This is a genomic window from Pseudomonas sp. GZJR-8, assembly GCF_002916705.1.
In the GTDB taxonomy this organism is placed as follows: Bacteria; Pseudomonadota; Gammaproteobacteria; order Pseudomonadales; family Pseudomonadaceae; genus Aquipseudomonas; species Aquipseudomonas synxantha_A.
The window spans coordinates 286,626-398,602 of the sequence record NZ_JXSI01000004.1 but is presented as its reverse complement, the minus strand read 5'-3'; the positions used below and the strand labels follow the sequence as shown (position 1 = coordinate 398,602).

The following is a 111,977-nucleotide window of genomic DNA, read 5'->3' as shown; positions in this document are numbered from 1 at the left end:
CTGAGCCTGTATCGGGCACAGGGTTTCAAGGAAGGCATGTTCCCGGTGGCGGAGCGTGTTGGGCGTTTGATCGTGTCGTTGCCGATGTTCACGGCAATGACAGAGGCGGATGTGGAGCGGGCTGTAGCGGCGGTTAAAGCGGTACTGAAGAAAGACTGAACACAACCAGCAGGCACACCCCAATCAACTGTGGGAGCTGGCTTGCCTGCGATGCAGGCACCTCGGTGTATCGGTGATACACGGGTGATCCAATCGCAGGCAAGCCAGCTCCCACATTGATGTGTGCTGTTGCAGCTATTGCGTTTAGTCGCCGATGGCGGCTTTGTAGCCGGCGGCATCCAGCAGTTTGTCCAGTTCAGCCTTGTCGCTTGGCTTGAGCTTGAAGATCCAGGCGCCATAAGGGTCAGAGTTCAGCAGCTCAGGGCTGCCACTCAGCTCTTCGTTGACAGCAATCACTTCGCCAGCAACCGGCGAGTAGATATCCGAAGCTGCTTTGACCGACTCCACCACACCCGCCTGATCTTGAGCGGCAAACACCTTGCCCACTTCAGTCAGTTCAACAAACACCACATCACCCAAAGCTTCCTGTGCATGGTCGGAGATGCCGACAGTCACGGTGCCATCAGCTTCCAGACGGGCCCATTCGTGACTTTCGGCAAAACGCAGGTCGGCAGGGATATTGCTCATAGTCTGTGTCCTCAAGAAGAAATGTCAGCGGCCATTGGCCTGCCGGAAAATAGTTAGATCAAGGTTTTGCCATGGCGTACGAAGGTCGGCTTGACCACTCGAACCGGGTACCACTTGCCGCGGATTTCCACTTCGGCCCGGTCGGCAGTCGCCGCCGGTACGCGCGCCAGGGCAATGGATTTGCTTAGCGTAGGCGAGAAACTACCACTGGTGATCTCTCCTTCGCCAACATTGGCGATACGAACCACTTGGTGAGCGCGTAAAACTCCACGCTCTTCCAGCACCAGCCCGACCAATTTGAACTGCACACCGGCCGCCTTTTCCGCTTCCAGCGCAGCACGACCGATAAAATTGCGCCCGGCAGGTTCCCAGGCAATGCTCCAGGCCATATTGGCCGCGAGGGGCGATACCTGCTGATGGATATCCTGGCCGTACAGGTTCATGCCGGCCTCCAGGCGCAAGGTATCGCGGGCGCCGAGGCCGATAGGTGAAATGCCCGCCCCCACCAGATCGTTGAAAAAACCCGGTGCCTGGTCGGCGGGCAGGACAATTTCCAGGCCGTCTTCGCCGGTGTAGCCGGTACGGGCGATAAACCAGTCGCCGTCGGCATGGCCTTCGAACGGCTTGAGCTGGTGGATCAGGATGCCACGGGACTGAGTCACCAGTTCGGCGATCTTATGCCGGGCATGAGGCCCTTGGATGGCAAGCATGGCCAATTCGGACCGCTCATGCAGCTGCACCTGGTAATCGCCCAGTTGCGCCTGCATCCAGGCCATATCCTGATCGCGGGTGGCGGCATTGACCACCAGCCGGTACCCGGTTTCGGTTCGGTAGACGATCATATCGTCCACCACTCCGCCTTGCTCGTTGAGCATGGCGCTGTACAGCGCACGGCCGCAGCCGTGCAATCGATCGACGTCATTGGCCAGCAGGTGCTGAAGCCATTCCTTGGCCTGAGGGCCGGTGACATCGATTACGGTCATATGAGATACATCGAACACCCCACAGTCGCGCCGCACCTGATGGTGTTCTTCAACCTGCGAGCCGTAATGCAAAGGCATATCCCAACCGCCAAAATCGACCATTTTCGCGCCGAGGGCGAGATGCAGGTCATACAAAGGCGTACGCTGTCCCATGGGTTTCTCCTTCCGGGCTTGGCGAAGGTGCGCAGAGCTGCCACTTGTGCCGAACACCTTGATTTACAAGGCCCGCAGCCACATACAGCAGGTCGATCCGAAAGACGGAGCGCACCGAATGCCGCGCATTGTAGCCTCATGCCGTAGGACTGGCACCTAACCGATTTGCCGAGCAGAGCGACGGATCAGCCCGATGACCGGCAACAACCCGACCAGCACCAGGGTCAACGCCGGCAAAGAAGCCCGCGCCCATTCACCTTCACTGGTCATCTCGAAGATCCGTACCGCCAGCGTGTCCCAGCCAAACGGGCGCATCAGCAATGTCGCGGGCATTTCCTTGAGTACATCCACGAACACCAGCAGCGCCGCGCTCAAGGTGCCGGGCAACAACAACGGCAGATACACTTTGCAAAACAGTCGTGGACCGCTCACCCCAAGGCTGCGTGCAGCTTCGGGCAATGACGGACGAATGCGCGCCAGGCTGTTTTCCAAAGGCCCGTAGGCCACTGCCAGGAACCGTACCAGGTAAGCCAGCACCAATGCCGACAGGCTGCCCAACAGCAAGGGCCTGCCCGCGCCGCCCAGCCAGCCGGACAGTGGCACCACCAGTTCGCGGTCCAGGTAGCTGAACGCCAGCATGATCGACACCGCCAGCACCGAGCCCGGCAAGGCATAACCGACATTGGCCAGGCTGATACCGGAGCGAATCGCCCGGGTCGGCGCCAGGCGGTTGGCAAAGGCCAGGATCATCGCCACGCTGACCGTAATCAGCGCGGCAATACCACCCAGGTAGAGGGTGTGGACGATCAGGCCCGTATAGCGCTCATCCAGGTCGAAGCGCCCGCGCTGCCAGAACCAGGCCACCAGTTGCAGCATCGGGATCACAAACGCACAGGCAAATACCAGGCCGCACCAGGCGCTGGCCGCCACGGCCTTGAACCCGTGCAGGTGGTACAACGCCTTGCCGCGTGGCCGCTCATTGCTCGGTCGGCTGGCTCCACGCGCGCGCCGCTCGCCATACAGCACCAACATCACAACCAGCAGCAACAGGCTGGCCAGTTGCGCGGCGCTGGAAAGGCTGAAAAAGCCATACCAGGTTTTGTAGATAGCCGTGGTGAAGGTATCGAAATTGAACACCGAGACGGCGCCGAAATCTGCCAGGGTCTCCATCAACGCCAGGGCCACACCGGCACCAATCGCTGGTCGCGCCATCGGCAACGCCACGCGCCAGAATGCTTGCCATGGCGATTGCCCCAATACCCGCGCCGCTTCCATCAAACCCTTGCCCTGGGCCAGAAACGCAGAACGTGCCAGCAGGTAAACGTAGGGATAGAACACCAGCACCAACACGATGATCACGCCGCTGGTGGAGCGCACTCGCGGCAAGCGCAGCCCATTGCCGAACCATTCGCGCAGCAGGGTTTGCACGGGCCCTGCAAAGTCCAGCAGACCGACGAACACGAAGGCCAGCACATAAGCCGGGATCGCAAAGGGCAGCATCAGCGCCCAATCGAGCCAACGTCGCCCGGGGAATTCGCAGAGGCTGGTCAACCAGGCCAGGCTGACGCCCAGCAGCGTCACACCAATACCGACGCCGAGTACCAGGGTCAGGGTGTTGCCCAGCAAGCGCGGCATCTGGGTGTCCCAGAGGTGGGACCAGATCTGGTGGTCGATGCTTTGCCAGGACAGCAGCAGCACGCTCAGCGGCAGCAGCACCAGGGCGGCGACGGTGAAGACCGGCAGGTACCAGCGGCGTTGGGCGGGGTGGGCCAAGGAAAAGCTCTCTATAGAACAGACTATTCGAAGACAAACACAAAACAATGTGGGAGGGGGCTTGCTCCCGATAGCGGAGTGCCAGTCAATGATGATTAGACTGATACCCCGCTATCGGGGGCAAGCCCCCTCCCACATTTAGATCTGTGGCAATTTACACATTCAGTTCCAGCCAGCGCGATCCATCAGGCGAATGGCTTCAGCCTGGCGCTTGCCCGCCACTTCTACCGGCAAGGTATCGGCCACGAACTTGCCCCAGCTCGCCACTTCCGCCGATGGCGGTACCGCCGGGTTGGCCGGAAATTCCTGGTTCACGTCGGCAAAGATTTTCTGCGCCTCAGGCGTGGTCATCCACTCCACCAGTGCCTTGGCCGCTTGCGGGTGCGGCGCGTGCCTGGTCAGGCCGATGCCCGACAGGTTCACATGCACGCCACGGTCGCCCTGGTTCGGCCAGAACAGTTTCACCGCCAGATCCGGCTTCTGCTTGTGCAGGCGGCCGTAGTAGTAGGTATTGACGATACCCACGTCGCACTGTCCGGCATTGATGGCTTCCAGCACGGCGATGTCATCGGAGAACACGTCGGTGGACAGGTTGTTGACCCAGCCCTTGACGATCTCTTCGGTCTTGGCCGCGCCATGGGTTTCGATCAACGTGGCGGTCAGTGACTGGTTGTAGACTTTTTTCGCGGTACGCAGGCACAGGCGGCCTTCCCATTGCTTGTCTGCCAGGGCTTCGTAGGTGGTCAGTTCGCCCGGTTTCACCCGCTCGGTGGAATAGGCGATAGTGCGCGCACGCAGGCTCAAGCCGGTCCAGGCGTGGGCCGATGAGCGATATTGCAACGGGATACTCTTGTCGATCACAGCGGAAGTGAACGGTTGCAGGATGCCCATTTGCTCGGCCTGCCAGAGGTTGCCGGCGTCGACGGTGAGCAGCAGATCGGCGGTGGCGTTCTCGCCCTCGGCCTTGATGCGCTGCATCAGCGGCGCTTCCTTGTCGGTGATGAACTTGACCTGCACCCCGGTCTTCTTGGTGTAGGCATCGAATACCGGCTTGATCAGCTCATCGATGCGCGAGGAGTAGACCACGACTTCGTCGGCTGCCTGCACGGTGGTGCTGCCGATCAGGGTGAGTGCCAGGGCAGTCAGGAGGCGCTTGGGTGCCAACATGGGTGCGGTCTCTCATTTGCAAATTGAGGGCAAATGATAAGGACTCACATTTGGTAACGCTCGGTGGAGGCGTTACCAGATGTTGCACAGCCCGAATATGCGCGAGGGTTGAGGGCCTCATCGGGGGCAAGCCCCCTCCCACAGGGGACTGTGTTTCAATCAGGGTTTAGCGAGTTCTGGTAGATCGCCAGTCAAACCTAGCGCCTGGCGCACAAACACTGCCTTGGCTTCAGGCATCTGGTCGACGATTTTCAGGCCGGCATTACGCAGCCAGCGCAGCGGCAGTTGATCCGCCTGGAACAAGCGCTCAAAGCCTTCCATTGCCGCCATCAACGCCAGGTTGTGAGGCATGCGCCGCCGCTCGTAACGACTCAGGACCTTAACATCTGCCAGGCGCTCGCCGCGCTCGGTGGCCGCCAACAACACCTCGGCCAATACCGCCGCATCAAGAAAGCCCAGGTTCACGCCCTGCCCCGCCAACGGGTGAATAACGTGGGCAGCATCACCGATCAGTGCCAGGCCTTCGGCCACGTAGCGTTTGGCATGGCGCTGGCGTAACGGCACGCAAACTCGCGGGTCGGCGCTGATCACAGTGCCCAGGCGCCCTTCGAAGGCGCGCTCCAGCTCCCGGCAGAAGCGTTCATCATCCAGGGCCATCAGGCGCTCGGATTCAGCCGGCGTGGTCGACCAGACAATCGAACACCAATCTTCCTGCCCATCCCGTACCAGCGGCAGGAACGCCAGCGGGCCGGTATCGGTAAAGCGTTGCCAGGCCGTGCGCTGGTGCGGCTGGCTGCTGCGCACGCTGGTGACGATCGCGTTATGCAGGTAATCCCACTCGCGGGTCGGGGTGCCGGTCAGGCGGCGTACTGCGGAATTGGCGCCATCGGCGGCCACCACCAGCGGCGCACGCAATTTGCGCCCATCAGCCAGGGTCAGCAGCCAGTCATCGCCGGAGCGGCGCATCTGTTCCAGGCGCGCATTGGCCAGCAGGCCGAGGTCGCAGTCGTGCAAGCGCTCCAGCAAAGCATCCTGCACTACGCGGTTTTCGACGATATGCCCGAGCACCTCGGCATGCACGCTGGCCGCCGAGAAGTGGATCTGTCCGGTGCCGCTGCCGTCCCACACCTGCATCTCGCCGTAAGGGCTGGCGCGACGCTCGACGATGCCGTCCCACACGCCCAGGCGTTCGAGGATGCGTTGGCTGGCAGCGGACAACGCGCTCACCCGCGGCTCAAACGCCGCCTGCGGTTCAAACGGTTTGACGCTTAGCGGGCTGCCGTCGAGCAGCAGCACCTGCAAGCCGCTGCCCTGCAACGCCAGCGCCAGGGCGCTTCCGACCATTCCGGCCCCGACAATCAGCACATCTGCGCGCATGTCCATGCTTTAAGCCTTGTCTCGTGTGCGGCACAGGCCGCCAATAAAGTGATGGGCCGGCTCAAACATCGGAGCGCACCCCCAGCCCCATGGCCTGGCGGGCGAACCAGCGCTTGGCCGGCGGCAACAGATCCAGGCCGAGCAAGCCCAGGTTACGGCCCAGCGCCATTAGCGGCTGGCCGCTGCCAAACAAGCGTGTGACCTGATCGGAAAAGCCTACGGTCAGTTGTTGGTCCAGGCGCTGGCGATCCCGATAGCCTTGCAACGTCGCCAGGTCACCTGGCACTGCCGGGCCGGCCAACAAGGCTTCGGCCAAGGCATTGGCATCGCGCAGGGACAGGTTGAACCCCTGCCCGGCAATCGGGTGCAGGCTGTGGGCGGCATTGCCGAGGACCGCAAGATGCGAGCGCACTTGCTCTTCAGCTTCCACCAGGGTCAGCGGGTACAGATGACGGGCGCCCACTTGCTTGAGGGTGCCCAGGCGATAACCGAATACGCCCTGCAACTCGCTCAGGAAGCTGCGCTCGTCAAGGTCGGCCAGGCGCTGGGCGTCCATGCCGATGCGGGTCCAGACCAGCGCACAGCGGTTGTCCGGCAGCGGCAGCAAGGCCATCGGCCCCTCATCGGTAAAGCGCTCGAACGCTTCGCCATAGTGGGCTTCGCTCGGGGTGATATTGGCGATCAGTGCGCTCTGGTTGTAGGGCCGGGTCTTCACGCCAATGCCCAGTTGCTCGCGCAGGCCGGAGCGGCCGCCGTCGGCCAACACCGCGAGGTCGCATTCCAGCACGGTTTCATCGTTGAGGGTCAGGCGATAGCCATCAGGCAGCGGCTCCATGCGCGTGACTTCCGCGGGGCAGCGCCAGCTGACGACGTCTTTATCCAGGCCTTGCCACAGGCATTGGCCCAGCCAGGCGTTTTCCACCACATAGCCCAGGGCCGGTACGCCCTCTTCCATGGCGGACAAGCGCGCGGTAGAGAAACGCCCGCGGTCCGATACGTGGATCTGCTTGATCGGTTCGGCGCGGCGGGCAATGTCCTGCCACAGGCCCAGACGCTGATAAATCTGGCGGGCACCAAAGGACAGCGCCGAAGAACGCGCATCATAACTGGGCTGGTAGCTGTCGCCCGGGGCAAAGGGTTCGATCAGCACGATCTTCCAGCCACGTGCCTTGGCCCCAGCCTGCAACGCCAGGGCCAGGCTGGCACCCACCAGGCCACCACCAATAATCGCCAGGTTGACCCGGCTCATCGGGCAGCCGCCATCAGTGCTTCGATCTCGGCAACGGTCTTGGGCACCGCGCCGGTCAGGATTTCACAGCCTTGCTTGGTCACTATCACGTCATCCTCGATGCGTACGCCAATGCCACGCCATTTCTTTGCCACGTTCTGGTTGTCCGGGGAAATATAGATGCCCGGTTCCACGGTCAAGGCCATGCCGACTTCCAGCACTCGCCATTCACCGCCGACCTTGTACTCGCCCACATCATGCACATCCATGCCCAGCCAGTGGCCGGCGCGGTGCATGTAGAAAGCGCGGTAGGCTTCGCTGGCGATCAGTTCGTCAACGTCACCTTGCAGCAACCCCAACTTCACCAAGCCGGCGGTGATGACCTGCACGGTAGCCTCATGGGCCTGGTTCCAATGCTTGTTCGGTGCGATCTGCTTGAAGGCGGCTTCCTGGGAGGCCAGCACAATCTCGTAGATCGCCTTTTGCTCAGGCGAAAACTTGCCGTTGACCGGCCAGGTGCGGGTGATGTCGCTGGCGTAGCAGTCGATCTCACAACCGGCGTCGATCAGCACCAGGTCGCCATCCTTGAGCAGCGCGTCATTCTGCTGGTAATGCAGGATGCAGCTGTTGCGTCCGGCGGCGACGATGGAACCGTAGGCTGGCATTTTCGCACCGCCCTTACGGAACTCGTAATCCAGCTCGGCCTCCAGGCTGAACTCATGCAAACCCGCACGGCTGGCCTGCATCGCCCGCACATGGGCCGCGCAGGAAATGCGCGCTGCTTCGCGCATCACCCTCACCTCTGCCGCCGATTTATACAGGCGCATGTCGTGCAGCAGATGATCCAGGGCAACGAATTCGTTCGGTGGCTGGGCGCCCAGGTGCGCCTTGGAGCGGATCACGTTGATCCACTCCATCACATGCCGGTCGAATTCGGCATTGCTGCCCATGGCCGAATATACCCGGTCGCGGCCTTCGATCAGGCCGGGCAGGATGTCGTCGATATCAGTGATAGGGAATGCGTCGTCGGCGCCAAAGTCGCGGATCGCGCCTTCAGTGCCGGCGCGCAGGCCGTCCCACAGCTCGCGCTCAGCGTTGCGCTCACGGCAGAACAACACGTATTCGCCATGCTGGCGACCGGGCATCAGCACGATCACCGCTTCGGGCTCGGGGAAACCGCTCAGGTACTGGAAGTCGCTGTCCTGGCGGTACACGTGCTCGACATCGCGGTTGCGGATGGCCACGGCGGCTGCCGGCAGGATCGCGATGCTGTTGGGTTCCATCTGCGCCATGAGCGCCTTGCGGCGACGGGTGTATTCCGCTTTGGGGATATGAATCATGGGCAGATGGGGTTCCTTTCTTAATGCAGCGAAGGCTTGGGTGCAGCAGGTTCAGCAGACTTTTTGGTCTCGGTGAACAGCAGCAACGGCGCGACGCGCAGGTATTCCATCACTTCCATGTAGTCGCCTTCGCCGTCTTCGGACTCTTCCAGGGCATCTTGCACCTGGGAGATGGCTGCCAGGTCCTGCAGCACTTCCTTGGCGTCGGTGCTCAGCTCCAGGCCACCGGCGTTCACGCCGAAACCGTGGAGGAAACCCTGGCACCACTGGCCCAGGGCAGCAGCACGCTCGGTGAGTGGGGCGTCGTCGGTCGGCAGCAGCAGAACCACGGTGACGTCGTCACCGGTCAGCTCGCCCTTGACCATCTCTTGCAGGCCGATCAGCGCGTTACGCACGTTTTCGGTCGGTTCGGTTTCCAGCAGCTCGGCCACGTCGGCCAGCCAGTTGTCGGCATCAAAGCCCACGCCGGTGCAGCTGCGGCCCAACAGCACGCCGTGCAGTTCGGCAGGCGAGCATGGGTGACCGCTGGTGCTCAGCAGTTTGGAAAAAGCGTCGTACGGGGAATTCTGAATGGGCATGGTGAGCTAGGCGCCAGACGGCGCAATGTCTAGAATGGAGCGCTGTATCCTAGCACCGGCAGACGCACCAAGACTATCGAGGGCGTCAGATCGTTTATCCTGCAGTTGCCATTCATCAGACAAATCCAGTGGAACCCAATGGAAGACACCGACCTGCAAGCGCTGATGGCCAGACTCGAACTGCTAATTGATCGGGTCGAGCAACTAAAGAGTCAAAACGGACTCCTATTAGCTCAGGAAAAGACCTGGCGCGAGGAACGCGCTCACCTCATTGAAAAAAACGAAATCGCCCGGCGTAAGGTCGAATCGATGATTTCGCGCCTGAAGGCCCTGGAGCAAGACTCATGAGTTCAAGCAATAGCGTTACCGTGCAGATCCTCGACAAAGAATATTCGATCATCTGCCCCCAGGAAGAACGCAGCAATCTGGTGAGCGCTGCGCGTTACCTGGACGGCAAGATGCGTGAAATCCGCAGCAGCGGCAAAGTGATCGGCGCCGACCGCATCGCCGTGATGGCCGCGCTGAATATCACCCACGATCTGCTGCACAAGCAGGAACGCCCTGACGTGCAGGCCAGCGGCTCGACCCGCGAGCAAGTGCGTGACCTGCTCGAGCGCGTGGATCTGGTGCTTTCCACCGATTCCGACGCACCCAAGGGCTGATTGCCGAGTCTGTTTAAGGTATACTCGCCCCACTCCCTGGCGTGTTTGCCAGTCGGCGATGTCCCTGAGCCGATTCGCACTACCCTGGAAGTTGCACGTTGGGCTGGTGTGCATGTCCGCTAGACGGAAAGCCTTAAAGCCTACTGCTTCTTCCACCTTGAACTTTCGGGTTCAAGGGCTAAGTCGACAGCGGCTCTGTCGGGGAGCCTGAATTCCCAAACTCAATGCCAGTCCCAGGACTGGCATTGTTTTATGAGCCGATAAGCCATGACCGAACCTGCGCCGCTGTCCCGTCCGCAACTTCGACGCATGTTGCGCAAGGCCCGCCGTGCCCTCACGCCGAGCGAGCAGCGCCAGGCCGCCCTTGGCCTGTACCGGCAACTGGCGCAGCACCCGCTGTTTCGCCGGGCCAAACATATTTCCTTATACCTGCCGACGGACGGCGAAATCGATCCGCGCCTGCTGCTGCGCGCGGCGCAGCGCCGTGGCAAGGCCACCTATCTGCCGGTACTGAGTGCCTGGCCGCGCACCAAGATGGTGTTCCAGCGCGTGCGGCCTGGGGATAAGTTGTCGCCCAACCGCTTTGGCATTCTTGAGCCGCGGGTCAATGTCCACCAGCAGCGCAAAGTCTGGGCGCTCGACCTGGTGCTGTTGCCGTTAGTGGGGTTCGATAGCGAAGGCGGACGCCTGGGCATGGGTGGCGGATTCTACGACCGCAGCCTGGCCTACCTGGCCAGGCGCAAAAGCTGGCGCAAGCCGACCTTGCTGGGGTTGGCCCATGAATGTCAGCAGGTAGACCGCTTGGCGCAGGCAAGTTGGGACGTGCCGCTGGTGGGCACTGTCACCGATAAGCACTGGTATGTTGCACAAACGTCGCTGGAACCAGCGACGCCTTGAAGCCTTATTAACGCTTGAATTGTTGCTGCACTGGCGAGAGTTCAACCGGTGCGTCGGCCTTGTTCGACCACAAGCTCTGGGCATACCCGGTGGTCACAACGCCCAGACCAAACAAAATAACCAAAATCCATAGTAAATCCGGTTTACGTTGCATCGATTGCCCCCCTTCAGGCACCTCGTACACGATGACAACAACGTTCCAAAGTAGTCCGTTGCAGCTGCGCCAAGCCTAAAAGCGCGCATTCTGAGGTAACGTGAACCAACACGCAAACCTTGACGCCAACCGACTGTCGGTTTGTCATGCAATTGCCCGACAACTTGCCCAATGCCTTTTTCAGGAGCCCAAAAATGGCCTACTGGCTGATGAAATCCGAGCCTGACGAATTGTCCATCGAGGACCTGGAAAAGCTCGGCGAAGCGCGCTGGGATGGGGTTCGCAACTATCAGGCGCGCAACTTTCTGCGCGCCATGGCGGTGGGCGATGAGTTTTTCTTCTATCACTCCAGCTGTCCGGAGCCAGGGATTGCCGGCATCGGCAAAATCGTCGAGGCCGCCTACCCGGATCCTACAGCGCTGGAACCGGACAGCCATTATTTCGACGCCAAGGCCAGTGCGGAGAAAAATCCGTGGAGTGCCATCACCGTGGGCCACGTCAACACCTTCCCCAAGGTGCTGGGCCTGGGCTATCTAAAGCAGCAAACCGCTCTTGCCGAAATGCCGCTGGTGCAGAAAGGTAGCCGGCTTTCGGTCATGGCGGTCACGCCTGAACAATGGACGGCCATCCTTCAGCTGCTTTAACTGACCGATATCAAGACCCTCACGGGCCAAACCCATCACACTGGACGCTAACGCCGCAGGATGCAGCCATGTCTACGAACCACCATACGTCCCGTCTGTTCGCCATCGCCCTGATCGTCCTCTTGCTGGGGGCGGGGGCCTTTGGCTACTGGCGTTCGACCCAGGACCGCCTGCCCGAGGGCTTGAGCATGGGCAATGGGCGCCTGGAGTCCACCGAAGTGCAAATCGCCGCCAAGATCCCCGGGCGCCTGGCCGAAGTGCACGTGGATGAAGGCGACAAAGTGCTCAAGGGCCAGTTGCTGGCACGCATGGACACCCGCACCCTGCAAGCCCAGCGCGCCCAGGCCGAAGCAGAGGTGTTACGCGCCAGGGAAAACTTCGCCTCTGCTGAAGCCAACGTGCAGTTGCGCCAAAGCGAGCAACTGCTGGCCAGCCAGGAACTCAAGCGCACCCAAGAGCTGTACCGGCGCGGCTTCGCCAGCAGCCAATTGATCGACCAGCAGCAGGCGCGCCAGAACACCGGTAACGCGGCAGTGATCGCCGCCCAAGCCCAGGTCAACGCGGTGAAGGCCGCCATCGGCGCAGCCCAGGCCCAGGTGGCCCAACTCACCAGCGAAATCGACGACAGCAGCCTGCGTGCGCCCATCGACGGCATCATCCAATTGCGCTTGGCCGAGCCGGGCGAAGTGCTCGGCGCGGGTGGTCGCGTGTTGCTGCTGATTGACCCCAATGACCAGTACATGAATCTCTACCTGCCCGCATCCGTCACCGGCCGCCTGACCGTCGGCAGTGAAGCGCGCATCCTGCTCGACGCCCTGCCCCAGCAAGCGCTGCCGGCCAAAATCAGTTTTGTCGCGGCCAAATCCCAGTTCACTCCCAAGGAAGTCGAAACCCGCGATGAGCGGCAAAAACTGGTGTTCCGCGTCAAATTGCGCCTGACTCAGCCCAGCGCCGTGCCACAAGCCAAACCGGGCATGCCCGGCGCGGGCTATGTACGCACGGCCGATGTCGACTGGCCGGCCAACCTGCAATGAGCGGCCTGGCGCTGCACGCCACGGGGATCAACCACCGCTACGGCAAGCAACAGGCACTGCTCGACATTGCCTTCAGCTTGCCAGCCGGTACCCGCTGCGGGTTGATAGGTCCGGACGGCGCCGGCAAGTCGAGCCTGCTGGGTCTGATCGCCGGGGTTAAGAAGCTGCAGGTGGGCCAGTTGCAGGTGCTCGGCGGTTCTATCCAAGACCGTCGCCACCGCAATAGCCTGTACGCGCGCATTGCCTTTATGCCCCAGGGCCTGGGCGGCAATCTGTACCCCGAGCTGTCCATCAGCGAGAACATCCGTTTCTTCGCCACCTTGTTCGGCCTGTCGAAAACCGATTGCGACCAGCGCATGCACAACCTGCTGCTCGCCACCGACCTCGCACGCTTTGCCGAGCGCCCGGCAGGCAAGCTCTCCGGCGGTATGAAACAGAAGCTCGGCCTGTGCTGCGCGCTGATCCATGATCCGGACCTGTTGATCCTCGACGAGCCCACCACCGGCGTCGACCCGCTGTCCCGCCGGCGTTTCTGGGAGCTGGTAGATAGCGTACGCAGTGAGCGCCCGCAACTGACACTGCTGGTGGCCACCGCCTACATGGAAGAGGCCGAGCAATTCGAGCATTGCCTGATGCTCGACCGTGGCAGGTTGATCGCCGATGGACTGAGCCGCGAACTGGCGGCGATAACGCCCCGCGGCAAGCTGGATGAGGCCTTCACGCACTTCCAGGGCGACAGTGCTCACGACAGCCAGCCGCTGGTAATTCCACCGCGCACAGGCGGCAACGCCGATATCGCCATTCAAGCCCACGACCTGACCCTGCGCTTTGGCGATTTCACCGCGGTGAACAAGGTCAGCTTTGCCATTGGCCGCGGCGAGATCTTCGGCTTCCTCGGTTCCAACGGTTGCGGCAAGACCACCACCATGAAAGTGCTGACCGGGCTGATGCCGGCCACCGAGGGCAGTGCAATCCTGCTGGGCAAGCCGGTGGACGCCAAGGACCTGGCGACCCGCAAGCGCGTAGGTTTCATGTCGCAGAGCTTCTCGCTGTATGGCGAACTGAGCGTGCGCCAGAACCTGGCGCTGCATGCGCAACTGTTCGACTTGCCCAAGGCCGACAGCGGTCCGCGCATTGATGAACTGATCCAACGTTTCGACCTGGGTGAAGTGGCCGAACAGCCCTCCGGCGAGTTACCCCTTGGCCTGCGCCAGCGTTTGTCCTTGGCGGTTGCGGTGCTGCATCGCCCGGAAGTGCTGATCCTCGATGAGCCCACCTCGGGTGTCGACCCGGCGGCGCGGGATGATTTCTGGCGGTTGCTGATCGAGTTGTCGCGGCAACAAGGCGTGACCATCTTCCTGTCCACCCACTTTATGAACGAAGCCCAGCGCTGCGACCGCATCTCCTTGATGCATGCCGGCAAGGTGTTGGCCTGCGACACGCCCGAGGCGCTGCAACAGCAGTTCCACGGCGATACCCTGGAGGCGGCTTTCGTCACCTGCCTGGAGCAGGCCCAGGGCGAACCCGAATCCAGCGCGCCCCGTGCAACGGTCAACGATGCCCACGCGCCGCCCGCGAGCAAACACGGCTTCAGCCTGGCGCGGTGGTTAGCCGTGGCCAGCCGCGAAGGCAAGGAGCTGCTGCGCGACAAGGTACGCATGGCCTTCGCCCTGCTCGGGGCGATGTTCATGATGGTGATCTTCGGCTACGGGATTTCCCTGGACGTGGAAAACCTCGCCTTCGCCGTCTACGACCAGGACCAGACCCCGCAAAGCCGCGCCTATCTAGAGGCATTTCGCAGTTCGCGCTATTTCGCCGAGCAAGCACCCATTCGCGACGCCAACGAATTGCACCGGCGCCTGCAACGTTCGGAAATCAAGCTGGCCCTGGAGATCCCACCCGGCTTTGGCCGTGACCTCTACGCCGGCCGCCAGCCCACCGTCGCGGCCTGGCTCGACGGCGGCATGCCGTTTCGCGCTGAAACCAGCCGCAACTACGTGGAGGCCGTGCACCAGGGCAACCTTGCGCAACTGGCTGAACTCAGTAGCTTACCCTTGAACAACCGGGCCGCCGTCAAGCTTGAAACACGCTTTCGCTACAACCAGGACGTGGTCAGCGTGAATGCCATTGGCCCTGGCGTGATGGCGCTGATCCTGGCGTTCATTCCGGCCATGCTCACCGCCCTCGGCATTGTGCGCGAGAAGGAGCTGGGGTCGATCACCAACTTCTATGCCACACCACTGACGCGCCTGGAGTTCCTGTTGGGTAAACAGGCGCCCTATCTGGTCGTCAGCCTGGTCAACCTGGCACTGCTAGTGGCGATGAACCGCTGGTTGTTCGGTGTACCGTTCAAAGGCAGCGGCCTGACCCTGGCTTTCGGTGGCCTGTTGTACGTGCTGGCGACCACGAGCATGGGTCTGCTGATCTCGGCGTTCACCCGCACCCAGATCGCGGCGATCCTCGGCACCATGATCATCACCAGCCTGCCGACCATCCAGTTTTCCGGGCTGATCGTGCCGCGTTCGTCCCTGGAAGGTGCGGCGGCGCTGATGGGCATGCTGTTTCCGGCCGGGCACTTTCTGGATATTGCGGTGGGCACCTTCACCAAGGCCCTGGACCTGCGCCAGTTGTGGCCACAATGCCTGGCCTTGTTCGGATTTTTCGTCGGTTTTACCGGGCTGAGCCTGGTGATGCTCAAGAAGCAGGAGGCCTGATGCACAAGCTCGCCCATATCCTGCGCCTGGGGCTCAAGGAACTCACCAGCCTGCGCCACGACAGCGTGTTGCTGCTGTTTCTGGCCTACGCCTTCACCGTGGCGATCTACATGCCCGCTGCCGGTTCAGTGATTGGCGTGCACAACGCCAGCGTGGCCTTTGTCGATGAAGATCACAGCGCGCTCTCGCGGCAAATGGCCGAGGCCCTGCAACCACCGGAATTCCAGGCGCCGGCGCCACTGGCCTACGACCAGCTGGACAGGGTCATGGACAGCGGCCAATACACCTTCGTCGTCAATGTACCGGCGAATTTCCAGGCCGACCTGTTGGCGGGGCGCCAGCCAGGGGTGCAGGTGAACGTTGATGCTACGGCGATGAGCCAGGCATTCATGGGCGCGGGTTACATCGGGCGGATTTTCCAACGCGAACTGCTGACTTACAGCGGCCAGGCCGACGCTGCCGGCAAAGCTCCGGCCCTGCTGACCACCCGGGCGTTGTTCAATACCAACCTGGAAGGTGGCTGGTTCCTGGCGGTGATCCAGATCGTCAACAACATCACCATCCTCGCCATCGTGCTGACCGGCACCGCCCTGCTGCGCGAACGCGAGCACGGCACCCTCGACCATCTGCTGGTGCTGCCCCTGACCGCGCTGGAGATCATGCTGGCAAAAATCTGGAGCAACATGCTGGTGGTGGTGTTGTGTACGTGGCTGTCCCTGGAACTGGTGGTCAAAGGCTTGCTCGGCGTGCCGCTGGCCGGGTCATTGGGCCTGTTCCTGCTGGTGACGGCCCTGTATTTATTTGCGAGTACTGCGTTGGGGATCTTCCTCGCCACTCTCGCCCGCTCGACGCCGCAGTTCGGCCTGCTGGCGATCCCGGTGATCATTCCCATGCTGTTGCTCTCTGGCGGCAGTACACCGCTGGATAGCATGCCCGAATGGTTGCAGTGGGTGATGCAGGGCTCGCCATCGACGCATTTTGTAAGCTTGAGTGCAGCGATTCTATTCAGGGACGCGGGGTTGAGCGTGGTGTGGCCAGACTTGCTGGCCCTGACGGGAATTGGCTTGGTATTTTTTGCGGTGGCGTTGGCGCGGTTTCGCAAGAGCCTGGCTTCCTGAGGCGCCTGGCAGGACCTCGCGAATAGCGCTAAGCGCCGGCTTTACTGGATGATCAGATTGTTGAAGAGCAAATCTTCCACCATCGGCTTGCCGGTCTCGTCATTCATCACTTGCTGGGTTTGTTTCAGGGCTTCCTGACGCAGCTTTTCCTTGCCTTCGACCGTACTCATGGCCTCGCTGGTCTGCTGGGTAAACAGCGCCACCAACTGGTTGCGGATCAACGGATCATTGGCTTTGACCGCCGCAGCTGCTTCGGTGCCGGTCACGCGCAGGGCGATATTTTCTGCGCGCCATGACGGTGGGCGATGAGTTTTTCTTCTATCACTCCAGCTGCCCGGAGCCTGGCATTGCCGGCATCGGCAAAATCGTCGAGGCTGCCTACCCGGATCCTACAGCGCTGGAACCGGACAGCCATTATTTCGACGCCAAGGCCAGTGCGGAGAAAAATCCGTGGAGTGCCATCACCGTGGGCCACGTCAACACCTTCCCCAAGGTGCTGGGCCTGGGCTATCTAAAGCAGCAAACCGCTCTTGCCGAAATGCCGCTGGTGTAGAAAGGCAGCCGGCTTTCGGTGATGCCGGTGACCGCCGAACAATGGGCTGCCGTGCTTGCCTTGAGTCGATTGTTGGGGGCGAGCAAGCTCGCAAAAACTCAAGAACACCGCATTAATTCGGCGTAGTGCCGCGCATTTGCTCTCAACGGCGCTGTAGCTGCCAGCAGTGCTCTCTGCGTTCTCGCCCCCCCCCTGGCTCAAGTGCAGTGCAGCTTTCTACCCCAATGGGGCTGCTCTCTAAAGGCGCCGCATCAGTCACAACGGCCCAAGTGGTTACATTAGATGATCCGGCGTTCGCTACTGGATACATAAAAAAACAAAGAAAATTACGTATTCTTTCAGCGACTCAAAACTCATACCGCCAATTCTTAATAATATCAGGGAAGTGGAACATCAAGTATTTTATAAATAACATTATAATTCATGACCACTCAAACACTTAACCCTTCCAGCCACCCGCATAAATCCTTGCGCGAGTTAAACTAAGCTTATGTTCTCCCGAAAAACTTCTGGAGAGTCACGTTTAACTATTGGCTTTGCAAAAAATAATTCATCACCTACCACATCACAACAAGGGGAATTTAGCGCTAGACCTCAACACGCCTTGAAATCCAAACGGAAATTATCGCGTTACACTTAACCATCACCCACAATGCGTTAGCATGGTTTTCAGGATAAATATTTGGCTTAAGCAACACCTTAGTCACACATAGTGTTACACCCGCTCAAATCTGACGAAAGGCCCCAGAGACACCTTGCCGAGCATGCCGCGGCATGCTAACGTCTGTCCGTCTATAACTGATAGGACGAAAACGGGTGAAAACACTTATGCATAGTAAGTGCGAAAGCATGATGGCTGAAGTTCTTAAGCATGCTTCCTCGCCAATGACCCTAGGAGAAATCGTTGATGCAATTAGATCTGTGGATTCTGGCTTATTGACAGGTGCTACCCCTACAAAATCTCTTTATTCCATGTTATTGCGAAGAGAAGGGTTTCGGCGCAATAACGGGCTGAAGACATTATTTAATGCCTCAAAAGCTCGCGGCTCCCTTCTTTACTCCTTGGCTGACTGATTATGACGTACATAACTGCACCCCACGTCATCCCCTACCAAGGTAGCAAGCGAAAACTCGCCTCAGCTATTCTTAGTTTTTTTCCTGATACCGTCCGTTGCCTGTACGAACCGTTTGCAGGGTCTGCGGCTATCACTTTGGCAGCCGCCGCAAATGGGCGAGCGGAAAAATTTCTGATCGGAGATAAACTAGAGCCCTTAGCAAAACTGTGGCAAGAAATCATTGACAATCCCATCGAACTATCCGAAAAGTACAATACTTTATGGCAGGGACAGCTTGACGATCCAGCGGAATTCTTTCTAGCCACTAGAGAGAGCTACAATTCAACTCAAAGCCCGTGCGAATTATTATATCTGATTGCCCGCTGCGTTAAAAACTCAGTTAGATTCAATAATTCCGGTAAGTTTAATCAGGGTGCTGACAAGCGTCGCCTAGGGCTTAAGCCCCAAAAAATATTAAAAGAAGCTAAGCTGGCCTCAGCTCTACTAAAAGGCAAAACCTCTATCGTGTCAGGTGACTTTCGAGACATGATAAAAAGTGCTGGCACCGAGGATCTGATTTACATGGATCCACCCTGGCAGGGAACCAGTGGAAAAAGAGACCCTAGGTATGCCTTCTTGCTTGATATAGATGAGCTTGAATCCGAGCTGGACTCTCTCAATGATCGAGGCGTTCCTTATATTCTCAGCTTCGACGGAACATGTGGAGATAAGAACTATGGAAGAGCGTTGGCCCCTCATTTATCACTGACCAAAGTTGAACTCAATGCTGGGCGCTCTACTCAAGCAACTCTTTTGGGCCGGGATCACGTCACTATCGAATCACTTTATTTATCCCCAGCACTCGAAAAAAAGCTATCACACAACCATCCCATAACAAAATACCAACGGAAGATGAAGATTCAGTCGGATCTATTTGAACTCTCCTAATCTGCACTATTGAGCTTTTTAAATATCAATTCCTGTATAGGACTTAGATTAATATCTGCATCCGCTCGAAGCTTATCAAATAACGCTAAATGGTCACCTGAAAATGTTAAGGTGACCTGCCTCTCCTGCTTCATTGCCACATGAGTATATTTCTCAGGACTTGCCCAATAACACGAAGCGCAAACAGAGTAGTCTCTAAAGTCAGTTAGATTTTGACAATGTTCACACGACCAAGATTTTTTTCGCTGAGCGGTACCTGACAACAGCATGAATTTTGATACATCGCCTTCGCTACCGATCAAATCACCAGAAACTTCATATGGTATACGGTGATCAATTTGCAGGTAACGCTCATCGTATCGCTCACTACTTATCATGCATCGCTCGCCATAATAATCTACCAAATCGGCCTTGAAAGCCTTAGAAAAAGTTTTCCGCCCTCCCAGCTTGTGCCCTTCAACTTTCTCAGGATCACCAAAGCGATAGGCCGCTATACTTCTACCGTCCTTGCCCGCCACTCGATAAGTCTCGACAGGGATACCTTGCTCTCGAACATCACGTATGGCACGTGGAGGATGAATATAACCGTATGTATCTTTCAGATCATCAGTGGTGATGAATCCATACTTAATAATATGATCAATGACAGTCTTAGGTCGCTTTTGGGTGACGCTTCTCGCTAACCGTAATAACTCTGAATCCATGCTCATTATATTTCTCGCCATATTAATAATTTAATGCCGCGACCGGAAATCTGAAGAATGCAACGTGGCAGTTACAAACTTATTGCCGGAGAGACAATTAATATTTAATCGTCCTGCATTAGTTTTTTATATATATCTACATTTTCTGCTAGTCACATGCCAACACATTCCTGAATACGCTCACTGGATGATGAGGTTGTTGAACAGCAAATCTTCTACCACCGGCTTACCCGTCTCATCGTTCATCACTTGCTGGGTTTGTTTCAGGGCTTCCTGACGCAGCTTTTCCTTGCCTTCGACCGTACTCATGGCCTCGCTGGTCTGCTGGGTAAACAGCGCCACCAGTTGGTTGCGGATCAACGGATCGTTGGCTTTGACCGCCGCAGCTGCTTCGGTGCCGGTCACGCGCAGGGCGATATCGGCCTTGTAAACCTTGAGTTTGGCCGTGCCATCCAGGCCGTAGTTACCCACAAACGGCGGGGTCAGGCTGATATAGCTGACTTTCGGCGCCTCGCCTTCCTTGGCTTCTTCGGCCTGGACGGCCATCGGCAATGTCAGGGCCAGCATCAACAGGATCCACGCTTTCACAGTTCATTCCTCGAATTCGTTTGCCCGGTAGCATAACGCTAGCAAGGCTGAGCACAAGCTTATGGGGGCTTATCAGGCGCGGGTATGCTCGTTGACCCACGGGCGCACCCTCCTACACTTATCGGCCACGATGCCAAAAGGAATAGTCCGATGAAAGCTGTGCTGTGCAAAGCCTTCGGCCCCGCCGAAACCCTGGTGCTGGAAGAGATCGCCAGCCCTGCGATCAAGAAGAACGAAATCCTGCTGGACGTGCACGCGGCCGGGGTGAACTTCCCGGATACCCTGATCATCGAGGGCAAGTACCAGTTCAAGCCGCCCTTTCCATTCTCACCCGGTGGCGAAGCGGCAGGCGTGGTCAGCGAGGTGGGTGAGAAAGTCAGCCACTTGAAGGTCGGTGACCGCGTAATGGCGTTGACCGGTTGGGGCAGCTTTGCCGAGCAGGTCGCGGTGCCTGGCTATAACGTGCTGCCGATTCCGCCGAGCATGGACTTCAACATCGCCGCTGCCTTCAGCATGACCTACGGCACCTCGATGCACGCGCTTAAACAGCGCGCCAACCTGCAACCCGGTGAGACCCTGCTGGTGCTAGGCGCCTCCGGCGGTGTGGGCCTGGCCGCGGTGGAAATCGGCAAGGCCATGGGCGCACGCGTGATCGCCGCCGCCAGCAGCGCCGACAAACTCGCGGTGGCCAAGGCGGCCGGGGCTGATGAGTTGATCAACTACAGCGAAACCAGCCTCAAGGACGAGATCAAACGCCTCACCGACGGCAATGGCGCGGATGTGATCTACGACCCGGTGGGCGGCGACCTGTTTGACCAGGCCGTCCGCGCCATCGCCTGGAACGGCCGCCTGCTGGTAGTGGGGTTTGCCAGCGGGCGCATTCCCGAATTGCCGGTGAACCTGGCATTGCTCAAGGGCGCGGCGGTAGTTGGGGTGTTCTGGGGCTCGTTTGCCCAGCGCCAGCCGCAGGATAACGCGGCGAATTTTCAGCAGTTGTTCACGTGGTATGCCGAGGGCAAGTTGAAGCCGTTGGTGTCGCAGGTGTATCCGCTGGAGCAGGCTGCCCAGGCGATTAATGACCTGGGGCAGCGCAAGGCAGTGGGTAAGGTCGTCGTCCAGACACGCTGATTGATCTGAAATGCGGTCCTTGTGGGAGGGGGCTTGCCCCCGATAGGAGTCGGTCAGTGAGTACATGAGTGACTGAACCACCGCTATCGGGAGCAAGCCCCCTCCCACATTTTGATCCTCGGTGTTCAAGAGAACGGATTACGACCATAACTTATCTATTTACGACATGTTCGTAAAAGAACATGCAATTGCTCTCGTTTCCTGTGTTTGCAGATAAGAGGCGATGCTATTTTCGGTAACGAAACTGTAACATTCGCATCCGCAGTCAAAACAAGAAATTTGGAGCTCTTGAATGTTTGCTTTCTTTCGACCTGCCGCACACCAGGCGCCTCTGCCTGAAGAAAAAATAGACAGTACCTACCGACGGCTGCGCTGGCAGATCTTCGCTGGTATTTTCTTCGGTTACGCCGGCTACTACCTGCTGCGCAAAAACTTCTCCCTGGCCATGCCCTACTTGATCGACGAGGGTTACACCCGTGGTGAACTGGGCCTGGCGATGTCGGCGATTGCGATTGCCTACGGTTTATCCAAGTTCCTCATGGGGCTGGTGTCCGACCGCTCCAACCCACGTTACTTCCTGCCGTTCGGCCTGCTGGTTTCAGCGGGGGTGATGTTCATTTTCGGTTTCGCACCTTGGGCAACGTCCAGCGTGACCATGATGTTCATTTTGCTGTTCATCAACGGCTGGGCCCAGGGCATGGGGTGGCCGCCGAGTGGGCGGACAATGGTGCACTGGTGGTCGCAGAAAGAACGCGGCGGCGTGGTGTCCGTGTGGAACGTGGCGCATAACGTCGGCGGTGGCTTGATCGGCCCGCTGTTCCTGCTGGGCATGGCGTGGTTCAACGACTGGCATGCTGCCTTCTACGTGCCGGCCACCGTGGCCCTGGCGGTCGCGGCGTTTGCCTTCATCACCATGCGCGACACCCCGCAATCGGTGGGCTTGCCGCCTATCGAGAAGTACAAGAACGATTACCCGGAAGGCTACGACGCCAGCCACGAAGACGAATTCAGCGCCAAGGAAATCTTCGTCAAGTACGTGCTGCGCAACAAAATGCTGTGGTACATCGCCTTCGCCAACGTGTTCGTCTACCTGTTGCGCTACGGCGTACTGGACTGGGCGCCGACCTACTTGAAAGAAGCCAAGCACTTCACGGTCGATAAGTCGTCCTGGGCGTATTTCTTCTATGAGTGGGCCGGTATCCCAGGCACGTTGTTGTGCGGCTGGATGTCGGACAAAATCTTCCGTGGCAATCGCGGCCTGACCGGTATCGTGTTCATGGCGCTGGTCACCGTGGCGACCCTGGTTTACTGGCTCAACCCGCCGGGCAACCCGATGATCGACATGATTGCGCTGTTCTCAATCGGCTTCCTGATCTACGGCCCGGTCATGCTGATCGGCCTGCAGGCGCTGGAGCTGGCACCGAAGAAAGCCGCCGGCACTGCCGCGGGTTTCACCGGCTTGTTCGGTTACCTGGGCGGTTCGGTAGCAGCCAGTGCGGCCATGGGCTACACGGTTGACCATTTCGGCTGGGACGGTGGTTTCGTGCTGCTGATTGGTGCCTGTGTACTGGCGATCGCGTTCCTGATCCCCACGCTGTGGCACACCAACAGCGTCAGCTCGGCGCGTTAATCGGCAGAGCAATCTTTGGCACAACGCTTGAGCCGCGCCTCCAGGTTTTTATCTGGCATGGCGTGGCTACGCAGGGCGTTCACGGTCTGCTCGACATAATCGCGAGTCGTGCCGTAACGCCCGCAAGCGCTTTGCAGCACATGATTAAGCACAATATCGGGCAAGTTGCCGGCATAGCTGGGCAAGTGCCGCTCCAGAACAAACCCCAACGCCTGCACGGTGCTGCCATCTTCCAATCGGCAACTGAGCCAGTGCGGCCGGTACGAGGGGTAAGGCATCTCACGCTGCCATAGGGCGTAAAGCGAGGCCTCCAACTGGTCCTCCGGCAAGCGGTAGGCAAACCCGCTGCAGGAACCACCGCGATCCAGCCCAAACACCAACCCCGGCAGCTCCGGCGTACCGCGATGCTCGTGTGACCACAAATACAGGCCACGGTGATAACCGTGAACCCGAGCCCGCACCCGCTCGGTCGACGAGCACTCAGGGCGCCAGATCAGCGAACCATACGCAAACAGCCACACCGGCCCACCCTTGTGCCGAGCCATGGTGGCTTGCATCGAGCTCATCAATTGTTCGTGAGTGAGTTGCGGCCCCAGATCGAGCCGCGGAGGGTAAGCCAATTGCAGAAGATCGGTTTCAATGGCGGTCATGGCGAAAAGCGGTGCGCCTCCTGTGTGTTACCAGTTGTAAGCGACTTTACCGTAATAGAACGCGCCGCTGTAACCGTACGGCGAAAAAGTGCTGTAGGCGAGATTGCCGCCGCTGCTGGCGTAAGCATTAACCTTCTCTGGGTATTTGTCGGTAACGTTGTCGCCACCAAGGGTGAAGGTCCAGTTCTTGAGCTTGTAGTCGGCTGACAGGTCCAGCACCCAGGCGGCTTTGAAGGTCTGGTCGTTGACCTTGTCCGCCTGATAACTGGTGAACTCACCATAGCGCACCAGGTTAGTGTGCAGCGCCCAATTACCGAAGGTGAAGTCGTTGCCCAGGCTCAGTTTGTGCTGGGGTGTGGTGTCGCCCAGCAAGCCGATACGTTCGCGACGGTCCACTCGCACCAGGTTGGCCCCCAGGCTATCGAGTACCGCCGGGTTGGCTTTCACATCGGTGACCTTGGTGTGGTTGTAGTTATAGCCCAGGGTGCTGTTCCAGCGAATGCCGTTATCGAGCTGGTAGCGATAGTTGGCTACCAGATCGACGCCATCGGTGCTGGTGTCCGTGGCGTTGGTGAAGTAACGGGCCGTGGTGTAGTTGATATTGCCGACGCCATTGGCTTGCAGGTAAGCCACCGTGGCCGGGTTGAGATTGAGGTTAGACGACAGGCTGATGCGGTCGCGGATGTCGATGCGGTACACATCGAGCGTGACGGTCAGGTCATCGGCCGGCTCCAGCACCAGGCCGAGGCTGTAGTTGCGCGACTTTTCCGCCTTGAGGTCTTCGGCACCGAGCAGGCGTGCCACCTGACTGTTGGCCGGGAAGGTGCCGGCTTCCTGGATGGTGCTGCCGATCAACTGCGATGAGGTGTAGGCAAAATTCTGCTGGGCCAGGGACGGCGCACGGAAACCGTTGGAGATGCTGCCGCGCAAGGCCACCTGGGGGGTGAAGTCGTAGCGGGCCGACAGCGAGCCGCTGACGTTGGAGCCAAAGTCACTGTAATCCTCATGGCGCACGGCGGCCGAGGCGCTGAGTTTTTCGGTGAAGTTGGTTTCCAGGTCCAGGTACTGTGCCCAGTTATGGCGTGTGCTGGTGCCGGCGTCGGCATCACGGAAGCCTCCCAGGCCGGAACTGCCGGTCTGGTAATAGGACGCTGGCTCGCCCGCCTCGATTTCATAGCCCTGATGCAGGTATTCACCGCCGAACGCCACGGAGACCGGATACGCCAGAAAGCCCACATCGAACTCACGGGACAGGTCCAGGCTGACTTGCTTTTGATCGTTGCTCAGGGTGCCGTTGTTGAACTTGCGCGGCGTTGCCAGGCCCAGGGAGGTGTTGATGGTTTCGGTGCCCAGTTCGTACTGATTCTTGCCGTAGTTGGCCGACAAGTCGTAATGCCAGTCGTAGGCCAGCAGGCCGCGCAGGCCCACCACCAGCGAGGTGTCTTCCAGGTTGCCTTTGATCAGTGGCAGGTAGCCGTTGGGGTTGAGTGCGGCAATGTTATTGGAAGCGTTGCTGGCCCGGTAGAACGCCGCTGTTTCACCGCGGCGCTTGCTATAGCCACCGAAGGTGTAGAACTCGGCTGCATCGCTGAAGGAATATTCCGAGTTGAACTGGAACTTGCCTTCATTGGTGGCCGGCTCACCTTGGCGGAACACACGCTGGCCGTAGGTGGTGGAGCCAATACTGCCTGGGCGGTAATCGTCGCCGGCGCGGTTGGTGTAATCGTTGTCGGCGCCTTCGGCAGACAGGTTGATAAAGCCATTGTCGCCCAATGCCAGGCCCGTATTACCACTGACATTACGCTGGATGCCATCACCCTTTTTGTACTCACCAAACTTGCTGGACACCGAGCCGCCATGGTCGGCGTGCTTGAGGATCACGTTGATCACCCCGGCGATCGCATCGGAGCCGTAACGGGCAGAAGCGCCGTCGCGCAGCACCTCGATATGGTCCACCGCCGACAGCGGGATAGCATTCAAGTCTGCCGGGGCCGAACCGCGCCCAACCGCACCGCCCAGGTTGACGAAGGCACTGGTATGTCGACGCTTGCCGTTGACCAGTACCAACACCTGGTCCGGCGACAAACCGCGCAACTGCGCCGGACGCACCAGTTCGGCCCCGTCCACCAGGCTTGGCCGGGGGAAGTTGATCGACGGTATCAGCCGCGCCAATACGGCACCCAGCTCATCGGAGCCGGTACTGCGCAGGTTTTCACCGGAGATTACGTCGATTGGCGACAGCGATGCACTGGCGGTGCGCTCTTGGGCGCGGGTGCCGGTGACGATCACAGTGTCGAGTTTAGGTGCATCAACCGCAGAAGTTTCGTCTGCCAGAACTGGATTGAATCCCACAACGGTCAGCAAATTGGCCGACAAAATCGCCGTGTATAGCGCGTGTTTTCTGTAGCTCCCCATACCGCTCCCCTTTGAATCAAAAATAGAACTGCAATACGCGAAGTTCGTACGATCGATCCGGCTGGCGGGCGGTGGCGGTCAGTATCTGGTTATGGTCGGTGAAGTCGGTAGTCCGTTGCGATATAGCTTAAAGATATTCATCATCCAGAATAAATACCTTAAAAGAATAAGCAAAAGCATAAGCACGCTCGCCCATTCGTCAGGATCCACGCGTCTAATCCCGGTAATTTCAGCCCCGGTTCAGCCTGGGCGCGTGCCAAGCCGTCAAACTGGCGCGCCTGTAACGACCCACTTAGCCGTTCATCAAATCGACTACCGAGGTCGCCATGAAAAAATTCCGATTGCCTGGCCTGTTATTGCTTGCCCAGGCCACCACTGCGCTGGCTAGCGAAACGCCAACGGCGACTGACGACAAAGGCTTCTGGTACGCCCAGACAAGCGTCTACACCCGGCACTTTGCACCCGACCCGCAACACAACAACAAACAGGGCCTGATCGGCCTGGAGCGCAATGAGGCGTCGGGCCTGGTGTATGGCGGGGTGACCTTTCGCAACTCGTTCCGCCAACGCTCGTACTATGCCTATGCGGGCAAGCGCTACGACATGGCCGACTACCCGGTGTATGCGAAGTTGACTGGTGGACTGATCCAGGGCTATCGCGGCGAGTATCGCGACAAGATTCCGTTGAATCGATTCGGGGTGGCGCCAGTGATCATTCCGTCCGTGGGTATCCATTACGGGCCGGTCGCGGCGGAGCTGGTGTTGCTGGGGTTCAATGCAGCGATGGTGACGACTGGCTTACGCTTCTGACACGACACTGTCCCCTGTGGGAGCTGGCTTGCCTGCGATAGCGGTGCGCCAGTCGGCAAATGAGACACTGACCCACCGCTATCGCAGGCAAGCCAGCTCTCACATTATTCAGCGCAACACTTCAGGGCCGTGGGGCATAGGCGAAGACATCGGCGCGCATACGGTGCGCATCCATACCGGCATCGACCAATGCATCCAGGGTGCCGTAGATCATTGCTGGCGAACCACTGGCGTAAACATGCACGCTATTGAGGTCGGCAATGTCTTCGCACACCACCTCGTGCAGCAAACCGCAGCGCCCTTCCCAGCCACAGAGGTCGCTGACCACTTTGTGCAGGAACAGATTGGGCAGTTGCAGCCACTGATCCCAGTGCTCGATCTGGTAGAAATCTTCCGGGCGCCTTACGCCCCAGTACAGGTGCACCGGGCGCTTGAAGCCCGAAGCGCGACAGTGCTCGATCAGACTGTGCATCTGCGCCATACCGGTACCGGCGGCCATCAGCACCAGTGGTCCGTCCGGCAACTCGGCCAGGTGGGTGTCACCGAACGGCAGTTCCACACGGGCCATCTGGTTGCGCTGCAATTGTTCGATAAGGTTGCGCGCACTGTCCTCGCGCACCAGCACATGCAGCTCCAACTCACGCCCGGCATGGGGTGCAGAAGCCAGGGAGAACGCCGATTTCTCGCCGTTCTCCCGTTCGAGCATCAAGTATTGCCCGGCGTGGTAACGCACCGCCTTACCGGCCGGGGCGCGCAGGCGCACACGCCAGACATCGCCGCCGACTTCCACGCACTCGATCAATTGGCATGACAATTTGCGCAACGGCAACTCTCCTGGCGCGAGTACGCCATCCCACAACACAATGCAGTCTTCCAGCGGCTCGGCGATGCAGGTATAGAACTCGCCATGGTCGCGCACTTCACCGGCTTGGCTTACCCGGCCCTCCACCAGCAACGCCGCACACACATGGCACACGCCATTGCGGCAGGCCTGGGGGCATTCGTACCCCAGGCGGCGTGCACCTTCGAGGATTCGTTCGCCAGGGACCAGCTCCAGTACAGCGCCGGAAGGTTGCAGGGTTACACGCATCAATCTATTCCCAATTCTTTCCAGATCGCATCGACACGCGCGGTGACGGCTTCATCCTTGACGATCACCCGGCCCCACTCGCGAGTGGTTTCACCCGGCCATTTGTGGGTGGCATCCAGGCCCATTTTCGAACCCAGGCCCGATACCGGCGAGGCAAAGTCGAGGTAGTCGATCGGCGTGTTATCGATCATCACGGTATCGCGCTTGGGGTCCATGCGCGTGGTGATGGCCCAGATCACATCGTTCCAGTCCCGCGCATTGATGTCGTCGTCGGTCACGATAACGAACTTGGTGTACATGAACTGTCGCAAAAACGACCACACACCCAACATGACGCGCTTGGCATGGCCCGGATACGACTTCTTCATGGTCACGATGGCCATGCGGTACGAACAGCCCTCGGGCGGCAGGTAGAAGTCGGTGATTTCCGGAAATTGCTTCTGCAGGATCGGTACGAACACTTCGTTGAGCGCCACTCCGAGAATCGCCGGCTCATCGGGTGGACGCCCCGTGTAGGTACTGTGGTAGATCGGTTTGACCCGATGGGTGATGCGCTCGACGGTGAACACCGGGAAGCTGTCGACTTCGTTGTAATAGCCGGTGTGGTCGCCGTAAGGGCCTTCATCGGCCATCTCACCCGGGTGAATCACGCCCTCGAGGATAATTTCGGCGGTAGCCGGCACCTGCAAGTCGTTACCGCGGCACTTGACCAATTCGGTGCGATTACCGCGCAACAGGCCGGCGAAGGCGTATTCGGACAAGCTATCGGGCACAGGTGTCACGGCGCCGAGAATGGTCGCCGGGTCGGCCCCCAGGGCCACGGACACCGGGAACGGCCTGCCCGGGTGTTTTTCACACCACTCTCTGAAGTCGAGTGCGCCGCCACGGTGGCTCAGCCAACGCATGATCACCTTGTTGCGGCCAATGACTTGCTGACGGTAGATGCCGAGGTTCTGGCGATCCTTGTTCGGGCCTTTGGTGACAGTCAGGCCCCACGTGATCAGCGGGCCGACATCGCCCGGCCAGCACGTCTGGACCGGGAGCATGGCCAAATCGACATCATCGCCTTCGATGACCACTTCCTGGCACACCGCATCCTTGACCACCTTGGGCGCCATGGCGATGATCTTGCGGAAGATCGGCAACTTCGACCAGGCGTCCTTCAAGCCCTTGGGCGGCTCGGGCTCCTTGAGAAACGCCAGCAACTTGCCGATCTCGCGCAGCTCGCTGACCGACTCGGCACCCATGCCGAAGGCTACGCGCTCGGGCGTACCGAACAGGTTGCCCAGCACCGGGATATCAAAGCCGGTCGGGTTTTCGAACAGCAGCGCCGGGCCCTTGTTGCGCAAGGTGCGGTCGCAAATCTCAGTCATTTCCAGTACCGGAGAAATCGGCATCTGGATACGTTTCAACTCTCCGCGCTGCTCAAGTTGCTGCACGAAATCCCGAAGATCCTTGAATTTCATTAACCATGCCACCCGTAAAATAGGCGTACATCCTACCTGCTCTGAGGGCGGCTGGCAGCTTAATTGGCCGTCAAGCTGCGTGATTGCAACGAACTGAACAATGGCTCAAGGAAGGCTTCAATGTGTCGCGCCCCCACGTCTGACAGATGGTTATCGTCGGTATACAGCGCGCGACCATTGAGTTCGACCCGGCACAAACCATCGGCGCCGCACAGCAGGGGCGCAGGGTCCAGCACCGCGACACCACTGTCGGCAGCCGCCAGTTCGTCAAACAATTGCGTGATGAACGCCTGGCGCTTCACATGCTCGGCCACGGCCAGCCCTTCACCACTCACGGGCCGGTTCATCATCGCCAACCGGCTGAGACGGTAAGGCACGATGATTTCCTGCAGCGGCACTTCCTTGACCAGCCAGACCTTATGGCCGGCAGCACGCAAACCCTGGATGCGTTCACGCAAGCCTTGGGCGAAGCGTTGCTCGGCGACGGCACGCACATACTGGCCAGTGCCGGGGTCTTTGAGCGCATGCTCCTTGTCACCCGACATTTGCCCATACACATACAGGCTCCAGCGGGCGGCCAACACCACATCGCTGAATGTCTGCTCAGCCATGGCCTTCTCGACGCGACGGTTGAAATGCGCGCAGCGGGCAATATTCTCCAGGCCATCGAGGGGAATACAGCCGGCAAAACTGGCTTCGACCAGGCTGATATCGTGACGATCAGCGCCCTCTTTGAGTGCCGGTATCAGCGCGGTAGCGTGACTGTCACCCCATACCAACGCTGAAACCGATTGGTCTTTGGGGCCGAAATGGCAGAACAAGCGTTCATCGGGCGTATCTTTGTCGGCCATGCACGCCAGCAGGTCCGGGCTCCACTTCTTGGCTTGGGCAAAGCGCAACGCCTGCTCGGACAAGCGCGAAGGCACGCCGTCAGCTTCGCGTATCGCAAGGCCAGTGAAGCCCAGCCCCAGAATGCCGACCATGGCTGACGCCAGAATCGCCTTACGCGAAGCCAGCAAACGTTTTTCCCGGAACGGCGTTTCCACGAAGCGCCAGGACAGATAGCCCAGCACCAGCGAAAGCAGCATCAGCCCCGCCAGTTCCAGCGCGCTCAAGCCATCCACCGCGGCGTAGTTGGCGTACACGAATACCGGCCAGTGCCAGAGGTACCAGGAATAAGAGATCAGCCCGATACCCACCATGATCCGCGTGCCCAACAGGCGAGCGACCCAAGTCTGTTGCTGGCCGTTGGCCCAGATCAACCCGACCACACCCAGCACAGGCAACAACGCAGTCGCGCCCGGGAACGGCGTTTTCGCGTCGTAACCCAATACAGCGATGAGGATCAATGCCAGGGAAGCCAGGCTGATTCCTTGCGCCAAGGCCGGCGAGGCGCGCCATTCACGCTTGGGCTGCACCGCCAGCATCGCACCGGCCAGTAGCTCCCAGGCCCGCAGATGCAACAGGAAGAAAGCTTTCTGTGGCTCATGCTGAACCGCCCAGACGCTCATGCCAAACGACGCCAGCAGCACCGCGAACAATGCCAGGCGCCAGTGCTTCAAACGGCTGGAAAGCAAGGTCAGCAGCAATGGGAAGAAAATATAGAACTGCTCTTCTACCGCCAATGACCAGGTATGCAGCAAGGGCTTGATGTCCGATGAGGCATCGAAATAGCCGTGCTGGCGCGAGAACAACAGGTTCGAGGTAAAGGTCACCTGATAATGCGCAGACCGCCCCAACTCTTCATAGTCCTTGGGCGCCAACAGAAACCAACCCACTGCCAGTGTCGCGGCGATCATCACAAACAGCGCGGGCAAGATACGTCGGGCACGGCGAGCCCAGAAGTCGATGAAACTGAAGCGTCCAGCTTGACGCTCTCGCCAGATAATTGACGTGATTAGAAAGCCCGAGATGACGAAGAAGACGTCAACGCCAACAAAACCGCCAGTAATGCCAGGGACACCAAAGTGGAACAACACGACTGCAAGGACAGCGATGGCACGCAGGCCATCGATGTCTCTGCGGTAAGCAAGGGTGGTCATAAGAATGTGGTCAGTCTGCGACGAAAGGGATGAGCGAAGTCACGCGTCAATTTTTGTTACTTAACGGATACTTATGCCACAAAAATCGCAGAATCTCGACGCAAAAAAAATGGCGCCCCATTAAGGGCGCCATTTTTTTGGACCTGAAACGCTGTATTACTTGCGTTTCATCGACAGGAAGAACTCGTCGTTGGTCTTGGTGGTTTTCAGCTTGTCGATCAGAAACTCGATGGCAGCCACTTCGTCCATCGGATGCAGCAGCTTGCGCAGGATCCACATACGCTGCAGCTCGTCGTCAGCGGTCAGCAACTCTTCGCGGCGAGTGCCGGAGCGGTTGATGTTGATCGCCGGGAACACACGCTTTTCAGCAATGCGACGGTCCAGGGGCAGCTCCATGTTGCCGGTACCCTTGAACTCTTCGTAGATCACTTCGTCCATCTTCGAGCCGGTTTCAACCAGCGCGGTGGCGATAATGGTCAGCGAGCCGCCTTCTTCGATGTTGCGCGCGGCGCCGAAGAAACGTTTCGGTTTCTCCAGGGCGTGGGCATCGACACCACCGGTCAATACCTTGCCGGAGCTCGGGATCACAGTGTTGTAGGCACGGGCCAGACGGGTGATGGAGTCGAGCAGGATCACCACGTCCTTCTTGTGTTCGACCAGGCGCTTGGCCTTTTCGATCACCATTTCGGCTACCTGCACGTGGCGGGTTGGCGGCTCATCGAACGTCGAGGCAACCACTTCGCCGCGCACGGTGCGCTGCATCTCGGTCACTTCTTCCGGACGCTCATCGATCAACAGTACGATCAGGTGAACTTCAGGATTGTTACGGGCGATGTTCGCTGCAATGTTCTGCAGCATGATCGTTTTACCGGCTTTCGGCGGTGCGACGATCAGGCCACGCTGGCCTTTGCCGATCGGGGCGCACAGGTCGATCACACGACCGGTCAAGTCTTCGGTGGAACCGTTACCGGCTTCCATCTTCATGCGCACGGTCGGGAACAGCGGGGTCAGGTTCTCGAAGAGAATCTTGTTTTTCGCGTTCTCGGGGCGATCGAAGTTGATCGTGTCGACCTTGAGCAGGGCGAAATACCGCTCGCCCTCCTTCGGAGGACGGATCTTGCCAACGATGGTGTCACCGGTGCGCAAGTTGAAGCGACGGATCTGGCTCGGCGAGACATAGATATCGTCTGGGCCGGCGAGATAGGAAGCGTCTGCGGAGCGGAGGAAGCCGAAGCCGTCCTGGAGAATCTCCAGCACGCCATCACCGGAGATTTCCTCGCCGCTTTTCGCGTGCTTCTTGAGCAGGGAGAAAATCACGTCCTGCTTGCGCGAACGGGCCATATTTTCTATGCCCATTTCTTCGGCCAGTTGGAGCAGGTCGGTAATCGGCTTTTGCTTGAGTTCAGTCAGATTCATATAGGAATGACGTAATCATTTATGGAGGGGGGAAATTAAGCTTTTGGCTTAATGAGGCCGCGCCGCAGAGAAGGCGACAGGATCGCGTACTAATCGAAAAGGAATGCGTCGGCGACGGCTTGCAGGGGGCAGTGGAGAAACCAGTGCGGGGCCGAATGTACCACCTGAGTTTCGGAGCGTCTAGCCCTGCTTTACGAAAAAGCCCCGAGATTTTCGGGGCTTTTTTGACGACGCTTAGATGTTCGCGTCGAGGAATGCAGCCAGTTGCGACTTGGACAGCGCGCCAACCTTGGTGGCCTCGACGTTGCCGTTCTTGAACAGCATCAGGGTCGGAATACCACGCACGCCGTGCTTGGCCGGGGTTTCCTGGTTTTCGTCGATGTTCAGTTTGGCAATGGTCAGTTTGCCTTCGTAGGTGGTTGCAATGTCGTCCAGAACCGGAGCGATCATTTTGCAAGGGCCGCACCATTCAGCCCAGTAGTCAACCAGCACCGGGCCAGCAGCCTTGAGTACTTCGGCCTCAAAGGTCGCGTCGGTGACGTGCTTGATAAGATCGTTGCTCATGGATGTCTCCGGATTGTAAGCAAAAAAAACGTTGCCCATCATAGCTGCCCTTCCCTCGTTCAGGAAGCCGCCTCTGATTGAGTCTTGCTATGGCGTTGCATGAGTGGGGATATAGCCAACTCATGGCGTCACGGCAGTCACAAACACGATGCCTGTTCGCAACGCCGCATTGCGAACGTGTTCCTGCATGGTTTTCTGCGCTGCCGCACTGCTGCGCCGGGCCAGGGCGCGCAGGATTTTGCGATGCTCCTGCCAGGTCTCCATGGCTCGCTCCGGCCGGATGAACGGTAGTTTCTGGCTCTCCAGAAACACCTCGGCGCTGGCACTGAGAATACTCACCATGGCCTGGTTGCCGCTGGCCAACAGGATGCGCTGGTGAAATTCAAAGTCCAGCCGGGCGGCGGCTTCGAAGTCACCCGCTTTGAGGACCTTGCGCATCGCCTCGACATTGTCTTCCAGGCTGTCGAGCTCGTTCGTGGTCAATGTGACTGCCGCCAAACCCGCAGCGAACCCTTCAAGCGCGTAACGCAGCTGGAAGATGTCCAGCGGTGTGGCCTGCGCCGCAAACGGCCAGGCGAGCTCGGATGGCGGGTCCGGCGCCAGCACGAACACGCCCTTGCCCGGCTGTACACTGACCACACCCAATGCGCTCAAGGACGATAAGGCCTCGCGCAACGACGCCCGGCTCACGCCCAACCGCATCGCCAAATCGCGTTGCGAAGGCAATGCCTCGCCCGGCCCAAAGCCTTGCTCCTTGATCAGTTTGCGGATGGCTTGCAAGGCCGCTTCCGGTACGGCTTGGGCAATGGAATTCATAAAAAACTCAAGGTTCCCGTCAGCTGAAGAGCTAGTTGTAAAGCTATTGAAGTCTGTCGGCAAGCCACGCCCCAAAGGGGCCCGTGCGTTTTTTACGGCGCTCGAAAAGGGTGCGAAAAATCTCGCAACTGTTCAGACCAGTAAGACCATGGCACTTCAACGAATCCGTGCCTTACAGACCATTCCGAGAGAGCTGGCATGGGCTGTGCACTGAGCAAACTCAGAAAATTCCTTCGCCTTTTTCGGAGAGTTGCCATGACCAAGCGCTACAGCGCCCTGCTCACTGCCCTGTTTGCCAGCCTGATGCTGAGCCAGGCACCCGCCCAGGCTAATGGTCTGGACGATATCGTCGCCCGTGGCACCCTCAAGGTCGCCGTGCCCCAGGACTTCCCGCCGTTTGGTTCGGTCGGCCCCAACATGCAGCCACGTGGCCTGGACATCGACACCGCCAAGCTGCTGGCCGACCAGCTCAAGGTCAAGCTGGAACTGACCCCGGTCAACAGCACCAACCGCATTCCGTTCCTTACCACCGGCAAGGTGGACCTTGTGATCTCCAGCCTGGGCAAAAACCCCGAACGCGAAAAGGTCATTGATTTCTCCAAGGCTTACGCGCCGTTCTACCTCGCGGTGTTCGGCCCACCCGAGGCGGCAATCAGCACGATCGACGACCTCAAGGGCAAGACCATCAGCGTAACCCGCGGCGCCATCGAAGATATCGAACTGACCGCCGTGGCGCCCAAGGAAGCCACGATCAAGCGCTTTGAGGACAACAACTCAACCATCGCCGCTTACCTGGCCGGCCAGGTCGACCTGATCGCCAGCGGCAACGTGGTCATGGTCGCAATCAGCGAACGCAACCCCAAACGCGTCCCCGCGCTGAAGGTGAAGCTCAAGGATTCGCCGGTGTACGTAGGCGTGAACAAGAACGAGCCGGCGCTGCTGGAGAAGGTCAACCAGATTCTGGTTGCGGCCAAGGCGGACGGCAGCCTGGAAAAAAACGCACTGCAGTGGCTCAAAGAACCGCTGCCTGCTGACCTCTGAGGCGGAGTTGAACGATGGCCTATCAATTCGACTTTGTGCCGGTGCTGGCCAATACCGACCTGCTGCTGCGCGGCGCGTTGTTTACCCTTGAACTGACGGCCATCGGCGCCCTCCTTGGGGTTGCACTGGGCACCGTCGGTGCCGTGGTGCGGGCGTGGAAGATCCAGCCGTTTGCATGGATCTTTGGTGTGTATGTCGAATTGATCCGCAACACGCCGTTTCTGGTGCAGTTGTTCTTTATTTTCTTCGGCCTGCCGTCCCTGGGGTTGAAAATCACCGAGTGGCAAGCCGCTGTGCTGGCAATGGTGATCAACCTGGGGGCGTACTCCACCGAGATCATCCGCGCCGGGATCCAGGCCATCCCGCGCGGGCAATTGGAAGCCGCCGCCGCGCTGGCGATGACGCGCTTCGAAGCGTTCCGTCACGTGGTACTGCTACCGGCGCTGGGCAAGGTGTGGCCGGCCCTGAGCAGCCAGATCATCATTGTGATGCTCGGTTCGGCGGTGTGTTCGCAGATCGCCACCGAAGAATTGAGCTTTGCCGCCAACTTTATCCAGTCGCGTAATTTCCGCGCCTTTGAAACCTATGCCCTGACCACCCTGGTGTATCTGTGCATGGCGCTGCTGATTCGCCAACTGCTCAACTGGATCGGCCGGCGGTTTGTGATGAGGAACAGTCGATGAGTGAGTTCACCCTCTGGGACATCGTGCGCAACCTGCTCACTGGCCTGCAGTGGACCCTGCTGCTGTCACTGGTAGCATTTGTGGGCGGTGGCCTGATCGGCCTGCTGGTGATGACGATGCGCATCAGCCGCAAAGCTTTCCCACGCAATATTGCCCGCACCTATATCGAACTGTTCCAGGGCACGCCCTTGCTGATGCAGTTGTTCCTGGTGTTTTTCGGCGTTGCCCTGCTTGGCGTGGACATATCGCCCTGGCTGGCAGCTGCAATCGCATTGACCCTGTTCACCAGCGCTTACCTGGCCGAAATCTGGCGCGGTTGCGTGGACTCCATCGCCCATGGCCAATGGGAAGCCTCGGCCAGTCTGGCCCTGAACCCTTTTGAGCAACTGCGTTTTGTGATCCTGCCCCAAGCGCTGCGCATTGCCGTCGCGCCAACGGTGGGTTTCTCGGTGCAGGTGGTCAAAGGCACCGCCGTGACCTCGATCATCGGCTTCACCGAACTGACCAAGACCGGCGGCATGCTCGCCAACGCCACCTTCGAGCCGTTTATGGTCTACGGCTTGGTGGCCCTCGGTTATTTCCTGCTCTGCTACCCCTTGTCCCTCAGTGCGCGCTACCTGGAAAGGAGACTGCATGCCTCTGCTTAGAATTTCCGCCCTGCATAAGTATTACGGCGATCATCACGTCCTCAAGGGCATCGACCTGACGGTGGAAGAAGGCCAGGTTGTGGCGATCATCGGCCGCAGCGGCTCGGGCAAGTCCACCTTGCTGCGCACCCTCAATGGCCTGGAGTCGATCAATGACGGTGTGATCGAAGTCGATGGCGAATACCTTGATGCCGCCCGCGCCGACCTGCGCAGCCTGAGGCAGAAAGTCGGTATGGTGTTCCAGCAGTTCAACCTGTTCCCGCACCTGAGCGTCGGCGAAAACGTGATGCTGGCACCGCAAGTGGTGCAAAAAGTGCCCAAGGCCAAAGCGGTACAGTTGGCCAGGCAAATGCTCGAACGCGTTGGGCTGGGCGAGAAGTTCGACGCCTTCCCCGATCGGCTGTCCGGTGGTCAGCAGCAACGGGTCGCCATTGCCCGCGCGCTGGCCATGTCACCCAAGGTGCTGTTGTGCGATGAGATTACCTCGGCCCTGGACCCGGAGTTGGTCAATGAGGTGCTCAGCGTGGTGCGTCAACTGGCCCAGGACGGCATGACGCTGATCATGGTCACCCACGAAATGCGCTTTGCCCGGGAAGTTGGCGACAAAGTGGTGTTCATGCACCAAGGCAAAGTGCATGAAACCGGCGACCCGAAAGTGTTGTTTGCCAACCCTGGTACCGTAGAGCTCGCCAACTTCATTGGCTCGGTTGAACAGCCGGGCTGACCAGTTCAAAACTGCCCCGTGCCTCCAGGTGCGTCTCCCTGCGCACCGACAAGGCATCGAAGGGCAATTGGGTATCGATATCGACCTGGGCGGTGAGTCGCCGCCCTACCACCGGCACCCCTGCTGCACGAGCCACCAAAACCTGGCCGGGCAACAACTGGCCTCTGTCCGCCTCACCTGGCACGTGGGCAGCCGACCACCCGACGGTACGCCCATCTACCTGGGCATGCTTGATACTCAGCCGCAAATGCCCCTCGCGACCGAACCGAAATCCCTGCCCATCGGCTGCCGCGCCAACAAAACGCAACGCCATGGCCGCAGGCTCGACGCAGAGTACATTGACACTCAACGAGCGGGTTGCCAGTACCACGGAAGTGGTTTCAACCAGGGCATCCCTGCGTATCTGGCCATAGTCGATACGCGGCTGGCCCAGCGACAGGTGGCAGTTTTCAGCCATCGCATCAAGCGGCGCCAGCAGTGTGCAAAACAGCGCCAAGGGCGGGCTCAGGGCCTTTTTAATCACCTCGGCATACCGCCGATGCGGCTTCATAAAATTTGTCATTGTCAGGCTTCGCCTCAGGGTCAATGTGCAGTAGGCAAGTGGAAGAGTCCGGCAATGAAACCCGCAAGCTTTGCGACTCCGTAACGTCGTTGAGGAAAATCATGCCCTCACCTACTACGCTGGTGAGAAAGCGGTTGCCCTTGCCCAATACCGAAGCGCCCTGAGGTAACGGTCGGCCGTGCTGATCGCTCGCAGTCACCAGCATTCGGCGTACTTTCACTACGTCAAAATCCACGGTATTGAACGAACCTCGGCCCGCCGTAAGCACTTGGGTGCCGTTTTTCAGGTCCACTCGTTTGGGCAAGGATTGAGTCTGCACTTCGACTCGGCTGTTGGTGTAGGCCGGCAAGCCCGCGATCACCGCTTGGCCGTTGAAGTCGGTCCAGACTGGGCCTTGCGGCGTCTGGATTTTTGCGGAGCCGATATCGCCGACCGAGACGATGCCGAACGTGTCTTGCACGCTATAAGGCGACAAGGTCACCCCGCCTTCATGCGCCACTGCACCGCCCCGCAACTGCCCGGTATAGCTGGTGCCCAGGGAATCGCGGCTGACGCCCAGGCCCACTTGGGTATAGCGCGGCAACAGGTCCACCCGCCCGCGCACTGACTGCTCCCGGGCCCGCATGTCACGCTCGATGCCGACTTCGTAATTCACATACTCGTTGACCCTTTCGCTGAGCGCGGTACCCGCAGTGAAGTGGTCCCCACGGCGGCTCGTGAAGCTGCTCACACGCCGATCCCCGCCCAGCGGCACGCTGACCTGCAACCGCAAGGACAAGTCGTGATCCAAGGCACTGTCACGCCGGCTGCCATCCAGTGGGGCGTCTCGGCGGGCCCGCGTACCGCCCACTTGCGAGTCCGCGATAAATGCGACATCGACGCGACCGAACGACTTATTCCAGGAGGCGAATACGTGCTCGCTCGTCTGCCCGCCAAATTGAGCACTGCGAGTGTAGTTCAGCGAAAATATGCCCAGTGTGGGGTCGGCCCAGCTCATGCCCGCGGTGTATTGGTTCTTGAAGTGCGAGTTCAGCTCATCGCCCCTGAGCGACCGACCTGCCTCAGTGACCTCGCGATAACCGCGCGTCTGGGTGGTTGCACTTAAGTTGACATCTAGATCGGCAACCAGTGGGCTACTCACGGAGACGCTGCTGCGTGACCCGGACACCGCGTTGTGGCTGTCTCGGGACAGGTTATGTCGTGCGCTCACAGAGACCCGCTGGAAAAATACACTGCTCAGAGTGCCACCTGCGGCCCAATAGTCATCGGTACTCAACAAGCCAAAACCCGCAGACGCATCGCGCCCCAGCCCCCAGGTGCCACTGCCCATGGCGACCACCGGTGATGGCCCCTCTTCACCTGCAGTTTTGCGCAGCTGGCCAATCGAAAAGTAATAGCCCGGCGCCGATGGGGCAGCACCCGCGAACGAAGCCGCCGGCACGACAAAACTGCGCCTGGCGCCACGCACGTCAATCACACTGACATCAAGGTCACTGGTGCCATTGAGCAGCGGTACCCCCGTCAACCGAAACGGCCCTTCGGGCACCAATGTACTGTGGATCAACACCCCGGACTGGCGCACTTCAACTCGCGACTGGCTTTGGGCCAAGCCTTCGACCACCGCATTATTGCCGCCCGCCGGGGCCCTGGACTGCCCATCAGGGGAGAACTGCAAGCCGGACAGCTGGATCCCGCCAAACAGCGGGTTATTACTGGAGAGCTGGCCCACCTGGAAGGTCGACTGCAACGCGGCGATATCCCGTTGGGCATAGGCATGCAGGTGCTCGGTACGGGTATGGCCGTTGTCGGACACATAGAACTGGCGACTGCGAACAATCCAGTCATCCAGGTTGAAGCCCGCTTCGGTATAGGCCGACACGAACCGGGTCGGGCCGCTACGCGAGTGGCTGTCATAACCCAGTACGTCATAGTTGAACAACGCGGCCGCGCCGCCCCGGGAAGAACGCCCGCTCTCCCATTCGGGTTCACGCAAAGCCTGGGTCGGCACCACCAGCGCCACTTCGTCAGTACCGGGGCGCAAGCGCACCATGGTCGCCGGGAACGCACCGAGGAAGTCATGACACGCCTGGTCGGGTGTGGCGCCTTCTCGAATGATCTCCCGAGGCTTTACCAACCCCGCCTTCTCCAGCAACCCGGGAGTGAAACACAGCCCTCCCTGCGAATCGAACCGAGCATCAACCAGCCCAAGGGGGTTGCCATTGACGCGCAATCCCACCATTTGAATACCTTCACGAAAGCGCGCCGCACTGCGAAAGTAATCGGAGACCTGGGGGTCTATGCCGTGGGTCGTCAGCGCAGCCAGGTCAAATCCCTCACCAAGCTCCAGCGCAGCCGTCATGCCAGGCAAACCCCATAGCGCCGTGAGCCCAATGAACAATCTGGATTTGCAGGGCCGGAACGGGCCAGCAATACCGCGCGCCGAAGAAACGATCATGAACCGATCAACGCGCATCTGTGTTGACCGGTGCACGGTAGCTATCTACCGAAAATCCATAGACCGTGGCGGGTTGAATCTCAACCTGCGCCACATCGCTCAAAGCACCGTCAACCTTCAACGCCAATGCCTCACCCGGCAAGACATAGGTGCGCGGCAGTGTGGCTTGAACGCCTTGTGGAAGCAGCTGCACATGCGGCGCCAGGCGTACGACGTAAGCGCTGTCGTTGTGGACGGTGAGTCGCTCTGCGACCCGTTCCCACCTCAGCAGCTCCCACGGCGTTTGGTGGCGTGGCAAGTCTTTGGGATGCAGGATCAACGGCAGATTCTGCCGAAGAGTGATACCGATGGTCGCACCGTCCGCGGCACGCGCCTGGGGAATGCCCTCAAAAGATACGCGCTTGAGCCGTTGGGTCTTGAGCGGCTGCTTCAACGTGCTGATGAAACGCACCAGTTGCGTATCCCCCGCTTCCACACGGGTAATGGGAGGCGTGACAATCAGTAGCGGCTCCAGATCTTCAGGCACGTTTTCAATAACAGAATGAAGCAACGCCGGCCCTGCATCGGTGTTCTTGATATTGATCGAGGCTTCGCCAACTTCTTCGTAAAGCACGACCACAGTTGTTTCCGGCAACATCCCGTCCGCCGTAGCAACCACACTGAAAAACACACTCCATAGCCACGTAAGACTTATTAAAAAAACACGCACTCAATATTCCCCACAACTTATGAAGTTGACGTTTGGCCATCCAACGCCCAAAGAAAAACAGCCAACAAGAAAGGGTTGGCTTTCTTGATCGGCTGCTTTCGGTTGTTTAGATGTAACTCAATACAAGCGTGGCGCGCCCATCTATGGAGATGTCGCGGCTCAGGTCCAAGTCCTGGGCCTTGTTGATCACTGCTTTCACCGCCACCGTGGCGGTCAGCTGGCTAATAGCGGCAGGGGTGACGGTCACGCTATTACGCCAGGAGTACTGGCTGGGCGATTGGGCAACCCTGCCGTCGCTGTTCTGCCAGGCACCGAGCCCGGTGCGCATGATCGGAAACAACGTTGTTCCGGTAGAGCGGAGGTCCCTGAGGGTGACCGAATAGCCACCAGTGCGCCGGGACGCTGCCATCCCCAGACCGAAATTCTGCGCTTCGGAAAAGCCCGCCCCCAAGATGCCTGCCACCTTGCTCCCCGCTTGCAGATCGGTAAAGGTGAGCCCGAACCTGGCAGGCGTAGTGCCGCAGTTGATAACCAGAGACGTGGTCCTCTCTTCACGGGGGTTGAATGCCGTGCGAGACAATTCGCCGGAGCGAATAGTGCCGTAGTCGATGATGCCACTGCCCGCCAGGCTGAGGTTGCACGCCGCAGGCGTGATCGTCCCCCTGACGACTAACTGGGCGCTCGTGTTTGCCTGAACCTGCAGGGTCGCAGCCAGACATGCGATGCCGAAAGTCAATCCAATAATTTTTTTCATGTTCGTCCTGTCACTTGAAGTTAGCAGGCGCTCTTTATTTTGGTTTTGGCGACTCCGTCGCCCAACAGCTTATTGTCCCTGATACAAAAACTATAAATAAATAACACCCCGGCAGAATTGCCGAGTGACAGTCTGGCGCGTAGATGCCCGGATAAAAAATCAGACAGCACGGTATTTATTGTAGGCTCCAGCCAGCATAAAAATTACTTTAACCTATCAACCTTGTAGTCTTGAGCAAGATATAGAACAGCATATAGTCCCACTCACTGTAGGAGAAATTATCTAAACACTTACAACTGCATCCGGTTAAAACGTCTTACATCGTCGGAAAGTTTGTTTGCTGGAAACTTGCGAAGCAGCCCTGAACTTTCCAAAATTTTCCTACAGACCACATCGGGAAAATTACCGAAGCACAACGCGTTGGCTCCAGCGGTCGATCGTGGCACGATGGCAAGGTTATCGACCGAGATCCCCAAACCATGCCGCAATCCCAAGCCAAGAATCTGTCCTTGATCGCCGCCATCGACCTGGGCTCCAACAGCTTTCACATGGTCGTGGCCAAGGCCCAGAACGGTGAGATCCGCATCCTTGAGCGGCTCGGCGAAAAAGTGCAACTGGCCGCCGGGATCGACGACGAGCGCAAGCTCAATGAAGAATCCATGCAGCGCGGGCTCGACTGCCTCAAGCGATTTGCGCAATTGATCAATGGCATGCCGCCTGGCGCCGTACGCATCGTCGGCACCAACGCGTTGCGCGAAGCCCGAAACCGCAATGAGTTTATCCATCGTGCCGAGGAAATCCTCGGGCACCCGGTGGAAGTTATCTCTGGCCGTGAAGAGGCGCGCCTGATCTACCTTGGTGTGTCCCACACACTGGCCGACACGCCCGGCAAACGCCTGGTGGCGGACATTGGTGGCGGCAGTACCGAGTTCATCATCGGCCAGCGTTTCGAGCCACTGCTGCGTGAAAGCCTGCAGATGGGATGCGTGAGTTTCACTCAACGTTACTTCAAGGACGGCAAGATCACGCCGGCGCGCTATGCCCAGGCTTACACGGCGGCGCGGCTGGAGATCATGAGCATTGAACATGCCCTGCACCGCCTGACCTGGGATGAAGCCATCGGCTCGTCCGGCACCATCCGCGCCATCGGCCTGGCCTTGAAGGCTGGCGGCCATGGCACTGGCGAGGTGAATGCCGAAGGTCTGGCGTGGCTCAAGCGCAAGCTGTTCAAGCTGGGGGATGCGGAGAAAATCGACTTCGACGGCATCAAACCTGATCGACGCGCCATTTTCCCTGCGGGCCTGGCGATTCTCGAAGCCATCTTCGACGCCCTCGAACTGCAACGCATGGACCACTGTGACGGCGCCCTGCGCGAAGGCGTGCTCTATGACCTGCTGGGCCGTCATCACCATGAAGACGTGCGCGAGCGCACCCTCAGCTCGCTGATGGAGCGCTACCACGTCGATCTGGAACAAGCCGCCCGTGTGGAGCGCAAAGCCTTGCACGCTTTCGACCAGGTGGCCGCCGATTGGGACCTGGAAGACGGCGTCTGGCGCGAGCTGCTCGGCTGGGCCGCCAAGGTGCATGAAGTGGGCCTGGACATCGCCCACTACCATTACCACAAGCACGGCGCCTACCTGATCGAGCACTCGGACCTGGCTGGGTTCTCCCGCGAAGACCAACAGATGCTTGCGCTGCTGGTGCGCGGCCATCGCCGCAATATTCCCAAGGACAAATTTGCCGAATTCGGCAAAGACGGCATCAAGCTGATTCGCCTGTGCGCGCTGTTGCGCTTTGCAATCCTGTTCCACCACATTCGTGGCACCCAGGAAATGCCCCAGGTAAAACTGCGCGCTGCTGATGACAGCCTGGAAGTGATCTTCCCCAAGGGCTGGCTGGATGAAAACCAGCTGACCCAGGCGGACTTCGCCCAGGAAGCGGAATGGCTGACGCGGGTGGGGTTCAGCCTGAACCTGCGCTAAAGCACACTGCAAAACAAATGTGGGAGGGAGCAAGTCCCCTCCCACATTTTTAGACCTTGCTGGTGCTGGGTTTTAGTTCACCGCAAGAATCGGGCTACCCAACTTCTCCAGCAACGTCGCCTGCGCGCTGCGCGGGTTCTGGTTGCCGGTCGGGGTGTTGCGTACATAACGCCCGTCCGACTGCAGGCTCCAGCTGTGGGTGTTGTCGGTAAGGTAGCTTTCCAGCTCCTTCTTGACCCGCATGATCAGCTTCTTGCCTTCCACCGGGAAGCAGGTCTCCACACGCTTATCGAGGTTGCGTTCCATCCAGTCGGCGCTGGAGAGGAACATCTGCTCTTCACCACCGTTGAGGAAGTAGAACACACGGGTGTGCTCCAGGAAGCGGCCGATGATCGAGCGCACGTGGATGTTATGCGACACGCCGACAATACCCGGACGCAGGCAGCACATGCCACGCACCACCAGATCGATGCGCACGCCCGACTGGCTGGCCTTGTACAGCGCGCGGATGATCTTCGGATCGGTCAGCGAGTTGAACTTGGCGATGATGTGCGCCGGCTTGCCATCGAGGGCAAACTGGGTCTCGCGGGCAATCATGTCGAGCATGCCCTTCTTGAGGGTGAACGGCGCGTGCAGCAGCTTTTTCATGCGCAAGGTCTTGCCCATGCCGATGAGCTGGCTGAACAACTTGCCGACGTCTTCGCACAGTGCGTCGTCGGATGTCAGCAGGCTGTAGTCGGTGTAGAGCTTGGCGTTGCCGGCGTGGTAGTTGCCGGTGCCCAAGTGGGCGTAGCGCACGATCTCCCCGGCCTCGCGGCGCAGGATCAACATCATCTTGGCGTGGGTCTTGAAGCCGACCACGCCGTAGATCACCACCGCACCGGCGGCTTGCAGACGGCTGGCCAGTTGCAGGTTGGACTCTTCGTCAAAGCGCGCACGCAACTCGATCACCGCGGTGACTTCCTTGCCGTTACGCGCAGCATCCACCAACGCATCGACGATTTCCGAGTTGGCGCCACTGCGGTAGAGGGTCTGGCGCACGGCCAGAACATGCGGGTCCTTGGCCGCCTGGCGCAGCAGGTCGACCACTGGGGTGAACGACTCGAAGGGGTGCAGCAATAGAATGTCCTGCTTGCTCACAACACTGAAGATGTTCTCGCTGTTTTGCAGCAGTTTCGGGATCTGTGGCGTGAACGGCTTGTATTGCAGCTCCGGATGGCTGTCCAGGCCGGTAATGCTGAACAGGCGCGTCAGGTTCACCGGGCCGTTGACCTGATACAACTCGGATTCGGCGAGGTTGAACTGCTTGAGCAGGTAGTCCGACAGGTGTTTAGGGCAGGTATCCGCCACTTCCAGACGCACCGCATCGCCATAACGCCGCGAGAACAGCTCGCCACGCAGGGCGCGAGCCAAGTCTTCGACGTCTTCGGAATCCAGTGCCAGGTCGGCGTTACGGGTCAGGCGGAACTGGTAGCAGCCCTTGACCTTCATGCCCTGGAACAGGTCATCGGCGTGAGCATGGATCATCGACGACAGGAATACATAGTTGTCGCCAGCGCCCCCTACCTCTTCCGGTACCTTGATGATGCGTGGCAACAGACGCGGGGCCGGGATAATCGCCAGGCCCGAATCGCGACCGAAGGCATCGATACCTTCAAGCTCGACGATGAAGTTGAGGCTCTTGTTCACCAGCAGTGGGAACGGGTGCGTAGGGTCCAGGCCGATGGGGGTAATGATCGGCGAAATCTCGTCCCGGAAATAACGGCGCACCCAGGTCTTGATCTTGGCGGTCCAGTGACGACGACGAATGAAGCGGACCTGATGCTTTTCCAGTTCCGGCAGCAGGATGTCGTTGAGGATTGCGTACTGGCGGTCCACATGACCATGTACCAGCTCACTGATGCGCGCCAACGCCTGGTGCGGTTGCAGGCCGTCGGCCCCGGCTTGTTCACGGGCAAAGGTGATCTGCTTCTTGAGGCCGGCAACGCGAATCTCGAAGAACTCATCCAGGTTGCTGGAGAAGATCAGCAGGAATTTCAGCCGCTCCAGCAACGGGTAGGACTCATCCAGCGCCTGCTCCAGCACGCGGATGTTGAATTGCAGTTGTGACAACTCGCGATGGATGTACAGGCTGCTGTCATCCAGGTTGGTGACCACGGCCACCGGTGCCGGCGCAGGTGCTTCGGCAACCACCGCTGGCGGGGCAGGCTCCAGCTCCGGCGGGGTCTGGGAAACTTGTTCAACCACCGGGTGAGCGTCTTTTACGGCAACTTCGGAGAGTCCTTCGGTATTCATCGAGTGTTCCTGTGAGGGCTATTGTTGCTCTCTAAGCAATTGGGCAGCGCGGGCGGCGAAGTAGGTCAGAATGCCATCAGCGCCGGCACGTTTAAAGGCAGTCAGGGATTCGAGGATCACCCCTTCACTCAACCAACCATTCTGGATCGCCGCCATGTGCATGGCGTATTCACCGCTGACCTGATAGACAAAGGTCGGCACTTTGAATTCCTCTTTGACCCGATAAAGGATGTCCAGGTACGGCATCCCGGGCTTGACCATCACCATATCGGCGCCTTCGGCCAGGTCGGCCGCCACTTCGTGCAGCGCTTCCTGGCTATTGGCCGGGTCCATCTGGTACGAAGCCTTGTTGGCCTTGCCCAGGTTCAGCGCCGACCCCACCGCATCGCGAAAGGGGCCGTAATAGGCGCTGGCGTATTTGGCCGAGTAGGCCATGATTCGTACATTGACGTGACCGGCCAGCTCAAGGGCTTCGCGAATCGCCTGGATACGCCCGTCCATCATGTCCGACGGCGCAACCACCTGGGCGCCCGCCGCTGCGTGCGACAAAGCCTGCTTGACCAGTGCATCGACGGTGATGTCGTTCTGAACATAACCCTCTTCGTCAAGAATGCCATCCTGGCCGTGCGTGGTGAACGGGTCCAACGCCACGTCAGTGATCACCCCAAGCTCCGGGAAGCGCTCGCGCAGGGCACGGGTGGCGCGCTGCGCGATCCCTTGCGGGTTCCAGGCTTCGGCGGCGTCCAGAGACTTGAGCTGCGGTGGGGTCACCGGAAACAGCGCCAGTGCCGGGATCCCCAGTTCGACCCAACCGGCCGCCTCGATCAGCAACTGATCAATGGTCAAACGCTCCACACCCGGCATCGAGGCGACTGCTTCCCGACGATTTTCACCGTCGAGCACAAAGACCGGCAGGATGAGATCGTTCGTCGTCAGTACATTTTCACGTACCAGGCGGCGAGAAAAATCATCACGACGATTGCGACGCAGACGAGTGGCGGGGAACAGGCGATTGGCAGGGGTAAAGCTCACGACAGACTCCTGAGCCCGCGTTTACGGGCGAGCGTTGCAGTTATAAGCGGCCATTATGACGAAGGAATGACAGTTGTGCTTATCGATGCGACCTGTAGTCGCATTCGTCATTTATGTAGGAATTGTTCACTTCGTGACACATCTCGATACTTTCATGAATCTTCGTGAAGGCGTAGGCTGCGCGTTCATTTCGCCAGCACCCCAGACCATGCTTCAACAATTTCTGCATGACTTCGGCTACTTTGCCCTCTTTCTCGGCACATTTTTCGAAGGCGAGACCATCCTCGTACTCGCAGGCTTCCTGGCGTTTCGTGGCTACATGGATATCAACCTGGTGGTGGTCGTTGCCTTTTTTGGCAGCTATGCCGGCGACCAGCTTTGGTACTACATGGGGCGCAAGCACGGCCGCAAGCTGCTGGCACGCAAGCCGCGCTGGCAGTTGATGGGCGACAAGGCACTGGAGCATATCCGCAAGCACCCGGATATCTGGGTACTGAGCTTTCGCTTTGTCTACGGGTTGCGCACGGTGATGCCCGTGGCGATCGGCCTGTCCGGTTACCCGCCGATGCGCTACCTGATCCTCAACGGTATTGGTGCGGCGATCTGGGCCGCTGCACTGGGGGCTGCGGCCTATCATTTCGGTGCGGTGCTGGAAGGTATGCTCGGCAGCGTCAAGAAGTACGAGCTATGGGTACTGGGCGCCTTGCTGGTGCTGGGTTTTGGCCTGTGGCTGCGACGTCGCTTCAAGAATGCTCGCATCGCCCGCCAAGCGTGTGCCGAGGCCAAGGCGCGACAGGCTGTCGAGCAAGCCTCGGTCGAAACGCCTAAGACGCCAACCGAGTAAAACGGCCTCTGCAACAGTAGAGACCAATCACGCTGAGCAGGCTGTAGCTCGCCAGGCCCAGCCAGGCGAGAGGGCTGGCAGGCCACAAACCGACCAGCGGCGCCAGCCATACCAACGGCAGGTTCAGCGCCAGGCGCGCCAGCTCGGCCTTCAACGCCCATGGGCGATTCTCCAGTGCCACCCCCAACGTAAACAGGCCCAGGGCCATCGCGCCCCAGCCGAGCACCAACGCCGCCGTAGGCAGGCCCTCACCGAAATTCATCAGATAACTGCCAAAGCCCACATAAGCAGCAAATTGCAAGGCGATGTAGACCTGCTGCCGCGCATCCAAAGGCACTTCGAACTTGCGAAACTGGCTCAGGTCCGGCTTGGCTATCGGGTATTTGGCTTTGACGTCCGCCGGGCGCCAGCCGGTGCGCATGAACCAGATGCGCAACTTGTCCCACCAGCTCTCGGTGCGCCGGGCGTCACTCCATAACTGCGCATAAAACTGCAGGTTGGCCCACAGCGGGTTCCAACTGGCCAGGGGTGTGGTTACCCCAAAGATCACCGGCTCGTTGTCGTCTTCCTCTTGAAAAGTACCGAACAGCCGGTCCCAAATAATGAACACCCCGCCGTAATTACGATCCATGTAGAGAGCATTCTGTGCGTGGTGGGCCCGATGATTGGACGGCGTCACGAAGAACCACTCAAACCAGCCCAGCTTGGGAACGTGGCGGGTGTGGACCCAGAATTGATACAACAGGTTGAGCGAAGCCACGCTGATAAACACCACCAGCGGCACGCCGACCACAGCCAGAGGCAGGTAGAAGATCCAGCTCAGCAGAAAACCGGTGCTGGTCTGGCGCAAGGCGGTGGTGAGGTTGTAGTCCTCGCTCTGGTGATGCACCGAATGCGCGGCCCACAGGATATTGCGCTCATGGCCCATGCGATGCAGCCAGTAATAACAGAAGTCATAGAACACAAAGGCGAACACCCAGGTCCAGGCATTCTGGGCCGACAACTCGATGAGCGCCAGGTGCTTGAGGGCGAACGCGTAGGTCAACAGGCCCACGCCCTTGGTCAGCAAACCGGTCGTGGTGGACAGCACACCGGTGCTGAGGCTGTTGATGGCGTCCGCTACTCGGTAGTTGCGTGCACCGCGCCAACGGTCGGCCAGCAGCTCCACAACGATCAGGGCGATAAAAAACGGTACTGCGTAAGGCACAAAGTCCATGGGCTAGTCCGGTCTATTTTTGTTACATCAAGATTAGGTGCAGCGACGTGAGATCCCATTGGCAACAGGTTACAAATTAGTAGACATTTAACGCCATGAATCAGGAGAAATGCCCATGAGCAAAAAGATTGCAGTGATCCTTTCCGGCTGTGGCGTATACGACGGCGCAGAGATTCACGAGAGCGTGATCACGTTGCTGCGCCTGGACCAGCGCGGCGCTCAAGTGGAATGCTTTGCACCCGATATTGCGCAATTGCACGTGATCAACCATCTCACCGGCGAAGAAATGCCCGAGTCGCGCAATGTGCTGGTGGAGTCTGCGCGTATCGCCCGGGGCGCAGTGAAGGATATTGGCCAAGCCAATGCCGCCGACTTCGACGCCCTGATCGTGCCGGGCGGGTTTGGCGCAGCGAAGAACCTGTCGAACTTCGCCGTGGAGGGCGCCGGCTGCAGCGTCAACCCGCAGGTGCTGGAACTGGCTGAAGCGTTTGCCGAAGCAGGCAAGCCGGTGGGGTTGATCTGCATCTCTCCGGCCCTGGCCGCGAAGATCTACGGCCCTGGCGTGACCTGCACCATCGGTAACGATGCCGACACAGCGGCTGCCCTGGACAAGATGGGCGCCACGCACCACGAATGCACGGTGGAAGATATCGTCGAGGACAAGGCGCGCAAGCTGGTCAGTACGCCGGCGTATATGCTCGGCAAGAACATCAGTGAAGTGGCGTCAGGGATCAACAAGTTGGTGGATCGGGTGCTGGAGTTGACCCACGAGAACGACTGACAGGTCAGGCTGGGCGCATAAGACGTGTAAGGATTCGGTCCAGGGCATTGGCAAACGCCTGCTTATCCTTCTCGCCATGGGGCGGTGGTCCGCCGCCCATCTGACCTTGCTCACGCAGGTCGGTGAACAGGTTGCGCACCGCCAGGCGCTCACTCATGTTCGCAGGGCTGAACTCCTTGCCTCGCGGATCGAGGGCCGTGACGCCCTTCTTCACCAGCCGATCGGCCAAGGGCACGTCACTGCAAATCACCAGTTCGCCGGGTACGGCGTGCTCAACCAGGTAATCATCGGCCGCGTCGGGGCCACTGGGCACCACGATCAGCTTCACACAGGAAAAGCTCGGCTTGATCTGGCTCTGCCCGGCCACCAGCACCACCTCGAACTGGCGCTTGAGGGCAAACTTCACTACCTGGTCCTTGGCCGCCCGAGGGCAGGCGTCGGCGTCGATCCATACCCGCATGCTACACCGCCGCCCGGCGCTTCTCGGTCAGCCGGCTGCGGCCATACAGCACCACAATCGCCAGGATCGCCACAGCCTGCGCGCCCAACGAATACGCATCTGCATGAATGCCCAGCCAGTCGAAGTCAAAAAACGGCACCGGCCGCGTGCCGAAGATGCCCGCCTCCTGCAAGGCCTTGACACCGTGCCCGGCGAACACCACCGACAGTGCGCACAGCAACGCAGCGTTGATGCCGAAGAACAGCGCCAACGGCAACTTCGCCGAGCCACGCAGGATCACCCAGGCCAGGCCCACCAGCAGCACCAGCGCAGTGGCACCACCGGCCAGCACCGCGTTGTGCCCGGCAGGGCCGGCCTGCAGCCACAGGGTTTCGTAGAACAGGATCACTTCGAACAGCTCGCGATAAACCGAGAAGAACGCCAGCACGGCAAAACCGAAACGGCCGCCGCCGCCCACCAGGCTGCTCTTGATGTAATCCTGCCAGGCCGCCGCGTGACGCCGGTCGTGCATCCACACGCCGAGCCATAGCACCATCACGCTGGCGAACAGCGCCGTGCAGCCTTCGAGCAGTTCTCGCTGGGCCCCGCTGACGTCAATCACATACGCCGCCAAGGCCCACGTAGCCAAGCCTGCCAACAGCGCCAGGCCCCAACCGACGTTGACGCTGCGAACCGCCGACTGCTGGCCGGTGTTACGCAGGAAGGCGAGGATCGCCGCTAGCACCAGAATCGCTTCCAGGCCTTCGCGCAACAGGATCAGCAGGCCAGAGATATAGCTCAATGACCAGCTCAGGCCATCGCCGCCCAGCAAGCCGGCGGATTCAGTGAGTTTGCCTTTGGCAACGTCCAGACGCTGCTGCACCTGCTCCATAGGCAAACCATCCTGCAACGATTGCCGATACGCCATCAGGGCCTTCTCGGTGTCTTTGCGCACATTGGCGTCGACGTTATCCAGGGAGCTTTCCACCAGCTCGAAGCCTTCCAGGTAGGCAGCGACGGACAAATCATAGGCCTGCTCGTGGTCGCCGTTGCGGAAGGCCGCAAGGCTCTTGTCCAGCGTGGCGGCCGTGTAGTCGAGCAACTGCGCGGGACCACGTTGAACCTGTGGCGGCTGAGCACGCTGGGCGCGGAACGTCGCCGCAGCGCCAGGGCCGTCAGCGGCGAGCACTTCATTGGGGGTCTGGCGCGCCAGGTCGGCGAGGTTGAACGCCTGCTCGCTTTTGGCGGCAGCCGGGTCGGCGGTGAAACCGGCGATATAGGTCGCCAGGTCCCAGCGCTGGCGATCGTCCAGTTGGTCAGCGAACGACGGCATATCAGTGCCTTCGACACCCAGACCGAGGGTGTTGTAGATCGCATACAGGCTCAAGCGATCCAGGCGCGTGGCGTCACGCAGGTTAGCGGGGGGCGGCGTCATGCCCATGCCAGCCGGACCATCACCGGCGCCGACAGTGCCGTGGCACACCGAACAATGCTGGGCATAAAGCGGCGCGCCGCGTGTCGGGTCCGGCGTGATGGCCGGTGCTTGGCTGACTTCATACGCCACGGCCAGCTTGGCGCCCAACTGACGAGCCTGGCGGGCCACGCTCGCGCCGTCCTGATGGGCGGTGACCGCCGCCAGCAATTCATTAACGCCGCTTATCAACTCAGCGCGCTCGGGTTTGTCGGGCAGATCAGCCACCAAACCCTGCAGCACTCCGAGAAACTCCACCTGCTCGCGGTATTCCGAGTCGTCTACCACCTTGCCTGCCTCTACCGTAGGCGGGTAGTCGGCGCCGATGTAATCCAGCAAATGCAGGGCCTGTGGCGCGCCTTCGGCGGTCGCGGCCAAGAGATTGAAGCTGCACGACATCAGCGCCGGCAACAGCAGCCACGCAAGAAAGCGGAAAGGGGCAGTCATGAATGAATCTCAAGTGGAAATACGAAGTAACACTATTGTTGAGCTTTAATGAATTCGACTCAAGGTGTTATTTCATATCACCCCTAAATCCAATGTGGGAGGGAGCTTGCCCCTTCCACATTTCGATTCGGTTTAGGCAATTACGCAGTAGCGCGATGCAGGCTGGCGAGGAAGCCGGCAGCGCCAACAAACAAGCCGGCGAATGTGCGGTTTACGCGCTTCTGTTGTTTAGGCGTACGCAACAGACGCAAGACTTTCGACGCTAACCCCGTGTAACCCGCCATCACGATCATATCGACGCTGATCATGGTTGCACCGAGGATCAGGTACTGAATCAACAGCGGCGCCTGCGGGTTCACGAATTGCGGCAACACCGCCAGCATGAACACCAGGGCCTTAGGGTTGCTGGCGTTGACCAAAAAGCCGCGGAACATCATCGCCATCGGCTTCCCGATCGGGCGCACGGCGGCGTCATCGGTCATGTCCATGGGCAGGGCGCGCCATTGCTTGATGGCCAGGTACACCAGGTAGGCCACGCCAAACCATTTGATCGCATAGAACGCGGTAGACGACGCCGCCAGAATGGCCCCCAGGCCACCCGCGACCACGGCAATCTGCATCGCCAGGCCCAGTTGCAGGCCAATGGCGTTCCAGTAGCCACGGACAAAACCGTATTGCAGGCCGCTGGACATCGAGGCGATGGCACCGGCGCCAGGAGAAAGGGAGATGATCCAACTGGCCAGGAAAAAGGCCAGCCATGTGTCGAGAGCCATTGCGCACCTCAGAAGGGAGTCAGCGATTGTGCCTTTAAGCTAACTCTACCGACCGAAGGCTGGCTATAGATTTTTACAAGATGTAAACGCTAGCGGTCGCCCGGAAATACATGGGTGCCAGGCCAACGGCGCACCGAGCGCTGAAAGAACAAGCTGTTAGGCACTTGCACCATCGCGCTGCTGGTCCCGGCTTCTTCTACTTCGATCAATGTGGTGTAAAGCAGGTTGATCGCCACGACCCTGCCCTTCACGCCGGGTTTGTCGACGGTGTCCACCAACTCGACAATATCCCCAAGGCGGAACGGCCCGACGGTGAAGATCAGAATTGCGCACAACAGGTTGGACAGCACCGACCACATGGCGAAGAACGCCACTGCCGCTACCGCGACAAACCCTGACAGCGCCGTCCACAACACCGTGGCAGACACCCCCAGGCGCCCCAGCACAAAGATCAGCGCACTGCCCATGATCAGCCAGCGCAAGCCGCCGCGCAGGGGCATCAGCAGTTGCGGCGGGAACGGGTAACGCTCACCCAGGCGCGTCAGGCCCTTGGCGACGAAGCGCTGGGCCAGGTAGCCGGCCAGCAGGATCAGCAGGATTTGCACGCCGATCCATACGGGCTCGACCCATTGCGCCGGTACCGGCAGTTGCAACGCTTCCATCAGGACAGCGCCTCCAGCTCCGCTTGCAAGGTTTCGAGCAGTTCGAGGGCCTCCATCCAGGTTTCCTCCAATTGCCCTTCGCGCACCTTGAGCTTGGCCTGTTCGGCCAGCAGGTCACGCAGCTCATCCTTGCGCGCCGCCTCGTACACGGAACTATCACCCAGGCTGGTTTCGATCTTGGCCAGGCGCTCGTGCACCTTGCCCAGCTCGGCTTCCAGCTTGTCGGCCTCACGCTTGTGCGGCGCCAGCTGCTGGCGCAGCGCGGCGGCGGCCTGGCGCTGGGCTTTCTTGTCGGTCTTGTCCGGGTTGACCGGGGTGTTGCTGGCCGGCGCATTGCGCAGGCGGTACTCGGTCAGCCAGCGTGCGTAGTCGTCCAGGTCGCCGTCGAATTCTTCGACCTTGCCGTCGGCCACCAGCAGGAAGTTGTCGGTGGTGCTCTTGAGCAGGTGGCGATCGTGAGACACCACCAGTACCGCACCGCTGAACTCCTGCAGGGCCATGGTCAGTGCCAGGCGCATCTCCAGGTCCAGGTGGTTGGTCGGTTCGTCGAGCAGCAGCAGGTTTGGACGGTCCCAGGCGATCAGGGCCAGGGCCAGTCGGGCTTTTTCGCCCCCGGAGAAATTCAGCACTGGCTCGTCGATACGCGCCCCCCGGAAGTCGAAACCGCCGAGGAAGTCGCGCAGGGTTTGCTCGCGCTCGGTGGGCGCCAGGCGTTGCAGGTGCAACAGCGGGCTGGCCTTGGCATCAAGCGAGTCCAGTTGGTGCTGGGCGAAGTAGCCCACCACCGTGTTCTCGCCACGGGTCAGGCGGCCAGCCAGTGGCTCAAGCTCACCCGACAGGTTCTTGATCAGCGTCGACTTGCCCGCGCCGTTGGGGCCGAGCAAACCAATGCGTGCGCCCGGCGTGAGCTGCAGCTTGACCTTCTCCAGGATGGTCTTGTCGCCGTAGCCCAAGCGAGCGTCCGACAGATCGAGCAGGGGGCTTGAGATCTTCACCGACTCACGGAACACGAAATCGAACGGCGAATCGACGTGGGCCGCCGACAGTTCTTCCATGCGCTCCAGCGCCTTGATGCGGCTCTGGGCCTGACGGGCCTTGGTGGCCTGGGCCTTGAAGCGGGCAATGTAGCTTTCCATGTGCGCACGTTGCGCCTGTTGCTTTTCAAAGGCCTGTTGCTGCTGGGCCAGGCGTTCGGCGCGTGCGCGTTCGAACGCGGTGTAGCCGCCACGGTAGAGGGTGATTTTCTTCTGCTCGACGTGGGCGATGTTGTCGACCACGGCGTCGAGGAAATCCCGGTCGTGGGAAATCAGCAGCAAGGTGCCCTGGTAGCTCTTGAGGAAATCTTCCAGCCACAGGATCGCATCGAGGTCCAGGTGGTTGGTCGGTTCGTCGAGCAGTAACAGGTCGGAGGGGCACATCAGTGCCTGGGCCAGATTCAGGCGCATGCGCCAGCCGCCGGAGAAGTCGGCGACCGGGCGGTCCATCTGTTCGTTGGTAAAGCCAAGGCCAGCGAGCATTTTGCGGGCACGGGCGTCGGCGGTGTAGCCGTCTGCACTGTCCAGCTCGGCGTGCAGGCGGGCCTGGGCGGCACCGTCCTGGGCTTTTTCGGCTTCGGCGAGGTCGTGTTGCACCTGGCGCAGGCGCAGGTCGCCATCGAGCACGTAGTCGATCGCGATGCGGTCCAGGGTGTCGATCTCCTGGCGCATATGGGCGATGCGCCAGTCGGCCGGCAGCAGGCAGTCCCCGGAATCCGGGGTCAGCTCACCGAGCAGCAAGGCGAACAACGTGGATTTGCCGGCGCCATTGGCACCGATCAGGCCGGCTTTGTGACCGGCGTGCAGGGTCAGCTCGGCGTCTTCGAGAAGACGTTGCGGGCCACGCTGTAATGTTAGGCTTTGAAGTCGGATCATAATGGCGGCGGAGTCTACCAGCTTCGTTGGCCGCTGGCTTGGGTGTGAATATGTGCGCTGACCTGTGGAGCTTTGCCCTTTCTACCTACGCTCGCCCGGGTGTAGAGGCCGCTTGCCTGCGTTTGCAGGAACAAGGCGCGGATGTATGCCTGCTGCTGTGTGGTGCCTGGCTGGAGCGGCGCGGTGTGGCACATACACCTGAGCGGGTGCAGGCGCTGCAACAGCTTGCCCGTCCGTGGCGGGTGCAGGTTGTCGAACCGTTGCGATACCTGCGCGTGCAATGGCGAGCCCTGGCGCAGCAGGATACGCAGCTGGCATCGTTGCGCGAGCGGGTCAAAGCCCTGGAGCTGGAGGCTGAACGAACACTGCTGGCGCGCCTGGAAACCTTGGCGCAGGCATGGCCGATCAATGAGGTGGTGGGTCAGTACGAATGGCTTGAAGGCCTGGCGACCGAAGCCGCCAACCTTGACCACGACGCGCTGCAGGCGCTGCGCGTCGCGGCCACCGACGCTTAGGAAGCGCTGGCTGGGGTGGTGCTTGGCGCTACCGGTGCAGGCGTGGTGCTGGCCGATGCGGTTGGAGCGGTGGATGCTGCCGGTGCCGCTGGAGTGGCTGGCTTGGCGACTGCTGGTTTGGCAGCAGCAGGTTTAGCGGCTGGCTTGGCTGCTGGTTTCGCGGCTGCAGGTTTGGCGGCTGGCTTGGCTGCTGGTTTGACGGCAGCAGGTTTGGCGGCTGGCTTGGCTGCTGGTTTCGCGGCTGCAGGTTTGGCGGCTGGCTTGGCTGCTGGTTTCGCGGCTGCAGTTTTAGCGGCTGGCTTGGCTGCTGGTTTCGCGGCTGCAGTTTTAGCGGTTGGCTTGGCTGCTGGTTTCGCGGCTGCAGGTTTAGCGGCTGGCTTGGCTGCTGGTTTCGCGGCTGCAGGTTTAGCGGCTGGCTTGGCTGCTGGTTTGGCAGCTGCAGTTTTAGCGGCTGGCTTGGCTGCTGGTTTGGGCTGGCTTGGCTGCTGGTTTCGCGGCTGCAGTTTTAGCGGCTGGCTTGGCTGCTGGTTTCGCGGCTGCAGTTTTAGCGGTTGGCTTGGCTGCTGGTTTCGCGGCTGCAGGTTTAGCGGCTGGCTTGGCTGCTGGTTTCGCGGCTGCAGTTTTAGCGGCTGGCTTGGCTGCTGGTTTGGCAGCTGCAGTTTTAGCGGCTGGCTTGGCTGCTGGTTTGGCAGCTGCAGTTTTAGCAACTGGCTTGGCAGCAGCGGTTTTGGCAGCGGGCTTGGCTGCAACTTTTGCGGGTGTACGAGCCCCCAGCGCTTTAGCTACGGCTTCCTTCACACGACCAACGCCTTGGGCCAGCTTCAGGCTTTCTTGAGCGTCTTTTTTGAGTTGGGAAATGTAGCTGCGGGTTTCAGCTTGACGATCCTTGAGGGCATCCAGCAGGTCCTCAAGTTCTTTGACTGCGCCCTTGGCTTTGGCTTGCGCCTTGGACTTGCCGGCAGTAGCGGCGTCTTGCAGTTTGGTACGGGACTTGTGCAGCTTTTCTTGCGCTTTACCGCGTTGTTTTTCCAGTTTGGCGAGCAGTTTTTCTGCATCGGCCAACGCCTGGGAACATGCGCTTTCCAGATGTTCGAGCAAGCTGCCCGAAAGTTGTTGGAGCAAGTGCAACGGGGTATTTACAGGCTTCTGTTTGGCCGACATGGTTTACCTCCTGGCTGACGTGGGTGCGGCTCATACTAGCCCTCTGCTCTTACCGCCGCTAGCGCATGTTGACAGTATCGTTGGGCTTGCGTTGCACGGTACGAAAATTCTTATCGATATAACGCAAATGCTCACCAGTTTTTACGCACTCACACTGGCATAATCCGTCGCACTTTCGCCGGGAGAATGTCCATGTCGCGTTATCTTTTTCTAGTGCTTGGCTTGGCGATCTTCGTGGCCGATGCGAGCGAGCAATCGCCGTCAAAAAACACTGCCACAGAGGCGCATGATCTAGCCTATAGCTTGGGCGCAAGCCTCGGCGAACGGTTGCGCCAGGAAGTCCCCGACCTGCAGATCCAGGCCCTGATCGACGGCCTCAAGCAAGCCTATCAAGGCAAGCCGCTGGCGCTCGACAACGCGCGCATCGAACAGATTCTCACCGAGCACGAAGCGCAAAACGCCGCCAACGCCCAGCTACCTCAAAGCGAAAAAGCACTCGCCGCCGAACAGCAATTTCTAACTCGGGAAAACGCCGCCAGTGGTGTTCGTGAATTGGCAAATGGGATTCTGCTCACCGAGCTGGCACCGGGCACTGGCAACAAGCCGTTAGCCAGCGATGAAGTGCAGGTGAAATACGTGGGCCGACTGCCTGACGGAACTGTCTTTGACAAAAGTACGCAACCACAATGGTTTCGCCTGAACAGCGTGATCAGCGGTTGGAACAGTGCATTGCAACAGATGCCGGTGGGTGCGAAATGGCGTCTGGTGATTCCTTCAGCCCAGGCCTATGGCGCAGACGGCGCAGGTGAGTTGATCCCGCCCTATACACCGCTGGTGTTCGAGATAGAACTGCTCGGCACTCGCCACTGACCCATAAAAAACGGTGCGACATGCGCACCGTTTTTTATCTCCCTACCAAGCTTCAGACTTGGGTGGCAGCCTCTTCCTTATGGGCGTTGTGCAGTACTTCGATCAAGCAGTCTTCCAGCTCGAAACGTTCATGCAGCAGCGCGCCCAGTTCTTTGAATTTTTCCGCTACGCATTTCCCTGCGTCACACAGGTCGGTGAACGCCAGCAGTTTTTCCGTGATCACATCGATGCGCGGGTAAATAGTCTCTGCCAGGTCGAGGCCACGCTGGTCGTCGAAGGCTTCCGCCTCTTTGGTCAGTTGCTCGTAGACGCCGAAATGGCCTGCCGATACGTAGTCAACCAGTACCCCACAGAAATCCTGCAATGGCTCGCGATTCTCACCCAATGCTTCGGGCTTGGCACCGAGAGCATCAAAGGCCCGAACCAGTTCGTGGCGTGCCTTCAGCCAGCTGTCGATCAGCTTGTGCACCCCACCCCAACGTTCCTGAGCATTCTGACAACTTTCCAGCATGATGATCTCTCTTCCCTATAGGGGCGCTGCTGCTCTGTACCTGCGCAACACTTGAAGGATTAAGCAGCAGTCGAACAAAGCCGCGTCTGACAAATGGTTTGGATACGCGTGCGGGCCAGATTATGCCCGCAGGACTATGGCTTCAAGGTACGCAGGAGAGAATGTTCATACAAGTGTTTAATCCCCTCCTACAACGCGCGTCCCGTTTTCATGACGTTGTGATGCGCAAATGCTTACTGAACAACAGCCGCGAGCATTGCATGACACCCAGGATCAACATCGCCACAAAGAACAACAGGCTCCACTCCGGCAGGCTCAGGTCAAATAGCGTCCAGTTGATTTCAACGCAATCGACAGTCCCGTTGAACACTGACCGCGCCGCCTGCCAGAACGACAGGTTTTCGATCATGTAGTGCAGGCTGGGCCAGCAATCCCGGCCCGCACCTGACGGAATATTCTGCAATAGCACTTGGCGCCCGGCAGTGATGGCACCCAATAATGCACACACGGTGCTCGCCAGCCCATACAGGCAAAGGCCGGAGCGCCCGGGATTATGAAGGGCGGCCATCAGGTTGATCAGCGCAAAAGTGGCCAGAAGCAGACGTTGTACCTGGCACAGAAAGCAAGGCTGTAGCAACGCGCCGTATTCCAGATAGAAGGACGCGCCCAACGTCAGCGCACCCGCCATGAACGCCAGCAAAAACAAGGAGCGTAAAGGGGCCAAAGACATTGTTTATCCGCACTGCAAGAGATAGGTCGCTACGGTAGAGGAAAGGCCCGACCCCTTTCAAGACGCCCCGGAGCAGACAATTCCGCGAAGAAGCAAGGACATTCCGCCAAGGCATGGCGGAAATCCAGTTACAACAAGTAGGAATTAGTCATCACGTCAGTTATACCGAGTGTTTATTGGGGTTTTAAGGATCGGGTGTCGGATAGATCCGAGCCAATCCATTCACCCTTTCCTACTTCAAATACGCGCGGGTACTGGCAGAGGCGAGGACAACAGACGATTGTCGAGCAGCCCCAGACCTTCCTGAAACAGCTGGTTGCTGCGCTCGGTGTCGCCCAGTTGGGCCAGTAGGCGGGCCAATTCGGCACAGGCTTCGGGGTTGCGCTGAACTTGCAGGCTGCTTTCCAGATAGTCCCGCGCCTTGCCCCACAGGCTGTTTTGCAGGCACAGACGGCCAAGCGTCAGCAGCAAGCTGGCATCGCCCGGATGGTCCTTGAGCCAGCCTTCGGCAAACTTCAACTGGCGCGCCGGGTCACTGCCACGCAACAGGCCATACAGCCGAATCAGATGGCTGTCATAGTCGCGCTTGAGGGCACCACGCAGCACTTCCTCGGCCTTCCCATCCGCGCCTAGCCGACGCAGCTGGTCGGCATAGGCCAGCACCAATTGTGGCTGCTGGCGCTGGGCCGAAGTCAGTTGCTCCCAGGCACGCTCCAGAGACTGCAAGCCCGCCTCGCCCTGCTCCTCACGCTGGGCAGCCAGGCTCAGGTTTTCGCCCCAGGCACGACGTTCCAGCTCGGCCAGCTCACTGGCGGGCAAGACTTTGTCCTTGCGCAGCTCAGGCAGCAGGCGAATCACCGACGACCAATCGCCACGCTGCTGATGCAGGCGCTGTAGCTGCCTGAGTACCTGCGCGTTATGCGGGTGACGCTCGTGCATCGCCTGAAGCGTAACCAGGGCGCCTTCAGTATCGCCGCGGTCCATCTGCAGTTGCGCATGGCTCAGGGCTACGGCCAATTCCGCCTGCGGCTGGCGCTCCAGGGCGCGCTCCAGCAAGCCGTCGGATTCCTCATAGCGGCCCTGCTCATTGGCCGCACGGGCAGCACCGATGTAATAGAGCAGCGGCTGACGCTCTGCTTCGGCAGCGCGGTGCAAGTGGCGCTCGGCACTGGCCCAGCGGCCCTCGGCAAGGTCCATCTGACCTTGCTCGATCGCGATCTGCACACGGCGGCTGCGGTTGCGTCGCGACCATGGATTGACCACGCCACCGGAGGTGGTGATCAGGCTCAGCAACACACGAACCAGGTAGATCGCCAGGCCGATGGCAAACACCGCCACCAGGGTAGCCCACAGGCTTGACTCGTAATGCAGCAAATGCGGATAGGTAATCAGCACGTAGCCGGTGTGTTTCGAAATACCCACGGCCAGTGCGAGGGCGACTGCAATCGCCAGCACCAGGATCACATAGAAACGCTTCATCAGCTCTACTCCTGGGTCGCCGGTTTGCCGGCCGCGGCCTTGGCTTCGTCGGCAGACAGATGACGACGTTCAAGGTAAGCCTGCACGGCGGCCAGGCTCGCAGCCAGGTCCGGCGTCACCACCGACACGGCCTTGGGCTCAAGTTCAGCGATACGCGCCAGCATCGCCTTGCTCTGCGGGTTGTCCTGATTGAAGTTGTCTTGCAATACGCTGCGCGCTTCGCCCAGCGAGCGGCTGTATACCGCCGACTCGCCGTTGAGCGCGGCCCACTGCGCCTGCTCCAGCGCCAGGCTCAAGGCCAGGCGCACTTGGTTCAAACCCTGGCCTGCCAACAATGGCCGGATATTGTCATCCGGGTTGAAGTCGATGCGGAAATAGCGGGAAATCTGTTCCCACCACTGGCTCAACTGGTTCTGCGTATCGCTGGTGGGGCGCCCTTGGGAAGCAGGTTCCGTAAGCTGATACTCCGGGGCAATCGCCGCCAGTTGCACGACCTGGTCACGCAAGGCCGCCAGTTGCAGGTACAGGCCGGTGCGGTCTGGTTGCTCAGTGCTGCGCAATGCGGCAAGGCTCTTGGCCAGTTGCTCACGGGCGGTGAAAGCCCCTGGGTCGCTCTGCTCGCGAAGAATCTCGTCGGCGCCCTGGACCAGCGACTGCGCACTGTTGATGTCTTGCAAGGCAGACAAACGCAAACTGGCCAGACGGATCAGATGCTCCGCCTCGGCCAGGCGCCAATCCTTGCGGCTGGCGCCCAACACCGTTTCGAGGCGCTGGCTCAGGCGTTGCTGATCGCCCTGCAACTGGGCAACCAGGCGGCGGCGCTCTTCCAGCTCGTCCGCACCCGGCAATTGCGCCAGACGGGCGGCCAACTGTTGCTGGCTTTGCTTGAGGCTCTGGGATTGGTCATCCAGGGTCTGCACTTGGCTCAATTGATGTTGGCTGCTGGCTTGAAGGGCGCGGACCTGCCAGATCCCCCAGCCGCCAGCAGCTACGCCAGCAGCCCCTAGCAGCAAGGCGACGACCGCCAGGCCATTGCCACGGCGCGGCGCGGTGACCGGTGTCTCGACCGGCGCATCAAGCGCGGGCTGAGCTTCATCTTTAGGCAAGGCTGTTTCGCTCACGTATCCGTCCTTTGCGTATCAGAGAGTGGGAACGGGATAGCTCCCCAACGCCACTAACAAAGCCGCGGCACTCGCGCCGCGACAATCCACAACTTTTTTTGCGCCAGCGGCCCGCGCCATCTCATAGACGCGCGGGCTGGGCACGAACAACGGCAGCTGTGCCACCTGTGGCCAATCGGTGCCCGCCAGGGCTTGCAGGTGTAAAAAACCCTGCCCACTGCTGACCACCAGGCCGTTCAAGCGTTCCAACCGGATGCGTTGCATCAGCGCACCCGTCTCGTAGACCGGGAGAAAACGCCGATACAATTCCAGATAGTCGACACTAGCACCTTGCTCGCGCAAACGCTCTGCCAGCAACTCGCGGCCGCCCTCGCCACGCAGGATCAGCACCTTGGCGCCCGGCTGTGCGATAGCCTCGCGCAATGCAGGCAATTGAAGCAAGGCCTCGCTGTCATCGCCAGTGGCGGGATAATGAACGTCGAGGCCATGACCGGCGAGGATCTGCGCCGTCGCCGCACCGACGCTGAACCACGGCATTGGCGGCACGGCATTCCCCAACCGTTGCAGCGCCAGGCGCGCGGCCGGCTTGCTCACAACAATGACCGCGCAATAACGCTGCAACGCGTCAAACACCGCTTGTTGCTCAGCCGTGACCGCTAACGCTTGCGTCTCCAGCAACGGCAGACGGCTGCTGTATATACCGGCCTGGGACAATAAAGCCGCCAGGGCTGTCGACTCCTCGGCAGGCCGCGTCAGCAGCACTCGCCAGTCGGTCACTGCGGACCGGCCTCGCCATAGACTTTTTGCAAAATGGCACCGGCGCCTTTGTCCAGCAACTCCTCGGCAACCTGAATCCCCAAGGCCGTCGCATCTCGTTGCGGCCCACGCACCTGGGCGGTCAGCAGGGTACCGCCATCCGGATCCCCCACCAGGCCACGCAGCCACAGGTTCTCACCTTCGAGTACGGCATAGCAGGCGATGGGGACTTGGCAGCCGCCATTGAGGTGTTTGTTCAGGGCGCGCTCGGCGGTCACACGAACTTCGGTATCGGCGTGATCGAGGGGCTTGAGCAGTGCGTGGATTTCGCTGTCGACGGTCCGACATTCGATGCCGACTGCGCCCTGCCCGCCGGCGGGCAGGCTGTCTTCGACGCTGATGGCCGATGTGATGCGATCTTCGAAGCCCAAGCGGATCAAGCCGGCGGCGGCAAGAATGATCGCGTCATATTCGCCGGCATCCAGCTTGGCCAGGCGCGTATTGACGTTGCCGCGCAAAAAGCGAATCTGCAAGTCGGGCCGACGTGTCAACAACTGAGCCTGGCGACGCAGGCTGGAGGTGCCGACGATGCTGCCCAGCGGCAAGTCATCCAGGGACGCGTAGGTATTGGAAACAAAGGCATCACGCGGATCTTCGCGCTCGCAGATGCAAAAAAGGCCCAGGCCTTCAGGGAAGTCCATGGGCACGTCTTTCATCGAATGCACAGCGATGTCGGCTTCGTTTTCCAGCAGCGCAGTTTCCAGCTCCTTGACGAAAAGACCCTTGCCGCCGATTTTCGACAGGGGTGAGTCCAGCAGCTTGTCGCCGCGACTGACCATGGGCACCAGGGATACCTTGAGGCCCGGATGAGCCTGCTCAAGGCGTGCTTTGACGTATTCGGCCTGCCACAAGGCCAAGGCGCTTTTACGGGTGGCGATGCGGATTTCGCGAGAGGACATGGATCAATCCGTACTGAATAGATACGGCGGATAATAACAGCTCAGGCAAATACGCTTTGATTTGAATCAGCAAGTGCGGGGCCTCCCTGGCCACATCGCACCGGGATAAGGAAGGCAGACCGCGCCCCAGCCCTTGGGCTAAAGCTGCTGCATCATCTTGCGCACGCCGGCGACATGGCGTCGGCTGACGATCAACGCATCGCCATTGAGCCCCTTCAGGAAGAGCTGAAAGTGCCCCAGGGGTGTGCGCTGCAAGCGCTCGATACGTTCGCGGGCTACCAGCGCGTTGCGATGGATACGCACAAAACGGTCGCCGAATTCATCCTCAAGAGCCTTGAGCGGCTCATCCAGCAGCACTTCGCCAGCTTCGTGGCGCAGGGTCACGTACTTGTGATCGGCAATAAAGTAGACCACCTGGTTGAGCGGGATCAGCTCGATGCCTTTGCGGGTGCGCGCACTGATGTGGCTGCGTGGCCCGTTACCACTTTGGGCCGCAGGCTGGGTCAGTGCGGCAAGTTGGGCACGGCTGGGACGCTCGGCTTTTTTCAAGGCTTTGAGCAAGGCCTCGGCGGTGACCGGCTTGACGAGAAAACTGACACCGCTGTCTTCCAGCGTCTGTGCAGAGAACTCTTCCTGGGCCGCGCACAACACCACGGCAGGTGGCGATTCGCGTTCGCTCAGGCGGGCAGCGACTTGCAGGCCATCAAAGCCCGGCATACGGATATCGAGCAGCACCACATCCGGCTTGAGGCTGTCGATCAGCGTCAACGCCTCCTCACCGCTGGTGGCACTCGGTTCAAGGACTGTATAACCCTCGAGTTCACTGACTAGACGGCTCAGTCGCTCGCGGGCTTGGGGTTCGTCATCAACGATCAGGACATTCATATTGCGCTGGATTCCTGCGTGAGTCTCGCACAAGGATAGCGTAGACAGGTGCGGTGACTTGCGTCACAGCGATCCACGCTAAGACTAGCGCGAGCGGCAAAAAGTGCCCTGAGAGCGGCACCCAAATTTACCCGGACCTGTTCAATAGAGCCCAAGACCTGCTGCCTTCGGGCATCGTCGTAGGGTTCACTGATACACAATCCGAATACCCCCCTGTTTAATGGATAGTCTGGTTATGACCGCATCACCAGACTTTGGTGCATTCACACACTAGCAGTCCAACTGTAGACGCTCACTGAGACGATATTGCTCAATCGTCAAATATCGTTTCAATAAGTACGTATCTCCAGTCTCGTCCCGGATGCGTTCGGCGGCAAGGCACTTAGCCATCTACGACACAAATAAAATTGCCGATCACCCGCGGCACCGCCTTCACGGGCAACCCTGTTATTATCGCCGGTACACCTTCATGCCTCTTTCAAGCAGATCACGAGCGAATCCATGAGCACCGACAAGACCAACCAGTCCTGGGGCGGCCGCTTCAGTGAACCCGTCGACGCCTTCGTCGCGCGCTTCACCGCCTCCGTCACCTTCGACCAGCGCCTGTACCGCCACGACATCATGGGCTCCATCGCCCATGCCACGATGCTGGCCAAGGTCGGCGTGCTGACCGACGCCGAGCGTGACAGCATCATCGACGGCCTGACCACCATCCGCGGTGAAATCGAGGCAGGCACGTTCGACTGGCGCGTCGATCTGGAAGACGTGCACATGAACATCGAGGCACGCCTGACCGATCGCATCGGCGTGACCGGCAAGAAACTGCACACCGGCCGCAGCCGTAACGATCAGGTAGCCACCGATATTCGCCTGTGGCTGCGCGATGAAATCGACCTGATCCTGGCCGAAATCACCCGCCTGCAAAAAGGTCTGCTGGAGCAGGCCGAGCGTGAATCGGACACCATCATGCCCGGCTTCACTCACTTGCAGACCGCACAGCCAGTGACCTTCGGCCACCACCTGCTGGCCTGGTTCGAAATGCTCAGTCGCGATTACGAGCGCCTGGTCGATTGCCGCAAGCGCGCCAACCGTATGCCGTTGGGCAGCGCTGCGCTGGCCGGCACCACCTACCCGATCGACCGCGAGTACACCGCGCAACTGCTGGGTTTTGACGCCGTGGGCGGCAACTCCCTGGACGGCGTTTCGGACCGCGACTTCGCCATCGAATTCTGTGCCGCCGCCAGTATCGCGATGATGCACCTGTCGCGCTTCTCCGAAGAACTGGTGCTATGGACCAGTGCCCAATTCCAGTTCATCGACCTGCCGGACCGCTTCTGCACCGGCAGCTCGATCATGCCGCAAAAGAAAAACCCTGACGTGCCTGAGTTGGTGCGCGGCAAGAGCGGCCGTGTATTCGGCGCGCTAATGGGCCTGTTGACCCTGATGAAAGGCCAACCATTGGCCTACAACAAGGACAACCAGGAAGACAAGGAACCGCTGTTCGACGCCGCGGACACCCTGCGTGATTCGCTGCGCGCCTTTGCCGACATGATCCCCGCGATCAAGCCCAAACACGCGATCATGCGTGAAGCAGCCCTGCGGGGTTTCTCCACGGCAACCGACCTGGCGGACTACCTGGTGCGCCGTGGCCTGCCGTTCCGTGACTGCCACGAAATCGTCGGCCACGCGGTGAAATACGGGGTGGACACCGGCAAGGACCTCGCGGAAATGAGCCTGGAAGAACTGCGCCAGTTCAGCGACCAGATCGAACAGGATGTGTTTGCCGTGCTGACCCTGGAAGGCTCGGTAAATGCCCGCAACCATGTGGGCGGCACTGCGCCGGCACAGGTCAAGGCAGCGGTCGTGCGCGGCAAAGAATTGCTCGCCAGCCGCTAAAACTGTGGGAGGGGGCTTGCTCCCGATGGCGGTGGGTCAGCTAAGATTTTCTTACCTGATACACCACCATCGGGAGCAAGCCCCCCTCCCACATTTGCTCACCTTTTGGCCGCAATCATCGCCATGAATGCAGGCATCGCCGCCTGCCTGTCCGCCTCGACCTTCTGCGCGTTGGGCATTTCATTCAGGCGCCCCAACAAGGCCTTCACCTGCGGCAACTGCGCCAGCAGGTCCAGCCCGAACAGCTTCTCGCCCACGCCGCACGCCAGGTTCAGGCTGTACATGAAATACAAATCCGCAATGGTGAAGTTCTCCCCAGCCACATAAGGCGCGAACTTACCGTGCCGACCTAACGTACCGATCCCAAGCAGCAGCTCGGCCCTGGATTTCTCCTTGATCGCCTCCGGCACCGTCATGCCGAAAAAAGCCTCGGCGAAACACGCTCGCGCAGGCAGTTCGATGTAGAGCTCGATTTCACGGCACAGCGCCAGCACCTGAGCCCGTTGAAAAGGGTCGGCCGGCAGCAATGAAGGGCCTTCCTGAGTGTGTTCGATGTACTCCAGAATCACGCTGGTTTCATTGATAAACCCTTGCTTGACGCCCAGCACCGGCACTTTGCCTCGCGGGCTCACCGCCAAGGCTTCGGGGGTCTGGCCTGCATAGAAAGGCACCTCCTCGAAAGCCAGCCCTTTCTCCAGAAGTGCAAGCTTGACCATGTTGTAGTAGTTACTGACTGAAAATCCGTAGAGCTTGAGCATTGCAGATGCCTCCAGGCCGGGTGTGGGGTTGGCTGCAAGAGTTATAGTTCCAGGCGCCCGGCCTGACCAGCAGCATCACCTGCCTGAATGGCGGTAGACTGGCACCCTTTCCTTGAGGAGCCTGCCATGAGCGAGCCGACCGATATTGATAACGACGAAGAAGAGTTCACCGAAAGCACGCTGACCCAGGCCATCGAAAACCAGATCGAAAGCGACAACCCGCCTGCCGCCAAGGCCACCTTCAATAAACTGACCCTGGTAGGTTACGAGCGCGAAGACATTTTGAACCTCATGGCCCATGTGCTGGCCGTTGAGATAGACAAGATGCTCGAAGAAGACCGTGCCTTCGATACCCAATGGTATGAAACGGCGCTGCGAGCACTTCCTGAGCTACCGCCTGAAAACAACTGAAACCAACCTTGGCGTGGCCGGGAAGCCCGCTTCCTCGCCACAAATCTGCGCCATATCAATACCTACGACTTTCTCACTGGACAGCCCGCCAAAGTGCGTTCACCTTATGGCCTGCTAGCCTCTAATAAATTTTAGAAAGTCTGGAGTCCTTATGTCGTATACCCCTGAGTTGGTTGCCGAACTGGAAATCCTTGTACTCTTCCCCTTGGACAGCACCAAGGAGGGCTTGAAAGTCCATCAGACCGCCGCTCCTACCGCCATCGCCGCTGCCAAGCGCCTCCATGCGAAAGGACTGATCGATCAGCCGGACGGGGGCTACCTGACGAGCCTTGGCCGGGATGCTGCAGAGCAGGCTCAAACCCTGCTGACCATTCTGACCACTGCCAACACCAAAGAAGCTGCCTGACACCTGATCCCGCCCATGGGGTCCGCCCGTTGCGGACTCCGAGGGCGCTAGTTGTGTGGCGCAAAAATTCTGACGCCAAAAAGCCACTTCCCTCTAAAACTCCTACGCTACTGTCTGTAGACTCCTGCATGGCTGCCCACGTCGGGCCCAGCGAGCCACCGAGTTCGACATGACCCGCACCCACGAAATCCGCCCCGATCTGGACGAAGGCATCGACCGCAAGGTGCTGACCCAGTTGCGCGCGCGTTTCATGGCCCTCAATGAGGGCCGCATGGCCCGGGCTGTCGAGGGGCTGACACCACGCCAACAAGGCGTGCTGACTTTGTTGCCGCTGTTTTTCCACGTCAATCACCCACTGTTGCCGGGCTATGTCTCCAGCAGCACCCCGGCGGGGCTGTCGAATTTCGAACCTAACGCCCAGGCCCTGGCCGAAGCCCAACGCCTGACCCGCTCGTTCTCCTATAAACCGCGCCATGGCAACCCGCCCCGCCCCATCCACGGCCTGTTCCTGATGGGCAGCCTCGGCACGCTGGCCCAGGCCGATCAAAGCGATATGGACGTGTGGGTGTGCCACGCTCCCGACCTGGACGAAAGCGAACTGGCAGAGCTGCGCAAGAAGTGCCAACTGCTGGAAGCCTGGGCCTTGAGCATGGGCGCCGAGGCGCATTTTTTCCTGATCGAACCTACACGCTTTGTCCTGGGTGAACGCGATACGCAACTAAGCTCCGACGATTGCGGTACTACCCAGCACTACCTGCTGCTGGACGAGTTCTACCGCACAGCCATCTGGCTGGCCGGGCGCACGCCGATCTGGTGGCTGGTGCCGGTCTACGAAGAAAAGCGCTACGCCGAATTTACCCACGCCCTGATTTCCAAGCGGTTTATCCGCGCCGATGAAACCCTCGACCTGGGTCACTTGGCCCATATCCCGCCGGGCGAGTTCATAGGTGCCGGGCTGTGGCAATTGTTCAAGGGCATCGAGTCACCGTACAAATCGGTGCTCAAGCTGCTGCTGACCGAGGTCTACGCCAGCGAACATCCGAACGTGTACTGCCTGAGCCTGCGTTTCAAGCGAGCGGTGTTCGCCAACCAAGTGGACCTGGATGAGCTGGACCCTTACATCGTGGTGTATCGCCGCATCGAGGAATACCTCAAGGCCCGCAACGAGCCGGATCGCCTGGAACTGGTACGACGCAGCCTGTACCTGAAGATCAACCGCAAGCTCAGCGCCGGCCAGCGCACCCCCACTTGGCAGCGACTGCTGCTGGAACGCCTGGCCCAGGAATGGGGTTGGGACCAGCGCCAACTGGCCCTGCTGGACAGTCGCAGCCAGTGGAAAGTGCGTCAGGTTGCTTCCGAGCGCCGCGCTCTGGTCAATGAACTGAACTACAGCTACCGTTTCCTCACCCAGTTCGCCCGCAGCGAACAGACTGCCAGCCTGATCAACAAACGCGACCTCAATGTACTGGGCCGGCGCTTGTATGCGGCGTTCGAACGCAAGGCCGGCAAGGTTGAGTTCATTAACCCAGGCATCGCCCCGGACCTGGCCGAAGACACCCTGACCCTGGTGCAGTCGCCCAACCGCAAGGAGCCGGGCCAGCACCATTGGGGTTTGTATAACGGCAACCTGACGGCCCTGGAATGGGAGCACTTCGCGCCGATCAAACGCAGCCGGGACCTGCTGGAAATGCTCACCTGGTGCCATCGCAACGGCGTGATCGACAGCAGTACCCGCCTGGCGCTGCACCCCGGTGTCAGCGACATGACCGAGTTCGAGTTGTTCAACCTGCTGGGCAGCCTGCAACAGACCATCGCCCTGCCCCTGGCCAGTGTCGATGAGAGCCGCTTGCTGCGCCCGGCAGTGCCCGAAGAGGTGCTGTTGCTGATCAACGTCGGGGTTGACCCGCTCAAGCATCATCGCGACCTGAATATCCTGATGACAACAGAGCGCACCGACTCCCTGAGCTACGCCGGTGTACGCGAAAACCTGGTGCTGACCCTGGACCAGGTCATGCTCAACAGCTGGAACGAGGTGATGGTCAGCCGCTATGACGGCCCCCACGCCCTGCTCGACTGCCTGCGCGATTACCTCAACCAACTACCGCTGGGTCATCTGCCACGGCTGCGAGTGCGTTGTTTTTGCCACAACCGTGCGCAGTTCATTGCCCAGCGTGTAGAAGAGGTGTTCGAAACCGCACAACACCTGCTGCTTGGCCAAGGCAATCATCGTTACCTGTTGCAGGTGCAACAGCACTATCACGTCATGGAACTGACACCGGGCCAGGCCAATCATGTGTCACTGCCAACCCAGGACGCGCTGATTGCCTACCTCAGTGAGGAACTGGCCAGCTACAGCCCTTGGCACCTTGACGCCATGGCCCTGGAAGACCATGACCTGGCGCTGCTCCTGCCTATGGGCCAGGCCGATTGCGTGCAAGTGTTCTATCGAGTCAATGAAGGCTTCGCCCAGCTGTACGTACTCGACGAATTCAACGCGCTTTGGCAGCAGCGCTTGCCGTTTCATGATGAACAAAGTCTGCTGGCTCCGCTGCAACGCTTCCTGCAATCGATCCTCTATCGCCGCGAAGCGCTGTCGTCCCTGGATTCCCGACAGCCCCTGAGTGAAGTGCACACCTTGTACTATCAGTTATTGCCATCGGGCAGCAGCCGCGCCCGCGGCGTGGAACCACGACCGGCGCCGCAGAACCCTGCCAACAAGCCGTTTTATGACGTGCAGGCAATTATCGGCAAAGGCGCGCCTGGCCAGGTGGGGATCACCCTTTACTGCAATCAGCGGGAATTTTGCGAACTGGAATTTGGCGACCAACTGTTTGCCATGGTCGCCCGGGAGATCGTCGGGCAACGCCGGGAAACCGAACGTTACCGTTGCTACATCACTGATCTGGACTTGTCAGGACTGCTCGGTGATGTGCAAAGCCCGAGCAATTTGTACCTGCGCTACAAAGCCGAACTGGAACAGTCCCTCAATGCCGCACTGGGCCAGATTTAGAGCGAGAAAGCCCCGCCATCCTTGGGCTGGCCTTCGACACTGAGCAATTCCAGCTTGAGCGTTTTGCCACCCGGTGCAGGCCAGTCGATATGCTGGCCCACTTGCAGCCCCAGCAAAGCACTGCCTACCGGAGCCAGGATCGAGATCTTGCCTTCGTCGGCGTTCGCGTCCTTGGGGTAGACCAGCGTCAGGTGATAGTCCTTGCCGCTGCTTTGCTCACGGCAATGCACGCTGGAGTTCATGGTCACGACACCCGCAGTCACTTCATCGTGACCGACCACGTCTTCGGCGCGGTCGAGTTCGGCTTGCAACGCTTCGACGCCGGGAAACTCGTCGCCCAAGCGGTCGATCAGTTGCTCAAGACGCTGCACGTCAAGACGGGTAAGAATGATGGAAGGTGCGGTCATGATTCAGGCAGACTCCTTTTTTCTGCACAAAAAAGCAAAACCCCGCCAGAAAAAGGCGGGGTTCTCACGGACCTCGATGAGTTGAGGTGTACCCGGACACTACCACAGCGTCACAAATAAACAAGATGCTGTCAGGCTTGGGCCTTGCGCTGCTCAGCTTGCGCGCAGATCACCCGGCGCCGCGCATCGTCGGCGGAGCGCCATTCACGGATGTCTTCCACGTGGCGGAAGCAGCCGAGGCAGACTTTCTGCTCGTCCAGGCGACACAAACTGATACAAGGTGACGGCACCGCCGGGCTGACATTGCTGAACAGCGGCTTGGGCGGGCGTACAGGTACAGGCTGGGTCACGGTCAGATCTCTTCGAAATCCAGCTCGGCGCCGGTATATTCCTCGACGAGGCGCGCGAGCATTTCGCCCAGCAACTCTTCACTTTTGTCGCACTGCCATTTGCCGCTTTCTTCGTCGTAGTCGAAGTGAACGCCACCGGAGCGCGCAGCCAGCCACAGCTGACGCAGCGGCTCCTGGCGACTGAAGATCAGTTGCGGGCCGCTCTCGAACTTGACGGTCAGCACACCAGCCGAGTTTTCCAGATCCACATCCAGGTCGCTGTCGTCGAAAATATCTTCCAGCTTCTCCTGGGTGGCATCCACCAGGTCGTGAAAACGGGCTTCGGTCAAACTCATTGTGGCAACCTCAAAAGTGTCTGGTTTTGCTCAAGCGGGGCACAATACGGACGCGCTTCGCCGATTGCAAAGGATACCGATTTCATGACAGATGGCAGTACGAAATATCATCAAGTAGCGTAGCCCGCTTCTTGTGCTCCTCGGCAAAGCCCCGCCGGACGGGTAGTGCGGCGCATAGGCAAGCTGCCGGGTGGTCGGTATACTCGGGCGCAATTAATGCATATTCAAGGATTTCGCCATGAAGCGCCTGATCTCTTCCCTTGCTGCGCTCGTCGCGGTCGCTTGCCTCGTTAGTGCCTGTGGCCAGAAAGGCCCGTTGTACCTGCCGGATGACAGCAAAGATCCGAATGAACAGGCGCAATCGTCGCAAAAGCCGTCAAAAGCGCATAAGCACGACACCTACTAAGGGAAACTTATGGACGCTTTTAACTACCGGGACGGCGAGCTGTTCGCGGAAGGCGTGGCGCTGTCCGCGATTGCCCAGCGCTTTGGTACCCCGACCTACGTGTACTCCCGTACGCATATCGAAGCCCAATACCGCTCGTTCACTGACGCCCTCGATGGCGTGCCGCATCTGGTGTGCTACGCGGTCAAGGCCAACTCCAACCTGGGTGTGCTGAATGTCCTGGCGCGCATGGGCGCCGGTTTCGACATCGTCTCCCGTGGCGAGCTCGAACGCGTATTGGCCGCCGGCGGCCAGGCTGAGAAAATCGTGTTCTCCGGCGTCGGCAAGACCCGCGAAGACATGCGCCGCGCCCTGGAAGTCGGCGTGCATTGCTTCAACGTCGAATCCACCGACGAGCTGGAGCGCCTGCAAGTCGTTGCCGCCGAGATGGGCGTTCGTGCGCCGATCTCCCTGCGCGTCAACCCGGATGTCGACGCCGGCACCCACCCGTACATTTCCACCGGTCTCAAAGAGAACAAGTTCGGCATCGCCATCGCCGACGCCGAAGAGGTGTACATCCGCGCCGCGCAACTGCCAAACCTGGAAGTACTGGGTGTCGACTGCCATATCGGCTCGCAACTGACCACACTGCCACCCTTTCTGGATGCCCTTGACCGTCTGCTGGCCTTGATCGATCGTTTGGGCGAGTGCGGCATCTACCTGCAGCACATCGACCTGGGCGGCGGCGTCGGCGTACGTTATAGAGACGAAGAGCCACCGTTGATTAGCGACTATATCCAGGCCGTGCGCGAACGCATCGAAGGCCGCGACCTGACGCTGATGTTCGAGCCGGGCCGCTATATCGTCGCCAACGCCGGCGTGCTGTTGACCCAGGTCGAGTACCTCAAGCACACCGAACACAAGGACTTCGCCATCGTCGATGCGGCGATGAACGACCTGATCCGCCCGGCGCTGTACCAGGCCTGGATGGATGTCACCGCCGTGACGCCTCGCGCAAGCGAAGCACGCACCTATGACATCGTCGGCCCGATCTGCGAGACCGGCGACTTCCTGGCCAAGGATCGTCAGCTGGCCCTGGAAGAAGGTGATCTGCTGGCCGTGCATTCGGCGGGTGCCTATGGGTTTGTCATGAGTTCCAACTACAACACTCGCGGCCGTGCCGCCGAGGTGCTGGTGGACGGTGATCAAGCATTTGAAGTGCGTCGCCGCGAGACGGTAGCCCAGTTGTATGCTGGCGAAAGCCTGCTGCCGGAGTAAGCCATGCTGCTGCGTTTTACCAAGATGCACGGGCTGGGCAATGATTTCATGGTTCTGGACCTGGTCAGCCAGCACGCGCACATCCTGCCCAAACACGCCAAACAGTGGGGCGATCGTCACACCGGCATCGGTTTCGACCAGTTGCTGCTGGTGGAGGCGCCGAGCAACCCGGAGGTGGACTTCCGCTACCGGATCTTCAATTCCGACGGTTCCGAAGTGGAACAGTGCGGCAACGGTGCGCGCTGCTTTGCACGCTTTGTGCTGGACAAGCGCCTGACGGCCAAGCGCCAGATTCGCGTCGAAACCAAGGGCGGTGTGATCGAACTGGATATTCGCAGTGACGGCCAGATCAGCGTCAACATGGGCGCGCCACGCCTGGTGCCGGCGGATATTCCGTTCCAGGCCACCGAGCAGGCCCTCAGTTACCCGCTGGACGTGGATGGCAAAACCGTGGATATCGCCGCCGTGTCCATGGGCAACCCCCATGCGGTACTGCGGGTCAACGACATCAATAACGCCCCGGTGCACGAACTGGGGCCGAAGATCGAACATCACCCGCGCTTTCCAGCGCGGGTCAATGTGGGCTTCCTGCAGGTGATCGACCGTACCCGCGCGCAATTGCGCGTTTGGGAACGCGGCGCCGGCGAAACCCAGGCTTGCGGTACCGGCGCTTGTGCCGCTGCCGTAGCCGCGATCAGCCAGGGGTGGATGGACTCGCCGCTGCTGATCGACCTGCCCGGTGGACGCTTGTCCATCGAATGGGCAGGCCCTGGCCACCCGGTGATGATGACCGGGCCGGCCTCGCGTGTATACGAAGGACAGGTCCGTCTATGAGTGAGCCAAGCCAATGACCGATAAGCCTCAAGTACCCGCACACGCTACCCCGAGTGAAAGCCTGGAGGCCGCTGCTGTCGCGGCGTACCTTGAGGCTAATCCGGACTTCTTCGTCGAGCATGAAGAACTGCTGCCGGCCTTGCGCATTCCCCACCAGCGCGGCGATACCGTGTCGCTGGTGGAACGACAGATGAAGATCCTGCGCGAGCGCAATATTGAAATGCGCCATCGGCTTTCCCACCTGATGGACGTGGCCCGCGACAACGACCGCTTGTTCGACAAGACCCGCCGCCTGATCCTGACCCTGATGGACGCCGCCAGCCTGGAAGAAACGGTGATCGCCGTGGAAGACAGCCTGCGCGAGGACTTCCAGGTGCCCTTTGTCAGCCTGATCCTGTTCAGCGACAACCCGATGCCGGTGGGTCGCTGGGTCACAGGTGGTGAAGCACAGACAGCCATCGGCGGCTTGCTGTCCGAAGGCAAGACTGTCAGCGGCACCTTGCGTGAACATGAACTGGACTTCCTGTTTGGTGCCGAGCAGCGCAAGCAGATCGGCTCTACCGCCGTCATCGCCGTCAGCCATCAAGGCTTGCACGGCGTGCTGGCCATCGCCAGCCGTGACCCTGCGCACTACAAAAGCTCGGTGGGCACGCTGTTCCTGACCTACATCGCCGAAGTGCTGGGCCGCGTCCTGCCGCGCCACACCACCACACTGCGCGCGGTGCGCTGACCATGGAGCGGCAACTGGACGCCTATTGCGCTCACCTGCGCAATGAGCGCCAGGTGTCGCCCCACACCCTTGAAGCCTATCGGCGGGACTTGAACAAGGTCCTGGCCTATTGTGAGAAACAGCACGTCAGTAGCTGGAAAGCCCTGGATATCCAGACCCTGCGCAGCCTGATCGCCCGGTTGCACCAGCAAGGCCAGTCCTCGCGTAGCCTGTCTCGCCTGCTGTCGGCAGTGCGCGGCCTCTATCACTACCTCAATCGCGAAGGCCTGTGCGATCACGACCCGGCCAATGGCCTGTCCCCGCCCAAAGGCGAGCGGCGCCTGCCCAAGACCCTGGATACCGATCGTGCCTTGCAGTTGCTCGATGGTGCGGTAGAGGATGACTTCCTGGCCCATCGCGACCAGGCAATCCTTGAGCTGTTCTATTCTTCGGGCCTGCGCCTGTCGGAGCTGACAAGCCTGAACCTCGATCAGCTGGACCTCGCCGATGGCCTGATACAAGTGCTCGGCAAAGGCAGCAAGACCCGCGTACTGCCGGTGGGCAGAAAAGCCCGCGAAGCCTTGCAGCTATGGCTGCCACTGCGCCTTTTGACCAACCCGGCGGACGATGCGGTGTTCGTCAGCCAGCAAGGCCGACGCCTGGGGCCCCGAGCGATCCAGCTTCGGGTCAAGGCCGCCGGCGAGCGGGAGCTGGGGCAGAATCTGCACCCGCACATGCTGCGCCATTCCTTCGCCAGCCACCTGCTGGAGTCCTCCCAGGATCTGCGCGCCGTACAGGAACTGCTCGGCCACGCCGATATCAAGACCACCCAGATCTATACACACCTGGACTTCCAGCACCTGGCAACGGTGTACGACAGCGCCCATCCACGGGCCAAACGCATCAAAGGCAGCGACTCATGAGTATCAAGCTGATCACCTTCGACCTGGACGACACCCTCTGGGACAACGTACCCGTCATCATCAGCGCCGAAGCGTCGATGCGCGAATGGCTGGCGCTCAACGCCTCCAAGGTCGGGGACCTACCCCTGGAGCATTTCGCCAGCCTGCGCCAGCAAGTATTGCAGCGTCATCCCGAGCTCAAGCACCGCATCAGCATCCTGCGCCATCGGGTGTTGATGTTGGCATTCGAAGAGGCCGGCTATCCCCAGCCTGAAGCGGCGCAAATGGCGGATGTGTGCTTCGAAGCGTTCATCCATGCACGTCACCAGCTCACCGTGTTCCCGGAAGCCGAGCCGATGCTCAAGGCGCTGCGCCAGCACTTCCTGCTGGGGGTGATCACCAATGGCAATGCCGATGTGCAGCGCGTTGGCCTGGCGGACTACTTCCATTTTGCCTTGCGCGCTGAAGACATCGGCATTGCCAAGCCGGACGGGCGCTTGTTTGAAGAGGCGTTGCAGCGCGGTGGCGTGGACGCCGGAGCGGCGGTGCACGTGGGCGATCACCCTGGGGATGACATCGCCGGTGCTCAGCAGGCTGGGCTGCGGGCGGTGTGGTTTAACCCCGCGGGCAAGGCCTGGGAGGGTGACAAGCACCCGGATGCGCAGATTCGCAGCCTGACGGAGTTGCCGCCACTGCTGAGTCGCTGGGGTTAACACTGCCCCCCAATGTGGGAGCTGGCTTGCCTGCGATAGCGGTGGGCCAATCAACACAGGGCTCGCAGATACACCGCTATCGCAGGCAAGCCAGCTCCCACAAGGTATTGCAGCGAACTGGTAATGGCTCCAGGCATGAAAAAGCCCGCAGCGACGGCGGGCTTTTTCTTACAAGCAGGAGGCAGACCTTAGATAGGTCGGCTGCCGTACTTGTTATCCGGCTTCTTCGGTGGGTCTGCAACCACGTTAGCCTCGACTTCGACCACTTTGCCGCCTTTAGCGAGGAACTCTTCCATCGCACGGGCCAGGGCATCGCGCTCTTTGTTCTTGGCTTCAACGCTTGGCAGCTCGTCTACCGAAACAGCAGCCTTGGCTTTGCCTTTGGCTTTGGGAGCCGCGTCATCGGCACCGCCATCCTCGGCATCGTCAGCAACGTCTTCCGCCGCTACTTCAAGACCTTCTTCGGTGTCGTCTTCATCACCTACTTCGAGGTCGTCTTGTTCCAGATCATCGTCGCTCATGTTCTACCTCATGACTTGCGAAAAGCAGATTAGTTATAGCCCAGCTTCACCCTCTGTCGAGGTCGCCGGAAAAAAATCAACATCCACCGGATTTCCAGTGGCTTATGCCTCTTCACCGTGCAAGGTGGCGAGGACTTTACGAGCACCGCCATGATCACGGTGCTCGCCCAGATAAACACCTTGCCAGGTCCCCATCGCCAAGCGGCCGGCCTTGACCGGCAAACTCAGCTGGCAACCCAGCAGACTGGCCTTGAAGTGCGCCGGCAGATCATCCGGACCTTCGTCGTTGTGTTCAAACCCTGCGCGGCCCTGTGGCACCAGCAGGTTGAAAAAACGCTCGAAGTCACGGCGAACCGCCGGGTCGGCATTCTCGTTGACGGTCAACGAGGCCGAGGTGTGCTGCAGCCACAAATGCAACAGGCCCACACGGCAAGCCTTCAATTCAGGCAAGCCGGCAAGCAACTCGTCCGTTACCAGATGAAAGCCCCGGGGCTTGGCCCGCAGGGTAATCAGGGTCTGTTGCCACATACAGTTCTCCGCCCATCGGCGCGCATTCTAGCGCGCTCTGGGAAAAAACAAAGTGCCGAATACGCCTTCATGCCTGTAAGACATTTGCACTCTGAAAAGTGCCGTGTGGATCCCATCACAAAGTTGATAAAAAACCCATACACCTTTAGCCAAAGACAAACACCAGACAAAAAAATGCCCGGCAAGCCGGGCATGTTTTTTTCGCGTACTTACAAGTTGTAGCCGCGCTCGTTGTGTTGCGCCAGGTCGAGGCCCACAGCCTCTTCTTCCTCAGTGACACGCAGGCCCATGACCATGTCCAGCACCTTGAGGATGACGAAGGTCACGATGGCTGTATAGATCACAGTGAAGCCTACGCCTTTGCACTGGATCCAGACCTGGGCAGCGATATCGGTCACGGTGCCGAAACCGCCCAGTGCCGGGGCTGCAAACACACCGGTGAGGATCGCACCGACGATACCGCCGATACCGTGCACACCGAAGGCGTCCAGGGAGTCGTCGTAGCCCAGCTTGCGCTTGAGGCTGGTGGCGCAGAAGAAGCACACCACACCGGCAACCAGCCCGATCACCAGAGCACCCATCGGGCCCACGGTGCCAGCGGCTGGCGTCACGGCGACCAGGCCGGCCACCACACCTGAGGCAATGCCCAGTGCACTTGGCTTGCCGTGAGTGATCCACTCGGCGAACATCCAGCCCAGCGCCGCAGCAGCCGTGGCAATCTGGGTGACCAGCATCGCCATGCCCGCCGTGCCGTTGGCCGCCGCAGCGGAGCCGGCGTTGAAGCCAAACCAGCCGATCCACAGCATGGCCGCGCCGATCAAGGTATAACCCAGGTTGTGCGGTGCCATTGGTGTAGTCGGGAAGCCTTTACGCTTGCCCAGCACGATGCACGCCACCAGGCCCGCCACACCCGCGTTGATGTGCACGACGGTGCCGCCGGCGAAGTCCAGCACGCCCCAGTCCCACATCAGGCCACCGTTGCCGCTCCAGACCATGTGCGCGATCGGCGCGTAGACCAGGGTGAACCAGATAGCCATGAAGATCAGCATCGCGGAGAACTTCATGCGCTCTGCGAAGGCACCGACGATCAGCGCCGGGGTGATGATGGCGAAGGTCATCTGGAAGGTGATGAACACGGCTTCCGGAAACAGCGCCGCAGGCCCGGTGATGCTGGCCGGGGTGACACCCGCCAGGAACGCCTTGCCCAGGCCGCCGAAGAAGGAGTTGAAGTTGACCACACCCTGTTCCATACCGGTGGTATCAAACGCGATGCTGTAGCCGTAGACGACCCACAGGATGCTGATCAAGCCGGTGATGGCAAAGCACTGCATCATCACTGACAGAATATTCTTGGAGCGGACCATGCCGCCGTAGAACAGCGCCAGGCCAGGGATGGTCATGAACAGCACCAAAGCGGTGGCGGTCAGCATCCAGGCGGTGTCGCCGGAGTTGAGGACTGGAGCAGCCACTTCGTCTGCCGCCATGGCCAGGCTTGGCATTACGATGGACAGCAGGGCTCCGAGCCCTGCGAATTTACGCAGAGTCATAGTGTTTTCTCCTGGGGCGTTGGGGTTTGGCGGCTTAGATTGCGTCGGTATCGGTTTCGCCGGTACGGATGCGAATAGCCTGTTCCAGATTGACCACGAAGATCTTGCCGTCACCGATCTTGCCGGTGTTGGCCGCCTTGGTTATCGCCTCGATAACCCGGTCAAGATCCTTGTCGTCAATGGCGACATCAATCTTCACCTTCGGCAGGAAATCGACTACGTATTCCGCGCCACGATACAGCTCGGTATGACCCTTCTGCCGACCGAAGCCCTTGACCTCAGTAACGGTAATGCCCTGCACGCCGATCTCGGACAGTGACTCGCGTACATCGTCCAACTTGAACGGCTTGATGATGGCAGTGACTAGCTTCATGAAAACTCTCTCCCGAATTGGTGGACTTGCCCCAGGAAAACAAACCCGTCTCAAGTCTAAGCGCAGTGCCTGGCTTTGTAACGCATCGTCGCCTCGGCATTTGCCGTTGCGACGCCAGCGATCCACTGGTGACGAAACCTGTACCCCTGATCCGTCGGCGCACTGCATTCGTCACAGCGACTGCATCAGTGCATGGGTCATGATCGTCTAAGCAGAAACCTTGCCAGCTCCGTAAAAACCACTGAAATCAATCCCTTGCTCACTTGTGCCCACCCACGGGGCGTGCGCGCGGCCGCAATGCGCATCAAAACGGTGCGCAGCCGCCCGCTTTGATGCGCGAAAACCGTGCGCAACGCGGCATGAAAAAGACTATAGACGCTGCGTGATACACTGCCGGCCAACTGTTTTCCGGAATGTTTCCCATGCTCGCGCCCAAAGACCTCCTCGACGCCCTGAGCGGCCACGCCTCTCGCCTGTTCAGCGGCGACACCCCGCTGCCCCGCAATGAAATCGAAAGCCAGTTCAAGGCATTGCTGCAAAGTGGTTTCAGCAAGCTCGACCTGGTCAGCCGGGAAGAGTTTGACAGCCAGATGGTGGTGCTGGCCCGCACGCGTGCGCGGTTGGAGAGCCTGGAGGCGAAGGTGGCTGAACTTGAAGCACGGTTGGCGCCATCCTCTGCTGAATAAACACGGTTAGTGTGGGAGCTGTCTTGCCTGCGATGGCGGTGCATCAGCGGATGATTCTTTGCTGACATACCGCTATCGCAGGCAAGCCAGCTCCCACATTTGTTTTGCATTGCCGCCCGGATACGTTCTGTAAAATCTCCCTCGCCCCGCTCCGTCCCACCTCGTCTACCCTTGAAAAACCCGCAGGAAGCGGCCCACCCATTCAAGGAACGAGCATGTCCCTCGCTATCGTGCACAGCCGCGCCCAGGTCGGCGTTGAAGCCCCCGCCGTCACCGTTGAAGTGCATATGGCCAATGGCTTGCCATCGCTGACGCTGGTGGGCCTGCCGGAAACTGCAGTGAAGGAAAGCAAGGATCGCGTTCGCAGCGCCATTCTCAACTCGGCGCTGCAATACCCGGCCCGGCGCATCACCCTCAATCTCGCGCCCGCCGACCTGCCCAAGGACGGCGGGCGCTTTGATCTGGCGATTGCCCTGGGGATCCTGGCGGCCAGTGTGCAAGTGCCGGCCTTGATGCTTGATGACGTGGAGTGCCTTGGTGAGTTGGCGTTATCGGGCGAGGTACGGGCGGTGAAGGGTGTGTTGCCGGCCGCGCTTGCGGCGCGCAAGGCCGGGCGCACCGTGATAGTGCCCAGGGCCAATGCCGAGGAAGCCTGCCTGGCGTCGGGGCTCAAAGTGATTGCGGTGGACCACCTGCTGCAAGTGGTGGCGCACCTTAATGGGCATGTGCCGATTGAGCCCTACAGGTCCGACGGCTTGCTGTACTTGAACAAGCCTTACCCGGACCTGAGTGAAGTGCAGGGCCAACTGGCAGCCAAGCGTGCCTTGCTGATTGCGGCGGCCGGCGCACATAACCTGCTGTTCAGCGGGCCACCCGGTACCGGCAAAACCCTGTTGGCCAGCCGCCTGCCGGGCTTGCTGCCACCGCTGAGCGAGCAGGAGGCGCTGGAAGTGGCCGCGATCCAATCCGTGGTCAGCCTGGCCCCCCTGAGCCATTGGCCCAATCGCCCGTTTCGCCAGCCGCACCACTCGGCATCCGGCCCGGCGCTGGTGGGTGGCGGCTCGAAGCCGCAGCCGGGGGAAATCACACTGGCCCATCACGGCGTGCTGTTTCTGGATGAGCTGCCGGAATTTGATCGCAAGGTACTGGAGGTGCTGCGCGAGCCATTGGAGTCGGGGCATATCGTGATCTCCCGAGCCAGGGACCGGGTGAGTTTCCCGGCACGCTTCCAATTGGTCGCGGCCATGAACCCCTGCCCGTGCGGCTACATGGGCGAACCCAGCGGGCGTTGTCGGTGCACGCCGGAACAGATACAACGCTATCGCAACAAGCTATCCGGGCCGCTGCTGGACCGGATTGATTTGCACCTGACAGTCGCGCGGGAGGTCACTGCGCTGAGCCCCTCCCAACAGGCCGGTGACACCACCGCGCAAGCGTCCGCCCAGGTGGCGCAAGCCCGTGAACGCCAGCACCAGCGCCAGGGTTGTGCCAATGCATTCCTCGATCTGCCACGGCTACGCGAACACTGCCAGTTGACCAAAGCCGATGAAAGTTGGCTGGAAAGCGCGTGCGAACGACTGACATTATCGCTGCGTGCAGCCCATCGGTTGCTCAAGGTGGCTCGCACCCTGGCGGACCTTGAGCAAGTGGAAGGCATCGCCCGCCATCATTTGGCGGAGGCGTTGCAGTACCGACCAGCCGCTCATGGCTAGCACTTGTCAGGCAAAATCCAGCAACAGCCTCGCCACTTCCAGCACCTCTTCCAGCACCGCTTCTGCCGACTCTGCGGAAGGCTTGAGCATCAGGTCATCGGCATAGCCCATCGCCAGGGCGAAGATCTGCCGTGCAGCGCGCTGACACGACTCGCAGCGAAAGACGCCATCGGCAACGCCCCGCTCGATCACTTCGGCAAGCATGCCTTGCCACTGGGCGTTGATCACCAGGTAAGCCTGGGCCATTTGCGGGTCGTGCATGGCTTCGTCCCAGGCGTCGAGCCACAGCGCCCAAGCGGCGTCAGCGGTACTGGGCAGGCAGTCGCGCAAGAACCCCATAAGCGCCTCCAGCGGTGGAGCATCGGCCAACGGCTCGCGCACTTCATCCAATTGCTCATTGGCAAAGCGCACAAAAGCTTCGCGACGCAGTTCATTCCAGTCACTGAAATAGTGATAGACGTGACTGCGTGACAGCCCGGCATGTTCGGCCAAGTCACGGGTGGACACCGCGGCAAAGCCCTTGCTGCGAAACAGCTCAAGAGCGGCGGCGATGATCTGGTCTTTACGGTCGATACGCGACATGGGCAATTCCTTCGGGCGCCGGTAGATGAGCGGCGCTTGCTTTTTGAGCGATCGCTCAAGGATACTTGAGCAGTCGCTCAATAATAGCGTCTATCACTCCTTTGGTGCACCCATGACATCCGTCACCCCCCAAATTCTGATCGAAGAAAGCCAGAAAATCGGCCAGCAGTCCGCCAGCCAGACACTCAAGGCTATTGCCAAAGCCTATCCCGGCAAGCTGTCTTGCACCTTGTCGCTGGTGGCGCTGGAGAACGCACTGTTGTTGGCCTATCCGCTGTTTGCCGGGTTCGCGGTGGATTCGATTATCCGCGGCGATGCCACCAGTGCGTTGTTCTATGCCGCCGTGGTCATGGCGTTCTGGGTGGTCGGGGCGGCACGGCGAGCGCTGGATACACGCACGTTCACGCGCATTTACGCCGACCTTGCGGTGCCAGTCATCCTCAACCAACGCCAACAGAACCACAGCACCTCGAAATCGGCGGCACGGGTGGTGCTGGCACGGGAATTTGTCGACTTCTTTGAAAAGCACGTGCCGATCATCGCCACGGCGTTGGTGTCGATTGTGGGCGCGGCGGTGATGTTGATCGTGATTGAGCCATGGGTAGGCATGGCCTGCCTGGCCGCGCTGCTGCTGTGCATCACCTTGTTGCCACGCTTTGCACAGCGCAATCAGGAACTACACGAGCGCCTGAATAACCGCCTGGAGAAAGAAATCGGCCTGGTCGAAAAGGTCGGCGCGCCGACCCTGCGACGTCACTACCAGGTGCTGTCGCGCCTGCGCATCTGGCTTTCAGACCGCGAGGCTGCGGCGTACCTGTTTCTCGGTACGCTCGCGGCTTTGCTGTTTGTGGTCGCGATCAGCCAGTTGGCCTTGTCCCCAGGGGTCAAGGCCGGCCACATCTACGCGGTGATGACTTACCTGTGGACCTTCGTGACCAGCATGGATGAAGCGCCAGGTATGGTCGACCAACTGGCGCGGCTCAAGGACATCGGCAAGCGCGTAGACCCAGGGCTGGGCGACCACTAAGCCTCAACGAAACCGGTCCACCTCCTGACGCAAGCCTGCCGCCAAGGTTTCCAGTTCCTTGGCGGTGACTGCCAGGTTCGACACCACTTCGCGCTGCTCGCTGTTGGCCAGGGCAATGCTCTGCAAGTTACTGCTGAGCAGGGTTGCGGTGCTGCTCTGCTCCTGGGTGGCGGTGGTGATCGCAGCGAATTGCTGGCCGGCCGAGCGGCTTTGCTCATCGATACGCGCCAGGGCCGAGGCGACGTCGGCGTTGCGCGACAGGCCGTCCTGCATCAATACCTTGCCGTGTTCCATGGTGCTGATGGCGTTGCCGGTTTCCTGCTGGATGCTCTGAATCATCGCCGAAATTTCATCGGTGGCCTGGCGGGTGCGCGAGGCCAGGTTGCGCACTTCGTCGGCGACCACGGCAAAACCGCGGCCTTGTTCACCGGCGCGGGCGGCTTCGATGGCGGCGTTGAGCGCCAGCAGGTTGGTCTGTTCGGCGATGGAGGTAATCACACCGACGATCCCGCCGATCTCCTGGGAGCGCTGGCCCAGGGTGTTGATCACTGCGGCTGTGCTGTTCAGGGCAGTGGCAATATGCTCCAGCGACGATGACGCCTCTTGCATCGAGGTGCGGCCGATCCGGGTCTGCTGGGCATTCTCTTGCGCCAGGCGCTCGGTGTTGCCCATGTTGTCGGCGATGTTCAACGAGGTAGCGCTGAACTCTTCCACCGCGCCGGCCATACTGGTGATCTCGCCGGACTGTTGCTCCATGCCTTCGTAGGCGCCACCGGATAGCCCCGACAGCGCCTGGGCGCGGCTGTTGACCTGTTCGGCAGCACTGCGGATATGCGAAACCATGGTCGACAGCGCTTCACCCATCTGATTGAAGCTGCGCGCCAACTGCCCGATTTCGTCATGGCTGGACACGTTAAGGCGTGCGCTCAAGTCGCCTGCGCCCAGAGCTTGCGCCTGGCGTACCAAATCACTCAATGGCGCCAGCTTGCTGCGCAACAGCCACACCGTGGCGCCCACTGCCAGCAACATCGCCAGCACGCTGCCGATCACCAGGCGAATCCCGACTTTCCACGTCACGGCGCGTATTTCCGCCTTGGGCATACTCGCCACCACCGCCCAGGGGCCGCCTTCGAACGGCACCGAAACGCTGTAGAAATCTTCGTTATTATCGCTCCAGAAACGCCCTGCCCCCGGCGTCTTTGCCAGGTCGAGCATCACGGCAATGGCCTGGTCCGGCGCCTGCACGCCGGCTGGCGGCACCAGCCAATGCTTCTGCTCATCCAGCAGCGCCAGGGAGCCGGTCTGGCCGAGACGGAAGCGCTTGAGATTTTCAAACTGGGCGTTCTGCGCATCGGTGTAATCGAAGCCGATAAACAGCACGGCGATGACCTTGCCGCTGCTGTCACGCACCGGGCTGTACTGGGTCATGTAGGAACGGTCGAACAATACCGCACGGCCGATATAGGTTTGCCCGTCGGCAACACGCTGGTAAGCCGCGCCCTGTCGGTCAAGCACGGTCCCGATGGCACGATTGCCATCCTGCTTGGTCAGGGAAGTGCTCACGCGGATAAAGTCGTCGCCGCTGCGCACGAATACGGTGGCCACACCGCCGGACATTTGCTTGAACTCATCCACTTCTTCGAAATTGTTGTTCAGCACCTCATTACCCAGGTACAGGCTCGGCGTCTGTACACCGGCCACGGCCACGGGTTGGTCGGCACGCACACTCAGGCCGGCGCCGAAGCGTTTTTCAAACAGCCCGCTCAAACGCTGGGTACTCTCGCGCAAGGTGCTGTGGAAGGTATTGAGTTGGTCGGCGAGCAAACGCGCCTCGCTGGCCAGGTGCTCCTCACGGGTGTCGAGGTTGGCGGAGTCAAGGGAACGCAGGGCAAACACAGTGCTGCCGCTGATAACGACAGCCAGAATCACGGCAAGGGCGAGACCTAACTGGGAGGCAATCCGGGCACGAGGTTGAGACATGACAGCTCCTGGCCGAGGCCAGGATCATCCTGATCTCATAGCGCTGCTCGGCAAATTATCTAGTGGGAAACGTTGGTGCACGATGGTTCCAACACACCTTCTTCGGCGGCACTTGGTAATACTTGAGCGAATCACAGGGGTATCCCGCAAACGATTGCATCAAACGCCGGCACCTACTCAATCGAGACGTTCAACCTGGGGCAACTCCATCGCTTTGACTTCACCTTGAAGAAACTCCGCCAGCCGTCGCAAGCGTTCCCCCCCGGGACGGGTTTTCGGCCACACCAGGTAGTAACTTTCCCCACTGGCGACCGCCCTGGGCCACGGCAGGCTCAGGCGTCCCTGGGCGACATCTTCGGCCACCATCAACAAATCGCCCATGGACACGCCATAGCCACGCGCCGCCGCGATCATGCCCAACTCAAGGGTATCGAACACCTGCCCACCCTTGAGAGACACCCGGGACGACAACCCCATGCGCTCCAGCCAGTTGCGCCAGTCACGACGATCAGGCGTGGGATGCAACAACTCGGCACTCGCCAGGCGGGCAGCGTCCCAAGGTCCATCATCCAGCAGGTTCGGCGCGCCCACGGGGATCAGCAATTCGGGGAACAGGTAACTGGCCTCCCAGTCCGCCGGAAAATGCCCATCGCTCAACAACACCGCACAGTCGAAGGGTTCCTGGTTGAAGTCCACTTCATCCACGCTCATCCACGCACTGGTCAGTTGCACCTCATTGCCTGGCTGCAAGGCGCGGAAGCGACTCAGGCGCGCCAATAGCCAGCGCATGGTCAAGGTGGACGGTGCCTTCATGCGCAGAATGTCATCTTCAGTATTCAAGGTATGACAGGCGCGCTCCAACGCAGCGAAGCCTTCGCGCACGCCGGGCAGCAACAGGCGTGCGGCTTCGGTGAGCTGCAGATTGCGACCGCTGCGCTGGAAAAGGCGGCAGGCGAAATGCTCCTCGAGGGTGCGGATATGCCGGCTGACCGCACTTTGGGTGATGGACAGTTCCTGCGCCGCACGGGTGAAGGAGTTGTGCCGGGAAGCGGCTTCAAATGCACGCAGGGCATACAGTGGAGGAAGACGACGAGACATTGGGAAAGCTCCGACGGCGCAATATCGGCACCCTATCAGAATCAACGAGGCATGAGTTTTAATCATGTGAACGATCGCTTTTATCCTTTTGTGCAAAGCGCCCAAAGCGCCGAGAATCAATCTCCCCCCATTTCCTGACTATTTGAGTGTGATGATCATGCAACATCCGGCACGTACCGAACTCTGGGCCATTCTGCGGCTGTCGGGGCCGTTGATTGCCTCACAGTTGGCGCACATGCTGATGGTGCTGACCGACACCCTGATGATGGCGCGCCTGAGCCCCGAAGCCCTGGCCGGCGGCGGCCTGGGCGCGGCGAGCTATTCGTTCGTGGCGATCTTCTGCATCGGCGTGATTGCCGCGGTGGGCACCCTGGTCGCCATTCGTCACGGCGCAGGCGATATCGACGGCGCCACGCGCCTCACCCAGGCCGGGCTGTGGCTGGCGTGGTTGATGGCCTTGGCAGCGGCGCTGCTGCTATGGAACTTGAAGCCGGTGCTGCTGATGTTCGGCCAGACCGAAACCAACGTACAAGCGGCGGGGCAATTCCTCACCATCCTGCCTTTCGCCCTGCCCGGCTATCTGACTTTCATGGCGCTGCGCGGCTTTACCAGCGCGATCGGCAAGGCGACGCCGGTGATGGTGATCAGCCTGTGCGGCACCGTGGTCAACTACCTGCTCAATCACGCCTTGATCGAAGGCATGTTCGGCCTGCCGAAACTGGGCCTGATGGGCATTGGCCTGGTGACCGCCATCGTCGCCAACGGCATGGCGCTGGCATTGATGTGGTACATCCGCAGCAACCGCGCCTACGCCGCCTACCCGCTGGGTACTGGACTGCTGCGCTTGAATACCCACTACCTGCGCGAGCTGTGGCGCCTGGGCCTGCCGATCGGCGGCACCTATGCAGTAGAGGTCGGGCTGTTTGCCTTTGCGGCGTTGTGCATGGGCACCATGGGCAGTACCCAGTTGGCCGCGCATCAGATTGCCCTGCAAATTGTCTCGGTGGCGTTCATGGTACCGGCGGGGATGTCCTACGCGGTGACCATGCGCATCGGCCAGCATTACGGCGCCGGGCAGTTGTTGCAGGCACGCATGGCCGGTCGGGTCGGCATAGGCTTTGGTGCCATGGTAATGCTGGGATTTGCCGTAGTGTTGTGGCTGTTTTCCGACCCGTTGATCGGGCTGTTCCTCGACCATGACAACCCGGCGTTCCATGACGTCATCGTCCTGGCCGTCAGCCTGCTGGCCGTCGCCGCGTGGTTTGAATTGTTCGACGGTGTGCAGACCATTGCCATGGGCTGTATCCGTGGTTTGAAGGACGCCAAGACCACCTTCCTGGTCGGCCTGGGTTGCTACTGGCTGATCGGTGCGCCCTCGGCCTGGCTGATGGCGTTCACCTTGGGCTGGGGGCCAACGGGCGTCTGGTGGGGCCTGGCACTGGGGCTGGCGTGTGCGGCGGTGAGCCTGACCTGGGCGTTTGAGGCGAAGATGAAGCGGATGATTCGGCGGGAGCCGGATGCTCCTGTTGGATTCCAAGCGGCACTGCCTGACTAGCGAGTGCACGCGGTCCATGTGGGAGCTGGCTTGCCTGCGATAGCGGTGTGTCAGGCTAATCATTATTAGCTGAACGACCGCTATCGCAGGCAAGCCAGCTCCCACATTTGAACCACTTTGAAGGCTCAGCCCAACAGCGCCTGCTGGCTTTGCCCAAACATCAGGTACTCCACCAGTTCCGCCAACGGCAACGGCTTGCTGATCAGGTACCCCTGGGCCTGGTCACAACCGAACAACCGCAACAGCTCAAGCTGCTCGGGTGTCTCCACGCCTTCGGCCACCACTTCCAGGTTGAGGTTGTGGGCCAGGTTGATCATCGCGTGTACCAATTTGCGGTTTTCTTCGCGCTCTTCCATGCCGCCGACAAAACTTTTGTCGATCTTCAACAAGGCGATCGGCAGGCTGTTGAGGTGCACGAATGACGAAAACCCGGTGCCGAAGTCATCCAGGGAGAACCGCACGCCGAGGCGGCCCAGGGCGTCCATGGTCTGCTTGACCAGATCGCTGCGGCGCATCACCGCGGTTTCAGTCAATTCGAACTCCAGCCATTGCGCTTCCACGCCACGCTCGGCAATCAGCCGACTGAGCGTGGAGAGCAATTGGCTGTCCTGGAACTGGCGAAACGACAGGTTGACGGCCATGTGCAGCGGCGGCAGGCCGCGTTCGCGCAGGTCTTGCATGTCGCGCAGGGCCCGGGAAATCACCCAGTAGCCCAAAGGCACGATCAGGCCACTCTGCTCGGCCAGCGGCACGAATTCGCTGGGTGGCAACAAGCCGCGCTCACCGTGGCGCCAGCGCACCAGGGCTTCGAGGCCGACGATATGACCGTCGTCCAAGTCCAGGCGCGGCTGGTAATGCAGCTCCAGCTCATCGCGGCGCAAAGCCCGGCGCAGTTCACTTTCCAGGTCGGCCAGGCTGCGAGCGTTGCGGTTGATGCGTTCATTGAAGATGTGAAAGGTGCAGCCCTGGGTGCTTTTGGCCTGCTGCATGGCGATATGGGCGTGCCACATCAACGGGTCAGCGCCGGCGCGGGCGCGCGCATGTGCCACGCCCAGGCTGCAGCCGATCAACAAGCTTTCGCCATCGACCCAGTAAGGCTCGGCCATCACTTCGGTGATGCGCTCGGCCATCCACTCGGCACGCTGGGGCGCGCGACGGGTGTCGATCAGCAAGGCAAATTCATCGCTGCCCAGCCGCGCCAGCTGGTCCCCGGCTTCGAGCTGGCTCTTGAGCCGCGACACCACTTGCAGGATCAACCGATCGCCGGCCTGGTGGCCGAGGGCGTCGTTGGCATGACGGAAGTTGTCCAGGTCCAGATGGCCCAGAGCCAGGCCGCGGCCTTCGTTGTCCGCCAGCCGCGCCGCCAGCAGTGTCTGGAAGCCCTGGCGGTTGGCGATACCGGTGAGCGGGTCCTGCTCGGCCAAGCGCTGCAAGGTGTTCTCCAGAACGCCGCGCTCGCGCACATGGCGCAAGCAGCGGCGCAATGTTTCAGGGTCCAGCCCATTCAGGATCAACCAGTCGCTGACACCGAGCGGCGACACCAGCGGCTCCTGCTCCAACAGCAATACACACGGCAAGCTGCAGCGGCCAGGACCGGGCTGCAGGCTGGGCGTGGTGAATAGCACGGCGCCCTGATCGTCATCGAACAGACGACTCACCGAGTCCCAGTTGGGTGCACTGATCAGCACAGCCCCTTCGCCCATCGGCACCAGGCACTCGCGCAACAACGCTGCCCATGCAGGCTCTTCGGCCAGCAGCAGCAAACGCAAGGGTTCGACAGGCGTAGACAAGCTAACTCCCTAGACTCTGCTAAATTTCGTGAGCGATGGCATTATGACGTGCGGCCTGGCAATGATAAATGCGTGACAAATGATAGGTGTTATCAAACACGCAGACTGTGAAAAATAGTCTGAGTATTCCCCACATCCTGCGGCAAAGTAGCAAAACCGGCAAATTTAGATCGAGTGGTACGTCACACCGTCGTTCTAAGGCAGCAGAATCTTGCCAGCCTGTTAAAATGCCCGCCCTTTTGAACAACGACTCCTAAAACTCCGTATGTCCCGACTCAATCCCCGGCAGCAAGAAGCCGTGAACTACGTCGGCGGCCCTCTATTGGTGCTCGCCGGCGCCGGCTCCGGCAAGACCAGCGTGATCACCCGCAAGATCGCGCACCTGATCCAGAACTGCGGCATCCGCGCCCAGTACATCGTCGCCATGACCTTTACCAACAAGGCGGCGCGGGAAATGAAAGAGCGGGTCGGCACCCTGCTCAAGGGCGGCGAAGGCCGCGGCCTGACGGTGTGTACCTTCCACAATCTGGGCCTGAACATCATCCGCAAGGAGCATGTGCGACTGGGCTACAAGCCCGGCTTCTCGATCTTTGACGAGACCGACGTCAAAGCCCTGATGACCGACATCATGCAGAAGGAATACGCAGGCGACGACGGCGTCGACGAAATCAAGAACATGATCGGCTCATGGAAAAACGACCTGATCCTGCCCGCCGAAGCCCTGGAAGCTGCACGCAACCCCAAGGAGCAGACCGCCGCCATTGTCTACACCCACTACCAGCGCACGCTCAAGGCGTTCAACGCAGTGGACTTCGACGACCTGATCCTGCTGCCGGTCAAGCTGTTCCAGGAACACAAGGACATCCTGGAGAAGTGGCAAAACAAGGTACGCTACCTGCTGGTGGACGAATACCAGGACACCAACGCCAGCCAATACCTGCTGGTGAAGTTGCTGATTGGTACGCGCAACCAGTTCACCGTGGTGGGCGACGACGACCAGTCGATCTACGCCTGGCGCGGCGCCCGCCCGGAAAACCTGATGCTGCTCAAGGAAGACTACCCGTCGCTGAAAGTGGTGATGCTGGAGCAGAACTATCGCTCCACCAGCCGCATCCTGCGTTGCGCCAACGTGCTGATCTCCAACAACCCCCACGAGTTTGAAAAACAACTGTGGAGCGAGATGGGTCATGGCGATGAGATCCGCGTGATCCGCTGCCGCAACGAAGACGCCGAAGCCGAACGCGTGGCCGTGGAAATCCTCAGCCTGCACCTGCGCACCGACCGGCCCTACAGCGACTTTGCGATCCTGTATCGCGGCAACTACCAGGCCAAGCTGATCGAGCTGAAACTGCAGCACCACCAGGTGCCGTATCGCCTGTCGGGCGGCAACAGCTTTTTCGGACGCCAGGAAGTAAAAGACCTGATGGCCTACTTCCGGCTGATCGTGAACCCGGACGACGACAACGCCTTCCTGCGGGTGATCAACGTACCGCGCCGGGAAATCGGCTCCACTACCCTGGAAAAGCTCGGCAACTACGCCACCGAACGCAAGATTTCCATGTATGCCGCCACCGACGAAATCGGCCTGGGCGAACACCTGGACACGCGCTTCACAGATCGCCTGTCGCGCTTCAAGCGCTTCATGGACAAGGTGCGCGAACAGTGCGCCGGCGAAGACCCGATCAGCGCCCTGCGCAGCATGGTCATGGACATCGACTATGAAAACTGGCTGCGCACCAACAGTTCCAGCGACAAGGCCGCGGATTACCGCATGGGCAACGTCTGGTTCCTGATCGAAGCGCTGAAGAACACCCTGGAAAAAGACGAAGACGGCGAAATGACCGTCGAGGACGCCATCGGCAAGCTGGTGTTGCGTGACATGCTTGAGCGCCAGCAGGAAGAGGAAGACGGCGCCGAAGGCGTGCAGATGATGACCTTGCATGCCTCCAAGGGCCTGGAATTTCCCTACGTGTTCATCATGGGCATGGAAGAGGAAATCCTCCCACACCGCTCCAGCATCGAAGCCGACACCATCGAGGAAGAACGGCGCCTGGCCTACGTGGGCATCACCCGCGCACGTCAGACCCTGGCCTTCACCTTTGCCGCCAAGCGCAAGCAATACGGCGAAGTCATCGATTGTGCCCCCAGCCGGTTCCTTGACGAGCTGCCGCCCGATGACCTGGCCTGGGAAGGCAATGACGACACCCCCACCGAGGTGAAGGCCGTTCGCGGCAACACCGCCCTGGCGGATATACGCGCAATGCTAAAGCGCTAGAATCGACTACTTTTCAATCTACTTTCGGCGCCTGCTGCGCCATCAGAGGAAGCTTTCCGTGGAAGCACTGCACAAGAAAATTCGCGAAGAAGGCATCGTGCTTTCCGATCAGGTTCTCAAGGTCGACGCCTTTTTGAACCACCAGATCGACCCGGCACTGATGAAACTGATCGGCGACGAATTCGCCGCGCTGTTCAAGGATTCGGGGATCACCAAGATCGTCACCATCGAAGCCTCAGGTATTGCACCGGCGATCATGACCGGGCTGAACCTGGGTGTACCGGTGATCTTCGCGCGTAAGCAGCAGTCGTTGACCCTGACGGAAAACCTGCTGTCGGCAACGGTGTATTCCTTCACCAAGAAAACCGAAAGCACCGTGGCGATCTCCCCACGCCACCTGACCAGCAGCGACCGCGTGCTGGTGATCGATGACTTTTTGGCCAACGGCAAAGCGTCCCAGGCGCTGATTTCGATCATCAAGCAGGCCGGCGCGACTGTTGCGGGCTTGGGGATCGTGATCGAGAAGTCGTTCCAGGGTGGGCGTGCGGAGCTGGATGCGCAGGGTTATCGGGTTGAGTCGCTGGCGCGGGTGAAGTCCTTGGCGGGTGGTGTCGTGACCTTCATCGACTAAATCAACGTGTGGGAGCTGGCTTGCCTGCGATAGCGGAGTGTCAAACGACAGAGATATCGACTGTCAGGCCCTCATCGCAGGCAAGCCAGCTCCCACATTTGATTTGTGTTGCCTGTCAGCGGGCGGTGGCCTGTAGCCCAGCAAGCAATAGCCGCTGATACAAATCCTCTTTAAACCCCTCCGGCTTATCCAGACGCATCCGTACCAAATGCTCGGGATACGCCTGCGGCTCCGGTGCATCCAGTGCCGCCTTGCCCAACTCCAGAATCTCCGTCAGCTTGAATTTGCTCTTGAGCCAGTTCAGCGCTCGCAACAAGTCCCGCTCCTCATCCGTGAAATCACTGCCCAACGGGTATTCCGGGAACAACCGTCGATGCTTGGCCTGAATCGCCTGGAGGCGTTCCGGCGTGTTGTCCGCAAAGCGCGGATCCAGCTGGAAGTCCTTGGGCAGCTTGCCGGCCTTTTGTGCCTGCTCAATCAAGTCGCCCTGGAAACGCGAGTCGGTGATATTGAGCAGCGCTTCGATCACCTTGGCATCCGTCTGCCCGCGCAAGTCGGCAATGCCGTACTCGGTAATGACGATATCCCGCAGGTGCCGGGGAATGGTGCAGTGGCCGTACTCCCAGACAATATTGGAACTGACCTCGCCCGCCGACTCCCGCCAGCTGCGCAAAATCAGGATTGAACGCGCACCGTCCAGCGCATGCCCCTGGGCAACGAAATTGTATTGCCCGCCCACACCGCTGAGCACGCGACCGTCTTCCAGCTGGTCGGCCACGCCGGCACCGAGCAATGTGACCATGATTGCGCTGTTGATAAAGCGCGCATCCAGGCGCTGCAGCCGCTTGAGTTCTTCCTGGCCGTACAGCTCGTTGATATAGCTGATGGCAGTCATGTTGAATTCGAGACGCTTGGCGTGGGTCATTTCCTGCAAGCGCTGGTAAAAACTGCGCGGCCCTAGAAAGAAGCCACCGTGGATCGACACGCCATCGGGTTGCGCCGCATCGTCCAGAGTGCCTTCGTTGGCCTGCGTCTGGGTCGCCACATCCGGGTAGACCTTGCGGCGCACAATCCCCGCATCCGCCAGCACCAACAGCCCGTTGACGAACATCTCGCTGCAACCGTAAAGACCACGTGCGAAAGGCTCGACACCGCCCTCACGGCTGATCAGTGGCGCCCACTGATACACATCCAGGTCCGTCAGCAGCAATCGATAGGCTTCGTTATCGGCCTGGCGCGCCAGCAAGGCGGCGGTCAGCGCATCGCCCATGGAGCCAATGCCAATCTGCAAGGTGCCGCCGTCACGTACCAGGGTGCTGGCGTGCAGGCCAATAAAATGATCCTGGAAGCCCACCGGCATGTTCGGCGTGGAAAACAATGTGGTGCTGTCTTTTTCATCGAGCAGGTAGTCGAACGCGTCCATGCCCAACTCGGCGTCGCCGGGCATGTAGGGCAGATCGCTGTGGACCTGGCCGACAACGAGGATGGTTTCCCCGGCTTCGCGGCGCTTGGCGATCATCGGCAGCAGGTCGAGGGTGATATCCGGGTTGCAGCTCAGGCTCAGGCGATCAGGATGCTCGGCGCTGCTGGCAACCAGTTGCGCCACCAGGTTCAGGCCGGCAGCATTGATGTCGCGGGCGGCATGGCTGTAGTTGCTGCTGACGTAATCCTGCTGCGCCGAAGTGCTGTGGAGCAGGCTGCCGGGCTGCATGAAAAACTGTTGCACTTGGATATTTTTCGGCAGGCTGTCCTTGTGCAGGTCGGCGAGGAAGTCCAGTTCAGGGTAGTCACCAAACACCCGCTCGATGAACGGTTCGAGAAAGCGCTTCTGCAAGCCATCGCCCATCGTCGGGCGGCCCAGGCTCAACGCGGTGTAGATCGTCAGCGCCCGCTCCGGCAGTTTGGCAATACGCCGGTACAGCGCGTTGGCGAACAGATTGGGCTTGCCAAGACCCAGCGGCATGCCCATGTGGATATGCGCCGGCAACCGCGCCATTACGTCGTCAACTGCTTGCTCGATTGAACACAACTGCACCATCGGACTGCTCCCGAACATTCCATGAATTGGAGTTGGACCGAGCTTGCCGGGTCTTTGCTGCAATGAACAGCGTCGAAACACAAATCGCGAGCACAAAAAAGCCGCTCGTAAGCGGCATTTTTGGCGAAGATCGTCTGATTACAGGCCGGACATCTTCTTGATGGCGCCTTTGAGGTCTTCATCCGAGCAATCAGCGCAGGTGCCTTTGGGTGGCATGGCGTTGATACCGGTGATGGCCTTGGCCAGGATGCCATCGAGGCCGCCCTGGTGGTCGGCGCGTTCTTTCCAGGCGGCGGTGTCGCCAACTTTGGGCGCACCCAAGAGGCCAGTACCGTGGCACGCGTTACAGTGCTTGGCGATAATCTCGTCCGGTGTTTTCGCACCGCCACCGCCCGCTGCCACGGCCACTTCCATGCCCTTGCATTCCTGGCCCTGGACGCACACCTGGCCTACAGGCTCCAGGCGCTTGGCAATGTCATCATTGGTCGCAGCTTGAGCGCTGACAGCCCATAGGGCCAGTACGGTTGCTGGTGCAGCCAGCATTTTCATAATTAGGTTCACGCGTTCACCCTCAATGGTGGCTATTCACGCCTGCGGCCACGGTTTCGCAGGCGGCGAAAGTATAACGGTTAGCCCGGGCTGCCGAAACAACCCTATTAAATAAAGGGAGATACGGCCACACGGATAGTGCAATGGGAGCCTCTGCAACGCTGGCAGGGCGCCTCTTTTGTTAAAAGTTCGCGGGCGTGGCTGCGCTGATTAGTCGCGCCGGCACATCGAACGGGTTGCGAAAACGATGGGGCTTGGTGCTTTCAAAGTAGTAGCTATCGCCAGCTTCGAGCACAAAAGTTTCAAGACCGACCACCAATTCCAGGCGACCTTCCAGCAGAATCCCGGTTTCCTCGCCCTCATGGGTGAGCATTTCTTCGCCCGTGTCGGCGCCCGGCGGGTAAATTTCGTTGAGAAAGGCGATGGCCCGGCTCGGGTGCGCCCGGCCCACCAGTTTCATGGTGACGGCACCGTCAGAGATGTCGATCAGCTCATTGGCTTTATAGACGATCTGCGTCGGTATTTCCTGGAGGATCTCCTCGGAAAAGAACTCGACCATGGACATGGGGATACCGCCCAGCACCTTGCGCAGGGAGCTGATCGAGGGGCTGACGCTGTTTTTCTCGATCATCGAAATGGTGCTGTTGGTGACGCCCGCGCGCTTGGCAAGCTCGCGCTGGGAAAGACCTTTGAGTTTACGGATGGATTGCAGTCGTTCGCCGACGTCCAATGCAGGAGCCTCCTAGGATTCAGGCTTTGTTGTAATTGAGCGTTATCATGGCGACAGCGTTCAGTATTTACAACACTTGGGCCTAAATCCCGAGCAGCTGCATTCGTATCCGGCCATCAAGCGCCGCAATAGAGCCTTGGCACCCGGCGCAGGTTGCAGAAAATCTGGTAGGGAATGGTATCGGCAGCAGTGGCGACGTCACTGGCGAGGATGTTCTTGCCCCACAACTCCACGGTTGAGCCAAGGCCCGCTTGGGGTAAGTCGGTAAGGTCGACACACAGCATGTCCATGGACACGCGCCCCAGCAGTTGGCTGCGCTGGCCCGCCACCAGCACCGGCGTACCGGTTGGCGCGTGGCGGGGGTAACCGTCGGCATAGCCCATGGCAACCACTCCGATGCGCATCGGCTTGGGCGTGACAAACCTGGCGCCATAGCCCACGGGTTCGCCAGCCGGCAGTTCGCGTACACAAATGATTTTGGACTCCAGGGTCATCACCGGCTGCAACCGTGCGGCAAAGGCCTGGTCTTCGCCAAATGGCGTTGCGCCGTAGAGCATGATGCCTGGGCGTACCCAGTCGCTGGCCACGCCTGGCCAGCCTAATACAGATGGGGAGTTACGCAGGCTGACTTCGGCAGCCAAGCCTTGGCGAGCTGCTTCGAATACCGTGACTTGTTCGTTGCTGCTGACGCAATCGAGCTCATCGGCGCGGGCAAAATGGCTCATCAACACGATCTTCGCGACTTTGCCGCTGGCCAGCAGACGCTGGTACGCCTCTTGATAATCCTTGGGATGCAAGCCGACACGGTGCATGCCCGAGTCCAGCTTGAGCCACACGGTCAGCGGTTTGCTCAGTTTGGCCTGTTCGATGGCCTCAAGCTGCCACAACGAATGCACCACACACCACAAATCCTGTTCGATGATCAGCGGCAACTCGTCCGCCTCAAAAAAGCCTTCCAGCAACAGCACCGGCGCGCGAATGCCGGCGGCACGCAGTTCCAGGGCTTCCTCGATGCACGCCACGGCAAACCCGTCGGCTTCGGTTTCCAGTGCCTGGGCCACGCGCACGGCACCATGGCCGTAGGCATCGGCCTTGATCACGGCGAGCGCCTTGGCCCCCGTGACTTCACGGGCCAATTGGTAGTTGTGGCGCAAGGCTTGAAAGTCGATCAGGGCACGGGCTGGACGCATGGCGGCAGGCTTCTAGGCAGCAAGGTGAAGAAAAACCGGTGCCGACCAACAACGTCGGCGCCGGGAGAGGGATCGTTGCTAAGGCAGCGCCGCCACGACGGACAGCTCTACCAGGATTTGCGGCTCGCACAATTTGGCTTCAACCGTGGCACGGGCCGGAGCGACGCCTTTGGGCAGCCACTTGTCCCACACCGCGTTCATGCCGGCGAAGTCGGCGTCAATATCCTTCAGGTAGATGGTCACCGACAGCAACCTGGACTTGTCGGTACCGGCCAGGTCCAGTAAACGCTCGATATTGACCAGGGTTTCACGGGTCTGCTGTTCAATCCCGGCACTCAGGTCGTCGCCGACTTGCCCGGCCAGATACACGGTACCGCTGTGAACCACGATCTGGCTCATGCGCTCATTGGTGAGCTGGCGCTGGATTGACATGTTGTGCGGACTCCTGGTGATTGCCATAACGGGAAATATCGAGGCCGGCGGCGCTGATCTGCGGCGTTTTCTTTGCCATCAGGTCGGCCAGCAAGCGGCCAGAGCCACAGGCCATGGTCCAGCCGAGCGTGCCGTGACCGGTATTCAGGAACAGATTCTTGAATGGGGTGGCACCGACAATCGGCGTGCCGTCGGGTGTGGTCGGACGCAGACCGGTCCAGAAACTGGCTTGGGCCAAATCGCCGCCCTGAGGATAAAGGTCGTTGACGATCATCTCCAGGGTTTCACGTCGACGTGGATTCAGCGACAGGTCAAAACCGGCTATTTCAGCCATGCCGCCGACACGAATACGGTTGTCGAAACGGGTGATCGCGACCTTGTAGGTCTCATCGAGAATGGTCGAGGTGGGCGCCATTGCCGGGTTGGTGATCGGCACGGTCAGCGAGTAGCCCTTGAGCGGGTAAACCGGTGCCTTGATCCCCAGGGGCTTGAGCAGCTTCGGCGAGTAGCTGCCGAGGGCCAGTACATAGCGGTCGGCGGTTTCCAGCTTGCCGTCGATCCACACACCGTTAATGCGATCACCGGCGTAATCGAGGCGCTGGATGTCCTGCTCGAAACGGAACTCCACACCCAACTGCTTGCACATCTCGGCCAGGCGCGTGGTGAACATCTGGCAGTCGCCCGTCTGGTCATTCGGCAGCCGCAAAGCACCGGCGAGGATATCCGTAACGCTGGCCAGGGCCGGTTCAACACGGGCAATACCGGCGCGATCAAGCAGTTCGAACGGCACGCCGGACTCTTTCAACACCGCGATATCCTTGGCGGCACCGTCAAGTTGGGCCTGGGTGCGGAACAGCTGGGTCGTACCGAGGCTGCGGCCTTCGTAGGCAATGCCGGTCTCGGCACGCAATTCGTCGAGGCAGTCGCGGCTGTACTCGGACAGGCGCACCATGCGCTCCTTGTTCACAGCATAGCGGCTGGCCGTGCAGTTGCGCAGCATCTGCGCCATCCACAGGTATTGATCGATATCGGCGGTTGCCTTGATCGCCAGCGGCGCGTGGCGCTGCAGCAACCACTTGATAGCCTTGAGCGGCACACCCGGCGCGGCCCATGGCGAGGCGTAGCCAGGGGACACCTGGCCGGCGTTGGCGAAACTGGTTTCCATGGCAGCGGCAGGCTGACGGTCGACCACCACGACATCGAAGCCGGCCCGCGCCAAATAGTAGGCACTGGTCACCCCAATGACACCGCTACCCAAGACCAGAACGCGCATTTTTATATCCTCATCACGGGCTTAGCCGCTGACGTGTGTTATTCGAGCAATGATGGACGCAGTGTAAAAAACAATCACCAGTGCATTTCACTATATAAATGCCTATATTTGGCGACAATTCTTGGCAAAAACCCTTTTCACAGAGGCGTATCCCCTATGCGTACCAACACCCAGACCAAGCGGGAGCTGGACAAGATCGACCGCAATATCCTGCGCATCCTGCAAACCGACGGGCGCATTTCGTTCACGGAGCTGGGGGAAAAGGTCGGGCTGTCCACCACTCCCTGTACCGAGCGGGTGCGGCGCCTGGAGCGCGAAGGGATCATCATAGGCTACAACGCGCGGCTCAACCCGCAGCATTTGAAAGGCAGCCTGCTGGTATTTGTCGAGATCAGCCTGGATTACAAGTCTGGCGACACCTTTGAGGAATTTCGCCGCGCCGTGCTGAAACTGCCTCATGTGCTGGAGTGCCACTTGGTTTCAGGGGACTTCGACTACCTGGTGAAAGCGCGTATCTCGGAGATGGCTTCGTACCGCAAGTTGCTCGGCGATATCCTGCTCAAGTTGCCCCATGTGCGCGAATCCAAGAGCTATATCGTGATGGAAGAGGTGAAGGAGAGCCTGAACCTGCCGATCCCCGATTGACTCAGTCAGACCAGCACTTGCCGGGTACTCGCCATGTACTCATGGATCTGCTTCTCGACCCGCGGATGAATCAGCTCAACCGGTCGGCGCCCATTGGGGCATGGCAAGGTCTTGGTGGTGCCGAACAGGCGACAGATCAGTGGCCGCTCGTCATACACCGTGCACCCATGGGGCCCCAGGTGCACGCAGTTCAGCTCATCCATGGCGGCCTCCTGCTCGGCGGCCGTCTTGCGTGGCAGGCGCGACATTTCCTCAGGCGAAGTGGTCACCGGCCCACAGCAGTCATGGCAACCCGGAACACATTCAAATGAAGGAATCTGTCTGCGCAGCGCGCTGACTTTCTGACTGTTGCAACTCATCGATACACATACCCAACGGCGAATAGGCGTGGATTCTGACGCAAAACGCAGCGCGCAGACAGCTTCATCGGACCGCTGTATCCTGCGTCAAATTTTCCAAACAGGGAGGCTCCCCATGACCGCCAGCGCCCGGCATACCGCGTCCTACTACGCCGCCAGCAGCGTGCCGCACCCCGAGTACCCGGCGTTGACAGGCGAGCTGCGCGCCGATGTATGCGTGATTGGCGCGGGGTATTCCGGGCTCAACACGGCTTTGGAGCTGGCCGAGCGCGGCTTCAGCGTGGTGGTGCTGGAAGCGCGCAGGGTTGGCTGGGGCGCCAGCGGGCGTAATGGCGGCCAGTTGATTCGCGGCGTCGGCCACGGGCTGGATCAGTTCGCGTCCGTGATCGGCAGTGACGGCGTGCGCCAGATGAAGCTGATGGGGCTGGAAGCCGTGGAGATCGTGCGTGACCGCGTAGAACGCTTCCAGATTCCCTGCGACCTGACCTGGGGCTACTGCGACCTGGCCAACAAACCCCGTGATTTGCAGGGCCTGGCGCAAGATGCCGAAGAACTGCGCAGCCTGGGCTACCGCCACGAGGTACGCCTGCTGCAAGCCAGCCAGATGAGCAGCGTGATCGGCTCCGAGCGCTATGTGGGCGGCATGATCGACATGGGCTCTGGTCACCTGCACCCACTGAACCTGGCGCTGGGCGAAGCGGCCGCCGCGCAGCAGTTGGGCGTGAAGTTGTTCGAGCAGTCTGAAGTGACGCGCATCGACTACGGCCCCGACGTCAAGGTGCACACCGCCCAGGGCCACGTACGTGCCAAAACCCTGGTGCTGTGCTGCAACGCCTACCTGAATGGGCTCAACCCGCAATTGAGTGGCAAGGTACTACCGGCCGGCAGCTACATCATCGCCACCGAGCCCTTGAGTGAAGCGCAAGCGACCCGCCTGCTGCCGCAGAACATGGCCGTGTGTGACCAGCGCGTGACGGTGGATTACTTCCGCCTGTCCGCCGACCGCCGCCTGTTGTTCGGCGGCGCCTGCCACTATTCCGGACGCGACCCCAAGGATATCGGCGCCTATATGCGACCGAAAATGTTGCAGGTATTCCCGCAACTGGCCGACGTGAAGATCGACTACCAGTGGGGCGGCATGATCGGCATCGGCGCCAACCGCCTGCCGCAGATCGGCCGGTTGGCGGATCAACCCAATGTGTATTACGCCCAGGCTTACGCGGGTCACGGCCTGAATGCCACGCACCTTGCGGGCAGGTTGCTCGGCGAAGCCATCAGCGGCCAGCAACAGGGGCGTTTCGACCTGTTCGCTCAGGTGCCGCACATCACCTTCCCCGGTGGCAAACACTTGCGTTCACCGCTGCTGGCGCTGGGGATGCTCTGGCACCGCCTCAAAGAACTGGTGTGATCAACTGCGCCAGAACGGCTTCAGGCCTTCCTGGCGCGCCTGTTCAGCGGTCAAACCCACGTCCAGCAGCTGCTCGCGGGTCAGCGTAAGCAACGCCTTGCGCGTGTGACGACGTTGCCAGAACAGGCTCCAGCGGCTGCCGACAGGCGCAGTCGTTGCCCGCTGCTGCCCTGCTTCCAGTTCTTGGCTGTGTAGCGCCAGCCGCACATCGCTCATGCCGTTCATTTTGCTGCCCCTCGTTGGCTTGTTGCCTTGAGTGACTAGGATGGGGGCACGGGCAAAACCATTACAGATCCAGCCTGTTTTTATTAAATCCATACAGATACTGCCTATGGATGGCTGAATCCTGTATTTTCACTCTATCTGTACTGGTCTATCAGGAGCGGCCGCCATGACCCTTTACGTCAACCTCGCTGAATTGCTCGGCACTCGCATCGAACAAGGCTTCTATCGCCCCGGCGATCGCTTGCCCTCGGTGCGAGCCTTGAGCGTGGAGCACGGGGTCAGCCTGAGTACCGTGCAGCAGGCCTATCGGTTGCTGGAAGACAACGGCCTGGCAATGCCCAAGCCCAAGTCCGGTTACTTTGTACCCGCCGGTCGCGAGCTGCCGGCCCTGCCCGAGGTAGGCCGCCCGGCCCAACGGCCGGTAGAGATCTCCCAGTGGGACCAGGTGCTTGAGCTGATTCGCGCGGTACCCCGCAAAGACGTCATACAGATGGGCCGTGGTATGCCAGATGTATTGTCACCCACCCTGAAACCTTTGCTGCGCAGCCTGGCGCGGGTGAGTCGTCGCCAGGATCTGCCGGGCCTGTATTACGACAACATCCTTGGCTGTATGGAATTGCGCGAGCAAATCGCTCGACTGTCGCTGGACTCCGGCTGCCAACTGACCGCTGAAGACATTGTGATCACCACCGGCTGCCATGAGGCGCTGTCGGCCAGCATCCGGGCGATCTGCGAGCCCGGCGATATTGTTGCGGTGGACTCGCCCAGCTTCCACGGCGCCATGCAGACCCTCAAGGGCCTGGGCATGAAAGCCCTGGAAATCCCCACCGACCCGATCACCGGCATTAGCCTGGAAGCGCTGGAACTGGCGCTGGAACAGTGGCCGATCAAAGTCATCCAGCTCACGCCCAACTGCAACAATCCGTTGGGCTACATCATGCCGGAGGCGCGCAAACGCGCACTGCTGACACTCGCGCAGCGCTATGACGTGGCAATCATCGAAGACGATGTGTATGGCGAACTGGCCTACAGCTACCCACGCCCGCGCACCATTAAATCCTTCGATGACGATGGCCGCGTGCTGCTCTGCAGCTCATTCTCGAAAACCCTGGCACCCGGGTTACGCATTGGCTGGGTGGCGCCGGGGCGCTACCTGGACCGGGTGTTGCACATGAAATACATCAGCACCGGCTCTACCGCCACCCAGCCGCAGATTGCGATTGCCGAATTTCTCAAAAACGGCCATTTCGAACCGCATTTGCGCCGGATGCGCACGCAATACCAGCGCAATCGCGACTTGATGCTCGACTGGGTGAGCCGCTACTTCCCGGCAGGCACGCGCGCCAGTCGGCCCCAAGGCAGCTTCCTGCTGTGGATCGAACTGCCGGAGGGCTTCGACACCTTGAAGCTCAATCGCGTGTTGGTGGAACAAGGCGTGCAAGTGGCCGTAGGCAGCATCTTTTCTGCCTCCGGCAAATACCGTAACTGTCTGCGTATGAACTATGCCGCCAAGCCAACCCCGCAGATTGAAGAAGCGGTGCGCAAGGTCGGCGCCGCCGCGCTCAAGATGCTGGCAGAGACGCTGCACTGACCTTTCGCCGGAAAAGGCCGTCATATATCGATAACCGCCCTGACCTGGAAGCAGCTCCCTTGATAATTCGACGGCTATTACCGTTTTTGCTGTTGGGCACCTTGGCCCTGGGCGGCTGCGCCACGGTCGACACACCGCGTATTCCCAGCGATGCCCTGCCGGCGAACGGCTCCTCGTTCGGTCGCTCGATCCAGGCCCAGGCGGCGCCGCACCAAGGGCGCTCGGGTTTTCGCTTGCTGCCCAACAGCAGTGAAGCCTTCATGGCTCGCGCCGAGCTGATCCGCAACGCCCAATCCAGCCTCGATTTGCAGTACTACATCGTTCACGACGGCATCAGCACGCGTATGCTTGTGGACGAACTGCTCAAGGCCGCCGACCGCGGTGTGCGTGTGCGCATCCTGCTGGACGACACCACCAGCGACGGCCTCGACCAAATCATCGCCACCCTCGCCGCCCACCCCAAAATCGAAATTCGCCTGTTCAACCCCCTGCATTTGGGCCGCAGCACCGGCGTTACACGCGCCATGGGCCGTGTATTCAACCTGTCGCTGCAACATCGGCGCATGCACAACAAACTGTGGCTGGCGGATAACAGCGTGGCCATTGTGGGCGGGCGCAATCTGGGGGACGAATATTTCGACGCCGAGCCCAACCTGAACTTCACCGATATCGACATGCTCAGCGTCGGACCGGTGGCAGAGCAACTGGGTCACAGTTTCGATCAGTACTGGAACAGCGCACTGAGCAAACCTATTGATGAGTTTGTCTCGAAGATGCCCTCCAAAATCGATCTGGCCGTCGCCCGCGGGCGCCTGGAAGCTTCATTGGCGCAATCGCGTCAGCAGAACCACGCCCTGTATAACCGCCTGCGTACCTACCAGACCCGACCACGTATGGACATCTGGCGCCGTGAGCTGATCTGGGCCTGGAATCAGGCGCTGTGGGACGCACCGAGCAAGGTGCTGGCCAAGGCTGATCCGGACCCGCAGTTGCTGCTCACCACCCAACTGGCCCCGGAGCTGGAAGGGGTCAGCCGTGAACTGATCATGATTTCGGCGTACTTCGTTCCGGGGTCGCCCGGGTTGGTGTACCTGACAGGTAGGGCCGACGCAGGGGTGTCAGTGAGCCTGCTGACCAATTCCCTTGAAGCCACTGACGTACCGGCCGTGCACGGCGGTTACGCGCCCTATCGCAAGGCACTGCTGGAGCATGGGGTCAAACTTTATGAGCTGCGACGACAACCAGGCGACCCCAGTGCCAGCAGTGGCCCGCACCTGTTTCGTCGAGGCAGCCTCTACGGCTCCGATTCGAGCCTGCACAGCAAGGCAATGATCTTCGATCGCGAGAAGTCATTTATCGGCTCGTTCAATTTCGACCCGCGCTCGGTGCTGTGGAACACCGAAGTCGGCGTGCTGGTGGACAGCCCTGAACTGGCGGAGCATGTGCGCAACCTGGCGCTGGAAGGTATGGCGCCGACGCTGAGCTACGAGGCGAAATTGCAGGATGGCAATGTGGTGTGGGTCACCGAGGACAACGGGCAATTGCACACCCTGACCCGCGAGCCCGGCAGTTGGTGGCGCCGTTTCAATGCTTGGTTCGCCACGTCAGTTGGCCTGGAACGTATGCTTTAAGCCAAAGAAGTTCAGGCAGGCTGCGCTGCTCCAAACGCCCCTTGGCGCAGCAACAGCACCACCAGCCCCAACGCCCCCGCCGCCATCAGCAATGGCAGTGCATGACCGCTGACCCATTGGCTGCCCGCACCCGCCACCAGCGGCCCGATCAGGCAGCCAATGCCCCACAGCTGCGCCACGTGGGCGTTGGCACGCACCAACGCATCATCACGGTAGCGCTCGCCAATCAAAATCAGCGACAGGGTAAACAACCCACCCGCGCTGGCGCCGAACAGCACCCACACCGGCCAGACCAGCAGTGTGTGCATCAACAACGGCACCGCCAGGCTCGACGCCAGCAACAGCAGCGCACACCCCAGGAACAACGTGCGGCGCGGCAAGTAATCGGCCAGGGCGCCAATGGGCAATTGCAGCAGCGCATCACCCACGACCACTGTGCTGACCATCGCCAAGGCAATCTCGGCAGTGAAGCCCTGTTGCAGGCAGTACACCGGCAACAGCGTCAGAATCATCGCTTCGAATGCGGCGAATAACGCCACCGCCCAGGCAATCGCCGGCAAGCTCAGGCAAAAGCGCCACAGCTCGCTGAACGTGACGCTGAACGCATCAGCCGTCGGCGCCCCGGATCGCCCCAGCAACAGCAGCGGCGCCACTACCAAAAGGCCGACGCCCACCCAGAACCCGTAATCATGATCGGTGCCCATCAGGCCCAGCAGCAAGGGTCCCGACAGCTGGCTCAAGGCATAAGTGCAGCCATACAGCGCCACCAGGCGGCCGCGCCACTGCTCGATCACCAGTTGGTTGATCCAGCTTTCACCCAGGATAAATACGATGGTCAGGATCACCCCGATCATCAACCGCAGCACCAGCCACACCGGGTAGCTGGGCAGGATCGCCAGCAAACCGATAGACAGCGCCCCGGCCCACAGGCACAGGCGCATCAGGTTGGCAGTGCCGAGCCAGGACGCCATTCGGCTGGAGACCTTGGCACCCAGCAATACGCCGAATGCCGGCATCGCCGCCATCACGCCAATGGCGAAGCTGCCGTAGCCCCAGCCTTCAAGACGCAGGGATACCAACGGCATGCTCACGCCCAAGGCCAGGCCAACGCTGAGTACCGAGGCCAGGACGGCGAAATAAGTCGCCCAACGCATTGCCACGCTCCTGTGGATAATTTACGGGGTCGCACAAAACAGTGTGGGAGGGGGCTTGCTCCCGATAACGGTGGGCCAGTCACCACATGCAGTGGCTGACACCCAGCTATCGGGGGCAAGCCCCCTCCCACGTTTGGCCTGCAGTGCTGCTTAGAGTTTGATCCAGGTCGCCTTCAGCTCGGTGTACTTGTCGAACGCATGCAGCGACTTGTCGCGGCCATTACCCGACTGCTTGAAACCACCAAACGGTGCGGTCATGTCGCCGCCGTCGTACTGGTTAACCCAGACGCTGCCGGCACGCAGGGCCTTGGCCGTCAGGTGCGCCTTGGAGATATCCGCCGTCCATACCGCTGCGGCCAGGCCGTATTGGGTGTCGTTGGCAATGGCGATGGCTTCTTCGGCGCTGTCGAAAGTGAGCACCGACAGGACCGGGCCAAAGATCTCTTCCTGAGCGATCTTCATGGCATTGGTCACGCCATCGAAAATAGTTGGCTCGACGTAGGTGCCACCGGTTTCTTCCAGTGTGCGCTTACCGCCAGCGACCAGTTTGGCACCGTCGGCATGACCGGACTCAATGTAGGACAGCACGTTGTTCATCTGCTGCGTATCCACCAGCGCACCCACGTTGGTGGCTGGGTCCAGTGGGTTGCCCGGCTTCCAGCCTTTGAGCGCCTCGATCACCAGCGGCAGGAAGGTGTCCTTGATGGAACGCTCCACGAGCAGGCGCGAACCGGCAGTGCAGACTTCACCCTGGTTGAAGGCGATGGCACTGGCCGCAGATTCTGCGGCGGCTTGCAGATCCGGCGCATCGGCAAACACAATATTAGGGCTCTTGCCGCCCGCTTCCAGCCACACGCGCTTCATGTTCGATTCGCCGGAGCGGATCAGCAGTTGCTTGGCGATCTTGGTGGAGCCAGTGAACACCAACGTATCCACGTCCATATGCACCGCCAGGGCGTTACCCACCGTGTGGCCATAGCCTGGCAATACGTTGAACACGCCTTTTGGAATGCCGGCTTCGACGGCCAGGGCGGCGATACGGATGGCGGTCAGCGGGGATTTTTCGGACGGTTTGAGGATCACCGAGTTACCGGTGGACAACGCCGGGCCGAGTTTCCAGCAGGCCATCATCAACGGGAAGTTCCACGGCACGATGGCGCCGACCACGCCGACTGGCTCGCGGGTCACCAGGCCCAGTTGATCATGAGGGGTGGCCGCGACTTCGTCGTAGATCTTGTCGATTGCCTCACCGCTCCAGCTCAGGGCATTTGCCGCACCGGGAACGTCGATGTTCAGGGAGTCGCTGATCGGCTTGCCCATGTCCAGGGTTTCAAGCAGTGCCAACTCTTCGGCATTGGCCTTGAGCAGCGCGGCGAAACGGATCATGGTGGCTTTGCGCTTGGCCGGCGCCAGGCGCGACCAGACGCCGGAATTGAAGGTGGCGCGGGCGTTTTCCACGGCGCGCTGGGCGTCAGCCGCGTCACAGCTGGCGACAGTGGCCAGCAGACGACCGTCGACCGGGCTGATGCATTCGAAGGTGTCACCGGAAACGGCGGCGGTGTATTCGCCATTGATGTAGGCGCGGCCTTCGATCTTCAGATCCTTGGCGCGTTGTTCCCAGTCGGCACGGGTCAGGGTGGTCATGCGAGTGTCCTCCTCTTATTGAATAGAGGGCCAGGCGGGTGTCCCCCCGGCAGCCTCAAAGAATTCTTGCCCGCCAGCCAGCTGTTCGGCGCAAGGCAGCTGCCACCCTAAACCAGCGGCTGGGGATGTTTCAATATATTTGACATAACGGCGGTAAACGCCCTTGCGATGTTCATTTTAATAAACATAGACTTTGGGCTCTCCAACCGCAGGCCAGACGGGACACGCACATGAGCATCCAGGATATCGTCGACTTCAGCCAAGCCAACACGGCCCCCGAACGCTACCGCCCTGCCGCAGAAAAAATCCTCAAGGGCGATCCCGAGCAAACGATCTACAACCACTACAACAGCTCGTGTGGCCAGATGAATGCAGGGGTATGGGAAGGTGAGGTCGGGCAGTGGACGGTCAGCTATACCGAGCATGAATACTGCGAGATTGTGCAGGGGGTTTCCGTACTGCGTGACGCCGAAGGCAACGCCAAGACCTTGCGCGCCGGCGACCGCTTCGTGATCCCCGCTGGCTTCAAGGGCACCTGGGAAGTGCTGGAAGCGTGCCGCAAGATCTACGTGGTGTTCGAGCAGAAAGCCTGATCAGCAAATCCCAGGCAAAAAAAAGCCCGCATCGTGAGATACGGGCTTTTTTTCACAAGGAAGAAAATCAATTACTTGATTTTGCCTTCTTTGTAGATCACGTGCTTGCGAACGCGCGGGTCGAACATTTTCTTTTCGAGCTTGTCCGGGGTAGTACGCTTGTTCTTGTCGGTAGTGTAGAAGTGACCAGTACCGGCGCTAGAGATCATTCGAATCAATTCACGCATGATAGAGCTCCTTAGATCTTGCCAGCGGCGCGGATTTCGGCCAGCACGACAGTGATGCCACGCTTGTCGATAATACGCATGCCTTTGGCAGATACACGCAGGCGAACAAAACGTTTCTCTTCTTCAACCCAGAAGCGGTGATGCTGCAGGTTCGGCAGGAAACGACGACGGGTTTTGTTATTTGCGTGGGAAATGTTATTCCCAGTCACCGGACCCTTACCGGTAACTTGACAGACTCTCGACATGCCTCAGCCCTCTAAAACCACATGCCCAACCCGGCATGGGTTGGCCGCTTAATCTCTCAGTCATTTGGCGCCAGGCGCCGCGTTTCTTTAGGGTCTTACCGGCTACACCTACAAGCGAAGGAACCGGGCCCCTAGAAAAGAGCGCTGCTTTATACCAGAAAGACCCCAGTGCAACAACAGCCCGTGTGTTTTTACCAGCGTAAATCTTGGTGCCGGACGCCCGAACCGCTGCCAGGAGGGGCCGCTGTAACAGCCGACCGCTCGTCGCACAGAATGATTTACAGCGCCCGCAGGCACAGGGAAGTGCACGGCGAAACGCGCTGAGGCGCCATCAAAACAGCATTTTGGCCAAAAGCACAGGCAAAAATGGGCTAGTCATTTATCAATCAGACCTCTACGGTAGTCTTTTTCCAGACTGCACTCGCAGATGGGCCTTCGATCTGCACAGGAAACCGAATATGCGCCTCGCTGCCCTACCACTACTGCTTGCCCCCTTCTTTATCGCACCGATGGCCGTTGCAGCCACCAACTTGAGCGTCTGCACCGAGGCCAGCCCCGAAGGGTTCGATGTGGTGCAGTACAACTCGCTGACCACCACCAACGCCTCGGCGGACGTGCTGATGAACCGCCTGGTGGACTTTGATGCGGCCAGCGGCAAGCTGGTACCGAGCCTGGCAGACAGCTGGGAAGTTTCCCCCGATGGCCTGACCTACACCTTCAAGCTGCACCCGGGCGTGAAATTTCACCGTACCGATTATTTCAGCCCAAGCCGCACGCTGACCGCCGAAGACGTGCGCTTCAGCTTCGAGCGCATGCTCGATCCGGCCAACCCGTGGCACAAGATCGCCCAGAGCGGCTTCCCCCACGCCCAGTCCCTGCAATTGCCGGCACTGGTCAAGAAGATCGATGCCCTCGATCCGCTGACGGTGCGTTTCACCCTCGACCACGCCGACTCCACCTTTCTCCCGGCGTTGAGCATGGGCTTTGCCTCGATCTACCCGGCTGAATATGCCGACAAACTACTCAAGGCCGGCACGCCTGAGAAACTCAACAGTCAGCCCATCGGCACCGGCCCGTTCGTATTCATGCGCTTCCAGAAAGATGCCGTGGTGCGCTACAAGGCCAACCCGGACTATTTCGCGGGCAAACCGGCTGTGGATAACTTGATCTTTGCCATCACCCCGGACGCCAACGTACGGTTGCAGAAACTGCATCGCAACGAATGTCAGATTGCCCTGTCGCCCAAGCCCCTGGATGTAGGCGAAGCCGAAAAAGACCCGGCGCTGAAGGTGGAAAAAACCGCTGCCTTCATGACGGCTTTCGTCGCCATCAACAGCCAGCACCCACCGCTGGACAAACCCGAAGTACGCCAGGCGATCAACCTGGCCTTTGACAAGAGTAGCTACCTCAAGGCCGTCTTCGAGGGCACCGCCGAAGCAGCCAACGGTGTGTACCCACCCAATACCTGGAGCTATGCCAACGATTTGCCAGGCTACCCACAGGATCTGGCCAAGGCCAAGGCGCTGCTGGAACGTGCCGGGCTCAAGGACGGTTTCAAGAGCACAATATGGACGCGCCCTACCGGCAGCCTGCTGAACCCCAACCCGAACCTCGGCGCCCAACTGCTACAGGCCGACCTGGCCAAGGTTGGCATCCAGGCTGAAATTCGTGTGATCGAATGGGGCGAATTGATTCGCCGCGCCAAGGCCGGCGAACACGACCTCCTGTTCATGGGCTGGGCCGGCGACAACGGCGACCCGGACAACTTCCTGACCCCGCAATTTTCCTGCGCAGCGCTGAAATCCGGCACCAACTTCGCCCGCTACTGCGACCCCGCTCTGGATAAGTTGATCAGCGCTGGCAAGACCACCAGCGAGCAAGGCGTACGCACCAAGCTGTACCAGCAGGCCCAGGCGCAGATCCAGCAGCAGGCGCTGTGGCTGCCGCTGGCGCACCCGACGGCGTTTGCATTGACGCGCAAGAATGTCGAGGGTTACCAGGTAAGCCCGTTCGGCCGCCAGGATTATTCGAAAATCAGCCTCAAGCCCTAGGGCGCAACCCCTTCCCTGTAGGAACGAGCTTGTTCGCTCCTACAGGAACAGAGGTGGCTATACCCATCCGTATTCAGCCATCGACAGCGGATCACCATCTCCCACAATGATGTGATCCAGCACCCGCACATCCACCACTTCCAACGCCTTTTGCAGCATTTTGGTCAATCTGCGATCAGATGCACTGGGCTCCGCATTCCCGGAGGGATGGTTGTGGCACAAAATCACCGCTGCCGCGTTATGCGCCAAGGCACGCTTGACCACCTGCCGCGGGTAAACAATCGCAGTGTCGATGGTGCCCTGAAACAACGCCTCGAACCCCAGTACACGATGCTTTGAGTCCAGGAACAGACAGCCGAATATCTCATGAGGCTCATGGCGCAACAGCGCCTTGAGGTATTGACGCACAGCCAGCGGGCTCTCCACTACCGAGTCGGCGCGCAAGCGTTCGGCCAGATGGCGCCGGGACATTTCCAGCACCGCCTGCAATTGGGCG

General features: G+C 60.1%; 106 protein-coding genes, 1 other RNA gene and 4 pseudogenes (2 of these 111 cut by a window edge). 45 read left to right on the top strand and 66 right to left on the bottom strand.

Annotated features, from left to right (window positions below):
- A protein-coding gene (locus tag TK42_RS10905) for a DegT/DnrJ/EryC1/StrS aminotransferase family protein (RefSeq protein ID WP_032878841.1) crosses the window boundary here: on the top strand, positions 1 to 159 show its final stretch. The gene continues 984 nt to the left of window position 1, outside the view; 159 of the gene's 1,143 nt are visible here — the last part of the coding sequence; the start codon falls outside the window, past its left edge; the stop codon is at positions 157 to 159.
- A 144-nt stretch (positions 160 to 303) separates the two neighbouring features.
- On the opposite strand, the gene gcvH is transcribed toward TK42_RS10905, so the two are convergent.
- The 8 genes from gcvH to TK42_RS10865 all read right to left on the bottom strand — a co-directional run bounded on the left by gcvH (position 304) and on the right by TK42_RS10865 (position 9,286).
- Complete coding sequence (gene gcvH / locus TK42_RS10900; protein WP_103734193.1) at positions 304 to 687, bottom strand: glycine cleavage system protein GcvH; 384 nt, start codon at positions 685 to 687, stop codon at positions 304 to 306.
- 53 nt (positions 688 to 740) lie between these two features.
- Positions 741 to 1,823 (bottom strand): glycine cleavage system aminomethyltransferase GcvT, encoded by a 1,083-nt coding sequence (gcvT, locus tag TK42_RS10895; RefSeq protein ID WP_005792381.1) that lies wholly within the window; start codon positions 1,821 to 1,823, stop codon positions 741 to 743.
- Positions 1,824 to 1,979: 156 nt separating this feature from the next.
- Positions 1,980 to 3,596, bottom strand: coding sequence for an iron ABC transporter permease (locus TK42_RS10890; protein ID WP_078822594.1), 1,617 nt, complete (start codon positions 3,594 to 3,596; stop codon positions 1,980 to 1,982).
- Between the two features lie 162 nt (positions 3,597 to 3,758).
- Positions 3,759 to 4,763 carry an extracellular solute-binding protein gene (locus tag TK42_RS10885; RefSeq protein ID WP_103734192.1) on the bottom strand — a complete coding sequence of 335 codons (1,005 nt, stop codon included), beginning with the start codon at positions 4,761 to 4,763 and terminating at the stop codon, positions 3,759 to 3,761.
- A 159-nt stretch (positions 4,764 to 4,922) separates the two neighbouring features.
- On the bottom strand, positions 4,923 to 6,140 hold the full coding sequence (locus TK42_RS10880; protein WP_177464456.1) for a 2-octaprenyl-3-methyl-6-methoxy-1,4-benzoquinol hydroxylase: 1,218 nt from the start codon (positions 6,138 to 6,140) through the stop codon (positions 4,923 to 4,925).
- 61 nt (positions 6,141 to 6,201) lie between these two features.
- Positions 6,202 to 7,389, bottom strand: a complete 1,188-nt coding sequence (ubiH, locus tag TK42_RS10875; RefSeq protein ID WP_103734190.1) for a 2-octaprenyl-6-methoxyphenyl hydroxylase — start codon at positions 7,387 to 7,389, stop codon at positions 6,202 to 6,204.
- Positions 7,386 to 8,708 (bottom strand): Xaa-Pro aminopeptidase, encoded by a 1,323-nt coding sequence (pepP, locus tag TK42_RS10870; RefSeq protein ID WP_032878828.1) that lies wholly within the window; start codon positions 8,706 to 8,708, stop codon positions 7,386 to 7,388. The genes ubiH and pepP overlap by 4 nt, the downstream gene beginning before the upstream one ends.
- 20 nt (positions 8,709 to 8,728) lie before the next feature.
- The gene (locus TK42_RS10865) at positions 8,729 to 9,286 is read right to left on the bottom strand and encodes a YecA family protein (protein WP_017739071.1); all 558 of its coding nucleotides are present in this window, start codon (positions 9,284 to 9,286) and stop codon (positions 8,729 to 8,731) included.
- Between the two features lie 138 nt (positions 9,287 to 9,424).
- Between TK42_RS10865 and TK42_RS10860 the strand changes: the two genes are divergently transcribed.
- From TK42_RS10860 to TK42_RS10845, 4 genes are all read left to right on the top strand, one after another.
- Positions 9,425 to 9,634, top strand: a complete 210-nt coding sequence (locus TK42_RS10860; RefSeq protein ID WP_003177365.1) for a TIGR02449 family protein — start codon at positions 9,425 to 9,427, stop codon at positions 9,632 to 9,634.
- Entirely contained in the window at positions 9,631 to 9,948 is a 318-nt protein-coding gene (locus tag TK42_RS10855) for a cell division protein ZapA (protein WP_005792389.1), read from the top strand. Before TK42_RS10860 ends, TK42_RS10855 begins: the two co-directional genes overlap by 4 nt.
- 30 nt (positions 9,949 to 9,978) lie before the next feature.
- A non-coding RNA gene (gene ssrS / locus TK42_RS10850) (6S RNA) lies at positions 9,979 to 10,157 on the top strand.
- A gap of 58 nt (positions 10,158 to 10,215) precedes the next feature.
- The gene (locus tag TK42_RS10845; protein ID WP_103734189.1) at positions 10,216 to 10,845 is read left to right on the top strand and encodes a 5-formyltetrahydrofolate cyclo-ligase; all 630 of its coding nucleotides are present in this window, start codon (positions 10,216 to 10,218) and stop codon (positions 10,843 to 10,845) included.
- A 7-nt stretch (positions 10,846 to 10,852) separates the two neighbouring features.
- On the opposite strand, the gene TK42_RS26960 is transcribed toward TK42_RS10845, so the two are convergent.
- Entirely contained in the window at positions 10,853 to 10,999 is a 147-nt protein-coding gene (locus TK42_RS26960) for a hypothetical protein (protein WP_005792392.1), read from the bottom strand.
- 194 nt (positions 11,000 to 11,193) lie between these two features.
- Between TK42_RS26960 and TK42_RS10840 the strand changes: the two genes are divergently transcribed.
- From TK42_RS10840 to TK42_RS10825, 4 genes are all read left to right on the top strand, one after another.
- Entirely contained in the window at positions 11,194 to 11,643 is a 450-nt protein-coding gene (locus TK42_RS10840) for an EVE domain-containing protein (RefSeq protein ID WP_032878824.1), read from the top strand.
- Positions 11,644 to 11,711: 68 nt separating this feature from the next.
- The gene (locus TK42_RS10835) at positions 11,712 to 12,677 is read left to right on the top strand and encodes an HlyD family secretion protein (protein ID WP_032878823.1); all 966 of its coding nucleotides are present in this window, start codon (positions 11,712 to 11,714) and stop codon (positions 12,675 to 12,677) included.
- The gene (gene rbbA / locus TK42_RS10830; RefSeq protein ID WP_103734188.1) at positions 12,674 to 15,391 is read left to right on the top strand and encodes a ribosome-associated ATPase/putative transporter RbbA; all 2,718 of its coding nucleotides are present in this window, start codon (positions 12,674 to 12,676) and stop codon (positions 15,389 to 15,391) included. Before TK42_RS10835 ends, rbbA begins: the two co-directional genes overlap by 4 nt.
- Positions 15,391 to 16,509 (top strand): ABC transporter permease, encoded by a 1,119-nt coding sequence (locus TK42_RS10825; RefSeq protein ID WP_103734187.1) that lies wholly within the window; start codon positions 15,391 to 15,393, stop codon positions 16,507 to 16,509. The genes rbbA and TK42_RS10825 overlap by 1 nt, the downstream gene beginning before the upstream one ends.
- A 41-nt stretch (positions 16,510 to 16,550) precedes the next feature.
- Here TK42_RS10825 and TK42_RS10820 read toward each other — a convergent pair.
- A pseudogene (locus tag TK42_RS10820) lies at positions 16,551 to 16,790 on the bottom strand (flagellar basal body-associated FliL family protein); the annotation flags it as partial.
- On the opposite strand from TK42_RS10820, the pseudogene TK42_RS10815 reads away from it, so the two are divergent.
- Positions 16,784 to 17,188 (top strand): annotated as a pseudogene (locus TK42_RS10815) (EVE domain-containing protein); the annotation flags it as partial. The pseudogenes TK42_RS10820 and TK42_RS10815 sit on opposite strands and share 7 nt — an antisense overlap.
- Before the next feature lie 950 nt (positions 17,189 to 18,138).
- Positions 18,139 to 19,065: a DNA adenine methylase gene (locus TK42_RS10810; RefSeq protein WP_103734185.1), complete on the top strand. Its 927-nt coding sequence runs from the start codon at positions 18,139 to 18,141 to the stop codon at positions 19,063 to 19,065.
- On the opposite strand, the gene TK42_RS10805 is transcribed toward TK42_RS10810, so the two are convergent.
- Positions 19,062 to 19,775, bottom strand: coding sequence for an HNH endonuclease (locus tag TK42_RS10805; RefSeq protein WP_103734184.1), 714 nt, complete (start codon positions 19,773 to 19,775; stop codon positions 19,062 to 19,064). The two genes, TK42_RS10810 and TK42_RS10805, sit on opposite strands and share 4 nt — an antisense overlap.
- A 174-nt stretch (positions 19,776 to 19,949) precedes the next feature.
- Positions 19,950 to 20,357 (bottom strand): flagellar basal body-associated protein FliL, encoded by a 408-nt coding sequence (locus TK42_RS10800; protein WP_046070020.1) that lies wholly within the window; start codon positions 20,355 to 20,357, stop codon positions 19,950 to 19,952.
- Between the two features lie 150 nt (positions 20,358 to 20,507).
- On the opposite strand from TK42_RS10800, the gene TK42_RS10795 reads away from it, so the two are divergent.
- A complete protein-coding gene (locus tag TK42_RS10795) occupies positions 20,508 to 21,485 on the top strand; it encodes an NADPH:quinone oxidoreductase family protein (RefSeq protein WP_032878818.1) in 978 nt (325 codons plus the stop codon).
- Positions 21,486 to 21,777: 292 nt separating this feature from the next.
- On the top strand, positions 21,778 to 23,115 hold the full coding sequence (glpT, locus tag TK42_RS10790) for a glycerol-3-phosphate transporter (protein ID WP_032878817.1): 1,338 nt from the start codon (positions 21,778 to 21,780) through the stop codon (positions 23,113 to 23,115).
- Here the strand turns inward: glpT and TK42_RS10785 are convergent.
- Together TK42_RS10785 and TK42_RS10780 are read right to left on the bottom strand one after the other, a co-directional pair.
- Positions 23,112 to 23,765, bottom strand: a complete 654-nt coding sequence (locus TK42_RS10785) for a gamma-glutamylcyclotransferase (RefSeq protein ID WP_032878816.1) — start codon at positions 23,763 to 23,765, stop codon at positions 23,112 to 23,114. The two genes, glpT and TK42_RS10785, sit on opposite strands and share 4 nt — an antisense overlap.
- 27 nt (positions 23,766 to 23,792) lie before the next feature.
- The gene (locus TK42_RS10780) at positions 23,793 to 26,180 is read right to left on the bottom strand and encodes a TonB-dependent siderophore receptor (protein WP_103734183.1); all 2,388 of its coding nucleotides are present in this window, start codon (positions 26,178 to 26,180) and stop codon (positions 23,793 to 23,795) included.
- A 326-nt stretch (positions 26,181 to 26,506) separates the two neighbouring features.
- On the opposite strand from TK42_RS10780, the gene TK42_RS10775 reads away from it, so the two are divergent.
- The gene (locus TK42_RS10775; RefSeq protein WP_103734182.1) at positions 26,507 to 26,989 is read left to right on the top strand and encodes a sn-glycerol-3-phosphate transporter; all 483 of its coding nucleotides are present in this window, start codon (positions 26,507 to 26,509) and stop codon (positions 26,987 to 26,989) included.
- Between the two features lie 121 nt (positions 26,990 to 27,110).
- On the opposite strand, the gene TK42_RS10770 is transcribed toward TK42_RS10775, so the two are convergent.
- From TK42_RS10770 to TK42_RS10745, 6 genes are all read right to left on the bottom strand, one after another.
- Positions 27,111 to 28,079, bottom strand: a complete 969-nt coding sequence (locus tag TK42_RS10770) for a CDP-6-deoxy-delta-3,4-glucoseen reductase (protein WP_103734181.1) — start codon at positions 28,077 to 28,079, stop codon at positions 27,111 to 27,113.
- On the bottom strand, positions 28,079 to 29,545 hold the full coding sequence (ubiD, locus tag TK42_RS10765) for a 4-hydroxy-3-polyprenylbenzoate decarboxylase (RefSeq protein WP_103734180.1): 1,467 nt from the start codon (positions 29,543 to 29,545) through the stop codon (positions 28,079 to 28,081). Before ubiD ends, TK42_RS10770 begins: the two co-directional genes overlap by 1 nt.
- Positions 29,546 to 29,604: 59 nt before the next feature.
- Entirely contained in the window at positions 29,605 to 31,587 is a 1,983-nt protein-coding gene (locus tag TK42_RS10760) for an acyltransferase family protein (protein ID WP_032878812.1), read from the bottom strand.
- Between the two features lie 156 nt (positions 31,588 to 31,743).
- The gene (gene rho / locus TK42_RS10755; RefSeq protein WP_003176825.1) at positions 31,744 to 33,003 is read right to left on the bottom strand and encodes a transcription termination factor Rho; all 1,260 of its coding nucleotides are present in this window, start codon (positions 33,001 to 33,003) and stop codon (positions 31,744 to 31,746) included.
- Between the two features lie 234 nt (positions 33,004 to 33,237).
- Positions 33,238 to 33,567 (bottom strand): thioredoxin TrxA, encoded by a 330-nt coding sequence (trxA, locus tag TK42_RS10750; RefSeq protein WP_032881181.1) that lies wholly within the window; start codon positions 33,565 to 33,567, stop codon positions 33,238 to 33,240.
- A gap of 120 nt (positions 33,568 to 33,687) precedes the next feature.
- Positions 33,688 to 34,383: a FadR/GntR family transcriptional regulator gene (locus TK42_RS10745; protein WP_032878811.1), complete on the bottom strand. Its 696-nt coding sequence runs from the start codon at positions 34,381 to 34,383 to the stop codon at positions 33,688 to 33,690.
- A 255-nt stretch (positions 34,384 to 34,638) separates the two neighbouring features.
- On the opposite strand from TK42_RS10745, the gene TK42_RS10740 reads away from it, so the two are divergent.
- Genes TK42_RS10740 through TK42_RS10725 form a run of 4 tightly spaced genes read left to right on the top strand, consistent with a single transcriptional unit; the run spans position 34,639 to position 37,478 of the window.
- A complete protein-coding gene (locus TK42_RS10740; RefSeq protein WP_103734179.1) occupies positions 34,639 to 35,424 on the top strand; it encodes a transporter substrate-binding domain-containing protein in 786 nt (261 codons plus the stop codon).
- A gap of 14 nt (positions 35,425 to 35,438) precedes the next feature.
- Positions 35,439 to 36,107, top strand: a complete 669-nt coding sequence (locus TK42_RS10735; protein WP_032878808.1) for an amino acid ABC transporter permease — start codon at positions 35,439 to 35,441, stop codon at positions 36,105 to 36,107.
- Positions 36,104 to 36,754 (top strand): amino acid ABC transporter permease, encoded by a 651-nt coding sequence (locus tag TK42_RS10730; RefSeq protein WP_032878807.1) that lies wholly within the window; start codon positions 36,104 to 36,106, stop codon positions 36,752 to 36,754. The genes TK42_RS10735 and TK42_RS10730 overlap by 4 nt, the downstream gene beginning before the upstream one ends.
- Complete coding sequence (locus tag TK42_RS10725; protein ID WP_032878805.1) at positions 36,741 to 37,478, top strand: amino acid ABC transporter ATP-binding protein; 738 nt, start codon at positions 36,741 to 36,743, stop codon at positions 37,476 to 37,478. Before TK42_RS10730 ends, TK42_RS10725 begins: the two co-directional genes overlap by 14 nt.
- Here TK42_RS10725 and TK42_RS10720 read toward each other — a convergent pair.
- The 4 genes from TK42_RS10720 to TK42_RS10705 all read right to left on the bottom strand — a co-directional run bounded on the left by TK42_RS10720 (position 37,450) and on the right by TK42_RS10705 (position 41,958).
- Positions 37,450 to 38,028 carry a hypothetical protein gene (locus TK42_RS10720; protein ID WP_103734178.1) on the bottom strand — a complete coding sequence of 193 codons (579 nt, stop codon included), beginning with the start codon at positions 38,026 to 38,028 and terminating at the stop codon, positions 37,450 to 37,452. The genes TK42_RS10725 and TK42_RS10720 overlap by 29 nt on opposite strands.
- The gene (locus tag TK42_RS10715; protein WP_177464447.1) at positions 37,994 to 40,495 is read right to left on the bottom strand and encodes a fimbria/pilus outer membrane usher protein; all 2,502 of its coding nucleotides are present in this window, start codon (positions 40,493 to 40,495) and stop codon (positions 37,994 to 37,996) included. Before TK42_RS10715 ends, TK42_RS10720 begins: the two co-directional genes overlap by 35 nt.
- Positions 40,496 to 40,502: 7 nt before the next feature.
- The gene (locus TK42_RS10710) at positions 40,503 to 41,132 is read right to left on the bottom strand and encodes a fimbria/pilus chaperone family protein (RefSeq protein WP_032878802.1); all 630 of its coding nucleotides are present in this window, start codon (positions 41,130 to 41,132) and stop codon (positions 40,503 to 40,505) included.
- 178 nt (positions 41,133 to 41,310) lie between these two features.
- Positions 41,311 to 41,958 carry a DUF1120 domain-containing protein gene (locus TK42_RS10705; RefSeq protein ID WP_078822608.1) on the bottom strand — a complete coding sequence of 216 codons (648 nt, stop codon included), beginning with the start codon at positions 41,956 to 41,958 and terminating at the stop codon, positions 41,311 to 41,313.
- Between the two features lie 479 nt (positions 41,959 to 42,437).
- On the opposite strand from TK42_RS10705, the gene ppx reads away from it, so the two are divergent.
- The gene (ppx, locus tag TK42_RS10700) at positions 42,438 to 43,940 is read left to right on the top strand and encodes an exopolyphosphatase (RefSeq protein ID WP_005792416.1); all 1,503 of its coding nucleotides are present in this window, start codon (positions 42,438 to 42,440) and stop codon (positions 43,938 to 43,940) included.
- A 72-nt stretch (positions 43,941 to 44,012) separates the two neighbouring features.
- Here the strand turns inward: ppx and ppk1 are convergent, their stop codons facing one another.
- Positions 44,013 to 46,235 (bottom strand): polyphosphate kinase 1, encoded by a 2,223-nt coding sequence (gene ppk1 / locus TK42_RS10695; RefSeq protein WP_005792418.1) that lies wholly within the window; start codon positions 46,233 to 46,235, stop codon positions 44,013 to 44,015.
- Positions 46,236 to 46,253: 18 nt separating this feature from the next.
- Positions 46,254 to 47,267 (bottom strand): porphobilinogen synthase, encoded by a 1,014-nt coding sequence (gene hemB / locus TK42_RS10690; RefSeq protein ID WP_005792419.1) that lies wholly within the window; start codon positions 47,265 to 47,267, stop codon positions 46,254 to 46,256.
- Between the two features lie 208 nt (positions 47,268 to 47,475).
- On the opposite strand from hemB, the gene TK42_RS10685 reads away from it, so the two are divergent.
- Complete coding sequence (locus TK42_RS10685; RefSeq protein ID WP_032881179.1) at positions 47,476 to 48,111, top strand: DedA family protein; 636 nt, start codon at positions 47,476 to 47,478, stop codon at positions 48,109 to 48,111.
- Here TK42_RS10685 and TK42_RS10680 read toward each other — a convergent pair.
- A complete protein-coding gene (locus TK42_RS10680; protein WP_103734176.1) occupies positions 48,092 to 49,327 on the bottom strand; it encodes a sterol desaturase family protein in 1,236 nt (411 codons plus the stop codon). The genes TK42_RS10685 and TK42_RS10680 overlap by 20 nt on opposite strands.
- Before the next feature lie 115 nt (positions 49,328 to 49,442).
- Here TK42_RS10680 and elbB point away from each other — a divergent pair, with 115 nt between their 5' ends.
- Entirely contained in the window at positions 49,443 to 50,108 is a 666-nt protein-coding gene (gene elbB / locus TK42_RS10675; protein ID WP_005792422.1) for an isoprenoid biosynthesis glyoxalase ElbB, read from the top strand.
- A gap of 4 nt (positions 50,109 to 50,112) precedes the next feature.
- Here the strand turns inward: elbB and TK42_RS10670 are convergent, their stop codons facing one another.
- From TK42_RS10670 to TK42_RS10650, 5 genes are all read right to left on the bottom strand, one after another.
- The gene (locus TK42_RS10670; protein WP_078822610.1) at positions 50,113 to 50,568 is read right to left on the bottom strand and encodes a YaiI/YqxD family protein; all 456 of its coding nucleotides are present in this window, start codon (positions 50,566 to 50,568) and stop codon (positions 50,113 to 50,115) included.
- A 1-nt stretch (position 50,569) separates the two neighbouring features.
- Positions 50,570 to 52,465 carry an FTR1 family protein gene (locus TK42_RS10665; protein ID WP_103734175.1) on the bottom strand — a complete coding sequence of 632 codons (1,896 nt, stop codon included), beginning with the start codon at positions 52,463 to 52,465 and terminating at the stop codon, positions 50,570 to 50,572.
- Between the two features lie 140 nt (positions 52,466 to 52,605).
- A complete protein-coding gene (locus TK42_RS10660; RefSeq protein ID WP_005792425.1) occupies positions 52,606 to 53,238 on the bottom strand; it encodes a LysE family transporter in 633 nt (210 codons plus the stop codon).
- 89 nt (positions 53,239 to 53,327) lie between these two features.
- Positions 53,328 to 53,900: a mechanosensitive ion channel family protein gene (locus TK42_RS10655; protein WP_005792426.1), complete on the bottom strand. Its 573-nt coding sequence runs from the start codon at positions 53,898 to 53,900 to the stop codon at positions 53,328 to 53,330.
- A complete protein-coding gene (locus TK42_RS10650; RefSeq protein ID WP_032878796.1) occupies positions 53,900 to 55,810 on the bottom strand; it encodes an ATP-binding cassette domain-containing protein in 1,911 nt (636 codons plus the stop codon). Before TK42_RS10650 ends, TK42_RS10655 begins: the two co-directional genes overlap by 1 nt.
- 50 nt (positions 55,811 to 55,860) lie before the next feature.
- On the opposite strand from TK42_RS10650, the gene TK42_RS10645 reads away from it, so the two are divergent.
- Entirely contained in the window at positions 55,861 to 56,325 is a 465-nt protein-coding gene (locus tag TK42_RS10645; protein ID WP_032878795.1) for a TIGR02444 family protein, read from the top strand.
- Here TK42_RS10645 and TK42_RS27040 read toward each other — a convergent pair.
- Positions 56,322 to 57,486 (bottom strand): annotated as a pseudogene (locus tag TK42_RS27040) (AlgP family protein). The gene TK42_RS10645 and the pseudogene TK42_RS27040 sit on opposite strands and share 4 nt — an antisense overlap.
- A 192-nt stretch (positions 57,487 to 57,678) precedes the next feature.
- Here TK42_RS27040 and TK42_RS10635 point away from each other — a divergent pair.
- Entirely contained in the window at positions 57,679 to 58,356 is a 678-nt protein-coding gene (locus TK42_RS10635; protein ID WP_103734174.1) for an FKBP-type peptidyl-prolyl cis-trans isomerase, read from the top strand.
- 52 nt (positions 58,357 to 58,408) lie between these two features.
- Here TK42_RS10635 and TK42_RS10630 read toward each other — a convergent pair whose 3' ends face one another.
- The 7 genes from TK42_RS10630 to TK42_RS10600 all read right to left on the bottom strand — a co-directional run bounded on the left by TK42_RS10630 (position 58,409) and on the right by TK42_RS10600 (position 64,797).
- Positions 58,409 to 58,867, bottom strand: coding sequence for an Rsd/AlgQ family anti-sigma factor (locus TK42_RS10630; RefSeq protein WP_032878791.1), 459 nt, complete (start codon positions 58,865 to 58,867; stop codon positions 58,409 to 58,411).
- Positions 58,868 to 59,075: 208 nt separating this feature from the next.
- The gene (locus tag TK42_RS10625) at positions 59,076 to 59,597 is read right to left on the bottom strand and encodes a disulfide bond formation protein B (protein WP_078822616.1); all 522 of its coding nucleotides are present in this window, start codon (positions 59,595 to 59,597) and stop codon (positions 59,076 to 59,078) included.
- Positions 59,598 to 59,834: 237 nt separating this feature from the next.
- The gene (locus TK42_RS10620; RefSeq protein ID WP_103734173.1) at positions 59,835 to 61,076 is read right to left on the bottom strand and encodes a heme biosynthesis protein HemY; all 1,242 of its coding nucleotides are present in this window, start codon (positions 61,074 to 61,076) and stop codon (positions 59,835 to 59,837) included.
- A 5-nt stretch (positions 61,077 to 61,081) separates the two neighbouring features.
- Positions 61,082 to 62,197 carry a uroporphyrinogen-III C-methyltransferase gene (locus TK42_RS10615; RefSeq protein ID WP_032878787.1) on the bottom strand — a complete coding sequence of 372 codons (1,116 nt, stop codon included), beginning with the start codon at positions 62,195 to 62,197 and terminating at the stop codon, positions 61,082 to 61,084.
- 18 nt (positions 62,198 to 62,215) lie between these two features.
- Positions 62,216 to 62,974 carry a uroporphyrinogen-III synthase gene (locus tag TK42_RS10610; RefSeq protein WP_032878785.1) on the bottom strand — a complete coding sequence of 253 codons (759 nt, stop codon included), beginning with the start codon at positions 62,972 to 62,974 and terminating at the stop codon, positions 62,216 to 62,218.
- Positions 62,971 to 63,912 (bottom strand): hydroxymethylbilane synthase, encoded by a 942-nt coding sequence (gene hemC / locus TK42_RS10605; protein WP_032878783.1) that lies wholly within the window; start codon positions 63,910 to 63,912, stop codon positions 62,971 to 62,973. Before hemC ends, TK42_RS10610 begins: the two co-directional genes overlap by 4 nt.
- Before the next feature lie 138 nt (positions 63,913 to 64,050).
- Positions 64,051 to 64,797, bottom strand: a complete 747-nt coding sequence (locus TK42_RS10600) for a LytTR family DNA-binding domain-containing protein (protein ID WP_005792437.1) — start codon at positions 64,795 to 64,797, stop codon at positions 64,051 to 64,053.
- 501 nt (positions 64,798 to 65,298) lie between these two features.
- On the opposite strand from TK42_RS10600, the gene argH reads away from it, so the two are divergent.
- Positions 65,299 to 66,693 carry an argininosuccinate lyase gene (gene argH / locus TK42_RS10595; protein ID WP_005792438.1) on the top strand — a complete coding sequence of 465 codons (1,395 nt, stop codon included), beginning with the start codon at positions 65,299 to 65,301 and terminating at the stop codon, positions 66,691 to 66,693.
- Positions 66,694 to 66,791: 98 nt separating this feature from the next.
- Here the strand turns inward: argH and TK42_RS10590 are convergent, their stop codons facing one another.
- Positions 66,792 to 67,451, bottom strand: a complete 660-nt coding sequence (locus tag TK42_RS10590) for a glutathione S-transferase family protein (protein WP_032878779.1) — start codon at positions 67,449 to 67,451, stop codon at positions 66,792 to 66,794.
- Positions 67,452 to 67,577: 126 nt separating this feature from the next.
- On the opposite strand from TK42_RS10590, the gene TK42_RS10585 reads away from it, so the two are divergent.
- The 3 genes from TK42_RS10585 to TK42_RS10575 all read left to right on the top strand — a co-directional run bounded on the left by TK42_RS10585 (position 67,578) and on the right by TK42_RS10575 (position 71,278).
- Positions 67,578 to 67,862, top strand: a complete 285-nt coding sequence (locus TK42_RS10585; RefSeq protein ID WP_103734172.1) for a hypothetical protein — start codon at positions 67,578 to 67,580, stop codon at positions 67,860 to 67,862.
- Positions 67,863 to 68,013: 151 nt separating this feature from the next.
- Positions 68,014 to 68,268 (top strand): TIGR02647 family protein, encoded by a 255-nt coding sequence (locus TK42_RS10580; protein WP_014720451.1) that lies wholly within the window; start codon positions 68,014 to 68,016, stop codon positions 68,266 to 68,268.
- Between the two features lie 169 nt (positions 68,269 to 68,437).
- Positions 68,438 to 71,278 carry a class I adenylate cyclase gene (locus TK42_RS10575; RefSeq protein WP_103734171.1) on the top strand — a complete coding sequence of 947 codons (2,841 nt, stop codon included), beginning with the start codon at positions 68,438 to 68,440 and terminating at the stop codon, positions 71,276 to 71,278.
- Here TK42_RS10575 and rnk read toward each other — a convergent pair.
- The 3 genes from rnk to cyaY all read right to left on the bottom strand — a co-directional run bounded on the left by rnk (position 71,275) and on the right by cyaY (position 72,370).
- Positions 71,275 to 71,685: a nucleoside diphosphate kinase regulator gene (rnk, locus tag TK42_RS10570; protein ID WP_005792442.1), complete on the bottom strand. Its 411-nt coding sequence runs from the start codon at positions 71,683 to 71,685 to the stop codon at positions 71,275 to 71,277. The two genes, TK42_RS10575 and rnk, sit on opposite strands and share 4 nt — an antisense overlap.
- A gap of 131 nt (positions 71,686 to 71,816) precedes the next feature.
- The gene (locus TK42_RS10565) at positions 71,817 to 72,035 is read right to left on the bottom strand and encodes a DUF1289 domain-containing protein (protein ID WP_078822619.1); all 219 of its coding nucleotides are present in this window, start codon (positions 72,033 to 72,035) and stop codon (positions 71,817 to 71,819) included.
- A gap of 2 nt (positions 72,036 to 72,037) precedes the next feature.
- Entirely contained in the window at positions 72,038 to 72,370 is a 333-nt protein-coding gene (cyaY, locus tag TK42_RS10560) for an iron donor protein CyaY (protein WP_032878767.1), read from the bottom strand.
- Between the two features lie 238 nt (positions 72,371 to 72,608).
- On the opposite strand from cyaY, the gene TK42_RS10555 reads away from it, so the two are divergent.
- The 6 genes from TK42_RS10555 to TK42_RS10530 are packed head-to-tail and all read left to right on the top strand — an operon-like array spanning position 72,609 to position 77,191.
- Positions 72,609 to 72,776, top strand: a complete 168-nt coding sequence (locus TK42_RS10555; RefSeq protein ID WP_003195417.1) for a lipoprotein — start codon at positions 72,609 to 72,611, stop codon at positions 72,774 to 72,776.
- A 9-nt stretch (positions 72,777 to 72,785) separates the two neighbouring features.
- Positions 72,786 to 74,033 carry a diaminopimelate decarboxylase gene (gene lysA / locus TK42_RS10550; protein WP_032878765.1) on the top strand — a complete coding sequence of 416 codons (1,248 nt, stop codon included), beginning with the start codon at positions 72,786 to 72,788 and terminating at the stop codon, positions 74,031 to 74,033.
- A 3-nt stretch (positions 74,034 to 74,036) separates the two neighbouring features.
- A complete protein-coding gene (gene dapF, locus TK42_RS10545) occupies positions 74,037 to 74,867 on the top strand; it encodes a diaminopimelate epimerase (protein ID WP_078822621.1) in 831 nt (276 codons plus the stop codon).
- A gap of 13 nt (positions 74,868 to 74,880) precedes the next feature.
- Positions 74,881 to 75,597, top strand: coding sequence for a DUF484 family protein (locus TK42_RS10540; RefSeq protein ID WP_005792447.1), 717 nt, complete (start codon positions 74,881 to 74,883; stop codon positions 75,595 to 75,597).
- Between the two features lie 2 nt (positions 75,598 to 75,599).
- Positions 75,600 to 76,499 carry a tyrosine recombinase XerC gene (xerC, locus tag TK42_RS10535; RefSeq protein WP_103734170.1) on the top strand — a complete coding sequence of 300 codons (900 nt, stop codon included), beginning with the start codon at positions 75,600 to 75,602 and terminating at the stop codon, positions 76,497 to 76,499.
- Positions 76,496 to 77,191, top strand: coding sequence for an HAD family hydrolase (locus TK42_RS10530; protein WP_103734169.1), 696 nt, complete (start codon positions 76,496 to 76,498; stop codon positions 77,189 to 77,191). Before xerC ends, TK42_RS10530 begins: the two co-directional genes overlap by 4 nt.
- A gap of 188 nt (positions 77,192 to 77,379) precedes the next feature.
- On the opposite strand, the gene sutA is transcribed toward TK42_RS10530, so the two are convergent.
- The 4 genes from sutA to glnK all read right to left on the bottom strand — a co-directional run bounded on the left by sutA (position 77,380) and on the right by glnK (position 80,160).
- Positions 77,380 to 77,712 carry a transcriptional regulator SutA gene (gene sutA / locus TK42_RS10525; protein ID WP_032878753.1) on the bottom strand — a complete coding sequence of 111 codons (333 nt, stop codon included), beginning with the start codon at positions 77,710 to 77,712 and terminating at the stop codon, positions 77,380 to 77,382.
- 102 nt (positions 77,713 to 77,814) lie between these two features.
- Complete coding sequence (locus TK42_RS10520; protein ID WP_005792453.1) at positions 77,815 to 78,240, bottom strand: secondary thiamine-phosphate synthase enzyme YjbQ; 426 nt, start codon at positions 78,238 to 78,240, stop codon at positions 77,815 to 77,817.
- A gap of 209 nt (positions 78,241 to 78,449) precedes the next feature.
- Complete coding sequence (locus TK42_RS10515) at positions 78,450 to 79,787, bottom strand: ammonium transporter (RefSeq protein ID WP_032878752.1); 1,338 nt, start codon at positions 79,785 to 79,787, stop codon at positions 78,450 to 78,452.
- Between the two features lie 34 nt (positions 79,788 to 79,821).
- On the bottom strand, positions 79,822 to 80,160 hold the full coding sequence (gene glnK / locus TK42_RS10510) for a P-II family nitrogen regulator (protein ID WP_002555808.1): 339 nt from the start codon (positions 80,158 to 80,160) through the stop codon (positions 79,822 to 79,824).
- Between the two features lie 422 nt (positions 80,161 to 80,582).
- On the opposite strand from glnK, the gene TK42_RS10505 reads away from it, so the two are divergent.
- Together TK42_RS10505 and TK42_RS10500 are read left to right on the top strand one after the other, a co-directional pair.
- Positions 80,583 to 80,846: an accessory factor UbiK family protein gene (locus TK42_RS10505; protein WP_005792456.1), complete on the top strand. Its 264-nt coding sequence runs from the start codon at positions 80,583 to 80,585 to the stop codon at positions 80,844 to 80,846.
- Positions 80,847 to 81,061: 215 nt separating this feature from the next.
- Positions 81,062 to 82,558, top strand: a complete 1,497-nt coding sequence (locus tag TK42_RS10500) for a YifB family Mg chelatase-like AAA ATPase (RefSeq protein WP_005792457.1) — start codon at positions 81,062 to 81,064, stop codon at positions 82,556 to 82,558.
- A 6-nt stretch (positions 82,559 to 82,564) separates the two neighbouring features.
- On the opposite strand, the gene TK42_RS10495 is transcribed toward TK42_RS10500, so the two are convergent.
- The gene (locus TK42_RS10495; protein WP_032878749.1) at positions 82,565 to 83,140 is read right to left on the bottom strand and encodes a TetR/AcrR family transcriptional regulator; all 576 of its coding nucleotides are present in this window, start codon (positions 83,138 to 83,140) and stop codon (positions 82,565 to 82,567) included.
- Between the two features lie 112 nt (positions 83,141 to 83,252).
- On the opposite strand from TK42_RS10495, the gene TK42_RS10490 reads away from it, so the two are divergent.
- Entirely contained in the window at positions 83,253 to 84,167 is a 915-nt protein-coding gene (locus TK42_RS10490; RefSeq protein ID WP_177464445.1) for an ABC transporter six-transmembrane domain-containing protein, read from the top strand.
- A 3-nt stretch (positions 84,168 to 84,170) separates the two neighbouring features.
- On the opposite strand, the gene TK42_RS27315 is transcribed toward TK42_RS10490, so the two are convergent.
- The 3 genes and pseudogenes from TK42_RS27315 to TK42_RS10480 form a co-directional block, all read right to left on the bottom strand.
- A complete protein-coding gene (locus tag TK42_RS27315) occupies positions 84,171 to 84,893 on the bottom strand; it encodes a methyl-accepting chemotaxis protein (RefSeq protein ID WP_371920243.1) in 723 nt (240 codons plus the stop codon).
- Positions 84,894 to 85,073: 180 nt separating this feature from the next.
- Positions 85,074 to 86,147: pseudogene (locus TK42_RS27310) on the bottom strand (Cache 3/Cache 2 fusion domain-containing protein); the annotation flags it as partial.
- Between the two features lie 177 nt (positions 86,148 to 86,324).
- Positions 86,325 to 87,245, bottom strand: coding sequence for a LysR substrate-binding domain-containing protein (locus tag TK42_RS10480; protein ID WP_032878744.1), 921 nt, complete (start codon positions 87,243 to 87,245; stop codon positions 86,325 to 86,327).
- A 151-nt stretch (positions 87,246 to 87,396) separates the two neighbouring features.
- Between TK42_RS10480 and TK42_RS10475 the strand changes: the two genes are divergently transcribed.
- Complete coding sequence (locus TK42_RS10475) at positions 87,397 to 88,800, top strand: NorM family multidrug efflux MATE transporter (protein ID WP_103734166.1); 1,404 nt, start codon at positions 87,397 to 87,399, stop codon at positions 88,798 to 88,800.
- A 125-nt stretch (positions 88,801 to 88,925) separates the two neighbouring features.
- Here TK42_RS10475 and TK42_RS10470 read toward each other — a convergent pair whose 3' ends face one another.
- Complete coding sequence (locus tag TK42_RS10470; RefSeq protein WP_103734165.1) at positions 88,926 to 90,590, bottom strand: bifunctional diguanylate cyclase/phosphodiesterase; 1,665 nt, start codon at positions 90,588 to 90,590, stop codon at positions 88,926 to 88,928.
- Between the two features lie 265 nt (positions 90,591 to 90,855).
- Between TK42_RS10470 and rep the strand changes: the two genes are divergently transcribed.
- The gene (gene rep / locus TK42_RS10465; protein WP_032878742.1) at positions 90,856 to 92,865 is read left to right on the top strand and encodes a DNA helicase Rep; all 2,010 of its coding nucleotides are present in this window, start codon (positions 90,856 to 90,858) and stop codon (positions 92,863 to 92,865) included.
- A 58-nt stretch (positions 92,866 to 92,923) separates the two neighbouring features.
- Positions 92,924 to 93,496, top strand: coding sequence for a xanthine phosphoribosyltransferase (locus TK42_RS10460; RefSeq protein ID WP_032878740.1), 573 nt, complete (start codon positions 92,924 to 92,926; stop codon positions 93,494 to 93,496).
- 115 nt (positions 93,497 to 93,611) lie between these two features.
- Here the strand turns inward: TK42_RS10460 and TK42_RS10455 are convergent, their stop codons facing one another.
- From TK42_RS10455 to dadA, 6 genes are all read right to left on the bottom strand, one after another.
- Positions 93,612 to 95,534 (bottom strand): acetyl-CoA hydrolase/transferase C-terminal domain-containing protein, encoded by a 1,923-nt coding sequence (locus TK42_RS10455; RefSeq protein ID WP_103734164.1) that lies wholly within the window; start codon positions 95,532 to 95,534, stop codon positions 93,612 to 93,614.
- Positions 95,535 to 95,672: 138 nt separating this feature from the next.
- Positions 95,673 to 96,083 (bottom strand): cytochrome c5 family protein, encoded by a 411-nt coding sequence (locus tag TK42_RS10450; protein WP_032878737.1) that lies wholly within the window; start codon positions 96,081 to 96,083, stop codon positions 95,673 to 95,675.
- 181 nt (positions 96,084 to 96,264) lie between these two features.
- Complete coding sequence (locus tag TK42_RS10445; RefSeq protein ID WP_005792468.1) at positions 96,265 to 96,813, bottom strand: cupin domain-containing protein; 549 nt, start codon at positions 96,811 to 96,813, stop codon at positions 96,265 to 96,267.
- A gap of 116 nt (positions 96,814 to 96,929) precedes the next feature.
- Positions 96,930 to 98,003 (bottom strand): alanine racemase, encoded by a 1,074-nt coding sequence (alr, locus tag TK42_RS10440; RefSeq protein ID WP_103734163.1) that lies wholly within the window; start codon positions 98,001 to 98,003, stop codon positions 96,930 to 96,932.
- Positions 98,004 to 98,081: 78 nt separating this feature from the next.
- Positions 98,082 to 98,435 carry a RidA family protein gene (locus tag TK42_RS10435; protein ID WP_005792470.1) on the bottom strand — a complete coding sequence of 118 codons (354 nt, stop codon included), beginning with the start codon at positions 98,433 to 98,435 and terminating at the stop codon, positions 98,082 to 98,084.
- Positions 98,407 to 99,708 carry a D-amino acid dehydrogenase gene (dadA, locus tag TK42_RS10430; protein WP_103734162.1) on the bottom strand — a complete coding sequence of 434 codons (1,302 nt, stop codon included), beginning with the start codon at positions 99,706 to 99,708 and terminating at the stop codon, positions 98,407 to 98,409. Before dadA ends, TK42_RS10435 begins: the two co-directional genes overlap by 29 nt.
- Before the next feature lie 156 nt (positions 99,709 to 99,864).
- Here dadA and TK42_RS10425 point away from each other — a divergent pair, with 156 nt between their 5' ends.
- On the top strand, positions 99,865 to 100,353 hold the full coding sequence (locus TK42_RS10425; protein WP_103734161.1) for an Lrp/AsnC ligand binding domain-containing protein: 489 nt from the start codon (positions 99,865 to 99,867) through the stop codon (positions 100,351 to 100,353).
- Between the two features lie 5 nt (positions 100,354 to 100,358).
- Here the strand turns inward: TK42_RS10425 and TK42_RS10420 are convergent, their stop codons facing one another.
- On the bottom strand, positions 100,359 to 100,712 hold the full coding sequence (locus tag TK42_RS10420) for a YkgJ family cysteine cluster protein (protein ID WP_005792472.1): 354 nt from the start codon (positions 100,710 to 100,712) through the stop codon (positions 100,359 to 100,361).
- Positions 100,713 to 100,827: 115 nt separating this feature from the next.
- Between TK42_RS10420 and TK42_RS10415 the strand changes: the two genes are divergently transcribed.
- On the top strand, positions 100,828 to 102,120 hold the full coding sequence (locus tag TK42_RS10415; RefSeq protein ID WP_032878732.1) for an FAD-binding oxidoreductase: 1,293 nt from the start codon (positions 100,828 to 100,830) through the stop codon (positions 102,118 to 102,120).
- Here TK42_RS10415 and TK42_RS10410 read toward each other — a convergent pair whose 3' ends face one another.
- Positions 102,121 to 102,345 (bottom strand): DUF1127 domain-containing protein, encoded by a 225-nt coding sequence (locus TK42_RS10410; protein WP_032878730.1) that lies wholly within the window; start codon positions 102,343 to 102,345, stop codon positions 102,121 to 102,123. It abuts the gene before it with no gap.
- Between the two features lie 166 nt (positions 102,346 to 102,511).
- Here TK42_RS10410 and TK42_RS10405 point away from each other — a divergent pair, with 166 nt between their 5' ends.
- The gene (locus tag TK42_RS10405; RefSeq protein WP_103734160.1) at positions 102,512 to 103,936 is read left to right on the top strand and encodes a PLP-dependent aminotransferase family protein; all 1,425 of its coding nucleotides are present in this window, start codon (positions 102,512 to 102,514) and stop codon (positions 103,934 to 103,936) included.
- 62 nt (positions 103,937 to 103,998) lie between these two features.
- Positions 103,999 to 105,567 carry a phospholipase D family protein gene (locus TK42_RS10400; protein ID WP_081883358.1) on the top strand — a complete coding sequence of 523 codons (1,569 nt, stop codon included), beginning with the start codon at positions 103,999 to 104,001 and terminating at the stop codon, positions 105,565 to 105,567.
- Between the two features lie 11 nt (positions 105,568 to 105,578).
- Here TK42_RS10400 and TK42_RS10395 read toward each other — a convergent pair whose 3' ends face one another.
- Together TK42_RS10395 and TK42_RS10390 are read right to left on the bottom strand one after the other, a co-directional pair.
- Positions 105,579 to 106,721 (bottom strand): MFS transporter, encoded by a 1,143-nt coding sequence (locus TK42_RS10395; protein WP_103734159.1) that lies wholly within the window; start codon positions 106,719 to 106,721, stop codon positions 105,579 to 105,581.
- A 150-nt stretch (positions 106,722 to 106,871) separates the two neighbouring features.
- Positions 106,872 to 108,365 (bottom strand): aldehyde dehydrogenase, encoded by a 1,494-nt coding sequence (locus TK42_RS10390; protein WP_032878725.1) that lies wholly within the window; start codon positions 108,363 to 108,365, stop codon positions 106,872 to 106,874.
- A gap of 230 nt (positions 108,366 to 108,595) precedes the next feature.
- Here TK42_RS10390 and TK42_RS10385 point away from each other — a divergent pair, with 230 nt between their 5' ends.
- A complete protein-coding gene (locus tag TK42_RS10385) occupies positions 108,596 to 108,958 on the top strand; it encodes a cupin domain-containing protein (RefSeq protein WP_103734158.1) in 363 nt (120 codons plus the stop codon).
- Between the two features lie 71 nt (positions 108,959 to 109,029).
- Here TK42_RS10385 and rpmG read toward each other — a convergent pair whose 3' ends face one another.
- Complete coding sequence (rpmG, locus tag TK42_RS10380; RefSeq protein ID WP_003176906.1) at positions 109,030 to 109,185, bottom strand: 50S ribosomal protein L33; 156 nt, start codon at positions 109,183 to 109,185, stop codon at positions 109,030 to 109,032.
- A gap of 11 nt (positions 109,186 to 109,196) precedes the next feature.
- A complete protein-coding gene (rpmB, locus tag TK42_RS10375; RefSeq protein WP_003176907.1) occupies positions 109,197 to 109,430 on the bottom strand; it encodes a 50S ribosomal protein L28 in 234 nt (77 codons plus the stop codon).
- A 458-nt stretch (positions 109,431 to 109,888) separates the two neighbouring features.
- Here rpmB and TK42_RS10370 point away from each other — a divergent pair, with 458 nt between their 5' ends.
- Positions 109,889 to 111,481: an ABC transporter substrate-binding protein gene (locus TK42_RS10370; protein ID WP_103734157.1), complete on the top strand. Its 1,593-nt coding sequence runs from the start codon at positions 109,889 to 109,891 to the stop codon at positions 111,479 to 111,481.
- 57 nt (positions 111,482 to 111,538) lie between these two features.
- On the opposite strand, the gene radC is transcribed toward TK42_RS10370, so the two are convergent.
- Positions 111,539 to 111,977, bottom strand: partial view of a DNA repair protein RadC gene (gene radC / locus TK42_RS10365; RefSeq protein ID WP_103734156.1) — the 3' portion only. 236 nt of this gene lie beyond the right edge of the window; only the last 439 of its 675 coding nucleotides appear in the window; its start codon lies beyond the right edge, outside the window — the gene reads right to left on this strand; it ends in the stop codon at positions 111,539 to 111,541.

What these genes read in the sequence shown, in the direction of transcription:
- gcvH (WP_103734193.1), bottom strand. Translation starts at nt 687, where the DNA reads ATGAGCAATATCCCTGCCGACCTGCGTTTTGCCGAAAGTCACGAATGG.
- gcvT (WP_005792381.1), bottom strand. Translation starts at nt 1,823, where the DNA reads ATGGGACAGCGTACGCCTTTGTATGACCTGCATCTCGCCCTCGGCGCG.
- TK42_RS10885 (WP_103734192.1), bottom strand. Translation starts at nt 4,763, where the DNA reads ATGTTGGCACCCAAGCGCCTCCTGACTGCCCTGGCACTCACCCTGATC.
- TK42_RS10880 (WP_177464456.1), bottom strand. Translation starts at nt 6,140, where the DNA reads ATGCGCGCAGATGTGCTGATTGTCGGGGCCGGAATGGTCGGAAGCGCC.
- ubiH (WP_103734190.1), bottom strand. Translation starts at nt 7,389, where the DNA reads ATGAGCCGGGTCAACCTGGCGATTATTGGTGGTGGCCTGGTGGGTGCC.
- pepP (WP_032878828.1), bottom strand. Translation starts at nt 8,708, where the DNA reads ATGATTCATATCCCCAAAGCGGAATACACCCGTCGCCGCAAGGCGCTC.
- TK42_RS10865 (WP_017739071.1), bottom strand. Translation starts at nt 9,286, where the DNA reads ATGCCCATTCAGAATTCCCCGTACGACGCTTTTTCCAAACTGCTGAGC.
- TK42_RS10860 (WP_003177365.1), top strand. Translation starts at nt 9,425, where the DNA reads ATGGAAGACACCGACCTGCAAGCGCTGATGGCCAGACTCGAACTGCTA.
- TK42_RS10855 (WP_005792389.1), top strand. Translation starts at nt 9,631, where the DNA reads ATGAGTTCAAGCAATAGCGTTACCGTGCAGATCCTCGACAAAGAATAT.
- TK42_RS10845 (WP_103734189.1), top strand. Translation starts at nt 10,216, where the DNA reads ATGACCGAACCTGCGCCGCTGTCCCGTCCGCAACTTCGACGCATGTTG.
- TK42_RS26960 (WP_005792392.1), bottom strand. Translation starts at nt 10,999, where the DNA reads ATGCAACGTAAACCGGATTTACTATGGATTTTGGTTATTTTGTTTGGT.
- TK42_RS10840 (WP_032878824.1), top strand. Translation starts at nt 11,194, where the DNA reads ATGGCCTACTGGCTGATGAAATCCGAGCCTGACGAATTGTCCATCGAG.
- TK42_RS10835 (WP_032878823.1), top strand. Translation starts at nt 11,712, where the DNA reads ATGTCTACGAACCACCATACGTCCCGTCTGTTCGCCATCGCCCTGATC.
- rbbA (WP_103734188.1), top strand. Translation starts at nt 12,674, where the DNA reads ATGAGCGGCCTGGCGCTGCACGCCACGGGGATCAACCACCGCTACGGC.
- TK42_RS10825 (WP_103734187.1), top strand. Translation starts at nt 15,391, where the DNA reads ATGCACAAGCTCGCCCATATCCTGCGCCTGGGGCTCAAGGAACTCACC.
- TK42_RS10810 (WP_103734185.1), top strand. Translation starts at nt 18,139, where the DNA reads ATGACGTACATAACTGCACCCCACGTCATCCCCTACCAAGGTAGCAAG.
- TK42_RS10805 (WP_103734184.1), bottom strand. Translation starts at nt 19,775, where the DNA reads ATGAGCATGGATTCAGAGTTATTACGGTTAGCGAGAAGCGTCACCCAA.
- TK42_RS10795 (WP_032878818.1), top strand. Translation starts at nt 20,508, where the DNA reads ATGAAAGCTGTGCTGTGCAAAGCCTTCGGCCCCGCCGAAACCCTGGTG.
- glpT (WP_032878817.1), top strand. Translation starts at nt 21,778, where the DNA reads ATGTTTGCTTTCTTTCGACCTGCCGCACACCAGGCGCCTCTGCCTGAA.
- TK42_RS10785 (WP_032878816.1), bottom strand. Translation starts at nt 23,765, where the DNA reads ATGACCGCCATTGAAACCGATCTTCTGCAATTGGCTTACCCTCCGCGG.
- TK42_RS10780 (WP_103734183.1), bottom strand. Translation starts at nt 26,180, where the DNA reads ATGGGGAGCTACAGAAAACACGCGCTATACACGGCGATTTTGTCGGCC.
- TK42_RS10775 (WP_103734182.1), top strand. Translation starts at nt 26,507, where the DNA reads ATGAAAAAATTCCGATTGCCTGGCCTGTTATTGCTTGCCCAGGCCACC.
- TK42_RS10770 (WP_103734181.1), bottom strand. Translation starts at nt 28,079, where the DNA reads ATGCGTGTAACCCTGCAACCTTCCGGCGCTGTACTGGAGCTGGTCCCT.
- ubiD (WP_103734180.1), bottom strand. Translation starts at nt 29,545, where the DNA reads ATGAAATTCAAGGATCTTCGGGATTTCGTGCAGCAACTTGAGCAGCGC.
- TK42_RS10760 (WP_032878812.1), bottom strand. Translation starts at nt 31,587, where the DNA reads ATGACCACCCTTGCTTACCGCAGAGACATCGATGGCCTGCGTGCCATC.
- rho (WP_003176825.1), bottom strand. Translation starts at nt 33,003, where the DNA reads ATGAATCTGACTGAACTCAAGCAAAAGCCGATTACCGACCTGCTCCAA.
- trxA (WP_032881181.1), bottom strand. Translation starts at nt 33,567, where the DNA reads ATGAGCAACGATCTTATCAAGCACGTCACCGACGCGACCTTTGAGGCC.
- TK42_RS10745 (WP_032878811.1), bottom strand. Translation starts at nt 34,383, where the DNA reads ATGAATTCCATTGCCCAAGCCGTACCGGAAGCGGCCTTGCAAGCCATC.
- TK42_RS10740 (WP_103734179.1), top strand. Translation starts at nt 34,639, where the DNA reads ATGACCAAGCGCTACAGCGCCCTGCTCACTGCCCTGTTTGCCAGCCTG.
- TK42_RS10735 (WP_032878808.1), top strand. Translation starts at nt 35,439, where the DNA reads ATGGCCTATCAATTCGACTTTGTGCCGGTGCTGGCCAATACCGACCTG.
- TK42_RS10730 (WP_032878807.1), top strand. Translation starts at nt 36,104, where the DNA reads ATGAGTGAGTTCACCCTCTGGGACATCGTGCGCAACCTGCTCACTGGC.
- TK42_RS10725 (WP_032878805.1), top strand. Translation starts at nt 36,741, where the DNA reads ATGCCTCTGCTTAGAATTTCCGCCCTGCATAAGTATTACGGCGATCAT.
- TK42_RS10720 (WP_103734178.1), bottom strand. Translation starts at nt 38,028, where the DNA reads ATGAAGCCGCATCGGCGGTATGCCGAGGTGATTAAAAAGGCCCTGAGC.
- TK42_RS10715 (WP_177464447.1), bottom strand. Translation starts at nt 40,495, where the DNA reads ATGATCGTTTCTTCGGCGCGCGGTATTGCTGGCCCGTTCCGGCCCTGC.
- TK42_RS10710 (WP_032878802.1), bottom strand. Translation starts at nt 41,132, where the DNA reads ATGTTGCCGGAAACAACTGTGGTCGTGCTTTACGAAGAAGTTGGCGAA.
- TK42_RS10705 (WP_078822608.1), bottom strand. Translation starts at nt 41,958, where the DNA reads ATGAAAAAAATTATTGGATTGACTTTCGGCATCGCATGTCTGGCTGCG.
- ppx (WP_005792416.1), top strand. Translation starts at nt 42,438, where the DNA reads ATGCCGCAATCCCAAGCCAAGAATCTGTCCTTGATCGCCGCCATCGAC.
- ppk1 (WP_005792418.1), bottom strand. Translation starts at nt 46,235, where the DNA reads ATGAATACCGAAGGACTCTCCGAAGTTGCCGTAAAAGACGCTCACCCG.
- TK42_RS10685 (WP_032881179.1), top strand. Translation starts at nt 47,476, where the DNA reads ATGCTTCAACAATTTCTGCATGACTTCGGCTACTTTGCCCTCTTTCTC.
- TK42_RS10680 (WP_103734176.1), bottom strand. Translation starts at nt 49,327, where the DNA reads ATGGACTTTGTGCCTTACGCAGTACCGTTTTTTATCGCCCTGATCGTT.
- elbB (WP_005792422.1), top strand. Translation starts at nt 49,443, where the DNA reads ATGAGCAAAAAGATTGCAGTGATCCTTTCCGGCTGTGGCGTATACGAC.
- TK42_RS10670 (WP_078822610.1), bottom strand. Translation starts at nt 50,568, where the DNA reads ATGCGGGTATGGATCGACGCCGACGCCTGCCCTCGGGCGGCCAAGGAC.
- TK42_RS10665 (WP_103734175.1), bottom strand. Translation starts at nt 52,465, where the DNA reads ATGACTGCCCCTTTCCGCTTTCTTGCGTGGCTGCTGTTGCCGGCGCTG.
- TK42_RS10660 (WP_005792425.1), bottom strand. Translation starts at nt 53,238, where the DNA reads ATGGCTCTCGACACATGGCTGGCCTTTTTCCTGGCCAGTTGGATCATC.
- TK42_RS10655 (WP_005792426.1), bottom strand. Translation starts at nt 53,900, where the DNA reads ATGGAAGCGTTGCAACTGCCGGTACCGGCGCAATGGGTCGAGCCCGTA.
- TK42_RS10650 (WP_032878796.1), bottom strand. Translation starts at nt 55,810, where the DNA reads ATGATCCGACTTCAAAGCCTAACATTACAGCGTGGCCCGCAACGTCTT.
- TK42_RS10645 (WP_032878795.1), top strand. Translation starts at nt 55,861, where the DNA reads ATGTGCGCTGACCTGTGGAGCTTTGCCCTTTCTACCTACGCTCGCCCG.
- TK42_RS10635 (WP_103734174.1), top strand. Translation starts at nt 57,679, where the DNA reads ATGTCGCGTTATCTTTTTCTAGTGCTTGGCTTGGCGATCTTCGTGGCC.
- TK42_RS10630 (WP_032878791.1), bottom strand. Translation starts at nt 58,867, where the DNA reads ATGCTGGAAAGTTGTCAGAATGCTCAGGAACGTTGGGGTGGGGTGCAC.
- TK42_RS10625 (WP_078822616.1), bottom strand. Translation starts at nt 59,597, where the DNA reads ATGTCTTTGGCCCCTTTACGCTCCTTGTTTTTGCTGGCGTTCATGGCG.
- TK42_RS10620 (WP_103734173.1), bottom strand. Translation starts at nt 61,076, where the DNA reads ATGAAGCGTTTCTATGTGATCCTGGTGCTGGCGATTGCAGTCGCCCTC.
- hemC (WP_032878783.1), bottom strand. Translation starts at nt 63,912, where the DNA reads ATGTCCTCTCGCGAAATCCGCATCGCCACCCGTAAAAGCGCCTTGGCC.
- TK42_RS10600 (WP_005792437.1), bottom strand. Translation starts at nt 64,797, where the DNA reads ATGAATGTCCTGATCGTTGATGACGAACCCCAAGCCCGCGAGCGACTG.
- argH (WP_005792438.1), top strand. Translation starts at nt 65,299, where the DNA reads ATGAGCACCGACAAGACCAACCAGTCCTGGGGCGGCCGCTTCAGTGAA.
- TK42_RS10590 (WP_032878779.1), bottom strand. Translation starts at nt 67,451, where the DNA reads ATGCTCAAGCTCTACGGATTTTCAGTCAGTAACTACTACAACATGGTC.
- TK42_RS10585 (WP_103734172.1), top strand. Translation starts at nt 67,578, where the DNA reads ATGAGCGAGCCGACCGATATTGATAACGACGAAGAAGAGTTCACCGAA.
- TK42_RS10580 (WP_014720451.1), top strand. Translation starts at nt 68,014, where the DNA reads ATGTCGTATACCCCTGAGTTGGTTGCCGAACTGGAAATCCTTGTACTC.
- TK42_RS10575 (WP_103734171.1), top strand. Translation starts at nt 68,438, where the DNA reads ATGACCCGCACCCACGAAATCCGCCCCGATCTGGACGAAGGCATCGAC.
- rnk (WP_005792442.1), bottom strand. Translation starts at nt 71,685, where the DNA reads ATGACCGCACCTTCCATCATTCTTACCCGTCTTGACGTGCAGCGTCTT.
- cyaY (WP_032878767.1), bottom strand. Translation starts at nt 72,370, where the DNA reads ATGAGTTTGACCGAAGCCCGTTTTCACGACCTGGTGGATGCCACCCAG.
- TK42_RS10555 (WP_003195417.1), top strand. Translation starts at nt 72,609, where the DNA reads ATGAAGCGCCTGATCTCTTCCCTTGCTGCGCTCGTCGCGGTCGCTTGC.
- lysA (WP_032878765.1), top strand. Translation starts at nt 72,786, where the DNA reads ATGGACGCTTTTAACTACCGGGACGGCGAGCTGTTCGCGGAAGGCGTG.
- dapF (WP_078822621.1), top strand. Translation starts at nt 74,037, where the DNA reads ATGCTGCTGCGTTTTACCAAGATGCACGGGCTGGGCAATGATTTCATG.
- TK42_RS10540 (WP_005792447.1), top strand. Translation starts at nt 74,881, where the DNA reads ATGACCGATAAGCCTCAAGTACCCGCACACGCTACCCCGAGTGAAAGC.
- xerC (WP_103734170.1), top strand. Translation starts at nt 75,600, where the DNA reads ATGGAGCGGCAACTGGACGCCTATTGCGCTCACCTGCGCAATGAGCGC.
- TK42_RS10530 (WP_103734169.1), top strand. Translation starts at nt 76,496, where the DNA reads ATGAGTATCAAGCTGATCACCTTCGACCTGGACGACACCCTCTGGGAC.
- sutA (WP_032878753.1), bottom strand. Translation starts at nt 77,712, where the DNA reads ATGAGCGACGATGATCTGGAACAAGACGACCTCGAAGTAGGTGATGAA.
- TK42_RS10520 (WP_005792453.1), bottom strand. Translation starts at nt 78,240, where the DNA reads ATGTGGCAACAGACCCTGATTACCCTGCGGGCCAAGCCCCGGGGCTTT.
- TK42_RS10515 (WP_032878752.1), bottom strand. Translation starts at nt 79,787, where the DNA reads ATGACTCTGCGTAAATTCGCAGGGCTCGGAGCCCTGCTGTCCATCGTA.
- glnK (WP_002555808.1), bottom strand. Translation starts at nt 80,160, where the DNA reads ATGAAGCTAGTCACTGCCATCATCAAGCCGTTCAAGTTGGACGATGTA.
- TK42_RS10505 (WP_005792456.1), top strand. Translation starts at nt 80,583, where the DNA reads ATGCTCGCGCCCAAAGACCTCCTCGACGCCCTGAGCGGCCACGCCTCT.
- TK42_RS10500 (WP_005792457.1), top strand. Translation starts at nt 81,062, where the DNA reads ATGTCCCTCGCTATCGTGCACAGCCGCGCCCAGGTCGGCGTTGAAGCC.
- TK42_RS10495 (WP_032878749.1), bottom strand. Translation starts at nt 83,140, where the DNA reads ATGTCGCGTATCGACCGTAAAGACCAGATCATCGCCGCCGCTCTTGAG.
- TK42_RS10490 (WP_177464445.1), top strand. Translation starts at nt 83,253, where the DNA reads ATGACATCCGTCACCCCCCAAATTCTGATCGAAGAAAGCCAGAAAATC.
- TK42_RS27315 (WP_371920243.1), bottom strand. Translation starts at nt 84,893, where the DNA reads ATGGCCGGCGCGGTGGAAGAGTTCAGCGCTACCTCGTTGAACATCGCC.
- TK42_RS10480 (WP_032878744.1), bottom strand. Translation starts at nt 87,245, where the DNA reads ATGTCTCGTCGTCTTCCTCCACTGTATGCCCTGCGTGCATTTGAAGCC.
- TK42_RS10475 (WP_103734166.1), top strand. Translation starts at nt 87,397, where the DNA reads ATGATCATGCAACATCCGGCACGTACCGAACTCTGGGCCATTCTGCGG.
- rep (WP_032878742.1), top strand. Translation starts at nt 90,856, where the DNA reads ATGTCCCGACTCAATCCCCGGCAGCAAGAAGCCGTGAACTACGTCGGC.
- TK42_RS10455 (WP_103734164.1), bottom strand. Translation starts at nt 95,534, where the DNA reads ATGGTGCAGTTGTGTTCAATCGAGCAAGCAGTTGACGACGTAATGGCG.
- TK42_RS10450 (WP_032878737.1), bottom strand. Translation starts at nt 96,083, where the DNA reads ATGAAAATGCTGGCTGCACCAGCAACCGTACTGGCCCTATGGGCTGTC.
- alr (WP_103734163.1), bottom strand. Translation starts at nt 98,003, where the DNA reads ATGCGTCCAGCCCGTGCCCTGATCGACTTTCAAGCCTTGCGCCACAAC.
- TK42_RS10435 (WP_005792470.1), bottom strand. Translation starts at nt 98,435, where the DNA reads ATGTCAATCCAGCGCCAGCTCACCAATGAGCGCATGAGCCAGATCGTG.
- dadA (WP_103734162.1), bottom strand. Translation starts at nt 99,708, where the DNA reads ATGCGCGTTCTGGTCTTGGGTAGCGGTGTCATTGGGGTGACCAGTGCC.
- TK42_RS10425 (WP_103734161.1), top strand. Translation starts at nt 99,865, where the DNA reads ATGCGTACCAACACCCAGACCAAGCGGGAGCTGGACAAGATCGACCGC.
- TK42_RS10420 (WP_005792472.1), bottom strand. Translation starts at nt 100,712, where the DNA reads ATGAGTTGCAACAGTCAGAAAGTCAGCGCGCTGCGCAGACAGATTCCT.
- TK42_RS10415 (WP_032878732.1), top strand. Translation starts at nt 100,828, where the DNA reads ATGACCGCCAGCGCCCGGCATACCGCGTCCTACTACGCCGCCAGCAGC.
- TK42_RS10410 (WP_032878730.1), bottom strand. Translation starts at nt 102,345, where the DNA reads ATGAACGGCATGAGCGATGTGCGGCTGGCGCTACACAGCCAAGAACTG.
- TK42_RS10405 (WP_103734160.1), top strand. Translation starts at nt 102,512, where the DNA reads ATGACCCTTTACGTCAACCTCGCTGAATTGCTCGGCACTCGCATCGAA.
- TK42_RS10395 (WP_103734159.1), bottom strand. Translation starts at nt 106,721, where the DNA reads ATGCGTTGGGCGACTTATTTCGCCGTCCTGGCCTCGGTACTCAGCGTT.
- TK42_RS10390 (WP_032878725.1), bottom strand. Translation starts at nt 108,365, where the DNA reads ATGACCACCCTGACCCGTGCCGACTGGGAACAACGCGCCAAGGATCTG.
- TK42_RS10385 (WP_103734158.1), top strand. Translation starts at nt 108,596, where the DNA reads ATGAGCATCCAGGATATCGTCGACTTCAGCCAAGCCAACACGGCCCCC.
- rpmG (WP_003176906.1), bottom strand. Translation starts at nt 109,185, where the DNA reads ATGCGTGAATTGATTCGAATGATCTCTAGCGCCGGTACTGGTCACTTC.
- rpmB (WP_003176907.1), bottom strand. Translation starts at nt 109,430, where the DNA reads ATGTCGAGAGTCTGTCAAGTTACCGGTAAGGGTCCGGTGACTGGGAAT.
- TK42_RS10370 (WP_103734157.1), top strand. Translation starts at nt 109,889, where the DNA reads ATGCGCCTCGCTGCCCTACCACTACTGCTTGCCCCCTTCTTTATCGCA.